We start from the raw sequence: 115,343 nt of genomic DNA on the forward strand, positions 1-115,343 counted from the left end.
GAGAGTTCATCTCTGGAGCTTTCTCGCCTTCATTCCATACCATCACGTCAAATACGTTACTGGGCACAAGTATTCGATATTCATGGCTCTCAGGCATTTACCCCTCATGGCTTTGCAAAGAATGCACAAACTAAACTGCAAGCTTTAACGCATATGTGGACGAACGGTTGGTCTATCAGTCACACTAGTGCGGTTTTAAACTTTTCTTCCTCTGGCACGCTCGCTGTTTGGCTCAAACAGTACGAAAGAGATGGTTTCCGAGGGCTTGAACGTAGCAGAGGACGACCCACAATGAGTAAACCCCCTTTTATTCAAGACAAGCACGATGATGAGAAAACACTGGAAGAGCTCAAAGAAGAGTTAGCGTACTTGCGAGCAGAGAATGCTGTCCTAAAAAAGTTAGAGGAGCTGGAACAGGAGAAGCATCGTCGAACAAAGAAAAAACGAAAGTCGTTCTAGCTCTTAAAAATCAATACCTACAACAACATCTCTTACATGCCCTTAAGTTAGCAAAAAGTAGCTTCTATTATCATGCGCAGTCGAACAATGCCGCCGATAGCTATCAAGATGAGAAACAGTTGATTGAGAAAATATACCATGACCATAAAGGGAGATATGGCTATCGTCGCATTCACTTAGAGTTAAGGAAACAGGACGTCATGCTTAACCATAAGACAGTTCAACGACTGATGAGGTTACTTGGCTTGAAATCAACGGTCAGACCTAAGCGGTACAGCTCTTACAAAGGAGAAGCTGGGACAACCGCACCAAATGTACTTGAACGGGACTTCAATGCGACGAAGCCTGATGAAAAATGGGTCACGGATGTCACTGAGTTTAAAGTTCAACAGCAGAAGGTATACCTATCACCCATCGTTGATCTGTTTACGCGAGAAGTTGTGGCTTACAAGGTTGCGAAAAATGCGTGTTTACCTCTGGTCACTGACATGCTGACAGAGGCGGTTGCAACCTTAGCCGAAGACGCTAAGCCAATAGTGCATAGCGATCAAGGGTGGCAATATAGGCATAGGAAATATCAGAAAACTCTCGCTGAGCGGGGATTAACTCAAAGTATGTCACGAAAAGGAAACTGCTTGGATAACGCAGTAGCAGAGAACTTCTTTGCCTTGCTGAAAACAGAAATGTACCATAACCAGCACTTTGAAGATGCCGATGACTTAATCGCACATATTGAAGAATACATCGAGTACTACAATACGAAACGCATCAAGGTGAAACTAGAAGGCCTGACTCCGACGGAATATCGAAATCAGGCCTTGCAAGCCGCTTAACAGAAATGTCCAACTTTATGGGGTCACTTCAGTGAAGCTGGCGTTTTTGTTTACATGTAAAAAATGCAGCGAATGCTAACTTTCTTGAGGTTGTAGAAGCACTTTATACTTATCAAGCTGCTCTAGTCGAAGCTTGGAGTTGGCTATGAAAGTTTGCTTCGCTTTCCCTTTTAGTGATTTGGACTCAGGAAGCTTAACCGTCCGAGGGTTCTTGTGTACGCCATTAACCAAGAATTCGTAGTGAAGGTGCGCTCCGGTTACTCTACCAGTGCTGCCCAAAGTGCCAACGGTTTGCCCCTGTTTCACTCTTTGACCCGTTTTCACTCTACGCTTTTTCATGTGTAGGTATTTAGTTATGTAGGTATTACTATGGCGAATAAAGACATAATTACCATTAAACTTGTTATAACCAGACTTCTCAACAATACCGTCCCCAGCTGCCCAGATAGGTGTGCCAACAGGTGCAACATAGTCGGTTCCTCTATGTGCGCGAACTTTGCCCGTCACAGGGTGTAGCCGTCGTGGGTTGAAGTTGGAGCTGACATAACGGAAGTTAATTGGAGAGCGAAGGAAGGCTTTCTTCATTGCGCGCCCGTCTTGATCGTAATAGTTACCCGTTTTTCTGTCACGAATCGCTTTGAATGTATCACCTTGGTTGGTAAAGATGGCGGCAATGATATTACCTCGTCCAATCTTTTCACCTTCGACAACTTTTTCTTCGTAAAGAACCTGAAAGTTATCACCTTTTCGAATATCCAAGGCAAAATCGATATCCCAGCCAAATATCCCAGCCAGCTCCATAATCTGATTTGCATTCAAACCTGCAGTAACGCCAGCATTCCAAAAGTTTGAGGTGATTTCAGCTTCGGCATAATTGTACTGTATATCGACTTCTTTCTTACTCAGCTGGGAAGCATACCCCTCTTCAGAACGCGTAATGCTGAATGTTTCAAAGGCGTTTAGCTGACGATTCAAATGAATCAGCTCATTATTCTCATCAAAGCCAAATTTTAACGTATCTCCAGGGCGCAAACGCGACAGTTGTCGGTTGATATCTTTGTTGCTGCTAATCAAGTTATGCAGAAGCCTAGGAGACAACCCTAGGCGGCTAAATAGGACAGCAGCGCTTTCGCCTGAACGCACTTTATGGGTTTCCCAGCGAATCAGAGAAAGGGTCTTGGGTTCGTAGCTTGGGCTTAAGTTCGCACCATCAATGGGGATTGGATAGGCTTTGCCCACTTCCAAACTTTGAGTCTTGGGTTTGAGCTCATTGGCATCTGGAAGAAGAAACACAGCGATGATGACAATCGCAGAAAAGAAGGCAATCCATACTCGGTGCAACGGAGAAAGACGTGCGAATTTAGACATCGGAATCCATTTATTGGGTTAATGATATAAAAAAGACAATTACTGAGTCTAACTGGTTTCAAAACGGAGCGCTATTCAAGTAAGATGGCGCAATATCAAATTTTTGCCAAATCTGTGGGAGTGAACAAGAATGGCGAGTATTGAAGCAGCACTGGCGGAAATTAAGCGCGGTGTCGAAGAGCTTATTCCAGAAGAAGAATTGATTGAAAAGCTAAAGGAAGGTCGCCCTTTACGTATTAAGCTAGGTGCCGATCCTACTGCACCAGACATCCATCTAGGTCATACCGTTATTTTTAATAAGCTGCGTGTATTTCAGGATTTAGGTCATGAAGTTACGTTCCTTATTGGTGATTTTACTGCAATGGTTGGTGATCCAACTGGCAAAAATAACACTCGCCCACCTCTTAGCCGTGAAGACGTTCTTCGCAACGCAGAAACGTATAAAGAGCAAGTGTTCAAAATTCTTGACCCAGCAAAAACCAAGATCCAGTTTAACTCAGAGTGGTTATCGGAATTGGGTGCTGAAGGTATGATCCGTTTGGCTGCTAATCAAACCGTTGCGCGTATGTTAGAGCGTGATGACTTTAAGAAGCGTTATGCTGGTGGTCAACCTATTGCGATTCACGAATTCATGTACCCATTGCTTCAAGGCTGGGACTCAGTCGCAATGGAAACGGATGTAGAGCTGGGCGGCACAGACCAGAAGTTTAACCTCCTAATGGGGCGTGAACTGCAAAAATCTAACGGTCAAAAACCACAAGCTGTTTTGATGATGCCTTTATTAGTGGGTTTGGACGGTGAGAAGAAAATGTCCAAATCGGCGAATAACTACATTGGTATCAGTGAAGCGCCAAGCGAAATGTTCGGTAAAATCATGTCGATCTCTGATGATTTGATGTGGAGTTACTATGAATTGTTGTCATTCCGCCCATTAGGCGAAGTTGAGCAATTCAAGAATGATATCACAAATGGCAAGAATCCACGTGATATCAAAATATTACTGGCTAAAGAAATCATTGCTCGCTTTCACTCTGAAGCGGATGCTGACGCAGCTGAGCAAGAATTCATTAACCGTTTCCAGAAAGGCGCAATGCCTGAGGAGATGCCTGAATTTGAATTTGATGCTGGATTGCCAATTACAAATCTGCTGAAAGATGCAGGGTTAGTTAACTCAACGTCAGATGCGATGAGAATGATTAAACAAGGCGCAGCCAAAATAGACGGAGAGAAAGTTTCAGACAACAAACTTGTACCTGAAGCTGGCACTGCTGTTTATCAAGTGGGTAAACGCAAATTTGCGCGAGTGACAATTAAGTAAAAATAACTGCTTTGAAAAAGCCCTGATGAATCAGGGCTTTTTTGTATTAAAGGTCATTGGGTGTATAGCTTTTGAATCGAGCAATAAACCAAGTTTCAAATACAAGTAAAGAGATCACGCCATATTGCCAGTGGGTTCCCCACGCAAGCCAATACAAGACCGCACCCATAGATAGCCAGATAACCACTAAAGATTGGATTTTCTCTGCTTTTGTTAACCCTTGCTTGTTCTTTAACCGTCTTGAAATAGGTCCTAAATACTTATTTTGAAGTAACCAGTTTTGAAAATTCTCAGATGTTGCTCCAAAGCAATAAAGCGAGACTAGTAGAAATGGGACGGTGGGAAGTAACGGAAGAAATACCCCGATAAAAGCGAGCACAACCGTAAGCCACCCTAGAGCGATAAGGAAAAGGCGCTTTCCGTTTGAGATTGGCGTATCTGTGTGCACTTTTTCCATGTGAATCCAGTTGGTGTGTATAAAAGCATTGTCTATATGTTGGAAGTATAGACCAATTAATATGTTGATTGTCATTCTAATTTTGATGTTAATGAGAATCAATATCAAAACGGTGTGCTATTGCTCAATTGGTCACTAGGATCTTATTTGGGCGACCAATTGGTTAGCATTTATGTTGATTTTTAAGGAATTAAAGCTCTTTTTATGCCGTTTGAATTTATAAGGGGCATGGTAAAATCCTCGTGCTGCAATCGTGCAGTAGATAGGAGTTTATCATGAGTAATACCGACAATCCTCCCAGTAGTAGAGGAGAAAAATAGCGGCATGATTCTGAAGTGATTCCCCATCGATTTCAAACTTCTATTTATCTCCTTTCCACTGAGAGCAATACTTCCCTTTACAGGTAACGGAATTCCGGAAGTATGTTGGTTGTTCATGAAATTTACTGATTCTTGGCAATAGATATCGCTAATCGGGAGATTCGCAATGACAATCACAAAAGGTAAATTATTTTCTGAAGAAGAAATAAAGGCTGTATTCACAGTATTCGAGCAGTATGACCATGAACATCAGCTTTACCTACTTTCAATTATGCCATTGGGAGAGGCTAAGACTATTCTCATGCAGTACTCAGTAAGGGAAGTTCAGCTGTTTATTAAGCAACTCGAAAAGTGTGGTCATGATTTACGTGCGCGGCAGTACGCAATTGAGCTTGGCTTCACTCACTCTGAAGCTGAAACAGCACAGTGTTATATGTCCACCAATGTGTTTGAGCACTTTAAGCTGCGTGTTGGGTGGATCATCGGATTAGCGCTGCTAGGGATAGTTTCAGGTCTCATTATCGCTCAATATGAGGACACACTAAGCCAGTTAGTGCTATTGGCCATTTATATGCCGGTGATTGCTGCAGCAGGAGGAAATACGGGAACTCAAGCTGCAACACTTGTCATTCGTGCACTCGCGACAGGAGAGATAAGAAAGAGGCAGTGGCTAGAGGTGCTTTGGAAAGAAAGTCGTGTTTCTCTCTTGTTAGCAATGGTTGTCGCGATAGTGATTGTAGCCCGAATCATGCTCTTTAGCGGAAATGTGAATACTTCGGGCTTTGAATTGGAATTGATCGCAATAGCAGTGGCTGTTGCTCTGTTCATTCAAGTGACTATATCCACGACGTTAGGTGGTGTATTGCCCATTGCTGCGCGAGCGTGTCGACTGGACCCCGCAGTTTTAGTGAGTCCAGTGTTGGCTTCTATTGTCGATATCTCAGGAATTTGGATCTATTTTACTGTCGTGAATCATTTTTTAGGCTTGAGTTAACCAAGTCGCGATAAAATTGTTTCTCAAAATTGAAAATAGGGGCGATAACCTTTGGGGCGTCGTCCTTTTTTACTGGGTGATAGTCAGTAACAAATTGGACAAACAGCGATGTTGGTTTGTTTTTTTCATCCAAAACATACCCAGCCATATTATAGCTGCCATACAATGAGCCACTTTTTGCTGTTATCCGACCGGCTATGGGCTTTTTCCTCATGCTTGTGCGATATTTAAGTGTGCCAGATTGTCCAGAAATAGGAAGGAGCTCAATTAAACCCAGCTCTACATTGTGTTTCCAAACGTATTTCAGCACTTTCTCCATATCAGAGCTTGTTAAGCGGTTATTCCGAGACAGCCCTGAGCCATCTTCTAACTGTGTGTGCTCTAAATTGATACCTGCTCGTGTATAAAGAATTTGCTTAATGGCTTCAGTACCATTCGAAAAGCTGCCCGGCTGGTGGTAAAAACGAGCCCCCATCGTTTTGGTTAAGTTGTCAGCAATTAAGTTGTCTGACTTACTCAACATTATCTTGAGTAATTCTGGGAGCGCTTGAGATTGATGCGTAGCAACAATGATCCCTTTTTTTGTTTCACTTTTACTTGAGATAGAACCCGTTACGCTTATGCCATTTTTAGCTAAAATACGCTGAACAATAGCGGATACGTAAAGAGAGGTATCTTGCACTGCAAATTTTAGTGGCAGTGGTTTATCTCTTTCCTGCATACATCCAGATAGGTGGTACTGATTCCCCTCAGAGGTTATCAGCTCTAATTGACATCGTTTGGATTTCACCGCCACCTTATTCAAGCTCAGAGCATCGGTTGTAACACTTATGGGCTGGTGAGATGGAACAAATACCGATGTTGCTTGATTGGATTGTGAAGAAATAGATGCTTGTACACAGTTATTGTCCAGTGTGATCGCGCTGGCAGGAGCACTATAGCAGACGCCTAAAATGTCCCAAGGCCAGCCTACAGCTCGTTCATATCCTCTAAAAGCACTGCTGTCTAGAATGACGTTGTTAACAGCGGTTATACCCTGTTGCGTAAGCTGCTGGGTAAGAGCCGTTAGATGTTCGGTTCTTAACTCAGGATCGCCACTAAAGCGAATAACAAGGTCTTGTTCAACTATTTCAAAATGCGTTTCGAAGCGAAAATCATCGCCTAGTTCTAATTTTGCGGCCAGAGCAGTCAGAATTTTTAAAGTGCTTGCAGGAGGAAAAAACTGTTCGCTGTTTTCTTTTAATGCATAGTCGCCGAAGCTGTTTGACACCAAAAGAGTGTGCCTAGAACCGTATGGGAGTGAATCCACGGGAGCATATGCTAAAGATTGGAAACTGATGAGAAAAAACAGGAATATTAGTGTTCGCATAATATGGGGTCAAAGATGCATATCGGTTTTCAGTGTAGCAAATAATCAGCAAAAAAAAACGTCCACCCTAAGGTGGACGCTCTATCATTCATTTCAGCTAAAAGCGAAATTAGAAGTCGTAACGTAGACCAAGAACCGCTTCGTTTTGACGATCTAGTTTGCTACTAGCGTCAGATTCTTTCAACAAGTTGAAGTTGTAAGATACATATGAACGGAAGTTGTCGTTGAAGAAGTAAGTAGCGTCAACAGCTACGTTATCTTTTTTCACTTTTGATTCTGAGTTTGCTGCGTTTGATTTGTCGTTCAAACGGTTGTAAGTCGTTGTGAATTTAGCTTGGCCCATTGTGTAAGCTGCTGCTAGTTCGTAACCGTCGCGTTTTGAACCATTGTTCGCGCCATCTTCTTGTTTGTCGATGTTAGTGTAAAGACCAGCTACGTAGAATGCATCAAACTCGTAAGATGCACCCAACATGAATTCTTTATCAGACTTGGTCGCAGATTCGTCTTGAGCTGCATAAGCTGCTGTTAGACGTGCGCCAGTGTCACCGATAGAGTAGATACCAGAAAGAGCGTAACCGCTGTTATTGTCTTTCTCGTTTTTATCTGCAGCTGTGTCAGCTGTTGAAGAACCAATAGTGTAGTTAGCACGAGCTTCGAAATCACCGAAAGTACCAGCGTACGCTACAGAGCGATCTGGACGGTCAGCAGCGTTCACTTTTGGTGCAGCAGAGTTACCATGGTAAGCCATGATATCTGTGAAGTCAGTTACCACTTGTAGGGAACCTTTAACAGTACCAAAAGTTACTTCACCGAAGTTGCCGCCAATACCAGCAAACGCGTAACGGTGCTCAATTGTATCTTGAGTAGAACCGTTGTGACCGCTTTCGTTGTATGCCTTGAACTCACCTTCGTAGAAGCCTAGACCGTATAGCTCGTCAGTGATCTGAGTTTTACCTAAGAAGTTTAGACGCACGCGAGACTTGTCTTCTACTTTGTTATCTTTAAGAGAAAGACGAGCTTCAACACGACCACCCATTTCAAGAGTAGCGTTGTCGTTTTTCGCGATTTCAGCAGCAGTAGCGCCAGTGCTAGCAGCCGCAGCTACAGCTAGAGCAATTAGTTTTTTATTCATTGCTTTCTAAGTCCTAGTTTTAGTCCGTAAATATAAGCAGGTAGGTTATTTTCCTGCCCACTTAGGGATGCGAATAACATCATGCAGATATCTGTGTGATTTCATTCGCATTTATAAGGTGAGGAATTTGTACCCTTAAAGTTCAGGTTGCCGTTAGTAAAATGATATAAAATCAAATAATGAACATTGTTTTTTTAGATCTTTAAGGTTCTATTTTCCTTTTAAAACATTATGTTGTGATTTTTTTTGTTTTTTTTCTCATTTAATTTTTTTATATTTTTTTATATGAATTATGTTTAGTTTGCTGGAAATTTATAATTGTGGTGATTAAGTAAGGCTGGAGAAATCCGTCAATTTAAGGTTTTGTGACTCACAACTTTTGAAATACGTGACCTTGCGAAAAAGTTTGATTACACTAATTGAAAAGTGAACCATTTGCCCCGCCTCATACTCGCACCTTGGGTAGGAGAGGGGTTTTGTTGTCTGAAGATTCTGGCAAATACACTAAGTCAGATATCTGTTGAGGTATAAGATGGAAAAAGTTCCAATGACTGCTCGTGGCGAGCAGAAACTACGCGAAGAACTGGAAACGTTGATGAAACGTCGTCCATTGATTTCTGAAGCAATCGCAGAAGCTCGTGAGCTGGGTGATCTAAAAGAGAACGCAGAGTATCATGCGGCTCGTGAAGAGCAGGGCATATGTGAAGCTCAGATTCGTGATATTGAATACAAACTCTCGGTTGCACAAGTTATTGATGTGACCAAGATGGAAAACACTGGCAAAGTGATTTTTGGTACAACGGTGACCTTGGTGGATATTGATACAGACCAAGAGAGCACATACCAAATTGTTGGTGATGATGAAGCAGAGATTAAAGCTGGGAAAATTTCTGTTAGCTCCCCAATTGCCCGTGGTCTAATTGGTAAAGTAGAAGGTGATGAAGTTACCATTACTACGCCTGGTGGCATCAAAGACTACGACATCGCAAAGGTTGAATACTTATAAACAGATTTTTTATTGGACCTTTTATCGAAGGAATAAAAAATCTTGGAATATAAAAAAGGTCGCCAATGCGACCTTTTTTAATTGAAACAACAAGTTGGTGCTTCAAGGGCAATCCGTTATTTACGAGGAATCTCGATTTTTCGTTCCTCAGACTGACGGTACAGAACCAGTACTTTACCAATGGTTTGTACTTTTTCAGCTTTAGTCTCACGTACAATCGCGTCAATAATGAGAACTTTTGTTTCCCTGTCTTCAGAGGCAACTTTTACTTTGATCAGCTCATGATGGTCTAGAGCCAGTTCTATTTCAGCAAGCACGGCTTCGGTCAATCCATTGGCACCCATAAGTACCACAGGTTTTAAACTGTGAGCTAGGCCTTTCAAATACTGCTTTTGTTTGGTGCTTAGGTTCATTGTGCGCCCAATTTTCTTTAATATAAGGGTTGAAAACCGCCATTTTAACGCCATCTATCCCTGAAGACTATAATTTCTACCATACTTATTTGGTGGATGGTCATCCAAGCAATTAGGAATCGAATGAGTAAACAGAAACACTCAGCTAGCTCTGGTCGCTGGTTGAAAGAACATTTCGATGATAAATACGTAAATGAAGCAAAGAAGAAAGGTTATCGTTCACGTGCTATCTTCAAAATTGAAGAAATTCAAGGTAAAGATAAACTATTGAAACCTGGAATGACCGTTGTCGATCTTGGTGCTGCGCCTGGTGGTTGGTCTCAATACGCCGCTAAACACGTAGGACAAGAAGGACAGGTCATAGCTTGTGACATTTTACCTATGGATTCGATCGCTGGCGTTGCCTTTTTGCAAGGTGATTTCCGTGAAGACGCTGTTCTTGAAGCACTTCTAGAGCGAATTCAACCAGATATGGTTGATGTTGTTATGTCAGATATGGCGCCCAATATGGCTGGTAACCTTTCGGTAGACCAACCTAGAGCTATGTATTTGGTGGAACTAGCGTTGGATATGTGTCGACAAGTTCTGGCTCCAAATGGTAGTTTCGTTGTTAAGGTATTTCAGGGCGAAGGCTTTGATCAATACGTTAAAGATGTGCGAGACATGTTTAAGACCGTAAAAATAAGAAAGCCAGACTCTTCGAGAGCTCGCTCAAGAGAAGTCTATATTGTAGCGACTGGTTACAAAGGCTAGCTTACGTTTACAAAGAGCAATTTAACACTATAGCTACAGCGTATAAACTGTAGTACCCTACCTTTAATTACAATTAGTTATCGAGAGGCTGACACCTTGAGTGACATGGCAAAAAATTTAATTTTGTGGCTAGTAATCGCCGTAGTCTTGATGTCGGTTTTCCAGAGCTTTGGCCCTGGGGAAAATAGCGGCAGAACAGTGGATTACACCACATTTGTACAAGAAGTTGGCCAAGGCCAGATTCGAGAAGCTCAATTCAAAGACAGAGAAATCACGTACTACCGTCGTGATAACACTCGCTATGTGACTTACATGCCTGTGTACGACAGTAAGCTGCTTGATGATTTGATTAATAAGAATGTAAAAGTAGTCGGTACTCCGCCAGAAGAGCAGAGTTTACTTGGTACTATCTTTATTTCTTGGTTCCCAATGATTTTATTGATTGGTGTGTGGATTTTCTTCATGCGTCAAATGCAAGGCGGTGGCGGTAAAGGTGCCATGTCTTTCGGTAAGAGCAAAGCTCGTATGATGAGCGAAGAACAAATCAAAACCACTTTTGCTGATGTTGCAGGCTGTGATGAAGCAAAAGAAGATGTTAAAGAATTGGTTGATTACTTACGTGACCCGAGCCGTTTCCAAAAGTTGGGTGGTAAGATCCCTACCGGTGTTTTAATGGTTGGTCCTCCGGGTACGGGTAAAACTTTGCTTGCTAAAGCCATTGCTGGTGAAGCCAAAGTACCGTTCTTTACGATATCAGGTTCAGATTTCGTCGAAATGTTCGTCGGTGTTGGTGCATCCCGTGTGCGTGACATGTTTGAACAAGCGAAGAAAGCCGCGCCTTGTATCATCTTTATTGACGAAATCGATGCTGTAGGTCGCCAACGTGGTGCTGGTGTTGGTGGTGGTCATGATGAGCGTGAACAAACATTGAACCAAATGCTGGTTGAAATGGATGGTTTTGAAGGTAACGAAGGTATCATTGTTATCGCCGCTACTAACCGTCCAGACGTTCTTGACCCTGCATTACTTCGACCTGGTCGTTTTGACCGTCAAGTTGTCGTTGGTTTACCAGATGTACGCGGTCGTGAACAAATTCTTAAAGTTCACATGCGTAAAGTACCGCTGGCTGGTGACGTCGAGCCATCTTTGATTGCTCGTGGTACACCTGGTTTCTCTGGTGCAGACTTAGCGAACCTTGTTAACGAAGCCGCTCTATTCGCAGCTCGTGGAAACAAACGCAACGTATCAATGGTTGAGTTTGAACTTGCTAAAGACAAAATCATGATGGGTGCAGAACGTCGCTCGATGGTTATGTCAGAAGACATTAAAGAATCCACTGCGTATCACGAAGCGGGTCACGCTATTGTTGGTCGTTTGGTTCCAGAGCACGATCCTGTTTACAAAGTGTCTATCATTCCACGTGGTCGTGCGTTGGGTGTCACTATGTATTTACCAGAAAGTGATCGTGTTAGTATGTCTCGTCAGCACCTAGAATCGATGATCTCAAGTTTATATGGTGGTCGTCTAGCCGAAGAGCTTATCTACGGTTCTGATAAAGTATCAACAGGTGCTTCAAACGATATTGAACGTGCAACAGACATTGCTCGTAAAATGGTGACTCAATGGGGGTTCTCGGACAAACTTGGTCCTCTGCTTTATGCAGAAGATGAAGGTGAGGTATTCCTAGGTCGTAGCGTGACTCAAACTAAACATGTTTCTGATGATACGGCAAAACTTATCGATGACGAAGTTCGCAATATTATTGACCGTAACTATGATCGCGCAAAAGTCATTCTTGAAGCGAACATGGATATAATGCATTCAATGAAAGATGCATTGATGAAATATGAAACGATTGACGCCGGACAGATCGACGACCTAATGGAGCGAAAAGAAGACGTTCGTGAACCAGCAGGTTGGGGCGATCAAACTCGCGCTCAAGAAGAGTCAAACAACGAGAAGAAAGCACAGCCTAATAAAGAAGAAAAAGACGAAGAAGAAAAACCTTCAGTCCCTTCTGATGAAAGTGCCGACAAAAACGTTGAGTAAAGAATAGTTAAATACAAACCCCGAGGAAACTCGGGGTTTTTCTGTTTCTAGAGTAGTCATGTTTATACGATCCAATAATAAAGAACTCGATTTAAGCAGCCCCCATATTATGGGGATATTGAACGTAACCCCCGACTCATTTTCAGATGGCGGTCAGTTCAATCGTATTGACGATGCTTTAAACCAAGCGCGTTCAATGATATTGGCAGGCGCTACGATCATTGATATTGGTGGAGAATCAACTCGACCAGGTGCTCCAGACGTTACGCTAGACGAAGAGCTTGAACGTGTTATTCCTGTCATCAAAGCATTAAGAGCAGAATCTGATGTATGGATATCTATTGATACCAGTAAAGCGGAGGTTATGCGACAAGCTACTTCTGCGGGGGCAGATATCATCAACGACGTGAGAGCGCTTCAAGAGCCCGGTGCTTTGCAAGTTGCAGCTCAAGCTAATGTGCCGGTGTGCCTCATGCATATGCAGGGGCAACCTAGAACCATGCAAGAAAACCCCAAATATCAAGATCTCTTGGAAGATGTCGAGGCATTTCTAGCAGAGCGTATTGCTGCTTGTGAAAGTGCAGGGATAGAGCGTGGACAATTGATTTTAGATCCAGGGTTTGGATTCGGTAAAACGATTGAACACAATTACCATTTGTTAGCAAATCTAGAGCAGTTCCATCGCTTTGAATTACCTATCCTCGCTGGAATGTCTCGTAAATCAATGATATTTAAGCTTTTAGGTAAGGAACCGAAAGAATGCCTAATTGGCAGTGTTACATGTGCAAGTATCTCTGCACTGAAAGGTGCTCAGATCATTCGTGTTCACGATGTGGCCGAGACGGTTGAAGCGATAAAAATTATCAATACAATCAGTACAAACCAATAGAAATTATTAGGAAATATTATGTCTAAAAGGCGCTATTTTGGTACGGACGGTGTTCGTGGGAAGGTAGGACAATACCCAATCACTCCCGATTTTGTATTAAAGCTTGGCTGGGCTGCTGGTCGCGTACTTGCAAAGCAAGGGACAAAAAAAGTCATCATCGGTAAAGATACGCGTATTTCTGGTTACATGTTGGAATCTGCGCTTGAAGCAGGTCTTGCAGCAGCAGGGCTACAAGCTACATTTACAGGTCCGATGCCGACACCTGCCGTGGCTTATTTGACTCAAACATTCCGTGCTGAAGCTGGCATTGTTATTTCCGCATCTCACAATCCGTACTACGACAATGGCATCAAATTCTTCTCATCTGAGGGGACAAAATTGCCAGATGACATTGAATTAGCGATTGAAGCTGAGTTAGACAAAGACATTGAATGTGTTGAATCAGCACTGCTCGGTAAAGCATCACGACTCAATGATGCTGCGGGTCGTTACATTGAATTTTGTAAGAGCACATTCCCAAATGAATTGAGCTTAGCTGGGCAAAAGATTGTTGTGGATTGCGCGCATGGTGCAACTTACCACATCGCTCCTAGTGTTTTTAAAGAGCTCGGCGCAGAAGTTATCGCAATGGGTATCGAACCCAACGGCACTAACATCAACGATGAAGTGGGTGCGACAGATGTTCGTGCGTTGCAAAAACGAGTGATTGAGGAGCAGGCAAATCTTGGCTTGGCTTTTGATGGCGATGGTGATCGTATCATCATGGTTGATGAGCTTGGAAACAAGATTGATGGCGATCAGATTGCTTACATCATTGCACGTGATGCACTCCGTCGCGGTGAGCTAAAAGGTGGCGTAGTTGGCACGTTGATGACGAATCTTGGTATGGAAAATGGTCTCAAGCAACTGGGTATTCCATTTGTGCGAGCAGCAGTTGGTGACCGCTATGTAATGGAGCAACTACTAGCCAAAGGCTGGAAAATCGGTGCAGAAAACTCTGGGCATGTGATCTTGTTGGACAAAGTGACGACAGGTGATGCAATCGTCGCAGCATTGCAAGTGTTGGCATCAGTTGTTGATAGTGAAATGACTTTGAATGAGCTTTCTCAAGGGATGACGTTATATCCTCAAGTATTAGAGAATGTTCGATTTAGTGGAGAATCAAATCCTCTTGAAGCTCAGGCTGTAAAAGATGCAGTGATTGCGGTTGAGTCCAAATTGGGTGAAAAAGGTCGAGTGCTTTTGAGAAAGTCCGGTACAGAACCTCTTCTTCGTGTCATGGTTGAGGGCGAAGATGCCGAACTTGTACAGAAATCGGCACTAGAGATAGCAGAAGCGGTAAAAGCGAGCTGTTGATCTAAACGATATACAAGCCAAAGTTTTGCTTTGGCTTTATGACTCTAAATTAGGTTTGTGTTTTTGGTTAAGCTTCTTTTTTTAGCGCTTTGCTAATATTTTGACCACTTAAGCCCTAAGCTTTACAATTTAGTGAATTTTTACTTGTCAGCGTAAAAGGCATTCGATAGTATTGCTCCGCCTTCGAAAGGGAGGTGCGCTAGCTTTGTCTCTGTGCTTATTCAGTACGACGGCGCTGGCTCAACAATTTGGAACATAGGTGGAAGAATGTTTACAGTTCTACTTGTGATTTACCTGTTGGCAGCGGTTGGTGTTATTGGCCTAGTGTTGATTCAACAAGGTAAAGGCGCAGACATGGGAGCTTCGTTCGGAGCTGGCGGTTCAAACACAGTGTTTGGCGCGAGTGGCTCAGGAAATTTCCTAACCCGAACAACTGCAGTTTTTGCGGTAGTATTTTTTATCGTTAGTTTGGTTCTAGGTCGCATGTCTACAAACAGCGGCGAAACAGAAAGTATTCTAGCGAACCCTAGCCAGGCTGCATCATCTATTGAGCAACCGGCTGATGTAACGAGTGAAATTCCTGCCGAAAGTGGCGACGAAATTCCTCAATAAAGAATTTATGCCGAGATGGTGAAATTGGTAGACACGCTAGCATGAGGTGCTAGTGCCTTTGGTGTGAGGGTTCGAGTCCCTCTCTCGGCACCATAAGTTCTGCAAACTTGTAAATTACTGCCTTGGGCGTATAATGCTCAGCAGTCGGACGCGGGGTGGAGCAGCTTGGTAGCTCGTCGGGCTCATAACCCGAAGGTCGTCGGTTCAAATCCGGCCCCCGCAACCAATTTCTAGCAAGTGATGTTGCTAAAGTTGGATGCAAGTTTGAGCGGTTTTACCTAACCGCAAGCTGAACAAAATAATGTTCAGCTATATCAGGGTCCAGCAACAAAAACCCCGACTAATCGGGGTTTTTTGTTATTTGTATTTTGTACTGTGCAAAATATGAGTAATGCTCGGCTATTTGATAGGGCTATTAGCCCTTTTTTTGTTTCTAGAGTGGTTATCTAAGGGTGATTTCATGACGGGTTTGGAAAGACAACTGACAGAAATGCTGGACGCGCCAGTGGCAGCATCTGGTTATGAGTTAGTTGGATTGGAGTTCATCCGTGCTGGTGAGCATTCAACATTGCGTATTTATATTGATCACGAGAACGGCATCAATGTAGATGACTGTGCAGAGGTAAGTCATCAGGTTAGCGCAGTGCTCGATGTTGAAGATCCTATTTCTGTCGCTTACAACCTTGAAGTATCTTCACCAGGTTTAGAAAGACCACTTTTTAAAGCAGAACACTATCAGCAATTTATAGGTCACGAGGTCAGCCTTGTCTTGAAAATGGCTATGGGCAACCGTCGTAAGTGGAAAGGTGTGATCGAAAGCATTGAAGGCGAAACGATCACAATCACAGTGGACAATGCGAAAGAAGAGTTTGCACTAAGCAACATTTCCAAAGCTAACCTGATCCCTAAGTTTTAAGTCTTAAGAGGCTAGAGAATGAACAGAGAAATTTTAGCGGTAGTAGAAGCTGTTTCTAATGAGAAAGCGGTTCCTCGTGAGCGTATTTTTGAAGCTCTAGAAATCGCATTAGCTACGGCAACTAAGAAGAAATACGAGATTGAAATTGATGTTCGTGTTGCGATTGATCGCAAGACGGGTAATTTCGACACTTACCGCCGTTGGTTGGTTGTGGAAGAAGTAGAAAGCCCAACTAAAGAAATTTCACTGGAAGCAGCACAGTACGATGACGAAGAAATGGAACTGGGTAGCTTTGTAGAAGATGATATTGAGTCAGTAACATTCGACCGTATTACCACTCAAACCGCCAAGCAAGTTATTGTACAGAAAGTACGTGAAGCTGAACGTGCACAAATCGTTGAGCAGTTCATTGATAACGAAGGTGACCTAATCACTGGTGCGGTTAAAAAAGTAAACCGTGAAACAGTTGTTCTTGACTTAGGTAATAATGCTGAAGCCGTCATTTTACGTGACGACCAACTTCCTCGTGAAAATTTCCGTCCAGGTGACCGCGTTCGTGGTCTACTGTACAAAGTTGCTCCTGAAGCGCGTGGTTTCCAACTGTTTGTCACTCGCTCTAAGCCTGAAATGCTATCTGAACTCTTCCGAGTGGAAGTGCCAGAGATTGCTGAAGAGCTAATTGAACTGAAAGGTGCAGCTCGCGATCCAGGTTCACGTGCAAAAATTGCAGTGAAAACAAACGACAGACGTATTGACCCGGTTGGTGCTTGTGTAGGTATGCGTGGTGCACGTGTACAAGCAGTATCAGGTGAGTTAGGTGGTGAGCGCATCGACATCGTTCTTTGGGACGATAACCCTGCTCAGTTTGTTATCAACGCAATGGCGCCAGCAGATGTAGCTTCCATCATCGTAGATGAAGATGCACACGCAATGGATATTGCAGTTGAAGCCGATAACTTGGCTCAAGCCATCGGTCGTAACGGTCAAAACGTACGTTTAGCATCTCAACTATCTGGTTGGGAACTGAACGTAATGACAGTAGAAGACCTAGAGAAGAAGCACCAAGAAGAATCTGGTGCGGCTATCGAGAACTTTATGAAGTACCTCGATATCGAACAAGATTTTGCAGAAATGCTCGTTGAAGAAGGTTTCTCAACGCTAGAAGAAGTGGCTTATGTCCCAGTGAATGAACTTCTAGAAGTTGATGGACTAAACGAAGAGCTTGTAGAAGAATTGCGCCAACGTGCAAAAGATGCCCTAACTACGATCGCCTTGGCGAAAGAAGAGTCATTCGATGGTCTTGAGCCAGCGGAAGACCTACTTGCATTAGAAGGTTTAGAGCGCGAAATGGCTTTTAAACTTGCAGCGAAAGGTGTCGTAACACTTGAAGACTTAGCCGACCAGGGTACTGATGAGCTTGAAGGCATTGAAGACCTAACGGAAGAGCGTGCTGGTGAGCTAATTATGGCTGCACGTAACATCTGTTGGTTTGGCGACGAAGAATAAATTCAGCAAGGAGGAAGTGGCATGACAGAATTAACGGTTAAAGCACTGAGTGATGAGATTGGTACGCCAGTTGACCGCTTGATTGAGCAACTTGCTGATGCTGGAATGAAAAAAACGGGCGTAGACACCGTTTCCGACGATGAGAAGCAAAAGCTTCTTACTCATTTGAAAAAAGAGCATGGTGATACCTCAGGAGATTCTGAGCCAACTCGCTTAACTCTCCAGCGTAAAACTCGCAGCACTCTAAGTGTGAATGCGGGTGGCGGTAAGAGTAAAAATGTTCAAGTAGAGGTGCGCAAAAAGCGCACGTACGTAAAACGCAGTGCAATCGATGAAGAAGCCAAGCGAGAAGCTGAGGAAGCAGCTAAACGTGAAGCTGAAGAGCTAGCGAAGCGTGAAGCGGAAGAGCTAGCTAAACGTGAAGCTGCAGAGAAAGCACAACGCGAAGCGGATGAAAAAGCAAAACGAGAAGCTGAGGAAGCAGCTAAACGTGACGCTGAAGATAAAGCAAAGCGCGTACAAGCTGATAAGGCTAAGAAAGACATGAACACAAAGAGTGCGGAAGTAAGTTCGCAAGCAAAAAAAGAAGCTGATGAGCTAAAACGCCGTCAGGAAGAAGAAGCGCAACGTAAAGCAGAAACTGAAGCGGCGAAGCTAGTTGAAGAAGCTCGCAAATTGGCTGAAGAAAATGCAGCACGTTGGTCTGAAGCAGAGAAGAAAGAAAAAAAGGTGATGGAAGAAGGCGACTATCACGTTACAACTTCTACTTTTGCTCGTGAAGCAGAAGATGCAGCTGACCAAAGCGAAGAGAAGGCCCCTCGTCGTCGTAAGAAGAAGTCTTCTGCGAACAATGATGACAAAGGCGGCAACAATCGTAATGGCAACCGTAACCAACGTGGTCGCGGCGGTAGGAAAGGCAAACTTGCTAAACCTACTTCAATGCAGCATGGCTTCGATAAGAGTGCATCAGTTGCGAAATCCGACGTTGTAGTTGGTGAGACAATTGTTCTTTCTGAGCTGGCAAACAAAATGTCAGTTAAAGCGACTGAAGTCATTAAAGTGATGATGAAGATGGGTGCTATGGCAACCATCAACCAGGTAATTGACCAAGAAACTGCTCAGCTTGTTGCTGAGGAAATGGGTCACAAAGTTATCCTGCGTAAAGAAAATGAATTGGAAGAAGCAGTACTGTCTGATCGTGATAACAGTGCTGAATCTGTGCCTCGTGCTCCAGTGGTTACTATCATGGGTCACGTTGACCACGGTAAAACATCTACACTGGATTACATCCGTAAAGCACACGTTGCTTCAGGTGAAGCGGGTGGTATTACCCAGCACATTGGTGCTTACCACGTAGAAACTGACAACGGTATGATCACCTTCTTGGATACTCCAGGACACGCAGCGTTTACGGCTATGCGTGCACGTGGTGCTCAGGCAACAGATATTGTTGTTCTTGTTGTAGCAGCAGACGATGGTGTAATGCCTCAAACTATCGAAGCAATCCAGCACGCTAAAGCGGCAGGTGTACCTTTGATTGTTGCTGTAAACAAGATCGATAAAGAAGATGCAAACCCAGATAACGTTAAAAACGAACTGGCTCAATACGATGTTATTCCTGAAGAGTGGGGCGGTGAGAACATGTTTGTTCACATCTCTGCAAAACAAGGTACTAACATTGAAGGTCTTCTTGAGACGATTCTTCTTCAGTCTGAAGTTCTCGAACTAACAGCTGTTGAAGAAGGCATGGCGTCTGGTGTGGTTGTAGAATCTCGCCTAGATAAAGGTCGTGGTCCTGTTGCAACTGTACTGGTTCAATCGGGCACATTGAACAAAGGTGATATCGTTCTTTGTGGTCAAGAGTACGGTCGAGTTCGTGCAATGCGCGACGAGAATGGACACGAAATTACGACTGCCGGTCCTTCTATTCCTGTTGAAATTCTAGGCCTGTCTGGCGTTCCTGCTTCTGGTGACGAAGCAACAGTTGTACGTGATGAGCGTAAAGCGCGTGAAGTAGCGAACTACCGTCAAGGTAAATTCCGTGAAGTGAAACTTGCTCGCCAGCAGAAAGCGAAACTAGAAAACATGTTTGCGAACATGTCTGCTGGTGAAGTTGCTGAGCTTAACGTTGTGCTTAAAGCTGACGTACAGGGTTCTGTTGAAGCTATCGCTGATTCACTACGTAAACTGTCTACAGAAGAAGTTAAGGTGAACATCGTTGGTTCTGGTGTTGGTGGTATCACTGAAACTGATGCAGTACTAGCAGCGGCTTCTAATGCAATCATTCTAGGCTTTAACGTACGTGCTGATGCTTCTGCTCGCCGCACTGTTGAAACAGAAAACCTAGACCTTCGTTACTACTCAATCATTTACCAATTGATTGATGAAGTTAAACAGGCTATGGGCGGTATGCTTGCTCCTGAATTTAAGCAAGAGATCATTGGTCTTGCTGAAGTACGTGACGTATTTAAGTCACCGAAACTAGGTGCAATCGCTGGTTGTATGGTGACTGAAGGTCTTATTAAGCGTAATAACCCAATCCGCGTTCTTCGTGAAAACGTTGTTATCTATGAAGGTGAGCTAGAATCTCTACGCCGCTTCAAAGACGATGTTCAAGAAGTTAAGAACGGTTACGAATGTGGTATCGGTGTTAAGAACTACAACGATGTTCGCGTAGGCGACCAAATCGAAGTATTCGAAATCGTTGAAGTGAAGCGTACTCTAGACTAATAGACAAAATTGCCTTGTTTATTTAGATAAACGGCAAAGGTTGTTGAATACACCATGGGGGGCGTTTGCCCCCCATTCTTTCTATAGTGAGAAAAGAAATGTCAAAAGAATTTAGCCGCACGCAGCGCGTGTCGCAGCAACTACAAAAAGAGTTAGCGCTTATTCTTCAGCGTGAAGTTCGTGACTCTCGCATCGGAATGGTGACGATTTCGGATGTCGAGGTCTCTCGTGATCTCGCCTATGCAAAAGTATTTGTTACTTTCCTATGTGTAGGTGAGCAAACGCCTGAGGCTAGCCTTGCTGCATTGAAAGAGCATGAAGTTCAGATTCGAATGATGCTTGGTAAGCGTATTCGCTTACGTTTGACTCCTGAAGTTCGATTCACCTATGACAATACGCTTGTTGAAGGTATGCGTATGTCTAACTTAGTGAGTGATGTTGTTAGCAAAGACCAGCAGAAGAAACAAGATGCAGGTCGAGGAGACGACGAGTAATGGGGCGCCGTCGTAAAGGTCGTCCGGTTAATGGCGTCGTGCTACTTGATAAGCCAACGGGTATTTCCTCCAACGATGCATTACAGAAAGTAAAGCGCATTTATTTCGCTGAAAAAGCGGGTCATACTGGTGCTTTAGATCCATTAGCAACAGGCATGTTACCTATCTGTTTGGGTGAAGCGACTAAGTTTTCTCAGTTTCTTCTCGATTCAGATAAGCGCTATGTTGTCATCGCTAAGCTTGGCGAGCGTACTAATACATCAGACTCTGATGGCGAAGTGGTTGAAACTCGTGATGTGAACGTAACGAAAGAACAACTCTTAGAATGTATTGAGAAGTTCAAAGGTACAACGGATCAAATCCCTTCTATGTTTTCTGCCTTGAAGTATCAAGGTCGTCCACTTTACGAATATGCGCGCGAAGGTATTGAAGTTCCGCGTGAATCTCGCAAGATCACTGTTTATTCTATTCAACTACTTCGCTTTGAAGGTGATGAAGTTGAAATGGAGATCCACTGTTCAAAGGGCACCTACATCCGCACGATCACTGACGATTTAGGTGAGATGCTGGGCTGTGGTGCACATGTTACTTACCTTCGTCGTACCGGGGTTGCTAATTACCCATACGATCGTATGGTCACTTTAGAACAGCTGAATGAGCTGCTAGAACATGCTAATGATCAGGGTTTACCTCCTAAAGACTTACTAGATGCTTTGTTGCTTCCAATGGATACAGCGGTTGAGGATTTGCCTGAAGTTAATTTAAATGCTGAATTGACTGATATGGTTCAACATGGGCAACCTGTGCAAGTCTCTGGTGCACCAGTTGAAGGTACTGTAAGAATGACGAGTGGCGATGAGAAGCTCTTTATTGGCGTCGGTGAAATTGATGATAACGGTAAAGTTGCTCCAAAACGTCTAGTTGTTTTTCGTGACGAAGAACATTCTGCGTGAGCGAAATGTAATCGAGAAAGGTCAATAAACACTAGGGTCTGTTGATCTTTCGAGATGATTTTTGCAGCAATTTGTGGGTGGTTTATACAAGGCAGAGCTTATTCGGTGTAGTCGCTCTACATCAATAGGCGATAACGCAGTAGAAATAAGCCACAAATGCTGCCCGAAGGGTTCGCTTCTATGCATTTTACTCTTTGTTGCAAGGTATTTGCTTAGAATAGCTAGGCTACACACCTTGCGCCGCGATTAAAAGGCATATAACTCGAACAAAATTTAACCGCGAAAGCTCAACAGACCCTAAAGTAAACCGAGGTATTTCTGCGTAGTTTAGAGTGTTTCGGTTTTGTTTTTAGAGTGCTTGTGTTTACTCATTACACCCCGTATAATTCGCGCTTCGCGTGTCGGCTGAATCAGAGATTGGCTGGCACAGTTTTATACTTAACTCTTATTAGGAGAGAAATATGTCTCTGAATGCAGAAACTAAAGCAGCAATCGTTGCTGATTACGCACAATCTGAAGGCGACACAGGTTCACCAGAAGTACAAGTAGCTCTACTGACTGCTTCTATCAACCACCTACAAGGTCACTTCAAATCGCATAAGCAAGACCACCACAGCCGTCGCGGTCTGCTACGTATGGTTTCTCGTCGTCGTAAGCTTCTAGACTACCTTAAAGGTAAAAACCTAGAGCGTTACCAAGACCTAATCAAACGTCTAGGCCTACGTCGCTAAGATCAGTTTGTTTGAAAAAGGAGCTTCGGCTCCTTTTTTTACGCCTATTGTTTGGGTATAAGACATTTCCGATTAAGTAGTTTATACTACTGCGGATTTGGCTTTTGCCAGTCACACAAAGCAGCTTTACAGTCACCGATGTCGACCATAAAGGTCGCGACTAATGAAAGGAATCTTCCTTAGGTTACTTTCATTAGTCGCGATTGGTAAGGCGCTGTTGTGTTTAATCTAAGACAACATCTTTGAAATTTTCAAAGTTAAGGAAATTACGTGAATCCAATCGTAAAAACGTTTCAGTACGGCAACCACACCGTAACTATTGAAACAGGTGTAGTAGCGCGTCAAGCGACTGCAGCTGTTATGGTTAACATGGATGATACAGCAGTATTCGTATCTGTTGTTGGTAAAAAAGAAGCGGTAGAAGGTCAAGACTTCTTCCCTCTAACAGTAAACTACCAAGAGCGTACATACGCAGCGGGTAAAATCCCAGGTGGTTTCTTCAAGCGTGAAGGTCGTCCTTCTGAAGGTGAAACGCTAACGGCTCGTCTAATCGACCGTCCTATTCGCCCTCTATTCCCAGATGCGTTCAAAAACGAAGTTCAGGTTATTGCGACAGTAATGTCTGTAAACCCAGACGTTCAACCAGATATGGTAACTATGATCGGTACTTCAGCCGCTCTTGCTATCTCAGGTATTCCGTTTAACGGTCCTATCGGTGCTGCACGTGTTGGTCATATCGATGGCCAATTGGTATTGAACCCAAGCAACACTGAGCTGGAAAACTCTAAGCTTGATCTAGTTGTTGCAGGTACTGACAACGCCGTACTTATGGTTGAATCTGAGGCTGACAACCTAACTGAAGAAGAAATGCTTTCTGCAGTTGTGTTCGGTCACGATCAACAGCAAGTTGTTATCAATGCGATTAAAGAGTTTGCTGCTGAAGTGGCTACTCCAGCATGGGAGTGGGAAGCACCTGCAGTAAACACAGAGCTTAAAGCTCGCGTTGCTGAACTAGCAGAAGCTCGCCTATCAGAAGCCTACCAAATCACCGAAAAAATGGCTCGCTACGAGCAAGTTGGCATCATTAAGAGCGAAGTTGTTGAAACATTGCTTGGACAGGATGAAGAACTGGATGAGCGTGAAATCCGTGGCATGCTTGGTTCTCTAGAGAAGAATGTTGTACGTGGTCGTATCATCGCTGGTAACCCACGTATTGATGGTCGTGAGAAAGACATGGTTCGTGCACTGGATGTGCGTACTGGTATCCTTCCACGTACACACGGTTCTTCACTGTTTACTCGTGGTGAAACTCAGGCGATCGTTACTGCGACATTAGGTACACAGCGTGATGCTCAAATCATTGATGAGCTTACAGGTGAGCGTAAAGATCACTTCTTGCTACACTACAACTTCCCTCCTTACTGTGTAGGTGAAACAGGTTTTGTTGGTTCTCCTAAGCGTCGTGAAATCGGCCACGGTAAACTGGCTAAACGCGGTATTGCTGCAGTAATGCCTTCGGTAGAAGAATTCCCATACACAGTACGTGTAGTATCTGAAATCACTGAGTCAAACGGTTCGTCTTCAATGGCGTCTGTATGTGGTACATCTCTTGCGCTTATGGATGCGGGTGTTCCAATTAAGGCTTCTGTTGCGGGTATCGCAATGGGTCTTGTGAAAGAAGGTGACGATTTCGTTGTTCTTTCTGACATTCTTGGCGATGAAGATCACCTAGGTGACATGGACTTTAAAGTAGCAGGTACTAATGAAGGTATCACTGCGCTTCAAATGGACATCAAGATCGAAGGTATCACAAAAGAGATCATGCAAATCGCGCTTAACCAAGCACAAGGCGCGCGTAAGCACATCTTGTCTGTAATGGACGAAGCGATTTCTGGTGCTCGTGATGATATTTCTGAGTTTGCTCCTCGTATTCACACGATGAAGATCAGCTCTGATAAGATCAAAGACGTTATCGGTAAAGGTGGTGCAGTTATCCGTGCTCTAACTGAAGAAACGGGTACAACTATCGAAATCGAAGATGATGGCACAATCAAGATCGCTGCGACCGAAGGTACTGCTGCGAAAGAAGCGATTCGCCGTATCGAAGAAATTACAGCTGAAGTTGAAGTAGGTACTATCTACACTGGTAAAGTAACTCGCATCGTTGATTTTGGTGCATTCGTTGCCGTACTGGGTGGTAAAGAAGGCTTGGTACACATTTCTCAAATCGCCGATAAGCGCATCGAGAAAGTGGCTGACCACCTATCAGAAGGTCAAGAAGTTCAAGTTAAAGTTCTTGAAATTGACCGTCAGAACCGTATTCGTCTAAGTATGAAAGAAGCGGTTGAAAAGACTGAAGAAGCAGCATCAAATGAGCAGCCAAGCGCGGAATAACGTGTGAGGCATACGCATTTGAGATAAAGCGTGTTATAAAGGGGAGCTGAGGCTCCCCTTTTTGTTTTTGGGGTCAGGCAAAAAGCTTCATTTCCTGACAATGCCACAATATATATTTCTGTATACAACTACGATAACGACAACCTTGGATTGAAGCTAAATAAGGAGAAACAGTTTGGCGAAATGGTTAAAAATGGTCGGAGTAATATCAACCCTAATACTAACCGGGTGTGCTTCCAACCAAAACCAATGGCTATACCCACCAATGGCGGTGCCGTTGCAGCCTAGCATTCAACAGGAAGTGCAGATTGCAAGGCTGACTCAGCTATTGCAAAGGCAAGATCTGAAAGAAGAAGTGCGAGCCAAAATGTTCTACGAGCGGGGTAATTATTACGACAGCGTCGGCTTGCGTGATTTAGCTCGTTTAGACTTTGAGCGTTCCTTAAACTTGAATCCTCGTCAGCCAGATGTCTATAACCTACTGGGTGTATACTTTACCGAGAAGCGAGAGTTCGATGCTGCGTATGACTCATTTGATTCAACGTTAGAGCTCGATCCTGCTAATCAATACGCAGAAAGGAATCGCTCGATTGCTTTGTATTATGGTGGTCGTTACGAGTTAGCGTTTGAAGAGATGACAACACACTATAATGACGACCCCGATGACCCTTTCCGTGCTCTTTGGTTATATTTGATTGAGCGCGAAATAAATGCCGATGTAGCAAAAGAAAAACTGCTGAATCGTTACGATAAGCGAAGCGAGCGATGGGGCTGGTTGATGGTTGCGCTAATGCTAGATCAGATTTCAGAAGAGCGTGCTCTAAAAGCCATCGTCAATGCAACGAACGACAACGAACGTTTGTCTCAGCGATTAACAGAAACGTATTTCTATTTGGCAAAACGTTATCAGTTGCAAGGTGATTATGGTAATGCCATATCACTGTATAAGTTGGCACTCTCATTCAATGTCTATGAATACGTTGAACACCGGTACTCTTATATGGAGCTAGGCAATATTTATAGCGAATTGAAAGCGGAAAGAGATAACGCTCCGAAAGAAACTGAAATCTAGAAATTTGTAAAAGAGCCGCCAAACAAGGCGGCTTTTTTATGTGTTTTTGTTGGTTGTCATTCACACAGTGACAGTATTAAGCCCTGCTATTTGATGCCAATAACCATTACAATCTCGGTTTGTTAGTTCTGTTGGGTGAGAGCCATCTTCATTGTTTTTAAATGCTGAAAGTTGTTGGAACGTCTCTGTTCCAAGAGGACTGAGTCGAATTACATCCACAGTACTATGCATATTGGCTACGTCATTGATTAAATTGTAGCAATAACCGGATTGTGTCTGAATCCCATTCAGAGTGAAGACTTCTTGTCCTTCTTGACTGCTGACTTTTAACCCATTTGGATATCGAATACAGCAAGTCTCGCATTCGTCTTTAGGGCGATCTTCCGCGCGAGCAGTAAAGCAACGGGCAGAGTACGCAAGCGGCAAGTAACCATATCCAAACACTTCGACTTCAAATTGGTTTCGAATACCCAATTCATCACATTGAATGAGTAAATTACTAAGCCAATCGTGTGACAATTCCACAGGCATGCACCAACGCGTCATCCCCTGCTTTAAGAAAAGACCCAACGTTTGGGCGTTGTATGCATTAACCGCAGGGCCAACAGTAAACGGAACCTTCTTCTCAAAAGCCAACTGAATGGCAGACACATCGTTGGCTTCAATGGCAAATTCGCCATTGTCGATGTATCGCTTCATTATGCTAACTTCACTAGGCGCTTCGAGTAATGCCATAGTGGAAATAACCACTTGCTTACCACTAGCGCTAAGCTCTTTTGCGAGCATAAGCCAATCTTTAAGTTTTACTTCCCTTCGCTTTGAGCAAACGCTTTCTCCTAAATAAACAATATCTGCCTCGGAAGATTTGGCGTGATGGTAAAACGCTTCAACATCTTGCTTTTGCCAGAAATAGAGGAGTGGACCTAATGCGTATTTCATATTTTTCTATTCCAGATTACTGCCATTTTCTGTGATAGGCACCGAGCGTGGTTTGTGTACCCTCAGAAACGTTTGCTAGTGTGTTATTCCACGTGTTCTCGACACGATATTGCTCCGGTGAGGACTGGTAACGATCTATCGCAGCACGCCATGTTCTGGTGACTTGTTCCACATAGGCAGGGCTGCGTTGGCGACCTTCAATTTTGACCGAAGCGACATTGGCTGCAAACAAGTCAGGTAGCAAAGATAACGTGTTTAAGCTCGTCGGTTCTTCTAGCGCATGGTAACGCTTGTGCTCTCCATCGATCATCGCATCAAATCGACCTTTACACAGCGTAGGGTAGCCTGCATTTTCCCCTTCGGAGTAGCGATCAATGAGTATGTTATTCAAACGAGATTCCAAGCCCATATCGGTTTCTTGCCAACGAACGTATTTTGCCGGAGAGCAAGCCCCAACCGTATTAGGGGATTCACCTGTCATATAAGAGGAAAGGTAGCATCGCCCCTCTGCCATGATGCAAAGGCTTCCAAACGCAAAGACTTCCAGCTCAACGTCACTCGTCATGTTACGAGCTAACTGTTTGACTTGATGGATAGAAAGTACACGGGGTAATACAACCCGTTTTACATTGAAGTTTTGATGATAGAAATCGATAGAGGCAACATTGGTAGCGGAAGCCTGCACGGAGAGGTGTAACTCCAGATCAGGGTATTTTGTCGCGGCATAATCCAGCACTGCAATGTCGGCAACAATTAAGGCATCAATCCCCAATTGAGCTGCATTGTCTACCGCGGTCGTCCATCTTTCAAACCCATTAGGGTGAGCGAAAGTATTCAGTGCGACATGAATTTTTTTATTGTTGTCGTGCACATACTGCACGGCTTTTTCCAATTTTTTTCCGGTGAAGTTCAGACCAGCGAAATGTCGGGCATTGGTATCATCCTTAAACCCGATGTAAACCGCATCGGCACCACAGTCGATGGCGGTTTTTAGAGCAGGTAAATTGCCCGCAGGACAGAGGAGTTCCATACGCTCGTTACCTTTCATTGTTATTGTCAGTAACAGAACATTTTAGGTAGGTTTTACAAATAGGAATTTGATGTGGGGCAGTTTTTGTTCAGTTTAGCGTGCACCCAAACAACATTAATGTTCAGGTGGCTTGAGTATAGTGATCAGTTTTTATGGCGGCGATTTTGAACCAACAGCTCTTCAATTTCTTGCTTGGGTTGCGGACGATAAAAATGATAACCCTGAATTGAATGACAATTGAGGTTAGACAATAGAGTGGCTTGCTGTGTTGTTTCAACCCCTTCTGCTACCACGACCAAATTCAAGGATTTACCTAAATTAATGATGTTTTCAATGACGGTAAGCTGCTTCGGTAGCGTATCAAGATCGGTAATGAAAGCTCGGTCGATTTTCAATTCATCGAGAGGGAAACGTGCTAAATAGGAGAGAGAAGAGTATCCGGTACCAAAGTCATCAATGGAAAGGGCAAAGCCAAGGTTTTTGATGGCATTGAGCATCTGAAGTGTATGATCACTGTCGCTCATTACGGCACTTTCGGTTAACTCAAAGGTGATACAGCTTGGGTCGAGCTCCGTCGTACTAAGCAGTTTTTCCATATAGTCGATAAGTTTTGGGTTACCAAACTGCTCTGGAGAGAGGTTAATCGCAACCCGACCAGGAAGAATGCCCTGCATCTTCCAACGTTTTACGGTTGAAAAGACTTCACGCATTACCACACGACCAAGGTGTTCTATCAAGCCCGCTTTTTCTGCAACCGGAATGAATGCTCCTGGGCTAATGTAACCTTCCACAGGGTGTTTCCAGCGAACCAGTGCTTCAGCACCATTGATACTGAAATCACGCGCGTTAACTTTAGGCTGGTACCAAACTTCCAAACCGTTTTGCTGCAGTGCTTTTTGCAGCTCAATTTCTAGCCACAAGCGCATACGTGCTTCTTTGTTCATCTGATCGTTAAACTTGATCAGGCGGTTACGCCCGCGATCTTTTGCTTCGTACATAGCCGTATCTGCGTTTTGCAGCAAAATACGCGCATCATGTCCGTCACCTGGGTAGCTAACACTACCAATTGAACAAGCTAGGCGCTTACTAAAGTGGTGCAAATCAAATGGCTGGTTAATCAAAGAGATAATACGTTCGGAAAGTTGATCTGCAGTGCGATTGTGATCGGGTTCGGGAAGAATAATGCCAAATTCATCGCCTCCAAGATGCCCTAATACAGCCTGTACTGGTAACAATCTTTGTAAACGAGAGGAAACTTCTTTGATAACTTTGTCGCCGATATGATGCCCTAAAGAATCGTTAATGTTTTTAAAGTTATCGATATCGAGGTAGAGCATAACCAACGGCGTTTCATTGTGAATGAACTGCTCCAGTCGACGCGTAAAACCAAAGCGGTTATACAGCTTGGTTAGCGAGTCAATATGGGTCTCATTCTGCCCGATGCTGGCATCGTTTGCCGCTTCGTCTAGCCCCTGAATTAACACTATGTGCGATTGATTGCCAAGTAAACTGGTCAATTCGGCTTGTAATGAAACTCGTCTTTCTAAACCACAACGCGCACCCGTTAAGCAAGTTATCTGGGATTCAGTCAGCATATTAAGCAACTGGTTACCAAATGTGCGTTTGGATTTCTCATCAATAAACAGACGGCTTAGCTCTTCGCCTAATAATTCGGTCGAGGTATTGAAACCTAGCAATCTTGCCGCTGAGGCATTGGCTGAAATGATGCAACCATCTTCTACAAGAAGAAGCCCATTAGGCAGTAGCTCGGTTAACTTAGAAAACTTGTTTTCGGATTCTTCAAGAGAGCGGACAAGAATTTGTTTCTCGGAAGTATCGATGGCATGAAAAGCAATATATTCGACCGTTTGCTCGCCAATGACAGGAGACAAACTAAAATGCAGGCTAGTTTCGAGGCTGTGATCATTTAAAGTGATTTCTGCTTCTACAGATTCGCCTTCAAATGCTCGCTCATAATAGGGTTTTAGATTTCGATAAAACGCATCACCCAATACTTGTGTGTCACGCATACCAACCAATTCTTCGCTGCTGAGACCTGCAATTTCGCAATAGCGTGCGTTTACCATGCGGTAATTGTGCTGCTTATCCAAAATGGCAAAGAAAAACGGACTGTGATCAGTGAGTTTTGAAAACCAGTGTTGTAATTGTTCTGTTGGCATCAATCTGTTACCGAGTCTCCGGGGAGGTAATGCAAACACCTACAGGTGCGAGTCGATAAGTTACTATAACCTTGATATACGAGATGTAAAAGCGATCCAAGGCTTAGCTGAGCTTTTTTTGATACATAACATAAATTCGAGACAAAGATTGTTCTAGTATTGCAATTATTTATGCCTATCCGAGAGATATTACCGTGTTTGAACTCCTACGCACTAAACTAGTGCTTAATGCCGCGTCCATTTTGAGATCTCCAGCCCAGTTTTTACCTCACTCTCTTCAAAACAAAGCTATGCTTGAAGGTTTGAAACACGTATTTAAAGAGGCATTGGAAGATGGAGACTTCGAATTTCTAGAAGGGAAGTGGTTGAAAGTAGAAGTTTCAGATGTCCAACTGGAGTGGTATATCAGCTATCGAAATGAATCTCTCGTCGTGAAGAGAGATGCAGAGCAGTGCGATGTTAGTTTTAGTGGGAAATTGAATGACCTCGTTCTCATCGCGGGACGAAAAGAAGATCCTGATACGCTTTTTTTCCAACGTCGTCTTAGAATAGAAGGAGACACGGAACTTGGGCTAGAAGTGAAAAACATAATGGACAGTGTGGATCTTGACGCATTACCGAAAGCACTTAACACTTTGTTAAATCAATTAGCCGACTTTGTTCAAAAAGGGCTACAATCTGCGCCCGAACACAAAGAGGTGATGAATGCTTATACGAACTGAAGCACCGGCAGATATTCTGCCTATAGAACAGTTAATCAAAAATGCTTTCCCAACTGGCGCGGAAGCCGAGTTAGTGAATCGCCTGCGTGAAAATGGACAAAGAACCTTATCGTTGGTTGCCTGCAACGATGAAGGTGAAGTGGTGGGGTATGTGCTATTCAGCCCTGTCACGCTAGATCAACAAGATTTAAATTGGCAAGGCTTGGCACCTCTAGCGGTAAAAGAAGAATACCGTGGAAAAGGAATCGCATCAGATTTGGTGAAGGAAGGCTTGGCCTCGCTAGCAGAATTGGGTTACCCAGCGTGTGTTGTATTAGGCGACCCTGCTTACTATGGCCGATTTGGATTTGAAAGCGCTGCTGACTATGAAATGAATACTCAGTGGGATGTGCCAGAAGGCGCATTTCAAGTTCAAGCCTTAAACGAAGGTGAATTCGACGGAAAATCAGGAAAAGTGTTTTTCAGCCCTGAATTCTCAGATATGTAATGGCTGGAATTCTTTACCGTTTTTTGAAGAATTGAAGAATTGAAGAATTGAAGAATTGAAGAATTGAAGAATTGAAGAATTGAAGAAGGGGCTTTATGCCCCTTTTCTATGTTAGTAAAATTCTTATGCCAACAACGGAGTATTCTTTGCTAATAAGTCGAGCTTTTCCGCTTGAAGCTGGTTGAAACTTTGACATGGTTGCTGCGCTTGAATCAGTTCCAACATAGGGTCTTCAATACCTGTTCTAACGCCGCTTAATGTTTCGATTACCGCTAACCCACAAAAAGGCACATACGCTTCAGAATATCCTCCCTCATGAACGATAACCAATCTATTGTTGGCGTGACGCCTTGAAGCCTCCACTATCATTTGCGTCATTGTGCGATACGTTTCGCTATGAGCCAGCATACGCGCAAGTGGATCAACCCCACAGGCATCATACCCTGAAGCGACCAATATCAGTTCAGGCTTATAAGCATCTAGTGCTGGGATTACGATCTTTTCCATAGCATTCAGGTAGCTGTTGTGACCGCCCCCTGGCATCAACGGAATATTGATATTGCTGCCTTTACCCTTGTTCAACCCTATATCCTCTTCACCGCTATACCCTGGAGGAAAGCACCCTTGCTGGTGGAGAGAAATGGTTAAAACGTCAGAACGGTAATAAAAGATATCTTGTGTGCCATTACCATGGTGAACATCCCAATCAATGACGGCAATGCGTGATAACCCATGAACTTCAATGGCATGTTCTACCGCAATAGCAATATTTGCGAGTAAACAAAACCCCATAGATTTATCCGCAAGGCAGTGATGCCCTGGCGGTCGCGAAAGTGAGTATGCGTTATCCAGCTCTCCGCTTACGACTTTATCAACGGCATGGCATGCCAAACCCGCAGAGCGTGCCGCAATCTCGAAGCTTCCTTTACCGAAAGGCGCATATAGACCAAGTTCGCCACCTTTTTCATCGCTGAGTACTTTAAATTCGTTTAGGTAGTGCTCCGGATGCACTCTTAAGAGTTGTGCTTGGCTGCATGATGGGGCTGAACTTAAGGTTAGGTGTTGGGTTATCCCTGAGGCATCCAATAAGTTTTTTAGACGACGTTTGGTTTCAGGAGATTCTGCATGACCACCAGCGCTCATGGGTTGCACCCAATCACCAACGGGAAGCACTAATGCATGTTCGCCAGCGGTATGCCAAAAGCACTGTTCATCATATAAAAATCCGGTTCTATTATTCATTGTGAGCTCCTTGAACTGAAGGTGTGTTGGATTGAGAAAGAATAAAGCCAAGTAAAATGAAGGAAATGAGAGCAGTGATGCAGGCATAAATGACCAAGTGATCGAGAGAGTGCCCCGACTCAAGAAGGTGACCAAATATTGCAGGGCCAATGGCAAGCCCTCCACCAATCACTAGGTTCGTGCTGTTCATGAGTTGCCCTTGATGGTCAATTTTTGCAAGTGTCGCGAGAATAAAAGGGAGGGCTAACGTCCATGAAAACTTAAACAAAAATGTGGCATTCGAGAAAATATATTCGCTGTTCTGCTGCAGCAAATACGTTCCTAATATCATCATGCTAAAGCCAGCAAACAATGGAAGAAACCTGCCCCAACGATGCCCTAACCAAGCAGCGCATAGCGCTCCTGCGATACCAAAAATACTGGCGACTGAAAATATCTCTCCACTTTTTGTTGAGCTTAGATTCAGCCTTTCTGCAAACATACCTGCAAATGTCCATACTCCATTTAGGCTGACGTAAAATAGCAAGACAGCAACAAGCCCTATAAGCGCCATACGATTTAATTTTAAGGTCTTAGTTGCGGTTTTAGTTTGATTGGGAGTCGCAAAGAATGCGCAGAGTGGAGAGCACCCAAGTATTAATACAGCTAAAGCAAAATACGCAGCTTTTATGCCAAAGCTCAAAAACAGAGATGGGAGAACAGCCAGCCCGATGGCACCTACAATGAGTTGCCCTAAAACCCAAAAACTATAGACTCTGTCGGGGTTGCGTGTCGTGGATGCAGCATACAAACAGATGATCATTAAAGACCCACCAGCTAGACCGCTTAAAAAGCGAAATACGATGAAAAGAAGTTCGGTTTGTGCAAATCCGCTTATCAAGTTGAAGACCGCAAAAAGTACGATACAGACTCGAGCGGAATTTGGTTTAGTGAATCGGTGAAGCCAGTACCAAGCAGGAATGGTGGCGAGGCTCATACCGACCAACTCGGATGAGATTACCCTGCCGATTTGAGCGGGACCAAATTGAAATTCAGAGGCTAATTGGCTAGCTATTGCAGGTGCCATCATCAATACCGTAGGTAAAAAGGCGGCAATGATCACTAGCGCTACGATCATGCGTACTTCATTGGGCGAATGTTTATTTGATGAATGATGTTCGTTTGATGAAAACTGAGGGGGTTGTTCTTTCATAGCGATTTCCTTTCCGCTGTTTTTTGGGCACACGAATCCACGACGTATTTTTCGATACGACCTAATAAGTATGTGTTCTAGTGAGTTTTTCTAATGGTTAAGCAGGTGAATGGACTAATGGAGTAACGGTTGAATTAGCCGGATGAGCTCGGTTTTATTATGGATGTTCAGTTTTTGGTACATAGACCGTATGTGATGTCTAACCGTATTGGGCGCAATATCGAGCTGTCTCGCAATCATTTTATAGGTCATGCCTTCGTTCATTAGCTTAGCGACACTTCTCTCTCGGCTGGAAAGCTGATCCGATTGATCTCGATATCTTGCCTGCATGAGCAGTAGCCCACCGATGCGATCAAAAGACAGCGTGATGTTTTCACCACAGTATTCAGACTCGTACAGTTCTGGTGGTAATTGTGGTCCCTTCCAGTCGGGGAAATCGGTAAGAAGTAGCGCCGTGAAGGTTGGCTCTGTCATTTGAAGGACGCCTTTTTTATCGCATATCGCAAACGCTACACGATGGTGGTTAACCGACTCTCTAAGGTTGTAAAGCGTTCTAAGTTGGTTTGTTGCAGTCGCAGATACAAGGTGAGGCATAAGGTTAGTGAGAGTATCGGCATCGGATTGAGTGAAATCGGGTTCTCTGTGACTTCGATACAGCGCTACGTGTTCACATAATTGAGTAACAGGGTCGATAGCGATCACGCACATCAATTGGCTAATGCCGTGCTCTTTACCCAAGTTCTTGAGCTCTAATGGTGTGTCGCTATCTGCAAAGCGAATAATGACTGCCTGCCCCGGATCGTCAAACACTTTTTGTACCGTAATGTCTTTCTCTCTCATCGCTTTCCAATCGCTTAAGTAGCGCTCTGAAAGGTTTTTCAAATGTGTTCTGTGTAGGTGAGGTCCGTCATTTTGAATTGAGGCTCGTCCCCACCATGCGCTGCTGTGTGAAATACAGCTTTCAATCGCGTTGAGTACTTCATTTTGGAATTCGTCGATGGAAACGTGGCGCGCTAATTCATAGACAGATAGCAGCAGCGCACTAAAGGTTTCAAGTTCACTGGAGCACCGATTGATCTGTTTTGACATCATGTCACCTTTGCGTTTGCATTGAATGAAGGTTGGTTAACATTCTGTTTACATTACCACGGAGAATATTCGAAAAACATCGTCCAAATGTAGGATAGGGCTGTGGGTTGTGTGGATGTAACTTAACGAAAAAATGCCATTGGATATTCGTGTCAATACCTTTAATTTTTTTCAAATTTTATTTTGATAAGAATCAACTCTTTATTTATTTTAGATGAAATTATCACCAGAATTTTCTTTCAAGCTCACTGGTTTGTCTATACTGATTTAGCGGTTGTGATCGGTTTGACTAGGAAAAGGGAGAGGATTATATGCTGGCTAGACATTTAGATTGTGCGCTGAACGATGTGTCACACTCCAAAGCACATATCGAGGTAAACCCAACTGGTGTAGTCGCTGTTGAAATTCATGAGAGTCATCAAAGCTTAAGAACAGAGTTTGACTCTCTGAGATTCGAACGAAAGGGCAACGTCACAGAGCTTGTCGGGGAAACACCGAATGCTCGTAAAGGTAAAACTTGGAGGTTGCCACTTTGCCATCGTGATGCTCGAGTTCTGCAAGAATGCATTGATGATGCATCGGAAGAACTTGAGATTTTGATGCGCGATTTATAGGGGTACAGACCCTAACAACGTCAATGAATCATTTTTCAGAGCACTTCGGTGCTCTTTTTTTGTATATCCCCCAATTCAATGAGTGATTTCAGTGCGATTTCGAAATGAGCTTCTTCGCTTTGAAGCCTACCTTGACCATAGCTGAACATCACCTATCGCCGCCTCTATTCGGTTTCTCGTCCTATGAAGTTTAGAAATTCTAAACAACAGGTCACTTTTCTTGGCTTTTTTCCCTTCCATCTATACGCAAAGATATCAGTAATGTTAACGATTTATTAACAACTGAAGAGTTTGTGTTTTTGCAGCTCAGGGAAAGGACAAAGAAAAATGGAATCCAAACAAGTCGATCTAGATGTTCTGGATCATCACGCCTATAAGATTCGGCGCAATGCGCTAAAAATGGGGCAAGTTCAGGGGCAAGGCTATATTGCTCAGGCGTTAGGTTTTTCTGATGTGCTCTCGGTGTGTTATTTCCACGCACTCAACTACCAAGCGGATAACCCTGAATGGGAAGGGCGTGATCGCTTGTATTTATCTATTGGTCACTACGCGATTGCACTTTATGCGGCAATGATTGAAGCGGGTATCTTGCCAGAAAATGAACTGGAAACTTATGGGTGCGACGACAGCAGAATGCCGATGTCAGGCATGGCAGCTTACACTCCTGGAATGGAAATTACGGGTGGTTCACTTGGACATGGGTTGGGCATTGCAGTAGGGGCAGCGCTTGGCTTGAAACGAAAACAGTCCAGTGCATTTATATACAACCTGTTATCCGACGGAGAACTTGGGGAAGGCTCCACCTGGGAAGCTGCCATGTCTGCATCGCATCACAAGCTTAACAACATTATTGCCGTGGTTGATTTCAATAATCAGCAGGCTGATGGCCCTTCTCAGGACATGCTGTGCTCCGAACCTTTGGATGATAAATGGCGTGCATTTGGTTGGCATGTTCAAAGAGTCGACGGCAATAACCTAGCGGAAGTTGTCGCAGCATTTGATACCGCAAGACACACAAGTGTCGAGCAGCCAAGAGTCATAATTTGCAATACCAAAATGGCGAAAGGTGTTCCGTTCTTAGAGCAAAGGGAGAAGAACCACTTTTTACGAGTAGAAGCCGATGAGTGGGACAAAGCCATTCAGATTCTGGATGCAGGGAGAGCCTAATGAGAAAGTCAAAATACGAACCAAGAACACCACTGCCAAAAGGCGAACGTCAGCGCACCTCTGCCATGATAGCTTCTTTGGCTGCAGAGGGAATGCCAACAGTTTCAGCACCATTTGGTCATGCGTTAAACGAAATTGCCAAGCATAACGATAAAGTTGTTGGGTTAACCGCAGATCTATCGAAATACACTGATTTGCACGTTTTTGCGAAAGAAAATCCGGACCGCTTTTACCAAATGGGAATGGCTGAGCAAGTGATGATTTCAGCCGCCGCGGGGTTAGCGCGTGAAGGCTTTACGCCATTTGCTACTACCTATGCGGTATTTGCTTCTCGTAGAGCTTACGATTTCATTTGCATGGCAATTGCAGAAGAAGCACTCAATGTAAAAATTGTCTGTGCACTGCCGGGGTTGACTACGGGGTATGGACCAAGTCACCAAGCAACGGAAGACATTGCCATATTCCGTGGGCTGCCGAATTTAACCATCGTCGATCCTTGTGATGCTACTGAAATTACGCAAGCAACCCATGCTATATCCGAGCATCAAGGTCCTGTTTACATGCGCTTGTTGCGAGGGCATGTACCTGATGTTCTGAGTGAATACGGTTACCAATTTAAGCTGGGTAAAGCGCAAACCATCGTCGATGGCTCTGATGTACTGTTTATTTCGACTGGCTTGATGACCATGCGTGTTTTGGAAGCGACGAAACAGCTTAAACAAGACAATGTGTCCTGCGCAGTTCTTCACGTCCCAACGATCAAACCTCTGGATGTTGAAGCCATTAAACGCGAAGCAAGTAAATCTGGTCGCTTAGTCGTGATTGCCGAGAATCACACGCAAGTGGGAGGGTTGGGTGAAGCTGTAATGAGAGAACTGATGTTAAATGGCATACATCCTCCATGCCGACAAATAGCGCTGCCTGATGCATTTCTCGATGCTGGTGCGCTTCCGACACTCCATGACCAATACGGTTTATCTGTGTCGAAAGTCGTATCTCAAGTTAAAGAATGGCTGGGAGAGTAATAGTGAATGAGAAAAAAAATAGTAACGTACAAGTGTCGTTGATAGGGCTTGGTTCTATGGGGCTTGGCATGGCGCAAAATATGATGTCTTCCGGTTACTCATTGCGCGGCTTTGACATTTCCTCTGATGCTCTAGCGCGTTTTGGCACCCTCGGAGGAACACCTTGTGATTCAATTGCAAGTGCGGCTGAATATTGCGACTTACTGGTTTTGATGGTGGTGAATGCCAGCCAGGCAGAAGATGTTTTGTTTGCCCAAGGTGCAGCCAAACAAATGGCAAGAAATGGCGTTGTGATGCTGTGTTCTACGGTTTCTCCAACGGATGCGAGACAGTTGGCATCTAAGCTGGCGGCATACAACTTAGTTCTGCTGGATTCTCCCGTGTCAGGAGGGAAGGTCGGGGCAGAAGCGGGCACACTTACCGTGATGGCTTCCGGTTGCGAACACGCGTTTACCGTTGCTGGTGGAGTATTAGATGCGATCAGTAAAAAAGTTCACAACCTAGGTATCGACCCAGGTATGGCATCAACGTACAAAGTCGTTCATCAGCTTGCCGCTGGTGTGCACTTGGTGACCGCCGCAGAGCTTATTGCGCTAGGAGCAAAAGCAGGGTGTGATGTGAATACGTTGTTTGAGATTGTTTCAACGTCTGCGGGCAATAGCTGGATGTTCAGCGACAGAGTTCCACATATGTTGAACGATGATTTCTCGCCGAGATCCATGGTCGATATCTTTGTTAAAGATCTGGATTTGGTGCTGCAAACAGGTAAAGAATTGAGTGCAGCATTGCCTTTGAGCTCGGCGGCGCATCAAATGCTGGTGGCTGCTTCAGGGATGGGTTTTGGCAAACTTGATGATTCTGCGGTTGTTAAGGTGTATGAAGCCATGTTGGCGCATCAACTCTCCGGGAGTGTAGATCCTGAGGAGTCAAAATGAAGCGCATCGTCTTTTTAGATCGGGACACAATAGCCCCCAATATTGAACGGGCAAAACCTGATTTTCCTCATCATTGGGTCGAGTACCCTAAAACATCGACAGATCAAGTGGTTGAACGTATCGGTGATGCTGAGATTGTCGTTACAAACAAAGTGCCTATCCGAGCGAAAGACATTGAATGTTTGCCCAATCTGAAAATGATAGCCGTAGCGGCAACAGGTTATGACGTTATTGATATTGAAGCGTGTCATAAAAGCAATATCGTCGTATCGAATGTACGAGGCTATGCGGTGAACACCGTACCTGAACACACTTTTTCATTGATACTTGCCTTGCGTCGAAATTTAGTAGGTTATCGTCAAGATGTGATCAATGGAGAATGGCAAAAAAGCGGTCAGTTCTGTTTTTTCAATCATGACATTCAAGATCTGGCTGGATCGCGACTGGGGGTGATTGGGTCCGGTGCTATTGGACAAGCTGTCGCCAATATTGGACGAGCATTTGGTATGGAAGTGGTTTTTTCAGAACGAAAAAATGCTTCTGAATGTCGGAAAGGTTATGTGTCTTTTGATGATGTGTTGGCAACATCCGATGTGGTGTCTTTACATTCTCCATTAACCTCCGCTACCCGAAATATGATCGATGAGCCTGAATTGCATCGTATGAAAACTAGTGCAATTTTGATCAATGCGTCTCGCGGTGGTCTCGTCAACGAGCGAGCGTTAGTCAATGCGATTCAAGGTAAGAGCATTGCAGCAGCTGGGTTTGATGTTTTGACAAAAGAACCACCTGAAAACACCAATCCTTTGTTTGAGATCGCCGATATGCCGAACGTTATTCTCACCCCACATACCGCTTGGGCATCTCAATCGGCAATACAAGAAGTGTGGCGTCAGGTGATTGAAAACATAGAAAGTTTCAATCTAGGTCGCAAAACAGGCAATGAGCTTTAGCATTGTTTGTGCTGAACGCCATGTTTGTCACTGCGTTACCGTGGCATAAAGGGTGTTGAATGAGATACGGAAAGGGAGGCCAATAGCGCTTCCTTTTCTTTTTCATGTTGATTTGCTTCCGTTTCTATCCACGCTACGAAGCGCTTTACAGAGGGGTGGTTGAGGTAGCGGACAGGGCAAATTAACCAGTAAGTTTCAAAATCTAATGTACCGAGTTCGGGGAAAAGAGGGACCAAGGTTCCCGATTCTAATTCATTCATGGCTAAGGTGGCCGTTTCTAGTACCACGCCAAGTCCATCCTTGGCAGCTTGCAGAGACATAGATGAACGATCGAATCTGAGCCCATGTGCGTCGTCTACCCCAGTTATAGCTTGAGCAGTCAGCCAATGACGCCAAGTCACTTCGGCCTTAACGGTGTGAATGAGTTGGTTACCTGAAAGTACATCTACGATGGGCTGATCTTGATGATGCTGAGCGAATTCAGGGCTGCAAAGAGGCAAGACTTTATCGGTAATCAAAGACTGGCTATAAAGGGTTGGAGGAGGCATAACGCCATAGCGAATCTCCAAATCAACCTTTTCCTTATCAAAATCCGTTAGCTCTGAAGTCGCATCGATATGTAGGTCAATATCGGGATGTTGTTGAACGTAATGTGACAGCCTTTTGCTGAGCCAGCGAACCCCAAAACTGGCTGAAACCCGAATCATTAATCGTTGGTATTCTCGCTGGTTTGTTAGACGAATTTGCGCGTCCTTTATCATTGAAATTGATCCCGAAGCGGCTTGATAAAAACGCTCGCCTTGTTCGGTTAATATCAACCTTTTTTTAACCCGTCGAAATAGCATAACGCCCATTTGCTCTTCAAGAGTCTTTATCTGTTGGCTCACGGCTGACGGGGATACCTGAAGCTCTTCGGCGGCTAGGTTCACCCGAGAGTGACGGGCGACGGCTTCAAAATACATCACCGCATTCATGTTGAGGTGTCTTGCCATATCAATTCGCTTTTAAGAAATTCTTAACTGATTCTGGATGAAAAACGTCATAATGTTAAGTATAAGTTAATATATAGTTAATTTATTACTGTTGATAAGGAATGGGTGCAGCGGTCTAATAAATCATGAAATATCGTTATATTTCTTGCCTCATAAAGAGCTCGTGGTACTCATAAATAAGGAAATTACTATGAAATCCAAAATATTAGGACTTGCAATGGCTTGCAGCATCGCCGTAAGTGGTTATGTTCAAGCTGACGACATTGTTATTGGCACGAACGGTAAGCCGGGCAATCCCCGAGTCACCAGTGCGCAAATGTTTGGGGAATTGTTAACTCAGGAATCAAGCGGAAAATACAACGTTAAGGTCGCGCACTCTGCAACTTTGGGGGATGACAGACAAATGTTGAAATCCGTTCGTTTGGGGACCATGCACATTACGGTGAATTCAGACGGACCTGTTGCTGAGATTGTGCCTGAGCTGAGCGCATTTGGTTTGCCTTATTTGTTTTCTAGTTTGCCTCAGGCTTGGGAAGTGTTAGATGGCCCTATTGGTGAGCGCATTGCCGATAAATTAGAGAAAAAAGGCTACATTGTGTTGGCGTGGTGGGATAACGGTATTCGTAAAATTACGCATACCAAGAAAGCGATTAAGCACCCAGATGACATCAAAGGCATGAAAATTCGCACGCCACAAAGTCAAGTAACCATTGATGCGTTTAAGGCACTAGGAGCAAACCCTGCGCCATTAGCGTTTTCTGAGCTGCCAGCAGCACTGCAATCGGGTGTGTTTGAAGGTCAGGAAAACCCACTGGCGAATATCTACTCTTCTAAATTGCATGAACTGACGCCATACATTGCGAAATCCAATCATAAATACGAAATGGCTCCTATTTTGGCGTCTAAAAAGTGGTGGGATAAATTGAGTTCAGGCGATAAGACCATGATTCAAAATGCCATGAATGCAGCGACTTGGTACAACCGAGGTACGTTCCTAATTGATGATGCAAGACTGGAACAAACACTTACCGCTGAAGGCGCTAAACTGAATGAAGTGGATACTCAAGCATTCAAAGACGCAACCAAAGGGGTGTATACCAAATGGGAAGAAAAAATTGGCGATATCGTACCTCAAATTCAGAAAGCTGCTGCCGATGCAGAGGTCAGTAAGTGAAAGAGTCTGAAGTAAAGGCGCTATTAGTAGCGCCTCATTGTACGGGGTGGCTAAGCCCCGTTGTACAACCCTTGGATACACTCATTCGATACGCGTGTGCTGTTACTTTGTGGGTGTCCTTTTTAGTGATGCTGTTACCTACATTTTTTAATGCAGTTTTACGTTACACCACCGATTCGAGCTTGAGTTGGTCGGTGGAAATCATCCAATTGATTTTTCCGTGGTTCATTATGGCTGGAGCTGTTTTAGCCGCGCAGCACAGCCGACATATCGGTGTGTCATTTTTCTTATCTATTTGTTCTGAACGGATTGCAAAGTACATGACACTGTTCGTTCAGCAGTTGATATTAATTGGCTGTATCACGGTTTGTTACGTCTATTTGGGCTTTGGAGAATTCGAAGGTGGGATGGAATTTGCTGCCGGAGATGTCGCCTTTACCTCACTTGGCGTATCGCAATCATGGAGTTATTTAGCCCTTTTGGTTGGCTATATGCTGCTTGGTTTAACTGCGTTAACGACGTTTTATCGGATTTTGGTAGGGACATCACCTACTTCCGACGTTACTGCAGAAAAAATATAGAAAATATCGCGTGTTACCCAATCAAACTGAATCTTAAATGTCAGTTTGTTGAGGCATAACCGCTTGCCATAAGGAAATGAATTATGTCTTCAACAGCTGCGATAGCATTTGTCTTTTTATTGCTGCTGGCGACCCCTGTTGCCCACGCCCTGCTTCTCGCGAGTGGTTTTACCATGATGCTTGAAGAGCCATTGTATCTTTACGAAGCCATTCTAAATCTTTACCAACCAACGTCGAGCTTTCCTATGCTGGCCATCCCATTTTTCATTTTGGCGGGGGATGTGATGATGTCTGGGCGTTTTGGTGAACACTTAATCAAGTTCTCTAAAATGCTAGTGGGTGGTATGAAAGGTGGGCTCGCTCAAGTCAGCGTGTTGGGATCGCTGTTCTTTGGTGGTGTGTCTGGAAGTGCGGTTGCAGATGCATCAGCGCTCGGTAATGCATTAATTCCTGTGCAGAAAAAGCAAGGGTATCCGCAGGGCTTTTCAGCGGCTGTTAACGCTTCATCATCAACTATTTCTGTGCTGATACCCCCTTCTATCCCTTTAATTTTATATGGCCTGGTTACAGAGACATCAATTCCGAAGTTATTTCTGGCTGGAATTGTCCCTGGTGTCATGCTTACTGTTTTGATTTTTCTGATTTGTTTTACTGTTGCTCAGCTCAAAAACTTGCCGACTTCTCCTCTTGAAGAGGAAGGACAAAAGCTGCACATTGACGGCAAAGTGATACGGAATAAACACAATTGGTTTAAAGCTATTCCAGCACTGATGATGCCAATATGGGTGGTGATTTTGGCTCGTGGTGGGGTGGTGACACCGACAGAAATCAGTGTATTTGCCGTGGTGTATGCATTAATTGTAGGTGCGTTTGTATATCGAGATTTAACGTTAGATGTGCTGATGCGTTGTGTACTCACAACTGGCATGATGACAGGGGTGATCATGTTGGTCATCATGGGTTCGAGCGTGCTGCAATGGATCATGTCTTACGAAAGTGTTCCGGAAAACCTAGCCAATTGGATGCTAAGTACATTGCAATCTCCATGGGCAATTATTCTCGGTATGAATCTACTCATGATCATCATCGGTACTTTCCTCGATTTACCCGCGGCGGTCTTACTATTGGCTCCCATCTTTATGACTGTAGCAGCGAAAATTGGGCTGGAGCCCGTGCAGCTTGGCGTTATGATGGTGGTGAACCTTGCCATCGGATTGTATACGCCCCCGGTGGGGACAACGTTGTTTGTCTCTGTAGCTATCGAGCGGGTTCCCATGGGGAAAGTCGTTGCTCACTTAGCGCCGTTTTACCTCGTCGCATTAGGCGTACTTGCACTGGTTAGCTTTGTACCTGAATTGACCTCGTGGGTACTATAAATGATGTGCACCTTTCCTTCGTGACTGGTGCTCTTTTTTGTTACTATCGACCACCTCAATGAATAACTAATTGTGTCGATGTCATGAGTAACGCATCTTTTCTTCAAGAAATGCAGATCGATCAGTGGCAGGTTCTTCACCCTGAGCGTTTAGAAGGGGTGAATATCGCACCTATCTCATTGCCAGAACACTGCCGAATGTTACTGATTTGCCCTAATGTTCCGACATCTGCCGAGCGCACCTTTCTCACAAAAGTGCTTGGCAGCTTCAAAGTGAGTATTGATGATGCCTTTTTACTTGAGCCTCAGCAGTTGTCACAAGTTGATATTGCTAATGTTGAGTGGGTTTGGTTTTGTCAGTGTGAGCCTATCGAACTAGACAGTGTGAAAACGTTACATTCGGAGTCACTCTCATTGATCGAATCGAATAAAGAGCACAAGCAAGCACTTTGGAAGCAAATAAAGTCCTATGAATAATGCAATTACGCCGCTGTCTGTTCAGCACTTAGATAGTGTGTGGGCGATTGAGCAGCAAGCGCACAGCCATCCATGGAAAGAATCGATGATAAGAGATCTTAACTCTCGCGGAGCATGCCATTATGGGCTTCATATCGATGATGAGTTAGTGGGGTATTTTTACGCGCAGAACATTGTAGGAGAAGTGACGTTACTGAACATTGCTGTTTCTCCTTCTCATCAAGGAAAAGGGTATGGAAAGCAGTTGCTCCAAGGATTTATTGAAATCTGCACAGCCGCCAATGCCGAAAGTGCTTGGTTGGAAGTGAGAGAAAGTAATCAGAGTGCATTTGGGCTGTATGAATCTGAAGGATTCAATGAAGTCGACCGACGCATAGATTACTATCCGACGGCATCAGGGAAAGAAGATGCAATTATCATGAGCTATCTGTTTATGTAGCGTAAAGAAAGAGAAAACCCTTTCACCTTTATTCTCACGCCTTGAATTCATTCAAATGAAACCGCAAACAGCGTATAACCGTCACTTAGATTGACTCAATTGTTTGATGATCTGGTTGTTGTATTGCGGTTCTTTTAACCGTAGAGACATAGTTTCTGCATCCAAAGGTTTATCGAATATATATCCCTGAAATTGTTCACAACCTAAGTCTGTTAAGGCTTTTAGCTCTTCGGGTTCTTCGACCCCTTCTGCAATCACTTCTAATCCAAGGCGCTCCGACATCAGAATGATCGAATCGACGATGGCGGTATCGTTTTTATTAAGATGAAGGTCGGTCACAAATGAGCGATCAATTTTTAACACATCAAGCGACAGTCTTTTTAAATACTTAAGGGATGAATACCCCGTGCCAAAGTCATCAATGGCAATTTTAAATCCTTTCTTTTTCAACTCCGCCATTTTTATCACGCAGGCATCAATGTTTTTCAGTAGCATGTTTTCAGTGAGCTCTAGCTCGATATCCTCTGGAGCGATCCCCGACCGTTCTACCGCGCCTGTAACCTGCTCAACGAAATCTGCCTGAGAAAATTGAAGTGGGCTTATATTAATAGCAAGGCGTTTGAAGGTAATAGGCACGCTATCGCTCTCTTTCCAATGCGCCATTTGTAAACAGGCTTGCTCAAGTATCCAAGAGCCCATGGGGATGATCTGCCCTGTCTCTTCGGCAATAGACATAAAGGTATCTGGCGGCACAGTACCTTGAGTGGGGTGGTTCCACCGGATGAGTGCTTCAGCACCCACCAGTTCCCCTTTTTTATTTACTTGGGGCTGATAGTAGAGCTCGAATTGGTTTTTGTTGAGGGCTTCATGAAGCCCCTTTTCGATGGATAAAAAAGAGTCCACTAACTTACGCATTTCGGGTTCGTAAGTTTTGTAGGTATTACTGCCTGCCGACTTCGCGCGATATAGGGCGGTATCGGCTTGTCGCAGAAGTTCTAAAGCATTCGTATCTGGGCTAGGGAAAGTAGCGATGCCAACACTGATACTGCAATACAAGTGGTGTGATTCGACGACATAAGGAGAGCGAGCTAAAGATAAGACCTCCTCCGCATGTTTTTTCGCCTGATCCAAAGATACGTTAGGCATCAAAATCGCAAATTCATCCCCTCCAATCCGAGCGAAAAGATGTATTGGGTCGAGTAGCTTTTGTAGACGCTCTGATACGGCTTGAAGAAGCTGATCACCAATCGCATGCCCAAGTGAGTCGTTAATCGTTTTGAATCGATCAAGGTCTAAGTACAAAAGCACTCCAGGTTCACTGGTGCGATAAGATTTATTTAGCGCTTCATCCAATCGGTCGAGTAGCTGTTTTCTGTTAGGTAGCCCTGTTAATCCATCAAAATACGCAAGATTATGAATTTGTACTTCGGCTTGTTTACGGTTGGAAATGTCCCTCGCTTGCACCAAAAACATTGGAGTATCATTCATTGTGAGTTCAATTGCTGTCGCTTCAACGGGAAAGGTTGTTCCATTCTTTTTACGATGAATGGCTTCAAATAAAGAGGCTTGGGTTTCTGAAGGTTGTTTCACTTTAAAATCGATGTAATCGATTGAATAACTGACACTAATGGTTACTGCGGGAAAGCCCACAAGTTCTTCTTTGTCGTACCCCAATAAGTCGCAAGTATTGTTGTTGACGTGAGTAATTTTCCCATCTCGATTGATCAGTAAAAGCGCATCACTAGAGTTATCCATTATGGTGCTCGCGAAGTGCTCACTTTTTTCAAGCGCTTCAATGTTTTTGCTTAATTGGGCTGATGCTTGTTCACGTTCGTTCCACATGGTTTGGAAAGATTGGGCGAGCTGACCGAGTTCATCGTCTCTTAGTTGACCCGGGAGCTTTTTCTGAGATTCTTGAAATTGCAAAGAACGGACCCAGTAGGTGAGGTCAATAAGAGGTTTAGACAGTTTTCGATAAAAGAAAAAAAGCAGGATACTGGCGAGGACAACATTGCGGATCATATCGAAAATGAGCAATGATTTTGCTCTTTCTAAAAAGCCATTAGCAGATGCAATGCCGTTAACTGTGAAACTGAGTGTTCCTACAACTTGCGTCGTACCTGGTTGGTGGAGTGAAATAGTGTAAATTTGTTCGTTGGTGAAAAGCCACTGACCAAGAGACTGATTCAATCGGCTTTCATAATGAAAAGTTCGATGCTCTTCTGCTAATACGTCATTAAAATCGTCCGTAAGCACCACATGACGCACAGCTTTGTCTGTCATAATGCTGTCCGTTACTTGTTGTGCTAATAAGGGGTTGACGTGATACGCCGCTTGGCTGGCGTTGGTGTAATTTTGCTCCAGCTTCAGATGATATTTCTCTGATATCTTTTGGCGTTCTCGGTGAAGATCCAGAACAATTTGATAAAAGCTAAAAAGCAGCCCCAGTGCAACAGCAACCAGAAATACAGTTTTGGTCTGACGAGTAGCAAGAGATTTTCGGGACTGACGGTACAAATTTTCTTCCTTAAAGATATAACTCTATGAAAAGTGATTAGGTCAACAGACCCTAATTATTTCTATTTTGGGTCGCTTTGTACGTTGCTAGATCTTGATTAAACCTCGCCATAATCTCTTTTGCATTCGGTACTCGTTTTCCTAAGCACATATGCAGCGTGATGGGTTTGCGCTCTTCAAACAATACGACTTTCAGCTTATTTTGTTTGTGCGACCTTTCAGCAAAATACTTTACACTCTCGGTTCCGCTATAAATCGCATCAAAATCTCGTCTTAGAAGCATATCTAAGGCTTGCGGGATAGAATTGGCTTGAGTGTGAGGAATATTATTTCTCGCTAACTCGGTTTGCGTGTTCCATTTATGGATTGCAATGAGATTGATGCCATTTAAATCGCTGATGTGTTTTGGTGGTGCGCCGGTGTAACTGTTTCGAACAATAAGACCGTTATTTATGGCATCAATGGGATCTGAAAAAAGCATATATTTAGATCTATCATTGTTTTTCGTACAGCTCACCAGCCCTGAGATCTTGCCGTGCTTAACGCTTTTTAATGCCCGAGACCAAGGTGGGTTGATCAAATTAATGCGGATTCCTTGCATAGCCATAACATCGACGACAATTCTAGTATCAATACCTGTTATCTCGTTGTCGGCGTTAATAATGGTGTAAGGAGGGTAATGAATGGCAGCTAAAGAAATTTCTTTAGAAATAACAGGTAAAGAAAAAAACATCACGAGGAATAATACTCGAATTTTGCCATTCAACATGATGCGGTTCTTCCTGATTGTTATCGAGCTGTAAAGTTTAGATTCTAGAGACTTTACAACATATGTGAATGATAAATATCACAAAAAACCTAAAACTTTTACAAAATTATCCAATTAAAGAATTTTGGCAAACTATTCATACTAGTTAATTTTTTTGCCCTTAGTAATCTCATTTATTGAAAAGCTCACATTTAAGACAGGAGCATCAGATATGAGCCTCACTCTGTGGCAGTTTTCTTTCACGTTATTGCAAATTTCGCTGATTTTAATCTCATGTTTGACGAAAATGTCGTGCTACTTGCGGTTTGCTTGAAAATTGACCGAGATGTCTTTTTTCAAACTTCAGTATTTTTGCAGTTTATAAATATCGATAAATGGTGTGAGCCCGCTGTTGTGTCGGGGAGTGTGAAATTGGATTCCATTTTTTCGTATTTTGGCCTGTCTAAAAATAAAATAGATAAAAATGAGATTTATTATCATTTAGGGTAGAACGTTCTTTCCAATAAAATAGGAAGGAATATCTTATGGACAAAGTCCTCCAGCGAACGCTCTTATCTTCATTAATATTGGGTTCGTCTTTAGTTGTTGTCGGGTGTGGTTCTGATTCGGGATCAACGGCAACAAACAATTCAACTGATGCCTCTTCAAAGCCAAAGCAATCCATCAAAGGTGTTGTATCTGATCCTGCCATTGCGGATGCTCAGATAACATTGTATGACCAAAAAGGGACGTCTTTAGCAACTGGAACGACAAACCAAGTTGGTCGCTTTACTCTTGAATTCAATGACAATATCGATACAAACGGGCTGTATCTTTCTGCTACTGGCGGAAAAGACACGCAAACGGGTTTGTCTTTTAAGGGGATTCAGCTTTCTTCACCGGTGAGCGCGTTTTCAAACACGTCTCAGTTGGTGGTTTCTCCACTTACTACGTTACTGGGTAAGTCTTTAGAGAGTGGGGAGCTGGAATTATTAAAGAACAAATTGGGTAACCCAGATTTATTGAACGATCCGGCAAGTAAAAAGGAGCTTCAAAAACTGGCGTTTAAAGTAACATTATTGCTTAAAGAGGGTTTGAGTGATGAAAACATCACCCAAGGTCTCGATGATATAGCAGGGCTTTCGCTTAGTGATCTTGATGTCATCCTCCAAGATAAAGTAGCGCTCAAACAGGAGTTAGAATCAACTTATCAGTCTATCGATAGTGCTGATAGCGCGCTAATTGATACGTTTGTGCGCAGTAACTTAAAAGCGGTTATTTTTGATATTGCCGAGATTAAATTGGATCCATCTAATCCGTTAGCAGAACAAGTTGAGAAAAACATTGATGCATTGGTTGAACATTTCTTATCGTTAGCGAAGGTAAATGGTCGAATTACGATTCAACCGGAAGAAGTGATCGCTTCTGTCGCTCACGGTAAAGCTTTAACGTTGGAGAACTTAGATTCCGACACATTTGATGTGACGTCTTATCCGTTTATCTCATTAGATACCGATACGTCAGCAAGCGACAACTTGAGCTTGATGTACTACACAGTTCCCAATTCGGTGACGAACAATAAACAGTTAATTGTTCACAACACGGACACCAATGTTCAAAAAGTGCTTAAGACCAATATCATTACCGGTAACCGTGCCTTCATCTTTAATGGTGAGCATCAGCAAGGGAAAACGGTTTTCCACTCAAGAGCTTATGGTTTGGTACTGGATCCAGACACACATCAAGAGACACGTGAAGCGAAAGACTACTTTGGCAACCCTTATGAATATCAGTTTTCCTTCGACAATGGCTTGTTGGCCTATGACGTCAATAAACCGTCAGAAGAATGGTCGATTTTCGATTCAGAAATGATTCCAGCCAATTTGAAAGGTAGCTTAAATGTGTTGGGTAAGTCATTCCGTGTCGTGGATAACTTAAATGATAAATTTAACTCTTATGTTCAAATGACCGCTTACGAATCGTTGGCAGATCCACTAAAAGGTGAGATATCCAAAAACAAACTGCATGCGGAACTGACGATTCGCTTATCAGACGGGAAAGTTACGACAGGTCGCCCTTTAACCGTGATCAGCAACGACTTGGGTAAGTCTGAGAAAGTACTGATTAGCCATGAAGCACCTCATACAGCCAGTGTGTATCCAGAAGGTGAGGCAAATAAGCGCCATTTAAAACTGTGTGATGCGCATTTAGAGAACTGTCGCGCTCTTGCTGATGGTGATTTCTACTATACCGCGACCAATGATACACACGTGTATTTCACTAAACACGGCAGTGATAAGTTCTTTGCGTATGATAAGTCTTCGGAAGTATTTTCTGAAGTCTCGGGCGCGACCTACCCAACCAACTTTGATGCCGATCACCACTTGATTGGTGCCGATGGTCATGGGCGTGGCGTGGTATTGAACAATTTCTCCACTCTTTCTGGCATTACTACCCGCCTGCAACAAGGTAATAAGGCTTTCGCAGCAATCAATTACGACTTGGACATTGATACTCCAATTCATACTTTGTTCCAAAATACACCTTATGAAATGGCTTTGAACATGCCCAAAAATGGTCAGGTAGTGAAATTTACTGGTACGAAGGCAGTGAAGTTGTTTGATACCGGAGACGGCATAGATCAGAAAAACGAATCAGGAGGTGAAGCCATTGGTGGTCATCTCAATTTGATTACAGCAGAGCATGGGCGAGTGTACATTGAAGTAGCAAGTTACAACGGCATTCCTGCTGGTGGTACTTGTACTCCAGTCCGAGGGTTCTATTGCTTCAACGTTGAATACGGGTATGTGTTTGATTCATCGAAAAACAGCTCAGTATTGAATGGTCAATTGGCTAAGAAAGAAAACCTGAAGTATCTGTACGTGCGCAGACTACCACCATTTAGTTTAAATGGTGTACTTTATATTAACTTGCTCGACACCCCAGCAGGTAATGGCGTAGGGCATCAATACGACTTATTTGGGTTTAATACAGAAACTCAAGAAAAAGTTGCTGAAACGACGGGCAGAAGTTACTTCACTATGAGTGCTCGATATGAAGATGGGCGAATTGATGGAGAAGTGATTGCGTGGGATGCGGTAACGGGCGAACTTAAAAATCTAACTCGAGACACGGTAATAGAAACTAATATTGCCGACGCTACACCAGGATCACCTGTGCAGTCTGTATTAGGGGCTGGATCTGGCTTGCCTATCTCAGGGTTGGGAACTGCCTTTGGTTTGCGCGTGGACCCGGGTCGACATCAATGGTTTATGGTGGCAGGTCAGGCTGATACGCCAGATAGCATAGATACCATTGACCAACTTCCATTTTCTTCATGGCTTTACTACTAAGTCATCAAACTCTAATCATCTAGCCTCCTACGGGAGGCTTTCTCTTGGATTGAATAAATGAAGTATGTAATCCCACTTTTTTTATTGTCTGCCCCTTTTACTGCGTTCGCAGAAAACGATGAACTTGTAGAGAAAGTGACCGTCGTGGGGAACGCTGCTCCACAGGATGAAGCGTGGGCTAAAAATACAGAAGTTTTTGAGCAAAGTTTTTCTTCTGAGTATATCGGCAGGCAAGAGCTGGATGAGAAATCCGTCGGAGATATCAAAGAGGCACTTCGTGGTGTGTCGAATGTTCGAGTGACTGATCAGGGCGCCTTTTCCAAGCAAGTCAGCATTCGCGGATTGTCTGGTGAGCGAGTCCTTTATGTTGTGGACGGCATTAAAATCTCGAATCAAGGTATGACACACAGTGGAGGTGGGGAAGGCAACCTGAACGATATCAACACCGTGGAGTCCATCGAGGTGATCAAAGGCAGCCCAGCGGTCGTTTATGATCCGGGCGCGTCTGGTGGTATTGTTAACATCAAAACTCAACAAAACCATACTGAAGATCACCTCAAAGGTGCGGTGAAGCTTGGTTACGATGACGGGTACGAAAAAACTTCTCAACATGCGGGTGTTTCAACAGCGTACAACGGCTTTGGGTTGCGAGTATCTGGCAGTAAAAATGTGGCCAATGACTATAAAGTCGCTGACAAAGACAAGCTTGATAAAACATTAGGAGACAGCAACCTGATACAAGAAAGAGAAGGGGATGACCAAATTCTTGATCTTGGATATAAAGACAAAGCTGCTGCGTTGAACGTGTTTTATGACGGTGAATATTTTGGCCGTATGGATATTTCGTATGCCACCTACCAAGGTGAAGATATTAATTTCACTCACGGTTCCAGTGATGGCGTATTTCGAACGGATGAACTGGAGCGAGACAGCGTCAGCGCGACATATCGATTACCACAATTCTATAGCTTCCAAAACGTGATTGTTTCGTACAACCGAAGTGAGATTAAATCGGTCACTAATGCGGTGAAAAACACCCTAACAAGTGACACATTCGGTCTTCGTGCTGAGCTCAATTGGCTAGGGGGAGACCATATCTTTGGTGGCGAACTGATCAAAGATACGGCAGAAAACAAAGTCAGTGCATCACAGGACTATTACGCTGCTTTCTGGTCGTCTAACTGGTATTTTGGTGATCTTACTGTCACACCAGGTATCCGATTTAACCACTGGAAAATCAATAAGACTTTTCGAAAAGGTGAAAACAAAGCGCTTCGATGCCAGTTAGAAGGGTTACTTGGTTGCTTGCCAGAACAAACGGATTCAACACCAACGTATTCGCTGGGCGCGGTTTACTCGCTCACCCCTAATCAGAATGTGACTTTCAACTACGCGAAAACTCATCGTCAACCAAGTGTTTATGAGCGAGTTGCTTTTGATCACTTCCGTGGGTGTTTTGATAACTGTGAAGCAGAAAGTGCAGATAATTACGAACTGGCGTGGAAATATTTGAACGACGGCTTATTTTTGTCTGCGGCGGTTTTCCAAAATGATTTCTCTTCTTACATTAATACCAAGGAGAAGAGGGCACTTAAGAATCAGGCTGCTCTAGAACTGTGTATTCAATTAGGGAAGTGCGATCCATTAACGGGTGACTTTAATAACCAAGAACGTGATTTTTTCGATACGCATATTGAGTTTTACAACGCCAAAGACGTCACCAATAAGGGCGTTGAGCTGTTGGCGCACCACCAGTTAACACGTCGGTTCGAAATTCAGGGTAACCTGTCTTACAACGAAATGTCGTCTGATGATCCTTTCGTTGGGCACCAATCAAGACCGTGGGAGCTAATGACCGAAGCCACCTATCGGTTTGATCTGCCAGATTACCGACCTTGGATTAAACTGAATGCACGTTGGGTAACAGACAAGCCTGAAGTCAAACAAGTGGATGGTTTCGACGCATTTGACTTGTACAACTTGTACTTCGGTTTCAGCTATAAAGCGGCAAAACTAAACGCAGGTGTTCGTAACCTGACCAACAAGGTTTATCATGAACCTTATGGCGCGCTGGATGGACTCGGACGTTCTTTTTTTGCCAACCTAACCTTGTCTTATTAACTTTTTTGTTAATTTTTCTTGTTAACTCTGCCCTCTTAACCTTTCTCGCACCCAGCTATTCTGGGTGCGGATACCCCTCTTTGTGCTTATGATTTTTCGAATAACATACTGAATATAATAGATATATTCCTTCTGTCTTATTATGAAACCGAAAATCCAATAATGAAATTGATTCTCATTAACATTTGAGTTGATTTACGTAAATTAGAGGGGTTTTTAGTTGCTTGAGGATAGAAGCATGACTTTCAGTTACTGGCCACAGTTCAAATCGACCTCGATTGCTCTGGCTGTCAGTACCGCATTGGTAGGATGTGGAGGCGACAGCTCGTCTTCGACTGCGGTACCCGATGCTCCGGTTACACCCCCTGTAACCACAGTGAAAACTCCCGTTAATGTTGCGCCAACATTAACGTTAACCGCACCTGAACGTCGCAGCGAAGGTTCTTTGGTTAGCATCGCATTTGATGCACAGGATGCGGATGGCGATAAGCTTGATATTCGCTGGGGGCAGCTAAGCGGCCCGTCGGTTTCACTAATGAAAGAAAAGGAAACGCTTAGTTTTGATGCACCGGATGTTCAGAAAGAAGAAACCCTAGTCTTTGAGGTAAACGTAAGTGATGGTAAGAACCCAGTAGTCAAACAACAAGTGACTGTGGTGGTTTATCCATTTGGAGCTAAACCGACTGTTATTGTAGGAGGAAATGCTCATATTGATGGCGGCTTTAACCATCAGCTATCAGGATCAGCAACCGATGACGGTGAAGTAGTTTCACTAAAGTGGACGCAAACTATTATCGGTCAAGAACCCACAATTGAAATTATTGAAGGTGAGGTTGGACAAGCCAGTTTCACTGCACCACTGGTTGGACACAATCCACCACTTGAACTGACGTTTAAACTCACGGCTGTCGACAATGACGGTTTTGAAGCAAAAGAAACGCATTTGGTCACCGTTTTGCCATCCCCTCCTGAAGCGGTAGGTCAAACATTAGGAACTCACCCTGGTGGGGCTGAAATTGCCTTACCTCTTGCTGTCACGAGTTACGCCGATCCAGCCAGTTTGACATATCGCTGGGAACAGGTGAGTGCAGGCGCTTCTGTGTGGCTTAAGGATGTCGATACAGTTCAGGCAACTGCGGTCGTACCTTACGTCAATGCCACCGAGGACATCGTCATTAGCGGTACGGTGACTGATAAATTTGGCCGTAGTGCTTCGGCGGAATTTACAATTACGGTAGAACCTTCGGATCGCCCTGCTCCAGAAGGCGAATTGATTCTAAATGATACTGGCGTTACTTTGTGTGCCAACGATGCTTCTTCAATCATTGTTGCCCCAATTCCTGGTGGCGGCCCTATTGAATTTAAAGACAATAACCGAGTCGATTGCTCGTTAACCACCGATGGCGAAAACTTACCTGTACCAGCACATCAAGATGGTCACTTTGGGCGAGACGCGCAAGCCCGTGACGGAGTGCTTTCAAAAGTGGGCAGTGGTCGTGCATCGTTTGATTTCTCTAAATTGGACAATGCAGGTAACGCACTTCCAGTTACCGCGACCGAGTGGGACTGTGTGAAAGATAATCACACTGGGCTTATTTGGCAGGTTAAAGAGAACAAAACAGGTTTGCACGATAAATCGAATAGTTACACATGGTATAACCCAGATCCAACCAAAAATGGCGGCAATGCCGGTACGCAAAATGGTGGGTACTGCTCAGATTCAGATTGCGATACAAAATCGTACGTTGAAGCAACCAATGCAGAAGGTTATTGCGGTATCAATACGTGGTCGCTACCGACCTTCTATCAACTTGTTTCGATTGTTGATTTTGGTGCCGAGAAAAATTTGGCAATGATTGATACAGACTTTTTCCCCGACACTCAAGACGGTACTTATTGGACCTCTCAAGCGACTCGCGGTCAGTACTTACTCGATTGGAATGTGGGCAATATCGTAAAAACATTCCACTTTTATGCAGGTTTACCAAATCAATTTAAAAACAACGCAAATTACATTCGTTTGGTTGCTCAGCCAGAACAAAGTGCGGGAGGTACGCAATAATGAAATTAAAATGGATTGCGCCTTTAGCGCTTGTTATTTCGGCAACAGCAGGTGCGTGTGAGTATCAAGAAAATCTAGAAGCTACGGCGACGGCTAACCGATTTACGCTAAGTGCAGATGGTACGGCAGTGGATAACATGACAGGGTTAATGTGGACTCGCTGTGCCATAGGTAAAGAATGGGATAGCGCCACATCTAATTGCGTTGAAGTGGGTTCAAGGCACCATAAGTGGTTTGATGCGTTAGAGCTAGCAGATGCCTCTAACTATGCGGGACACACGAATTGGCGGCTACCCAACATCAAAGAATTGGTTTCCATTGTGGAAGTGGGTTGCTCTCGTCCAGCGTTGAACGAGACAGTTTTCCCTAACATTGGGCAAACGACTCGTATATGGAGCTCCACTCCGGCGCAGTACTACCAGTCCAACATTTGGCAACTGGATCATATTGGCGATATTTCGGCTGTAAACCGAAATAATGGATGGGGCGATGGCGTAATTCTGGTAAGAGAGACGTTGTCTTCAGCTCCATAGTCCAAAAAATAAAGCCCGAATGTTTCATGAATTAGCATTTTTAAGTACAAAAAACCCTCGTCATGAGGGTTTCTTTTTTCCGGTCGTTACTTAATGATTTGATTCTTAATATTGGTGAACTTCCGAAAGCTATTGTAGTTTTAGTTCAGTTTCTTTTTGCAAACACCGTTAGCAAATGGACAACCATACTCGTGAAAATGTTCAATCATTTCCGTTCTGTATTGAGATGGTCCTGTCCCATATACGCGTTTAAAGGCATTGCAAAATGTAGCTGGGTTTTGGTAGCCACTTGATAGTGCGACTGCTTTGACCGATACGTTTTCGTGGCAAAGCATTCGGCTTGCAATATGAAGCCTTATCTTATTCAAGTATTCACAGTAAGTCGTATCGAGATAACGACGAAAATCCCGCTCTAGTTTTTTTCGATTTGGGTAAGAAAGCCGTTCCACCAGCCAAGGCATATGGATCTTTTGTCCGGATGAAATAGCGTCATTAAGAATATTGTCGATCTGCTCTTTCCACTGTTGAGCTTCAGGCGTGTACAATTCCATGTCGGTACTCCAATTGATATTTTTATTCGTATATGCAAAAGGGCAAGCCGGTGAAGGCTTGCCTTATATTTTTGTTTTAAATTAATGTGCGATGTATCGCTTCTCGTCGGTTTCTATTCGAACTTGACGAACGCGTTCATCTCGCTGTAATTGCTTTTGAAGTTGGTTTAGATCGACATTTTCAGACGCTTTAAATACACCAAGCGGCGAGCCTGCTGTGTATTTCGTTAGGCGTAAACCAAAATCTTGGGCAACCTTGCGTAGTTGAGATTCGTCTTCAACCAGAATGAGCACATTACCCGTGATGGTGACGGATTCTTGTGTTTGCGTATTGAGTACTTGTGTCCCCGAAACCAAGCGTGTATTCCCGTCGACAGAAAGATCCGAAGCTGCATTAGGTGCAGAATCTGGGTGCAATTGATAAACGCTATTTTGCGCGACGGCACAGCCGCTGGTTAGTATCGCTGAGAGCAATAAAATATTTTTCATGTTAGTGACCTACGATTCTCAAGTTGGCTTTCTTCACCATGGTGTTCACCAAGTTATTGAAGTAAGACGAGTGGAAGTTACTGCTGTGGTTAATGCCTTTACCTGAGGCATCTAAGAAACGAAGTTTCCATTTACCCTTTGCGTTTTCACCGTAAAACGCATTGGCAGCAATAAGAGAATCCTTGAGGATGTAACCATCTTCGTGGATTGGGAACGGGCTGTGGGCGGATTGAACAGGCTCCAAGATAGCCTGACCAGAGCTGAGCAAGATGGATTTTGTCCCTGATGGCGAAGTGACCTCAATGGCCAAATCAATACCAGCAGTGGACTGAGTATTGCCGTTGTAATAGGTGTCTTTTACAAAGCCCTCGTTGTACACATCAAGTAAGAATTGTGCGCTTTCAATGGTTACGTTATCCGGGATATTGATGATCAGCTCGGCACCATTGGAATTGTTGTCGGGGACTTCAATTGCAGCAACAGGTTCACCATCTGCATTTTGCGCAATGCCTTCAACCCACTCGGTTTTGATCTGCTCTGGGAGCATTTCTTTGTAATTTAAAGCGAGCTTTACCGCTTCACCAGCATTTACGCGGCCAAAGCCGTAATGGTTGTTGAAGTGGAAACCAGCTTGGTTCTCAACCCAACCTAAGTGAGCGATAAAGTTACCGTTTCCTGCCGAAATGGAGACAGCCGGATCGTCTGGGTCATTCTTGTCAGATGTTTTCGCTAGAACATGTTTGATGTCTCGCCAGTGTAACTCTGGGTTAGCCGACGCAATTAAAGCAACAACGCCTGATGTATTTGGCGCGGCAGAAGATGTACCAGCAAATGTGTTGGTATAATGACAAGATAAGTTTTTCTCATCTTTGCCAGCATTAAATGGATACAGATCGTGCGCAATGGCGTACTCAAACACATATTGGTCAAGAATATCGAGGTTAGACATTCCTGCATACCCACGCAGACACGTGCTTTGATCGGTGGTGATCATCGCTGGCTCCCAGTCACCGTGTTCGCCTGCTGGTGCAGAAACAAACATATTAGGTCCCGAAGTGGAGTAGCTAGAACGAGTTCCGTCGGCGTTGACAGCACCAATGGCAATATAGTGGCTAAACGATAGGTTGGCTTCCTGTGCGGAGTTAGTACAGGTAAGGTTGTGTTCATGAGCGCCAGTGTGCTGGCAGAATTGGCCTGTAGAACCGGAACCCGCAAAGCTATTACCTGCCGACTTGACGTTAAGGGCACCTTTACCCTGACGCAGCTTATTGACTGTGTATGCCGTCATTTCGGCTTCTATCTGGTCGAAGCTTTGGAAAGAGGCTAAATCACGCCCATAGCTTCGGTTAAAAGCAACAACCGGATCGTTAATCGAGATACCGCTGCCTGTCATGCCGTGCCCCATCATATTGTTGGAGTCGGCTTGTGCCTCAAGGTAGTTCATACCAATTAAACTGGCATCGGGTGCAACACCACGACCACCTAAACCATTCCAGCCTTTTGCAGCAATTAAGCCAGCAACAGACGTTCCGTGGTCGCCGTTTCTGCCACTGTACGTTGGATCGGTTGGAGAGAGAGCTGAATTTTTGAAGTTCAATGAACGATTTGGTAGCACGTTGTCGGCTAAATCTTCATGTAAGATCTCAAGCCCGCTATCAACGACGACGACGATTGCACCTTTACCCGTAACGCCTTGTGCAAATGCCGCGGGCACATTCATGTCTTCCCCAGCAATACTGCCAGGCGTACTGCTCAGGTCTGCAACTTTCTCATCGGCTTTTTCTCTTGATAGTCGGTTTTTGCCATTCATCAAATACTCATGCCACAGCTCTGCGATGCCCTCAGGTCGAGAGAAACCCATCTGACCCGTATTATTCAAATGCCACTGTTCAGCGGCGAGCGGATCGCCTAGTACTTCATTGATAGTGATATTGACGGATTCTTCTAACTCATTGGAGTAGTTACGTAACGTAAACGATTCAGGTTCGCCGCTCAGAGAAACATAAATTAACCGCTCACCTTGCTTTGCAATTTTGCCTTGTGAGGTCGTTATGGACTCATTTTCAACACTCAGTAATTTACCGTCCTGTTCGACAGACCAAGTGCTCAATGATTTGGACAAATAGCCATTTAATTCATGTGATTGCCAATGTTTCACATTCTGCGCGGTAACGTTGTTTTCTTTTACTTTAGTTGCCGATGCAACGGGAGCCGTTTTGATTGGTGCACTCGATGTCGTGCTGCTCTCATTGCAGGCAGTTAGCGCTGACGTGATCAGTAAGGCTAACGTCGCTTTCCTGTACCTATGTTCGATTTTCATTGGTTCCTCTGACATCAACAAATAAATCTCGTCAATGTTAATGGGAATAACTATCATTTACATTTGGATGTGGTTTCAGAATGCGACAGATTTTGTAACAAACGCTTCCAATTGAGACATTTTTATCCAAATGGGACAAAAGGCATGAAAATTTGAGTTTTTAGGGGTGATATGCGGTATTTTATCGGCATATTCGCGGTGTTTCGTGCACCAGTATAAACTTTGAATCACCTCGCAAGATAGTCAATTAGATGAATAAAATGCTTGGTTTGTATAAGTCGATAGGCGTTAAGACGTAAATCGAAAATAACGAGTACTATACTCAAACCACCTCTTAGGTGGTGTACTATCGATAACCAACTGGAAAGCTGAGCGCGAATCTCATACAATTGCGCCATTTGCTCACGCCTGACGACAAGACGATGTAATAGCCTGAAATCCAAATACGCAGTTTATACCTCGCATATTGTACCTAAAGCTTGTTTTTAAACAGCAAGTTGGGTGTGTCGTGCATACCAGTTTCAATGTCATTGCTACTTTAAAGCAGTGATCAATAAAGAAGATTACAACCATGTCTAATTCTCCATTTACGCAAGAAGTGTCTAAACGTAGAACCTTCGCCATTATTTCTCACCCAGATGCGGGTAAGACCACCATTACAGAAAAAGTCCTTTTATTCGGACGTGCGATTCAGTCTGCAGGTACGGTAAAAGGTCGTGGCTCTAACCAACACGCTAAATCCGACTGGATGGAAATGGAAAAAGAACGTGGTATCTCGGTAACCACCTCTGTCATGCAGTTTCCGTACAACGAGTCTTTGGTTAACCTATTGGATACCCCAGGACACGAAGATTTCTCGGAAGATACTTACCGTACCCTTACCGCAGTTGATTCCTGTTTGATGGTGATCGATGCGGCGAAAGGTGTCGAGGATCGTACTCGTAAACTCATGGAAGTAACGCGTCTGCGTGACACGCCTATCGTGACTTTCATGAACAAACTTGACCGTGATATCCGTGATCCAATGGAGTTGTTGGACGAAGTTGAAAGCGAGCTGAATATGGCTTGTGCACCCGTTTCTTGGCCTATTGGCTGTGGTAAAGAATTCAAAGGTGTGTACCACATTCATCGTGACGAGACGATTCTGTACTCGACGGGTCAAGGTCATACGATTCAAGACGAACATATCGTAAAAGGTTTGAACAACCCTGAACTGGACGAAGCCATTGGTGAAGAACTTGCCGAGCAACTGCGTGAAGAACTTGAATTGGTGATAGGTGCTTCCCATGAATTTGATCGTGAGCTGTTCTTAAGCGGCGAACTCACCCCTGTTTTCTTCGGTACCGCATTGGGTAACTTCGGTGTCGACCATATGTTGGATGGTTTGACTGAGTGGGCACCAGAACCTCTATCTCGCCAAGCAAATGAACGAGAAGTCGAAGCCAAAGAAGAAAAATTCTCGGGCTTTGTCTTTAAAATTCAGGCAAACATGGACCCGAAACACCGCGACCGTATTGCATTCATGCGAATTGTGTCAGGAACGTACACGCAAGGCATGAAGATGAATCACGTTCGTCTTGGTAAGCAAGTTAGCATTTCCGATGCTGTTACCTTCATGGCGGGCGACCGAGCTCGTGCAGAAAATGCATACGCTGGCGACATCATTGGGTTACATAACCACGGTACGATTCAAATCGGCGATACCTTTACACAAGGTGAAAACCTCAAGTTCTCAGGTATTCCAAACTTCGCTCCGGAGCTATTCCGCCGTATTCGATTGAAAGATCCATTGAAGCAGAAGCAGCTTCTGAAAGGGCTAGTCCAGCTATCAGAAGAAGGCGCTGTACAGGTGTTCCGTCCACTGCAAAACAACGATTTGATCGTGGGTGCCGTTGGTGTTCTTCAGTTTGATGTTGTTGTGGCTCGGTTGAAGTCTGAATACAACGTTGAAGCAATCTATGAAGGTGTTAACGTGGCAACGGCTCGTTGGGTAGAGTGTGATGACGAGAAAAAACTGGATGAATTCCAGCGTAAGAATCAAACTAACCTAGCGCTCGATGGTGGCGATAACCTAAGTTACATTGCGCCAACCATGGTTAACTTAAACCTTGCGCAAGAGCGTTTCCCAGAAATTAACTTCCGTGCCACTCGTGAGCACTAATTGTTAGAGAAAGCCGTTCGCGGAAACCAATTAAAAACGTCGCCTTGTTGGCGACGTTTTAGTTTGTTCAGAACCGCTAGATAGAGTTTATTCTTGAAGTCTGGATAAGGATCAATCCTGAAGTCGGGATATAGTGGATTGTGCGAACTGGCTTAATATTAGGCTACACGATACCGCACCAGCATCTAACACCCCAACTGAACGCTCTCCAAGCCGACTAGAACGACCGATTTTAGAGACTAAGTCTTTGGTGGATTCCGCGCCCGCTTTTGCTGCAGTTTCCATGTTGATTAGGCTGCCTTCGAACGAAAACCCTTCATGTACACTTTTTCTCATAGCTTCAACTGCTGGTACTAAAGTGTCCATAATGCACTTATCACCCACGTTAGCGTCGCTGATATCTCTTAATCCAACTAACCCTTCAGATAAAATCGTGACAAAATCCTCTGGGCTGATTTGCTTTTTATCCTCGGCTTCTATCCCCATAGAGACAAAAATACTGCCATAAATCGGTCCCATCGAACCGCCAATCGATCCCATTAGAATATTAGCGAGAACCTGAAAGGACTGACCGAGGTTAACCTCGTTGAGCTTTTCCAGATCAGATTTACACATGGCAAACCCTTTCGCCATATTGATCCCATGATCGCCATCGCCGATAAGACCATCTATCTCACTGAGATAGACCTTGTTTTCAACAATCACATCGCAAATTTCGATCATGATGTCCTTACCATCTGCAGCATTTAAGTGTGGCATGGTTTACCCCTCCTGATGAAAGCCGATGGAATGCGCGGGTGTGTCAATTAGAGGCTTTAACCTATCGTCTGCTTTCATAATTGTCAGCGTCGCACCGTGCATTTCCAAAGAGGTAAAATAGTCACCAACATATTGGCGATGAATACGGATGCTCAGCTGTTCAAGCAGGGATGCTACTTCATGATACAAAATGTGAAGTTCGTTATTCGGAGTTGCTCCTAAGCCAGAAATCAAAACCACCACATCGTCACCAGCAGAGAAGGGCAGATCATTAATAACAGCGTCGGTCATGATTTTCGCCATGTCTGCCGCGGAGACTAAATCGCTCACGTCGATTCCTGGCTCACCGTGGTGCCCGATTCCGACCTCCATTTTCCCCGGCTCAATATGGAAATTGGGTTTTCCAACGGCAGGAATAACGCAAGGCGATAACCCAATACCAATGCTGCGAGTATTGTCGATGGCGTGCTGTGCCAGTTCAATAACTGTATCTAAATCGTCGCCTCGAGCTGCCGCTGCGCCGCCTACTTTCCACATAAGAATTTCGCCAGCAACACCGCGTCGCTTTTCTAAATCACTTGGAGGAGCGGAAGGAACATCGTCATTTGCTACGACAGTTTTAATGGTAATGCCTTGCTTATCAGCCATTTTACAGGCCATTTTGACGTTCATGTTATCGCCAGCATAATTACCATATAAACATGCGACTCCTTTACCAGAATCTGCGGCTTTGGCGGCATCTAAAAAGCTGATCGCAGTCGGAGAAGAAAAAATTTCACCTATGGCTACAGCATTCAATAAATTTTGCCCTACATACCCTAAAAAAGCGGGTTCGTGACCAGAACCACCCCCCGTAATCACACCTACTTTTTCTGTATGTTGTTGGCTACTTTTAACTACTCTTGGGTTGTCGGTAGCGGTGATATAGTGCGGATAAGCAGAGAGGTACCCCTTTAGAGAGTCTTCGACGACTTGATCGGGGTCATTGATGATTCTTTGCATCATAGCAGGTTCCATCCTTCTATTTTTAATATAGGGTCAGCTAACGTTACTTCAATTGAGAATAAATAACGTTACATTAGGTTAAATTTTAGTCTTTCTTACTCGAAGCATTTTCATAAAATTGAATTCGTTCAACTTTTGGACCTGATCGTCCTGCTTCAAACTCGGATTCAAGGAAAGCTTTGACAATCTCTTTAGCCAATTCAGACCCAACCACCCTTGCCCCCAATGTAAGAATTTGGGCGTTGTTGCTTTTCCTAGCGCGCTGAGCTGAATAGGTATCATGAGCCTGAGCCGCACGAATTCCAGTCACTTTATTAGCCGTAATGGCCATGCCAATTCCAGTACCGCAAAGCAGTATCCCACGCTGGTGTTTGCCTGATTGAATGGATGTTGCCAGCTCAAAAGCAACGTCTGGATAACTGGTGTCGTCAACGCATAGATCACCATAGTCTTCTACTTCAAAGCCTTGCTCTTTTAGAAATACCATGATGATGTTCTTCAATTCCGTTGCCGCATCATCACTTCCAATGGCGATTGAAAAATCGTCCATCCTGCCTCCTCATGTATGTCCATGTGATTTCTATATTGAACATATGAACACATTGATTTTCGTTTGTTATCCCTAGATTGTTGTAAAAATAGTCAACTGTCAAATGTGTAATTTCCTTTCTTTTACCTCTTATTTTTATTGTGACTTCGTATTTAATGTTTTAAAACAGTAATTTAAGTTATGTTGATTTTGATGTTATTACAATTGAGACAAACCTTGTTAAAAATGTGTGATCTCAAGCAAGCATTGTTCAAATGTTGGTCGTATTATTCAAATGAACGATAGGGGAACGAATGTTCATGTTTGTGTGCGTAAACAATATGCGTAAACAAGCAGGCTTCTCACTTCTGACTATCCTATAAAACAAAGCCAAAATTATTTGGGCATTGCGCTCTTCAGGAAAGGCTTTGGCAGCGAATAAAAGGAATTAATATGAAACATGTGTTTAGGAAAACATCATTATTACTAGCGACAGCTGCTCTTACTCTTGGTGCGGGTACGGTTTCAGCTAAACCAGTCAGGATTGGTGCGGCAGTGTACGGCCTGCAGGCTGAATTTATGCAGTTGTGGAGTAATGCCGCCAAACAGCACCCTGCCGTAAAATCTGGAGATGCAGAAGTCACTGTGTTTGATGGTCGATATGACGCATTGGTGCAAGAAAACCAGTTTGACACCATGGTGACTCGCCAATTTGATGCCATCGTTTTTGTTCCAATTGATGCCGTTGCCTGTGCCAGTGCTGTTGCCAAAGCGGCAGCAGCCAATATTCCAGTCGTAGGATCGAATACACGTTGTAACTCTGACCAACTTGCGTCGTTTGTTGGATCTGACGATGTGAAAGCCGGTGAAATGGTTGCTAACGCGGTATTGGAGAAAATTGGCTTCAAAGGCAACGTTGTCGTTATTGAAGGCCCGATTGGGCAATCTGCTCAAATTGACCGTGCTCAAGGCATCAAGAATGTATTGGATAAGAATTCGAATGTGACGGTTTTAGAAAAGCGCACGGCAAACTGGTCTCGTGCTGAAGCACTTTCGTTAATGGAAAACTGGCTTACGGCTCACCGTGGGAAAATTGACGGTATCATTGCGCAAAATGATGAAATGGCATTAGGCGCAATTGAAGCCATTAAAGCTGCTGGCTTAAAGGTGGAAGATTTCTCTATTGCTGGTGTCGATGGCATAACGGATGCGTTGAGAGCGGTTAAAGATGGCAGCATGGAATCGGTACTGCAAGATGCGCAAGCTCAGGCTCATGGTGCGATTGATGTAGCCATTCGCCAGGTGGTTGGAAACGACTATCAACCGAAATCCCCTATTTGGGCTGCGTACAAATCGGGAATGCCTTGGGCTGACGGTATGAAAAAGCATTACAACGTGCCGTGGACGCCAGTCACTCTAGATAACGTAGAGCAGTTACTCAGTAAACGCGGTAACTAACTCGATTCAAATAGCGCCCAAAGCCAATGGTTTTGGGCGCTATAGCTATTTATCTACCTAAAGTTATCTAAGTGTCTAAAGTTATTTATTTGCCTAGAGCTACGTATTGCCTAGAGCTATGTATTTATCAAAGGAGATTGGCATGCAGCAATTACCGGATCACTCTTTTTCGTTAACTGGTAAAACAGCGATGGTTACCGGAGGTGCCGCCGGGATAGGTCACGCAATTTGTGAGGCTTTTTTAGCGAAAGGAGCCCATGTCGTGCTGCTTGATGTTCACCCAGATGTCGATAAAGCGGCTAAGCAGCTCAGTGCCGACAGAGCACTGGGGCTTCAAGTTGATGTTACTAGCCGACAAAGTGTTCAAAGCGCAACGGATGAAGTGAAAAAGCGCTTTGGTCAGATCGATATTCTGGTGAACTGTGCCGGAATCGTTGCGTTAGACGATGCACTCGAACTGTCTGATAAAGATTGGGACAACACCATGAACGTGAACCTGAAAGGGGTGTATCTCATGAGTCAAATAGTCGGGCGAGAAATGGTCGCCAATGGGGTGGGGCGAATCGTAAATATTGCGTCTCAAGCTGGCATGGTAGCGATAGATAAACACTTGGCATATTGCGCCAGTAAAGCGGGTGTGATTTCTCTTACTCAAGTATTAGCGCTGGAATGGTCGCCATTGGGTGTCACGGTTAACGCCATTTCCCCTACCGTCGTTTTAACGGAATTAGGAAAGAAGGCGTGGTCAGGCGATGTCGCTGAAGAGATGAAAATGAAAATACCGACGCGTCGCTTTGCCGAGCCTCACGAAATCGCATCCGCCGCTATTTATTTAGCAAGTGATGAAGCGGCCATGATAAGTGGTGCAAATCTAGTTATTGATGGTGGCTACACTATCCAGTAATGGAGAATAGGATGACGGAATATGTTCTACAAGCCACTGGAATTAAGAAAACCTTTTCTGGTGTCGTAGCTCTCAAACGAGGGGAGCTGAACCTTCGCAAAGGCACCATTCATGCGCTGTGCGGTGGCAATGGGGCGGGTAAATCAACTTTTCTGAACGTTTTAATGGGAATTTACGCGAGAGATGAAGGAGAGATCTTACTGAATAGCTTGCCAGTCAAATTCTCCAGCCCATCTCAAGCATTAAAAGCAGGAATCTCCTTTATCAGCCAAGAGTTAGAGCCAGTGCCAGATATGACGGTGGCAGAAAATATTTATCTAGGACGCGAGCCTAAAAAGCTAGGCGGCTTGGTCGTCAATAAAGATCTGATGGAAGTGGACACAAGCAAGCTGCTTCGAGATCTGAAATTCGATATATCTGCGAGTTCATTAATGCGCGAACTGAGTTTGTCGCAAATTCAGCTGGTGGAAATTGCCAAAGCAATATCGTACAACGCTCGAATTATCATTATGGATGAGCCGACGTCGGCAATTGGTGAGCAAGAAGTTGACGATTTGTTTGAAACTATGCACCAACTTAAGGAGTCAGGTACCTCGATTATTTACGTGTCACACCGTATGAACGAGCTATTTCGCATTGCCGATGACTATTCCATTTTCAGAGACGGTCAGTTCATTCAATCCGGCGCGATGAATGAGATCAACCATCACGAACTGATCAACTTGATTTTAGGTTCTGAGTTGGAAGAAGAATACGCCAAATTCAATCAACTGACGGATTCTCCCCTATTACATGTGCATCAACTGGAGCTCGAAGAGGCTTTTTCGTCCATCGATTTAACCCTTCATCAGGGGGAGATTTTAGGCGTTTTCGGGTTGATGGGAGCAGGAAGAAGCGAGTTTCTGGAAACGTTATTTGGTATTCGAGAGCCCAGCCAAGGAGAGATCGAATTGAGTGGCGAGCGTTATCAGCCTCAATCACCCAAACAGGCCATGGACAAAGGCTTGGCTTTGGTTACAGAAGACAGAAAAGGCAGCGGGCTTTTTTTGGAAGCCAGCGTGCTGAAAAACATCTCATATGCGTCATTAAACCAGTTGTCTCACTGGGGATTAGTTAAGTTAAACCAAGAACAAACGGTATCGGATGACATGTTTGATCGCTTTTCGATAAAAGCAACGAAAGACATGGAAGTCAAAAGTTTAAGTGGCGGTAATCAGCAAAAAGTCGTGTTAGCGAAATGGATGGCAACCCAGCCGAAAGTGCTATTACTGGATGAACCCACTAGAGGTGTGGATGTAGGCGCTAAACGAGAGATATACCAATTTATGTCTCAATTCGCTCGTGAAGGCAAAGCCATTATTTTGGTGTCATCTGAAATTCCAGAAATATTGGGTATGAGCGATAGAGTCATCGTGTTTCGCAAAGGAAAAGTGACGGGAGAGCTCTCACGGGAAGAGCTGAGCCAAGAAGCGCTATCTAGACTGGCCTCTTAGAAGCCCCAAAATTGAAAGAAAGACGTAGTCGAAGGATTGAATTCATGGGAACAGAACAGAACACATCGGGAAATCAAAAAGTATCGGTGACCAATCAAAGTGCGAATTGGCGAGGGTGGGCATCAAAGTACGGCATTGTGCTGGCGTTTATCGCCATTTGCTTAATACTGTCGATCGCTAGCCCGTATTTTTTGACTGCTAATAACTTAATCAATGTACTCCGTCAGACATCCATTAACGGCATCTTAGCGTTAGGGGTGACCTTTGTGATCTTGACGCGCGGAATTGATTTGTCGGTAGGATCTATGGTGGCTTTCACAGCCATGGTCGCAGCGAGTTTTGCGACAGGCTCAGGAAACACTGCTATTTTAGCCCCTGTAATTTTTGGTATGGGGGCGGGGTTGGCACTGGGGGCAGCAAATGGTTTTGTGATCGCTCGTTTTGCTGTCCCGCCTTTTGTCATGACTCTCGGTATGCTGAGTATGGCGCGTGGGCTAACACTTATTTACAGCGACGGTATGCCCATTTCCAATTTAAATCCTAGCTACAAATTCATTGGTCAAGGTTTGGTTATGGGCGTTCCCATGCCTGTCATTTTGTTTCTAACGGTATTTGCAATCAGCTGGTTTGTACTTCGTTACACCACCTATGGGCGTTATGTGTACGCTGTAGGCGGCAATCCGAAGGCAGCCAGAACTTCTGGTATCAATGTTAAATGGATTACGTTTAGCGTGTATGGAATCGCTGGCTTACTCAGTGGGTTAGCGGGGTTGGTTTTGTCTGCTCGAACTTCTGCCGCGTTGCCACAAGCCGGTGTCGCTTATGAATTAGATGCGATTGCAGCGGTGGTTATTGGTGGAACAAGTTTAGCAGGTGGGGTTGGCAGTGTTGTAGGGACACTGTTTGGCGCTTTGATTATTGGGGTATTAAATAATGGTCTCGATCTTCTTGGCGTCTCTTCTTTTTACCAGCAAGTCGTGAAAGGCGCGATCATCGTGTTAGCTGTGATGATGGATCGTTCACGGTTGAAAGAGTAATGCGTAAACCAAAATACGCAGCCCAAGCAACTAAAGTTATTTGGGTATAACGAGGCAGATTCAAATAGCATGAATAGAACGTGTGTTCTTTATTGTGTTCATTTGTTTTTGTTTTGTATCAAATGGTGGCAATTTGTCACCTTTTTTATGCGCTTGTAATACGGTTTTTCTTAAATCGACTCTTCCATTCATTCCATTCCCTTTATTTTCCCAAGAATTTGATTTTATAGATCGAGGTTTTTGTAGTTTTAAATTATTGTTATAAAACATTAAGTTAAATTTGTGTTAATATTTTGTTTTAAATTTGATACATGATAGCGGTTATATCGTGATCTTTGTCACTAAATGTTCAAATGTTTTTAGTAGTATACAAATGAACAGTTTTTGAACGTTGTGGAAAGACAGAATGACAAATAGCAGTTCATTGATACCAGAAAGAAAAACACACGGGCTTTTCACGCACGGGCTTTTCGCAAGAAGGCTGTGGCTGTGGATTGTTTTTTTTGCTTTGGTTATCGCTGCGATACTCGATACCACGTTTGTGGGAATTGGCTCGAAAGAGGATACGCGTCAACAAGCTTTTTCTGTAGAAGGCTACGCAGTGAAAGCATTCCCAAGCATTCAAAGTAGCGTTTTTTCACGAGCAATAGACGCTGCGGACTTGGCGGCCGCGATTACCCTGAATAAAAAAGAAGCCGCTAAAAAATACGGCGTTAAATCAAAAGGTGGCATCGGATCCGTTATTCCAGTGACATTTCAAGGGCTGGCAGACAAAGGCAAATCAGGCATTTGGACGGTTAACGTTGAGGGCATGCCTGCAAATATTCGATTACGAGTTCAAACTGGGCCGGCAATCAACGGCACCGATTTAAGGGATGCGACGGGTTCGATTGAGTTCAACCAGTTTAAAAATCAAATCGAATACCAAAATGTAGGTGCGGCTTTAAATAACGAAATGAAAAAACAAGTGCTAGCCTCGATAGACGCCAAAAGCCTTGAGGGCAAAAAAGTTGCCGTCGTTGGGGTATTTAAGCTTATTAATGCCAAAAATTGGTTGGTGACTCCGGTTCAGTTTGAGGTTCTGCCATGAATACGATAATGAACGGCAACAATGACGTGATCATGGACGCAAGGCAGGTTTCAAAGTCTTTCGGTAACACTCATGCCCTTAAAGCCGTTAATTTTTCCATTTACCGAGGTCAGGTCACTACGCTCTTTGGTGAAAACGGTGCAGGGAAATCGACCTTGATGAATGTACTTTCGGGCATTCTTCGTCCAACCACTGGTGATATTCTACTTAACAATGAACCTGTCGTATTTCAGTCTTCTAACGAGGCGCGCGACAATGGCATTTGCATTATTCATCAGGAACTTAGCTTGGCACCTAATTTAAATGTTCGAGATAACATTTTTATGGGGCGTGAAATTCAAGCATCTTTTGGCGTGGATTATGCGGAAGAAGAGCGCCAGACACGCGCGTTGATGAGCGAGTTAGAAGAGAATATTGATCCACTCACGCTAGTGGAAGATTTGCGCTTAGGTCAGCAACAATTGATTGAAATTGCGCGTGCACTATCGGTCAATTCAAGAATCCTCATCATGGACGAACCTACTTCTGCACTCAGTGCAGCAGAGGTGGAGGTTTTGTTTAAGGTGATCAGAGACCTAACAAGCCGAGGCGTATCCATCGTTTATATATCGCACCACCTAGAAGAGGCGCTCCAAATTACAGATCACGCCTTAGTGCTAAGAGATGGAGCGATGACCGCGTATGCCCCGCGCGCCGATATCGATCTTGGCTGGATAGTGAGGCATATGGTTGGCGACAACTACAGTTTGGGAAAACCACCGCAAGATAAGATGGAAGGAGAGGTGGTACTTGATATCAAAAACCTGTCGGTCGACGACCCTTCAGGTTCTGAATTCAAATCTATCGATCAACTCTCTCTTTCCCTTCATAAAAGCGAAATTGTTTGTATTTACGGGCTAATGGGGGCTGGGCGAACAGAGCTCATGGAGTGTATAGCGGGACGCCTGAAAGCGTCCGATGGTTATGTCGAGATGCAAGGTAACACACTAACCGGAATGAGCATTTCCGAAAGAATCCAATCTGGGTTGGTATTGGTACCAGAAGATCGCCAGCGTGATGGTTTGGTTCAAACCATGGATGTGGGCAGCAATTTATCGCTTGCCAGCATCGGACACTTTGTTAAGCGTTATGTGCTTTCGAAAGGCAGTGAGGAGACATTGATTGCCCGCTCAATTCAAAACGTCACCATAAAAGCTGATGGACCTAAAAGCCATATCGGTGCGTTATCTGGGGGCAATCAACAAAAAGTCGTTATAGGCAAAATGCTGGCGACAAAACCTAAAGTCATTTTATTGGACGAGCCAAGCCGAGGCATCGATATAGGTGCGAAAGCGGAAGTGTTTAAGCTGCTTAGTCAACAGGCTGAACAAGGCTTATCAGTCATTTATTCCACATCAGAAGTGGAAGAGTGTTTAAGCATCGCACATCGAATTGTGGTGCTTCGCCGCGGGAAAATTTCCGCCATTTTTGACTCAAATGCTGTCAAGGAAGACATCATGGCGGCATCAGGTGAATCGCTCATCGCCTAGCGAATAACAAACTCAATCACTATGGAGTAAGGGATATGTCCACAGAGATTCAAACGTCCCGTTTGGAACCCAAATCGCAGCTTAGTAAAGGCAAAGAGTTAGCTCGGTTTTTATTGGAAGGGAGGGCGTTTTTCGCTTTGATTGCCATTGTTATCTCCTTTTCACTGCTGTCTCCTCACTATCTCACCATTGAAAACATGATGATTATGTCATCGCATGTCGCAATTTTTGGTTTGTTAGCGATAGGGATGTTACTCGTTATTTTGAATGGCGGAATTGATCTTTCTGTAGGGTCTACTTTGGGGCTATGTGGTGTATTCGCTGGCTTCCTAATGCAAGGTATTACTGTGGAGTGGGGAGGCGTCATTATCTATCCTCCGGTTTGGGTTGTTGTCTTGTTGACATGTGGCTTGGGAGCGCTAGTTGGTGTGGTTAATGGGGTACTTATCGCCTATCTCAAAGTCCCCGCATTCGTAGCGACATTGGGAACGCTTTATGTTGCCCGAGGCATCGCATTGCTAATGACCAACGGGCTGACGTACAACAAGTTAGCGGGCGATCCATTACTCGGCAATACGGGCTTTGATTGGCTTGGATTCAATCGTATTGCAGGCGTTCCCATTGGTGTCATTGTACTTGGCACGGTCGCTGCTGTTGTCGCCACCGTATTGATAAAAACCAGTTTTGGTCGCTGGCTGTATGCGTCTGGTGGGAATGAACGGGCCGCAGAGCTGTCGGGTGTGCCAGTGAAGCGAGTCAAAGTCTGGGTTTACGTGATTTCTGGCGTGTGTGCTGCCATTGCTGGCTTAGTGCTTTCCTCCCAATTAACGTCAGCTGGACCAACTGCTGGCACTACCTATGAGCTGACAGCCATCGCTGCCGTGGTTATTGGTGGCGCGGCACTGACTGGAGGGCGAGGCAACGTAAACGGCACGCTCTTAGGCGCATTTGTTATCGGATTTTTGTCGGACGGTCTCGTCATGATTGGCGTTTCCGCTTATTGGCAAACGGTATTTACAGGCACTGTTATTGTGTTTGCTGTGCTACTCAACAGCATTCAATACGGTCGTCGATAGGTCGACAGACTTTAGAGTTCGAAGTATGGCTTAGTTGTAAGTTGCAGCTTACTTCAAAGCCATGAACAAAACGTAAGGATATAAAACTTAGGACAAGGAGCAATACCAATGAACAATAAAATGAGAACCGTTTGGCTGACTTGGTTGTCGGTCATTGCCGTTATGTTTAGTGGAGCCGCTTGGGCAAACGGGTTAATTTCCATCATCATCAATGATCCGTCCAACCCATATTGGTACACGGAAGGTGAAGTCGCGAAAGCAACGGCATTGAAAATGGGGTATGAGGCAAACGTGGGTGCGCACAAAGGCGACACCAACACGGAAAGTAAGTTAGTTGATACCGCCATTACCAATAAGTCTGTGGCTATTATTCTGGATCCAGCAAATGCAGACGGCTCGATAGGTGCGGTTCGTAAAGCCGTCGATGCGGGGATTCCCGTTTTCCTTATCAATGCTGAAATAAACCAAGAAGGGTTAGCAAGAAGCCAGCTTGTGTCGAATAACGCGCAAGGCGCAGCTCTTGGTGCGATGCAATGGGTAGACAGCGTGGGCGAAAGCGGAAAATACGTTGAGTTGTTTGGCGCACCTTCAGACAACAACGCCGCGACTCGCTCGAACGGTTTTAAAACGGTATTAAGCCAGTACCCAGATCTCGAACTTGCGGCTTCAGATGTTGCGAATTGGGATCGCACCCAAGGCTACAACAAGATGCAATCTATGCTCCAGTCGAACCCAGACATCATTGGTGTGATCAGTGGCAACGATGAAATGGCATTAGGCGCAATTGCCGCGCTGAAAGAATCTGGAAAACTCAGCAAGGTCAAAGTCGGTGGGTTTGATGGTTCGCCAGACGCTGTAGATGCCGTTAAAGCGGGAGAGCTTGAGTACACGGTATTGCAACCTGTGGCCGTCTTTGCTGCGGAGTCCATTCGTCAGGCAGATAACTTTATCCGAACGGGTAAAACAGGTGCGGATACCGAGAAGCAACTGTTCGATTGTTTGCTCATTACGGCGGACAACGCCGACAAATATACAGGACCTTTCGTTTTGGCTGAGTAATCAGCCATTTCTGAGGTTACCTTTTTAGTCAAAGGAGAAAGCGATGTGTGAAGAACATGTATCATCCAAACAGCACGCTGATACCCAAATTCCTACCACTATGTCGGCCGTTGTAGCCTATGCCCCTGGCGATTATCGATTGGAAGAAGTCTCGTCGCCGGAGATAAGCGAAGGGGAGATATTAATCAAAGTTGAGGCTTGTGGTATCTGTGCTGGAGACCTTAAAGCCTACAGCGGTGCCCCGAGTTTTTGGGGCGATGACACACAGCCTGCTTACATAAAAGCACCCATGATCCCTGGTCATGAATTTATTGGCAGAATTGTTGCGATTGGCGATGGTGTCGAAGATTTTGCGGTAGGGGATAGGGTGATATCAGAACAGATAGTACCTTGCTGGGATTGTCGGTTTTGCAAAAGTGGGCAGTACTGGATGTGCCAAAAGCACGATGTGTATGGCTTTCAAAACAATGTAAACGGCGGAATGGCTGAATACATGAAGTTTCCGAAAGAGGCCATAAATTTTAAAGTGCCAGAAGAACTGCCTATAGAAAAAGCCGTATTGATCGAGCCTTATGCCTGTTCATTTCATGCCGTGCAACGAGCGAATATTCAGCTTGGGGATACCGTCGTGATCGCTGGAGCCGGAACACTTGGTTTGGGTATGATTGGGGCAGCTAAGAAAGCCGGCGCTGAAACGTTAGTTGTGTTGGATATGAAAGACGAGCGATTGGCGCTGGCGAAGAAATTCGGTGCTGATGTAATCATCAACCCTTCTAAGGTTAATCCAGAGACGGAAATTAAAGCCATGACCGAAGGCTATGGTTGTGATGTTTACATCGAGGCGACAGGTCACCCTAAATCAGTAGAACAAGGACTACTCTGTATCCGAAACTTGGGGCGATTTGTGGAATTCAGTGTATTTAAAGATCCCGTCACAGTGGACTGGAGCATCATCAGTGATAGGAAAGAACTGGATGTACTTGGCTCGCACCTAGGACCTTACTGTTATCCGTTGGTCATTAAAGGGATCATGGACGGCAGTTTGCCAACTGAAGATGTAGTAACTCATTTTCTTCCACTGAGTGAATTCGAGAAAGGGTTTAATTTGGTGAGTAGTGGTAAGGACGCCCTAAAGGTCGTACTGGTTCCCTAGGGCTGAAAAATCTATCCCCTTATCTGCCAAAGAAAGTTGTTGAGACTATCTGCAGAGTTGAAACAAGTGAGCAGAGTAGGTAAGGGGATTTTCTTGTTTATTTTTTAATGGCGTCATCTAGGCTAAGTACAGTAAGTGCGTTCGCATAACTGGTGGCAAGGGTATCGATAGCACCGGTGCGTAGTGCTCCCAAAATACCTGCCGCTTTGGTCGATTCGCTGGCAATGGCAATAACATTTGGGATCCGCAATAGATCATCCAACTGCAACCCAATGACTCGCCCCTGCATTTTGGTTGTCGATTCTTGACCGTGAATATCGATAAAGTCATACCCCATCATGTCGCCAACCGTGCCATTCAATCTTGCTTCTGCAATCTCTTGTGGAGAGAACCAGCCCATTCTCACCATGTTGGAATCTTCGCTCATATCGCCAATGCCCACTAAGGCAAAGTCGGCTCTTCGTGCCTTATCCAGCGTTTGTTTGACTGTGCTGTTTTTAAGTAACTCCTCCATTAGTGTCATATTTTGAACAAATGCAGGGGCATAGAGAGATTGGCTTTTGCCGCCAAACTTACTCGCTAAGCGACGACATATATGATCTGGATTAATCAACTCTCCCGCTTTAAGGGAGCCACCAATGGCACACACAAATGTGCAAGACTGCTGCTTTTCAGCGAACACATTGTCTGCGACCGCAGCGACGTTACGCCCCATTCCGACAGCGACGACGCTTTCTTCTTCCAGTTGGCTGGTAAAGTAGTCAGAAACCAATGCGGCCACTTCTTTTCTTTGTATATCTGGGTTGGCGTAGTCTGGTGCAATTAGGGCGCGCTTTATGCCAAATTTTTCAATTAAGTTCTGCTCAATATCATTAAGTTGAGCGGGGTGATGCTTCACGCGAACGTCCACAATGCCTTCTGCATGTGCCCTTTTTAGCAATCGCCCCACTTTCATTCTAGAGATATCAAATTTGCTGGCGATGGCTTCCTGAGTTTCACTTTCGATGTAGTAAAGCGTCGCTATTTCTGTCATCAACTGAAATTCAGAGGTGTCGTTCGGCATGGTTTATTCCTTGAACTATGCATATAGTCAGAGTCTAACAAAATCGTATTTCCAAGTAACGTCGCATCTCTGGGTTTACGCATTAGCTATCCCCATTTAATGAATAACCTTGATAGTATTTTTCCAGAGCGTCTCTGGTCAGCTCTAATGAGATCTTGGCGTCTTTTCCTCGGCGGAACATTAAGGCGAGATAAAGCAAATCAATTAGGTACAACTGGCAAGCACGCCCTTCTAGAAAGTCGCCATACAGAGGGACTTGCCTTGGGTTGTGATTGTGCCATGTCAGCAGTGTATGATCTGCGCTTTGCCCCACTTTGGAGTCTTTCGAGCTGGTGATGGCAATGGTGCTTGCCCCATTGATTTTTGCTTGGGTCAATGCCTTCGCAACGGTTTCAGTTTCGCCTGTGTGGGAAATGCCTATCATCACGGCATCTGGTGGCAGTGTTGATGCCACAATGGTTTGGGTGTATCCATCGCAATAGCTGGTGGCATCAATCCCTATTTTTAACAGTAAGTGCACGGCTTCATCGCAAATCTCAGCCGCGCCACCGACACCGACGAGTACCACTTTACTGGCATTGTGAATGGCATGAACAGTATGTTCCAATTTCGTGTAGTCGAGGTTTTTTTGAGTCATCCCCAAACCATTAATCAATGCGTTCATCAGCTTTTGGCTCAACACCACTAACGAGTCTTTTTCAGATAGCTCGCTAGGAATGTTGGGAATGGTATTTTCTTCCGCAATACTGCTTGCTGCCGCCATGGAAAGCTTTAGATCAGAATACCCTGCGTAGCCTATAGAACGAGTGAACCGGCTGATCGTTGCTTCACTAATTTCTAGTTTGTCTGCGAACTCGGTGATCGAGTAATTCAGCCGCTTGCCTAAGTGGCTCAAAATAAAATCTGCGACCAATTTTTCTGATTTACGCAGCTTTTCGTAATTTGAGTGGATTCTTTCTACCAGCTCTGTGCCTGCCTGTTTGTCCATCTATTGTCATCTCATTCCGTCATTGGGCGAAGGGCTCTCGATCTTTCGAATAATCGTTAACTTTGAAAGATCAATCACTCCTATAAACACAAAAAATAAAAAATGTAAGTAATTTTTAACATCAATAATCCTATGTAACTACTAGTAAGTCAATTTTCAACACCACAGCATTTTAAAATTAAATAGTAAAATAATTTTCATAAAATGTGATCATTCTCTGGTTGAGAGTGTTAATTTCATTTTAATCATGTAGTTATGGTTGTTTTCCTTGGTTCACATTGAGTTTTTATATTCTTAGTGTGTGTGTTAATTGCTTATATTTTATACATTTTAATTGATTTTAAAGTTTGCTATTTTCCATGTGTAAAATTATTTACATTTAAAATTGTACGATCTATAGTCAATTTCATATCGAGAAAACGACACGGAAAATAAGATTAGGTAACGAAATGGACGCGAAGAAAATACAGGTAGATACGCAGGTCTCCAGTGAGACGTTGAAAAAAATTTTCACAAGCTGCTACAAAACGCGGTTGTTTGAAACTGAAGGGGTCAAACTGTATCGCCAAGGTCATGTTAGAGGGTATTTCCATCCATACCTTGGGCAAGAAGGCATCGCCGCTGGTGCGTGTGCAGCAGCTATCCCAAATAAAGATTACATCTCTTCCACCCATAGAGGGCATGGGCACTGTATCTCATGGGGAGCCGATGTGAAGCGTATGCTCTCGGAGCTTTTGCAAAAGAAAGAAGGGTATTGCAAAGGGTTCGGTGGCTCGATGCACATTGCGGATATTCAATCCAACAACCTAGGTGCTAACGGGATCGTAGGGGCAGGTACTCCAATCGGAGTCGGCAGTGCGCTGGCCAATCAGGTGAAGGGAAGCGATGCGGTCACCATTATTTTTACGTCCGACGGTGGCGTGAATAACGGTACGTTTTTAGAAGCACTAAACCTTGCAGCCATTTGGAACCTCAATGTCGTGCTTATTATCGAGAACAATCAATACGCAGTATCAACGCCAATTGAAGATTCCACACGACAAACAGAGCTGTACCGCCGAGGTGAAAGTATTGGTGTTCCAAGTTATGCGGTGGACGGTAATGATCCGCTAGCTGTCTACACATTGGTCTCGGAGGCGTGCGAAATATGTCGCGCCGGAAAAGGACCGGTGTTGATTGAAGCCAAAACTTATCGCCACTCTGGTCACCATGTGAATGACCCTGGCACCTACATGCCCGAAAGCAAACTTCAATATTACAAAGACAAAGACCCGGTGATTTCTGCTCGCAACAACTTAAAAGATTTTGGGGGATACTCAGAAGAACAAGTTACCTCCTTGGAAGCTGAGATTGAATCGGAATTGGAAGAGGCTTTGTCATTTGCTTTAGCGGGAACGCAAGTCTCGGTGGAAGAGTTTGAGCAGACCATCGTGGGTTATTAATTGCGTCCACGTGGGTGAATAAGTGAACCACGCAAACCGATTTATAGGAATAAAACATCAAAGGAGAGATGGTTTTGGCTAGCAGAGTAATTATGTACCGAGACGCGCTGCGCGAAGCTCTCGAAGAAGAAATGGAAAGAAACAGCGACGTGTTCATTATTGGTGAAGGCATCGCAGAACGAGGCGGTTCCTACAAAGTGACAGAGGGGCTACTTGATAAATATGGAGAGCTGCGAGTTCGCGATACCCCTATTTCAGAAGCCAGCATGATTGGTGTGGGAGTGGGTGCCGCTATTTCAGGGGCACGACCCATCGTGGAAATTCTTTACGTTGATTTTGCCATGCTGGGTATGGATCAAATTGTTAATCAGGCTGCTAAATTCCGCTTGATGACCGGTGGTTCTGGTCATGTTCCATTTGTTCTGCGAACTCAAGGTGGAGCCGGCGGTGGGGTTGCGGCCCAACATTCACAAAGTTTAGAAGCACTGTTTTACCACATTCCTGGGCTAAGAGTTGTCATGCCTTCAACACCTTATGACGCAAAAGGGCTATTAAAACACGCCCTAAGGCAACCAAATCCCGTCATGTTTATTGAGCACAAACATTTATACATGGCCAAAGGCGAAGTGCCAGAAGGTGAGTACGAAATTGAGTTTGGTAGTGCTGATGTGAAGCTAGCGGGATCGGATGTCACTTTGATTGCTTGGTCGAACATGGTGCCTCGCTCTTTAGAGGTAGCGGAAGAAATGGCGAAAGAAGGCATTTCTGTCGAAGTGATTGATCCAAGGACGTTAGTGCCTCTCGATGAAGAAACCATTATCAATTCTGTGAAGAAAACGAACAGAGTCATCATTGTGCAAGAGGCCGTACGTCGAGGCGGTGTGGCGTCAGATATATGCTCCATCATCCAAGACAATGTCTTTTATCACCTTGATGCACCCATTGAAATAGTGGCAGGGCTTAATACGCCCATTCCATTCAATCTAGAGTTGGAAAAAGCCTCCATTCCGCAAAAAGAGCAGATTCGTGAAGCCATTTTGAAGGTGGCGAACAGCACCGTTCAAAGTGAGGCGGGATAGATAAAACGTATAGCCGTATGTAAAGCGTTCGATTTTACAAGACGAAGAGCGATTAGCTTAACAAAACGCGAAACGATCAGTTTAACGCTATGCGGAACGACTAATAGCGGAAGCAAACGAATGAACAGGGAAGTGAAATTATGGCGACTCCGGTATTGATGCCACAGGTTGGTCAGGATCTGGAAGAAGGCACGTTAACAGAGTGGATGATAGAAGTCGGCGACACTGTCAAAAAAGGCGATATTGTTGCCGTGGTTGAATCTGAAAAGGCATCGTTTGAAGTTGAAACATATCAAGAAGGGGTTGTGCTGGAACTGCTTTATGAAGAAGGCGATACCACCACAGTGTTAGAACCCATTATGTTTATTGGGGCACCCGATGAAGCGAATAATGAAGAGAAAGCACAAGCGGAAACCACGCCTGTCGCCGCAGTTACTTCTTCGACAGAAAACGACACAAAAGCCAAGGAAACCTCGCACCTAAATACAGTGACATCGGTTAATCATGGTCAGTTAGGAGCATCACCTTTGGCGCGAAGGATGGCTGCTAATCGAAATATTGATTTAGCCTCTGTCAGCGGCAGTGGACCTGGAGGGGCTGTGCTGGAAAGAGACTTGGCCGATGCAGAGCCGAGCTCTGGTAAAGATTATGGCAACCAGCCTTACTCCAAAGTTCGACAAGTTATTGCGGACAGATTGACGGAATCGAAGCAGACCAAACCTCACTTTTATCTGCGCACGGAAGTAGATGTCACGGATTTACTGGCGAAGCGTAAAGCGTACAACCAGTCCAATGATGACAACCTTTCGATTAACGATTTGGTGATTTTCGCGGTCTCTCGTCAATTAAAACACCATGGCAAACTCAATTCGCATGTGTTTGCCGACCGTTGCACGCTTTTGGAAGATATTCATATTGGAGTGGCGGTGTCGGTTGATGACGGATTGTTGGTTCCTGTTATTGATCATGCTGACCGTAAATCCTTGAAAGAAATCAATCAGGCATCTCGCGCTCTGGCTGAAGGTGCGCGAAAGGGAGTGAATAAATCCAAATCCCGTGGTTCATTCACCATTTCGAATATGGGGAAATGGGGCGTTGAACTTCTCCCAATCATCAACCCACCAGAAGCGGCCATTCTCGGGGTGGGCACCATCAATAAACGCGCTTGCAGCATTAATAACGAACTGGGATGGCGTGACTTTATGGTATTGACGCTATCGGCGGATCATCGAGCAGTCGATGGCGTGTACGGTGCCGAGTTTATGATGAAGTTGAAGGAAAGTATTACCGCTTTGGATATATAAATTTTATGAACGTATGAATTACGCCGAAGCGCGGAAGTGATTCGGCATCAAGATAGACACTCTCTGAGGAGAATTAATTATGCCTTTAATCTCAATGAAGCCAATGCTGCAAGATGCGAAGCGAGACGGTTATGGCGTTGCTGCCTTCAACATTATTGATTACAACAGCGCACGCTCTGTGATCAGCGCGGCTCAGGATCTGAACTCGCCTGTCATTGTCCAGCTTTCCGTTAAAACCATACGCTTATGGGGATACGACGCCATTGCATCATGGGTAAAAAGCCTAGCCCAAAACGTGGATGTGCCAGTGGCGTTGCACTTGGATCACTGTGCTGATCTAGATGTGATTCAGCGCTGTATTGATGCCGGTTGGACGTCGGTTATGTTTGATGGTTCGGACATGCCTTTTGAAGAAAACCTATCGATGACATTGAAAGCTTACGACTTGGCGACACAGGCCAACGTAGCACTAGAAGCGGAGTTGGGGGCGATTGGTGGCGTGGAAGATGACAAAGTTGTTTCCCTCGAAAGCGCTATGCTGGCGGATTTTCAGGAGTGTTTGCAATTCTGCGCCGAAATGCCTGAACTAGCCGCGTTTGCACCAGCGATTGGCACGGCTCATGGACAGTATAAAGGTGAGCCCGTCATTGCTTACGATCTTCTCGAAAAGATCACGGAAAGCATTGATACCCCAATTGCATTGCATGGCGGTACTGGGTTAGCCGATGCACAGTTTGAACGCTGCATTCGATCTGGCTGTGCCAAAGTCAACATTTCTACCATGCACAAGCATCAGTTCATCGAAGGGTTTGTCACTTTTGCCCTGAAAAAACCAGGAGTCAAAGAGCCCATCCCCTACATCGAGTCACAGTACTTGATGCTGAAAGATGGGGTGGAGTCGATGATTTCAAAATTTGGTTCTCAGCAAAGGGCAGATTCATGGACGCACTGATTTTTGATTGCGACGGTGTTTTAGTCGACACCGAATGCGATGGGCACCGAGTGGCGTTTAATCAAGCATTCCAAGAGAAAGGCTTACTGGATTACTGGTCGAAAAGCCAATACGAAGAGCTGCTCGGTGTTGCTGGTGGTAAAGAGCGCATGTCTCATTACTTCAATGCCGTCGGTTGGCCAGAAGTCTCCATTAGCCGAGATGAATTCATAAAGAACTTACATCAGTTAAAAACGGCGATCTTTATGGCACTGATTGAATCAGGAGAACTTGCGCCAAGACCCGGGGTTAAGACCTTGATAACAGAAGCGTATGAGCGAGGTATACCGTTAGCGGTGTGTTCCACATCGAATGAGAAAGCCGTCAAAACGGTGGTGAAAAATTGCGTTGGAGAAGAGATCGCCAAAAGTATTCGAGTTTTCGCTGGGGATGTGGTCTCCGCTAAAAAACCCGACCCCGCCGTTTATAGGTTGGCTGCTGAAAAAATGCAGCTTTCTCCTAAGCGATGTTTGGTGGTTGAGGACAGCAATATCGGTATGCGAGCGGCGTTAGGTGCTGGGATGAATTGCCTAGTGACAAAATCCTACTACACCGAAAATGAAGATTTTAGTGGTGCAAACCGTGTCGTGAGCGACCTATCAGAGGTGGATTTAACTCTTTGCTATCAACTAGTGGGTGATGAATGAAATGAGACCGTTAGATAGATAATCAATCTGATTGCGACTTGTTTGTGCGCCAAATTAGGAGACACGACGAGTCACATGGGCTTTTCCGAATATGTGCAGGATCGGAATCAACACTATAGGACGTAGTGGTACTTGAATTAAGGAATTGAACATGAAAAAGCGCATCAACAAAGGTGTCAGCGAATCTGATACTCCAAAAACAGAACCAGTTACACACGAATCCGTTACACATGGAGCCAGTGATGATCTCTCCCCGATAGGGTTGTCTCGTCGAAGAATGATGCAACTGAGTATGGGGACGGCTGTCGCGGTCGCGACCATGGGACCAGCCACATTCAGACCTGCGATGGCGGCCTCGGGCAAGAAATTAAAATTTGCTGCTGCGCTAGGCTGGACAGCCTTTGATTCAGGTGCGGCCTTACACCAAGGGTACAAAGATGCCGTTGAACAACTTGGTGGCGAACTCACGATTACCGATGCAGGGTTTGATCCGAAGAAGCAGACAGAGAACATCGACGCCTTCATTACCAGTAAACCTGATGCATTATTCATCACCCCTGCCGATGCGGCAGCGATAGCACCCGCCGTGCAACGTGCACTTGATGCAGGAATTCCTGTTTTTGCTGGGGACAGCCAAGTGCCAGGGGTTGCCGTTCACAGTACCGCGATGTCGAGTAACTACTCCATGGGTTGGTTTACTGCCGAATGGCTCGCAGAGCAGATGGGGGGCAAGGGCAAAATTGCCATTGTAACCTTACCGCAAAATGAAAGTTGGGATCAGCGCACGCTGGGTATGGAATGGGCATTGCGCCAGTACCCCGGAATTGAAGTGGTCGCCAAATGGGCGTTTAACTTTAACGCCAGTACGACACCTCGCCAAGCTGTCGATAACATGCTGACAGCGCGAGACGATCTGGATGCCATCTGGTGCGCTTGGGACGGCGCGGCTATCGAAGGTGCCCTCGCTGTTCGAGCCGCAGGGCGCAAAAACATTTTCCTTACCGGTATTGATGGCGGTCCTCAATCCTTCGGATATATCAGTGGCGGCTCTGCATTCAAGATGAGCTGCGCTCAAAGCTTCTATGAAATGGCCTTTTCTAATGTGTTTTATGCCCACGAATACGCTGCGGGCAGAAACATACCTCGTTTGGTGATTACACCTTGCTACAAAGCGACAGAAAACACTTTGCAAGGGTTAGGGGAAAAAGCCGCCGACTATGACAGACCCGGTCGAGCGAAAGAACTGGGTTGGGTACGAGTCGTTTAACTGGAGAGTAATATGAACAGCAACGTTATTTCGATGTCAGGGATAGACAAGAAATTCGGTTCTGTCACTGCCCTTGATAATGTGGATTTTGAACTCAGGAAGGGGGAAATTCACGCACTGCTTGGAATGAATGGGGCAGGGAAGTCCACGCTCATCAAGATCTTGTCTGGTATTTACCAGAAAGACGCAGGGCAGATTGAAATTGAAGGGCGAGAAGCGGATCTCGGCTCCCCTAGTGCATCGTTGCAGCAGGGCATCGTTTCTGTACAGCAACATCCCGAAATGATCGATGATTTTACAGGGTATGAAAATATCTTTTTGGGAAGGGAAAACAACACCTTCGGGCTTTTCTCATTGTTCAGCAGTGATGATCTCAAGCGACGAGCCGATGAGTTGCTGGAAAAACTGCCCATTCCAGTCAATCTGGATAAAACCATTGCCGAAATGAATCCGGTGGAAAAGGAAGCCACCGCGATTTTGCATTCAATGGTCAATGACAAAATCACCGCCCTTATTTTAGATGAACCGACCTCGACTTTGACAGAAAAAGAAAAGCTGCATCTGTTTGAGTTGATGTCGATCCTTAAATCTAGCGGTGTATCCATTATTTACATTACTCACCGCCTTGAAGAGGTGGAACAGATAGCGGATCGCTTCACTGTGTTTAGAAATGGCAAAAATGTCGGTTGCCATGATGTGACACAAGAAGCGTTGTCTCCGGCCGCCATTGCTGAGCTGATCCTTGGAAAATCGGTCGCAAATTTGTTTCCACCAAAATTGGAACAGGCATGCGGCGATGAAGTGTATTTAAAGGTGGATAACCTCTCTTTTGACTCATTTCATAATGTCTCCTTTGACGTCAAAAAAGGTGAAATTTTAGGCATTTTTGGCTTGGTTGGTTCGGGTATTGATCATTTGTCTAAAGTGATATTTGGAGCAAGAGTCAAAGGTGGCGGCAGTATTTATGTTCGTGGTAAAGAAGTGGCGTTCGAAACCACTCAAGACGCATTGAATCATAAGTTGTTTTTACTTCCCGGTAACCGTTTGAAAGAAGGGTTAGTACTGGAAGAAAACGTGGTGTTCAACATTTCACTGGCCAACCTTGACCGAGCATCTTCGGGTATGGGCGTACTAAATTCAGAACAAACACATGAAGATAGCCTTGAACTGGTTAACTTAACGGAACTTCATCCCGCGGAATTGGACGAGGCCGCAAGTAACTTTAGCGGCGGAAACCAGCAGAAAATTGTGATGTGCAAAGGTCTGTATGCTGAGGCAGAGATTTATGTGTTTGTGGAACCCACAATTGGTGTCGACATCGGTGCTAGAGCGACTATTTATCGCTTGCTGAGAAAGCTTTCGCAAACTGCGGCGGTTGTCGTGATGTCATCGGATTGTGATGAAGTGCATGGCGTGTCGGATCGTATGTTTGCTTTATACAAAGGTGAGCAGGTATCGGAACCCGTGAGTGACATCAGTAGAGATGAGCTGTTGATTGCTGGCATATCAGGGGAGTACCGAGTATGACCAAGACTAATGCTAAGAAAGCCGCTTTTATTCGAGTTGGGCTGTATTTAATTATCGTCGCTTTCATCACGTTGACGTTTTATCTACTTGAACCAAGGTATGTTACTACTTCTAACATTACCGCTGTTTTACGCCATTTAGCGGCAACAGGCTTGGCCGCATTAGGGCTAACGTTTGTGGTGGTTTTGAAGAAGTTTGATCTCTCATTCCCTGGCGTCATCTCATTTGTGGCGATGACAATAGGGTTTGGTATCGCAGCGGGTATTGACTTGTATTTGGCGATCTTAATCGGGCTCGTCGTTAGTGTCGCATTTGGGCTGATAAATGGTTATGCGGTCAGCTATCTCAAGTTACCGGATATTGTGACTACCATCGCGGTTGGGTCGATAGCCGGCGGCGCTGCGTTCTTATTTAGTGGGGGACCGTCTATCTTCCGCAACTTCTTTACGTCGGGCTTGCTCGATATCAACGACGGACGCTGGTTCGGAGTGAACTATTCCACTTATTTATTGGTGGCGGTGTATGCGTTGTCTTGGTTCTATCTGCACCGTTCTCGCTTCGGCAATAGCTTGTACGCGGTTGGGTATAACGAAAAGTCGGCATTTTACTCTGGAGTAAACGTACGCAAATACGTCTGTATTGCCTACGTGATCTGCTCCACTCTAATGTTGTTTTCTGCCTTGTTGGTGATCGCTGAAACTGGCAAATCAGAACCTATAGCGGGTAATGGATTTTTAATGCCTGCTTTTGCTTCTGTTTTCATCGGTATTGCATTTTTTGGTAAAGCCTCAGTACTGGCCACTCTTGCTGGGACGGTGTTGATTTCCATGGTTTTGAACGGGTTTACTCTGATCAATATTCCTTACTACTGGAGTGATGGTGCCACCAGTATGTTGATGTTAGTGGGCAGTATTCTATTTAGCCCTGACACCCGAGAAAGAGTGACAGGGTGGGTCAAGGCACGAATCCGTCTTGTTTCCCACGCTTAGATTTCACAGAGAAGAGGTTTTTGACCATGAGTAACAGTAACAGAGTAACCACTTGGATGATGAAATATGGCGTGCTGGTGGGGCTGTTTATCCTTCTGTTTGGGTTTGCCTTTGTCAGACCGAATATCCTTTTGCCACAGAACATCACCACTATTTTCGCAGCCGCCAGTATCTCATTTATTATGTTTGCAGGGGTGACATGGATTTTCTCTATAGGGGAAGTCGACGTTAGTTTCACCAACATTGCTGCGCTTTCCAATGTCGTGACGGCCTGGTCGGTTCAACAAGGTATGGCGTGGGGTACGGCCATTCTGGCGGGGCTAATGGTGGGTGTGGTGTTTGGTATTTTAAACGGTGTATTGGTTGGGTATTTGCGCTTGTCGTCATTGGTGACCACGATAGCGACGGGTGGGCTGACTCTCTCTATTGCGAAAGCTATTGGCGCAGGCGCATCTTTTCGGATTGACGATACAGGTTTCATGGGCGATTTGGTGAATGCGTCGTTTGGCATTTTCCCTGTCACCATGCTTTTGGCGCTGCTTATTGCGTTTGTCTTATGGGTGTGTCAGGAAAAATTGCTTCTGGGACACTATATTTATGCACAAGAGTCCAATTATAAAGCGGTTCATGAAGCGGGTATTCCGGTCAAAAAGCTGAATGTTTATCTATTCTTATTTGCTGGCGTCATGGCGGCGTTGTCGGGGTGTTTTATCGCGGCGAGCTTGTCTTCTGGGCAACCCGGTATCGGCAATTCTTATTTTATCGATGGGCTAACAGCCATATTTCTGGGCAGCTTAGCGTTTAGGCAAGGTAAAGCTAATGTCTTAGGCACATTAATTGGAGTCTTGATCCTCACGGTATTAACCAATGGAGCGGGTTTGTCTGGTTGGGCTAATTATGAAAGGGATATGGTGAAAGGGGGGCTGTTACTACTTGGGGTATTCGTGCTGATCCGCGGAGGACGCATTCACGCGCTAAAGCCTAAAGATAAACAGCCTTACGAAGCCGATAAGTCGGTGCTTTCGTCAAAATAAAGCTTTTGTCACGGAATAAAGCTTTTGTCACGGAATAAAGCCAAGGTCACGGAATAAAGCCAAGGTCACGAAATAAAGCCAAGGTCGACAGACACTAAGGACGGTGCAAAATGCAAAATACGAGTCGATTCGATGGTCGAACGGCCATCATAACTGGAGCCGGAAATGGTATTGGGCGAGCGTGCGCACTCAAACTGGCGAAGGACGGTGCAAAGGTCCTGATATGTGATATTAACGACAAAGGGCTCGAAGAAACTCAGGCACTGGTTGAGGCCGAAGGTGGGTATTGCCAATTACAGGCATTCGATATCTGCAATGAAGATCAGGTATCTGAATCGATTGGACGTTGGGTGTCTGAATTCAAAGTGGACACGTTAATTAACTGCGCAGGGATCGTGCAGGAAAGCAGTTTTGTTGATATCTCGCTTTCCGAGTGGGAGAAAGTGTTTTCTGTCAATCTCACTGGGGTATTTCTGGTGACTCGTGCTGTTATCCCGTCCATGTTGGAAAACCAATTCGGCAAAATCGTCAACATCTCTTCTCAGTCGGGTATTTTCGGCAGACCAAGGCGCGTGGCGTACAGTGCCTCTAAGTTTGGTTTGAATGGATTAACACAGGCGTTAGCGCTGGAACTGGCTCCACACAATATCAACGTAAATGCCATCTGCCCCAGCCGAATCGAATCGAAAATGACCGAAGAAATTCTGGAATCTCGGGTTGAAAGCACCGGTGAAGACTACGCCTCCGTTCGTGCAAAATACGAGAAAAGCGTACCCATTGGTCGTTTAGGAACACCCGAAGATGTCGCCTCTTTAACCGCTTACCTAATCAGCGACGAGTCGTCCTACATTACAGGCCAGTTCATTTCGTCATCGGGTGGTCGCTAAGCGATCTTTGAGCAGACGTTATCTTGTTAAAGGAATAAATGGATATGAGCGCAGACAACAAGGCAGAACCTTTGGTTATGGGGATCGATGCCGGGACGGGTGGTTTAAGAATTGGCGTATTTAATGCTAAAGGTGAATGTCGATACCTGCGAAACCAAGATTATGCCACTTGCTTCCCCAAGCCCGGATGGGCAGAACAGAGCCCCGAAGATTGGTGGAGTGCATTGGTAAACTCCGTTCAAACACTGTTTTCGGAATCCGACATTAAGCCTGATCAGATCCGCGCCATAGCAGTGGATGGAACCGCAAGCACGGTGGTCTGTGTGGGTGAAAATGGTGAATCCATAGGACCTGCTATTTTATGGATGGATGCCCGTGCCAGCGATCAGGCTGAGAATATCTTTCGCACCGGACATCCGGTTTTAGAGCGCTCCAGTGCTGGCGTAAGTTCTGAGATGATGTTACCCAAGTTGTTATGGCTAAAAGAGAACGATCTAGAGCGCTTCGAGCAGTCCCGCTATTTTATGGAAGAAGTGGATTATCTAACGATGAAACTCAGCGGTGTTCCAGCACTGAGTATCAATCACATTACGCATCGATGGTTTTACAACCCGCGTACTGGAGGCTGGCCCCATGACTTTTATCAACATATTGGGCTCGACAGCATTGTAGAAAAATTTCCAGAACGCGTGGTGCCGATGGGAGAGTCGGTCGGCAAAATTTCCGCAGAAGTTGCTGAGTTAACTGGGTTATCTCCCGATACTTTGATCTCAATGGGGGGCTGTGACGCTTACGTAGGAATGTTAGGACTCAATGCCGTAAGAGAGAATCAAGCCGCATTAATCACGGGATCTTCCCATGTGTTTTTGCCTGTGTCAGACAGCACGACGCCGATTAAAGGGGTATTTGGACCTCATCCAGATTGTGTGATCCCTGGTTTAACGGTGTATGAAGGGGGGCAGGTTTCGAGTGGCTCGATCATTAAATGGTACAACGACAACTTCATTCACGAAGCGATGTTTGACAACCCCGGATTACCAGAAAAAAACACAGATAAGTTGGAGAAACTGACTCAAGAAGCCAAACAGATCTCGATTGGGTCTGAAGGGTTAATTGTATTGGATTACTGGCAGGGAAACCGCACGCCGCATACCGACTATAAAGTTCAAGGTGCCATTTGGGGGCTGACGTTGAAACACAGCAAAGCCCATGTGTATCGGGCGATTTGTGAATCTATTGCCTACGCAACAGAAAGTATGCTGACTCGGCTTCGGAAAAACGGTGTTCACATCAATGCTATGTATTTTGGGGGCGGGTTCTCTAAAAGCGATTTCAGTTTGCAGCTTCATGCCGATGTCAGCAACGTCGATATTTACGTGCCTGAGTTTACGGAAGCAACCGTACTTGGGTGTGCTATTTGTGCGGCTAAAACTGCAGGGTTTTATGACGATTTAGTCACCGCTTCCGACAACATGGTTACCATCAACAAGGTTATTAAGCCTAACCCGAAGTCTCACCAAAACTATCAATTCTATTTTGAACTGTACGAAAAAACGTACGACGCAATGATGCCTCTTATGCATGAGATGGCGGAGCGACCGGATTCCGAAAGTACATAGAATCCGAACGATATCTAATTGAAATAGGTCAACAGACCATCTACGCGAGGCATACATGAAAGCGCTAGTAAAAACTCAGTCAGGCGTTGGGCACCTGAGGTTATGTGACATCCAAAAACCCGCTCCACTCGCCAATGAAGTATTGGTAAAAGTCAAAGCAGCAGGAATATGTGGCACCGATCTTCATATCAAAAAAGATACGTTTATTAATTTTCCACCCGTGACTTTAGGGCATGAGTTTTCAGGGGAGATTGTGTCTGTTGGAGAGGCGGTGACCGGCTTTCAGAAAGGAGACCGCATTGTGTCTCAGCCTCACAAAGGTGGGTGTGGACATTGCCGTTATTGCAAAAATGGTCAGGTCGAAATCTGCCCAGACAAGAAAGCCATTGGTTATAAGATTGATGGCTGTTTTTCAGAGTTTATCTGCATGCCAGCCACCTCATTACACCGAATACCCGACTCATTGTCTTTTGAAGAAGCTGCACTGGCAGAGCCGCTTGCCGTTGGGGTGAAAGCGGTGTTAGAGCGCAGCAAAGTCGAGCCTAATGATGTCGTTGTGGTGTTAGGTTGTGGCGCGATTGGGTTACTTGCCGCTGCGGCAGCCAAAGCCAGTGGAGCCAGAAAGGTTCTGGTGACTGGAACAGATAACGACCTTGATGTTCGGTTAAGAATCGCGAAAGAGATGGGCATGGACGATGCAATAAGCGTTCAGCAGGTGGACATCAAACAGAAGGTTGCGGAATGGACACATGGGCTAGGTGCCGATCTGGTCGTGGAAGCCAGCGGCGCACCAGCGGCGATTCATCAAGCGTTCGATTTGGTGCGTCGGGATGGTCGAATCTGTGCCATAGGGTTAACCGGAAAGGACTCAGTACCCGTGCCGTGGAATCTGGCGATGCACAATTCGGTGACCTTATCTTGCAGCTACAGCACCAGTTGGACCAGTTGGGAAACTGCGATTGATTTGCTTGATTCGAAGCGAGTCAATGTTGCCCCTTTAATGTCCGGGACCTATTCATTGCAGGACTTTGAGAGTGCTTTTCAGCAGCTAGAAAACCTGCAAGCGGTTAAAAACCTGTTCGTTTTCTGAGAGTTTGAGGGGGTAGCATGAACAAGAGTGAAAAGTTGCTGATAGGTGTTGATAGCAGTACCAGTGCAACCAAGGTGATAGTGTTTTCTATGTCGGGGAAAATCATTGCTGAAAGTGCTCATAGCTACCCTCTTATTATGGAAAAACCGGGTTGGGTTGAGCAGAAAGCTGACGATTGGTGGAATGCGTTTATTGCTGGGTGCCAGGAGGTGATGCGTCACCCAGATGTGGATGCGAGGAAGATTGCTGGCATCGGTATTACCCATCAAAGGTTCACTTTTGTTCCCGTTGATTCAGACATGAAACCGCTTCGAAATGCTATTTTGTGGAATGACATTCGATGCAGTGAAGAAGCGGAATTTGCTGGAAGAGAAATTGGTGCGCAACAGATATTCAGTAAGACAGGGTATGCACCAGGGCAATGGACTTTGTACAAAGCTCTTTGGCTAAAACGCCACGAACCCGACCTTTATTCACGCACGTTTAAACTGATGCTGGTACAAGATTACTTGGTTTACCAACTTACTCGCCAATTGGTTACCCTTAGCGGTGCAGCAACCATGACAGGTGCCCTCGATATCGAAACTCCGACTCAATGGGCCAGCGAAATTATTGGTGCTCTAGGCGTAAGAAAAGACATATGGATTGATACGATCTTACCCGGTTGCACTATTGCGGGAGCCGTCACGAAAGAAGCTAGCAAGATAACGGGGCTGAATGAAGGAATTCCCGTTGTGGTGACGGCCGGGGATCAACCATGTGGCATTCTTGGTGCGGGTGTTACGGAACCGGGTGAGATTGGTATCAACGGTGGTACATCTTGCACCAATGAAATGCTGGTGAAAAGTTTGCCCTCCCGAGATCGGCAAGATTACATTATTGAACTCAGCCCTTCTGGTAACTATGTGATGGAAAATTACATCTCAAGCGGTGGCTCGGCACTGATGAAGTGGTATAGAAATAATTTTTGTTTGAGTGGTAATAACGAAGAAGTGTGCCCTGATTGGAGTGATGTTTATCTGTCTGCGGAGCGAAGCCCCGTCGGGAATAGTGGCATGATGATTGTGCCGTATTTTCAGGGAGCAAACGGGCCTTATTGGGATTTAAATGCACGCGGGATGGCGTTCGGGCTTCACACTGAACATGGTCAACCACAGATGGTTCGCGGAATCATGGAAGGGCTGGCTTATGAGTCGAGACGGCAAGGGGAGCTGATGGAAGTGGGCGCGAAAACGGTAATAGAGCAGATTAAAATGTACGGCGGTTCTGCCCGAAGTGATGTTTGGAATCAGATTTTCGCCGATGTGTTTAATAAGCCCTTATTGGTCCCTGATACGGCAGAAACCACAGCATTGGGTGCCGCGATAAGTGCTGCTGTCGGTTGTGGTGAATACAACGATTGCAAGTCAGCGGCAGATAAGATGGTGTCAGTAAAGCGCTGCTTTAACCCGATTTCGAAGAATGTTGATATCTACAATGAGTACTATCAAAAGGTATATTTGCATCTCCATGACGCAGTGAAAACCTTATCCAAAGCCAATGCTCAAATCACGTCGAATCTCGTTTAAAAGTCTAATGACAGGCACTAATAGAAGAAACGGCTTTGCCCCTGCATTTTGAGTTGGTTTGAGTATAAACTAAACACAGAATCTCAGCACAATGTAGTCAGCTCATGCCCCCACTTTTTGATACCCATTGCCATTTCGACTTTGACGTGTTTTCTCATACCGATGCAGAACTTGCATTGGCTAAGCAATCTGGTGTTGAGCGAATCTTGATTCCTGCTGTTGGCTTGGTTAACTGGGATAAAGTGAACGAGCTTGCTTCTAGCCACCAAGAAATTTACTTCGCATTAGGGCTTCACCCTTATTTCATCGACCAACATCTGGATACGCATTTGGAACAGCTGGACAGCAGGCTCCATGATCGTAGTAACAAATGTGTCGCTGTAGGTGAGTGTGGATTGGATTTTTATTCCGGTAACGATACCCAACTAAAACAAGAAGCACTGTTTTTGGGGCAGATTGAATTGGCAAAACGACATCAACTCCCATTGATTCTTCATCAAAGAAAATCACATCAATTGATGGTGTCGATGCTTAGAAAATCGCAATTTGATGGTGGAGGAGTGATTCATGGTTTCAGTGGTAGCTTTCAACAAGCCAAGGATTGGATTGATCTAGGGTTTGCGATTGGGGTTGGTGGAACAATTACTTATCCAAGAGCTCAAAAAACACGCAATACGGTCACTAAATTACCCCTCGATTCCTTGGTGTTAGAAACCGATTCACCCGATATGCCTATGAATGGATATCAAGGAAAGCCAAATCACCCTGAGTACTTACCTCTAGTCTTGGAATGTCTTGCGGAGCTCAAAAAAAGAACAAAGCAAACGATTGCGCCACAGCTGTGGAGTAAAAGCAATTTAGTGTTCGGAATTTGTGAATAAATCGCCATATTCACTGAAAGTTCCGCGAGCATACGTTTGCTTTGTGTGATTGTTGTCACAATTTATAATGATACAAGAGTGAATAAGGCACGAATTTGTGACTATGCCATTACTTTATTTATAGCGGGGTGATTATAATGCCCACGCTTCATATAAGCGCCAATTTGTAACACGCCAATAAATAACTAATAAGGAAGTCATAAACTATGAGCCTGTTTATGAGCCTCGTCGGTATCGTTGTACTGCTAGGAATTGCAGTACTGTTATCCGGCAACCGCAAAGCAATTAATTTCAGAACAGTGGGTGGTGCTTTTGCTATCCAATTCGCACTCGGTGCTTTTGTTCTATACATCCCTTGGGGTCGTGATCTTCTGGCTGCATTCTCTGCAGGTGTTCAGAATGTGATCGACTACGGTAAAGACGGAACAGGTTTCCTGTTCGGTAGCTTAGTTAACTTCTCTGTTGACGGTATTGGCTTCATCTTTGCTTTCCAAGTTCTACCAACGCTAATCTTCTTCTCAGCACTTATCTCCGTTCTTTACTACGTAGGTATCATGCAGTGGGTAATTAAGATTCTTGGTGGTGCTCTTCAAAAAGCATTGGGCACATCTCGTGCAGAATCCATGTCGGCAGCAGCTAACATTTTTGTAGGTCAAACAGAAGCGCCTCTAGTCGTTCGTCCTTTCGTTCCTAAGATGACTCAATCTGAGTTGTTTGCGGTAATGTGTGGTGGTCTAGCATCTGTAGCGGGTGGTGTACTAGCTGGTTACGCTTCAATGGGTGTACCTCTAGAGTACCTAGTTGCCGCGTCCTTCATGGCAGCACCTGGTGGTCTTCTGTTCGCTAAAATCATCATGCCTGAAACTGAAAAGGCAAAAGATGACATCGATTCTGATATCGATGGCGGCGACGACAAACCAGCTAACGTAATTGATGCAGCAGCAGGCGGCGCGTCTGTTGGTCTTCAGCTAGCACTAAACGTTGGTGCAATGTTATTGGCATTCATCGGTCTTATCGCTCTAGTGAACGGCGTTCTTGGTGGCGTTGGTGGCTGGTTCGGTATGCCTGAACTGACTCTAGAACTTGTCCTTGGCTGGGTATTCGCTCCTCTTGCATTCGTTATTGGTGTGCCTTGGGAAGAAGCGACACTTGCAGGTTCATTCATCGGTCAGAAGATTGTTGTAAACGAATTCGTTGCTTACTTGAACTTCACACCATACATCGGTGAAGGTGCGAAAGTTGTAGCGGAAACTGGTCTGCCAATGTCTGAGAAGACGACAGCAATCATCGCATTTGCACTGTGTGGTTTCGCGAACTTATCATCTATCGCGATTCTACTTGGTGGTCTAGGTAGCCTTGCGCCTTCACGCCGTCACGACATCGCTCGTATGGGTGTGAAAGCTGTAGTTGCAGGTACGTTATCTAACTTAATGGCAGCGACCATCGCTGGCCTATTCTTATCTTTCTAAGTGTAAAGAGAAAGATTATATAGACGCCACGAAAACCAACCCCGTAGCAAGAGATTGCTGCGGGGTTTTTTTGTTTTAAGCGGACTGAATTTTTTGAGATACAAACCGTTTGCGTCACATGGAATGCTATTGTTTTGAACAAATAGAGCGTATTGTATAGAACGTGAAAAGGTCAGACCTTTGCAGGAAGCAAAGAGACCAGAATTTGTGAAAAACGTTAGCCACGACTTAGGCATCAAAACTTAACGTTGTGCCATAGACCTTATGGGTACTGTGCGGTGACAGGGATAGCAATTGAACTCGACATCTCGCCTTCTAGTAAAGCGAAAATGAATGAGTTCAAGTCTTCAGGGAACCAAGTCCGTTCATGTTGTGATGAGTTACCAAACTCACTTACTAATTGAATAAACTGATCGGAGATAGAAATGAGCGATTTAAAAGCAGCAGCTCTACGTGCACTTAAACTGATGGATTTGACTACGCTGAATGATGATGACACAGATGCGAAGGTGGTTTCGCTATGTCATAACGCAAAATCAGCAGTCGGCAACACGGCCGCCATCTGTATTTACCCTCGCTTTATTCCTATTGCTAAGAAGACACTGCGCGAGCAAGGTACACCAGATGTTCGCATCGCGACCGTTACCAACTTCCCACACGGCAATGACGACATCGATATTGCGGTTGCTGAAACTAAAGCAGCAGTCGCCTATGGTGCTGATGAAGTTGACGTTGTTTTTCCATACCGCGCACTGATTGCAGGTAATGAGAAAGTCGGCTTCGAACTGGTTAAACAGTGTAAAGAAGCGTGTGGCGATATCCTTCTTAAAGTGATCATTGAAACAGGTGAACTTAAAGAAGAAGCATTGATCAAGAAGGCGTCTCAAATTTGTATTGAAGCGGGCGCTGACTTCATTAAAACCTCTACGGGTAAGGTGCCTGTCAATGCCACTCCTGAATACGCGCGTATGATGCTGGAAGTGATCCGCGACATGGGCGTAGCAGAAACCGTTGGTTTTAAACCGGCTGGTGGTGTTCGAACTGCGGAAGACGCAGCAGCATACCTAGCAATGGCAGACGAGATCCTAGGTGACAACTGGGTGGATGCTCGTCACTACCGCTTTGGTGCATCAAGCCTGCTAACCAATCTACTGAATACATTAGAAGTAACAGACAAAACGGCTGATCCAGCCGCTTACTAATATACTCGTCATATTTGGAGTATAAGAACAGCAAGATCTGTTTGATTGTGGGCGATGTCCTCTCGCCCGCATTCAGCCTCTATTCCCTACAAAGCCGGACCAATAGAGTCCGGTAGGAACTGACAATGTATTTACCTCAAGAAATTATCCGTAAAAAACGTGACGGCGAAGTGCTGTCTGCGGAAGAAATTCAATTCTTTATCCAAGGTGTTGCGAAAAGTGAGGTGTCTGAAGGGCAAATTGCTGCGTTCGCGATGGCCATTTTCTTTAATGAAATGAGCATGCCCGAACGAATTGCGCTGACTTGTGCGATGCGAGATTCCGGCATGGTCATCAACTGGGACTACATGAACTTTGGTGGGCCTATTGTCGATAAGCACTCCACTGGTGGCGTGGGTGATGTGACGTCTCTTATGCTTGGTCCAATGGTGGCTGCGTGTGGCGGATTTGTACCCATGATTTCCGGTCGCGGGCTTGGTCATACCGGTGGCACGTTGGATAAGTTAGAGTCTATTCCTGGTTACAACATTACGCCAAACAACGATGTGTTTGGTGACGTAACCAAAGATGCTGGTGTGGCGATCATCGGTCAGACAGGGGATCTCGCGCCAGCCGATAAGCGTGTTTACGCTACCCGTGATATCACGGCAACGGTCGATAACATTTCCCTGATTACTGCTTCTATTCTGTCTAAAAAACTGGCTGCTGGTCTGGATTCACTCGTGATGGACGTAAAAGTGGGTTCCGGTGCGTTTATGCCGACTTATGAAGCGTCGGAAGAACTGGCGAAATCAATTGTTGCAGTAGCCAACGGTGCTGGTACTAAAACGACGGCCATCCTTACAGACATGAATCAGGTGCTTGCGTCTTCTGCAGGTAACGCAGTAGAAGTACGTGAAGCGGTGCAGTTCCTGACAGGTGAATACCGCAATCCACGTTTACTGGAGATTACGCTAGCACTGTGTAGTGAAATGCTGGTACTAGGCAAGCTTGCTGACGATACCGAAGATGCGCGCAAAAAGCTGATGGCAGTCCTAGATAACGGAAAAGCGGCTGAATGCTTTGGCAAAATGGTGGCTGGCTTAGATGGCCCTGTCGACTTCGTTGAAAACTACGACAATTACCTCGAAAAAGCCGAGATAATCAAACCGGTTTATGCCAAAGAAAACGGTGTTGTCTCTTCGATGGACACCCGAGCGATTGGCATGGCAGTCGTGGCGATGGGCGGCGGTCGTCGCGTAGCAACCGACAGTATCGATTACGCGGTTGGCTTTGATCAATTCATTCGCCTTGGTGAAGTCGCAAGTAGCGAGAAGCCACTAGCGGTGATCCACGCACGTACTGAAGCTCAGTGGAGTGAAGCGGCGGACGCCTTGCACAAAGCCATTAAGGTTGGCGGCGAATATCAAGAGACGCCAGATGTGTATCGCCAGTTCCGCTCACAAGACGTATAGAAAAATCTCTTTATGGAAAAAAGCCTTTCATGGATAACGAAATGAACCGTGCTTTTTTTCATTTTATTAACTCATAATTAGAGCGCAGGCAAAGGTGTTACCGAACGTAAATTGGGTTGATCTCATTGCGCTATAAACGGTATTTTTGCCTGCATCGAACGTTTATTACTTTTATAAGGACCACTTCAATGGCTACTCCTCATATTAATGCTGAAATGGGTGCATTCGCAGACGTTGTATTAATGCCGGGCGATCCGCTACGTGCCAAATACATCGCAGAAACATTTCTGGATGACGTTGTGCAAGTCTGCGATGTTCGCAATATGTTTGGTTACACCGGTACTTACAAAGGTCGTAAGATCTCTGTTATGGGACACGGAATGGGTATCCCTTCGTGCTCCATTTATGCAACAGAATTAATCAAAGATTTTGGTGTTAAGAAAATCATTCGTGTGGGCAGCTGTGGTGCAGTAAACGAAGACATCAAAGTGCGCGATGTGGTTATCGGCATGGGCGCAAGCACGGATTCGAAAGTAAACCGTATTCGTTTCAAAGGGCACGACTTCGCGGCAATTGCGGATTACCAGATGGTAAAAAATGCTGAAGAAGCAGCGAAAGCTCGTGGTATCGATGTGAAAGTCGGTAACCTGTTTTCAGCAGAGCTTTTCTACACGCCTGATCCAGAAATGTTCGACGTGATGGACAAATACGGAATCGTTGGTGTAGAAATGGAAGCGGCGGGCATCTACGGCGTATGTGCGGAATACGGTGCAAAAGCACTGACTATCTGTACGGTGTCTGACCATATAAAAACCGGCGAGCAAACCACTTCAGAAGAACGTGCAACAACGTTTAACGAGATGATTGAGATTGCGTTAGATTCTGTTTTACTTGGCGACAAGTAAGTCAGAAATAGCAGAGTAAAAAAGCCCCGCTAAGTGGATTTAGCGGGGCTTTTTTTGTTAGAACCTATCAATATGTTCGACTAGGAAGCGACATTCTTAAGCAATAAATTCTCACCTTTTTGACGGCTACGACGCTGACGTCGGAACAAAATCGCAATCAGTATGCCGCTTGCAAAACTCATCAGAATCATCAAGTACATGAGACGGTCACTATTGCGATAGTGGTGATCCGATATTGCGGTTACACGCCCTTTTTCAAAGGTAATACGCATAAAGCCAATCATGGCACCATCGTTGTAAATCGGTTCAACCAACTGCTGACGCCCAATGGCTGCAGTGCCTAAAGGCGTATCTAGCCCTAATACTTCACGTACGGGTTTTGCTTCGTGGCTGGCGGCTAGCTTAACGCCTTCTGCATCGTAGATTGTCGCATCGAGCACTAGACGCTCTTTAGAGAGTTGCTGAGTCAGTTTAAGCAGGTTTTCCTGATCTTGATTCACCAGCATATCACTGGCAGACAGCGCGGCTTGCGTGACCAAAACATTGGTCAATGTTTCTAACTGCCGCGCCTGAATGGCTTCGTTACCCTTACTGATAACCACACTGTTTTGCACCATGGAAAAAACCAGTAAAGCGAGTACGATCATCGCGATAATGCGTAAGAAGGCACGGAATGAAAATAGGGAACTGCTCATACAAAGGTTCGCCACTCGTTAAGATTTAAATTGATCATAAACTTGCGTTTCCAAATTGCAATAGGTTAAGTTTACGTTCACTACAGGATTAAACTGTCATGGACGCAATGAAAACTCTGCCAATTAAGAAACACATCACACTACTTAAACGTCTTCCAGAAACACGATTTGCCTCTCGCATTGATTTACAACGCGCGAACTGGATCATTTTTGGTTATTACCTTTCTCCTAACCACTTTGACGACATTGATTTTTACACAGGAACCTACAATGCCGTAGTAGCAACGTGGAAAGTCGGTCAATACGAAGTAGCGTTGATGACGGGCGAACTAACCAGTGAGCATGAAACCATTTTACAAGCGCTATCCCTCGATTACGCCAATTTGCATGATGTTCCGGATCTCAGTAAGCCTGGGTTGGTCGTGATGGATATGGACTCCACTGCTATTCAAATCGAATGTATTGATGAGATTGCTAAGTTAGCAGGTGTGGGTGAGCAAGTCTCCGAAGTAACAGAGCGCGCGATGCAAGGTGAGCTGGACTTTGAAGAAAGCTTGAGACAACGCGTCGGCGCGTTGAAAGATGCCGATGAAAGTATTTTGGAAGCGGTGAGAAGTGATTTGCCAATGATGCCAGATTTGCGTGAGTTCGTTGCTAGTTTACAAGCGTTTGGCTGGAAAACGGCAATAGCGTCTGGCGGCTTTACGTATTTTTCCGATTACCTAAAAGAGACGCTCAACCTAGACCATGCCCAATCGAATACGTTGGAAATTGTGGACGGTAAACTGACAGGACAAGTCTTGGGTGATGTTGTATCAGCGCAGACTAAAGCTGAAATCCTCAGTGAGCTTGCTGAACAGTACGACATTGAAACCCACAATACTATTGCCGTTGGTGACGGTGCCAACGACTTGGTCATGATGAATGCTGCGGGCTTAGGTGTGGCGTATCACGCTAAACCTAAGGTCGAGCAACAAGCGCAAACTGCCGTCCGTTTCAGTGGATTGGGCGGTGTGCTTTGTATTCTAAGTGCAGGGCTGGTGAAACAGCAGAAAGTGGCGTGGTAGAGATAGACCCTCTTGGTTACATCTTGGTTTTAGTATAAAACACGCGTGTTCAGAAACAAAAAAAGCGGACTATTGCAGTCCGCTTTTCTAATTTTCCCGTAAAACGAAATCAGGTCAATTCCAGCCTTATCAGAACCTCTTCCGTAATATCACTGAATTCACCGTACCCAACAAGGCTGGTAAATTCCTTCTCTAACGCTCTAGCATGGTGAATAGTCGCTTTGGCCAAGCTGCTCAACTCTTCATTGAGCAGGTTGGTTAATGAGTCGAAAATGGGCATACCAGAAATACGAATCACATAAAACTGACCAATTGATTTAGCTTTCTTTACAAATCGCATGCGCTCTTTTATCGATTCAAAATCACTGATTAAGCGAGTGTGGATTTCTTCAATCTGTTTGCCATTTTGAGTGACGGCGATATACAACTCATGAAATGCTGGCTCTGCTCCCTCAATAGGGCGCATGGGCGTGGCCAACAACGTATTTGTTCGGTTCTTAAAAATAGGTTCGAGTGAGAGTTTGCCACCGTGTCCTAAAGACTGGAAAATTTTAGTGAGACCATCCATTGGGAAATTCACACCAATGGCTCTTGGTTGCAATATCCGGTCTTTCTTTTCAATGTAGAAGGGAACAGACACCATTCTTCCCAATAGTAAATGGTGCATGGTGCTCAGCAGTTCTGAAGATGGAATGGGTTCATTATCTTCTTCAAGCTTACCCTGATTATGGTTGATCAATCGTTTTAAGAAATTTAGGCTGCGTGTGCTTTGAGCGTTTTCAATGATCGATAGGTGGACATTTTTGCAATCAGGGCTGAGTTTGATCACCTTGTACGGCACTTCTGACAAGGGCACACCACTGTCGTAGCGTTGAAGCTCAATATAATTCACATTGATTTCATCGCCAGCTTTGGCTTGCATAGGCGTCGCCAGTTTAATGTTCAACCCTCTACTGGAAAAGTCGATGGTTTTCCCTTTTAACGGCTCAGCGCTCTCCAATTGAGCTTCAACAGGGGAATCAAACATAAATCTTGGCTCAGTGCGGCGAGAACTTGAATCAAAGTATATGCCTTGCGGCGACCCGACTATCTGACGAGTATGGCGGAATCGATTGAGCTCTGAGCTTGGTATGCTAGGCTTTTCTGTCAACAAATAGTCGTGGCTGGTTTGCGCGTCGCTCACTTCTTGCAAAATACCTGTGTGTGTCAGAGTCTTAATGGTTTCTGACATTTCTGGTGCGACTTCTAATAAGTGTGAGATCTCATCTTTAGATAACTCAAACATATGCAGCCGGAATACACGCCAACTGTCACGTCTAGCCCCGACATGCCAAAATAGCTGCCTTTGCTCACGAGAAGCTTCAGGTAGCATCATGCTGTAGAACAGGGTCTTATCTTGATGCTCGTGCGTGAACGAATAGACAAAGTTACTGCTGGTTTTCATTCCCGGCTGGGTGAGGGGAGCCATTCGCTCACGGTTAAATAAGGTGCCTAGCGTTTGTTGGTTACGCTCATCATGCCAGTAAGTCCAAAGCCCTTGGTTGGCATCCGTCAGCAGTGAATATCGGAGTTCTGTGCCTGAGAAAAATAGTGGCAAGTTACTGGTGTGTTTGAGGTAGCTGTGTTCGTAGCCTCGGGAACGCGCTCGAAGAATGTGGTCTTGGTTGTCGTGTTTGGCTCTTTTCGAGCTGTTTTTTAGCATCAGCTCTATAGCATGAGAAATCGCATCGGTTTCGGTGAGTTTCATCAAACGAAGCCATTTCACGCTGTTATTTTCAAAGCAATTGTCTACACCAAGAATTCGATATTCCAGTGCTTCTTCTAATTCGGGGTTATTGGTTTCTTTCGCAAGCTGTACGAAACGTGCTTCTATGACTTCACCGAGTTTGTAGTCGAACGCACTTGGTACTTTGAATTTTGCACCTGAACTCGATAAATCAACACTGACACCGTGGATCTCTTGGCCTGACTTTAATTTGATATCAACTTGACTTGCCATGCGTAAGCGGTTTTCTTGACGCCGTAAATCGTAGCCTAACCGGATGGCTTCTGCTTCGTATGGGCTGTCTGGGTCGGTGATACTGTAGGTCATGTTTGGGCGATTTTTACTCATCACCCTAAAGTTATTACGAGTGTTGACCAATGCTTCCCATACGCCTTCGGTATAACCTCCAAAGCGCTTCACTTTTTTGTGATAGGCATTAATCGCTACGTCGTCGAGCCAGTGGGTTAGCCCCTCTAGCTTGTATTCGCGACACTCTCCTTGTACTCGTCCTCTCAAATCTATGGTCTTGGTGCATGGTGCCATCACGCGCTTCATTTCCATTTTGACCAAAATTTTGACCGACGGGTGCTCCCCTTCTGTCATTTGTGACAATACAAGGTCAAAGTCATCCGAACGGTATACGGGTATGAGGCGCTCTACGAGCGAGAGTATTTCAGCTTGTTCCATTATTTCTGTTAAAGTACTTGTCCTAATTGGGTTATCGACGACGTAATCGTTATCTTTAAAATAATTATACTCTTATGATCCGAGATATGACCCCAATGTTAAATTTTTATTGTAAATAATTGAGGGACGGCAAGTTCTATGGCGAAAGCAAAACGTGCATATGTTTGTAATGATTGTGGTGCAGATTTTCCCCGCTGGCAAGGGCAGTGCAACGCTTGTGGGGCGTGGAACACCATATCTGAAATTCGTCTTGCCGCTTCGCCCACTGTAGCCCGAAATGAAAGACTTTCAGGATATGCTGGCTCTGGTACGGAATCTAAAGTACAAAAACTTTCAGAAATAGATCTTCAAGAAGTCCCTCGTTTTTCTAGTGGATTCAAAGAATTGGATAGAGTGCTTGGCGGAGGTATTGTACCAGGGGCAGCTATTCTGATTGGTGGGAACCCTGGAGCCGGAAAATCAACACTTCTCTTACAAACTATGTGTTTGCTCTCAAGTCAAATGCCCTCGCTTTATGTTACTGGCGAAGAATCATTACAACAGGTTGCAATGCGGGCATCGCGATTGGGCTTGCCTAAAGACAGCCTCAGTATGTTGTCTGAAACCAACGTCGATAAAATTTGCCAAATTGCGGAAAAAGAACAGCCCCGCATAATGGTGATCGACTCCATTCAGGTGATGCATGTTGCTGATGTGCAATCGTCACCTGGTAGTGTGGCGCAGGTTCGTGAGTCCGCAACTGCTCTAACGCGCTACGCCAAACAGAACAATGTGGCCGTTTTTATTGTTGGCCATGTGACGAAAGATGGCACGTTGGCGGGGCCAAAAGTGTTGGAACACATTATTGACTGCTCGGTCTTGTTGGATGGTGGTACAGACACTCGTTTTCGCACTATGCGCAGCCACAAAAACCGTTTTGGTGCGGTGAATGAATTGGGTGTGTTTGCAATGACAGGGCAAGGACTAAAAGAAGTCAGTAACCCTTCTGCCATTTTCCTTTCCCGTGGCGAAGAGGAAACCTCTGGCAGCTCGGTCATGGTAGTGTGGGAAGGAACGCGCCCGCTGTTAGTCGAAATTCAAGCGCTGGTGGATTATTCTCAGCTGGCTAACCCGCGCCGAGTGGCGGTGGGCTTGGAGCAGAATCGCTTGTCTTTATTGCTGGCGGTTTTGCACAAACACGGCGGTTTGCAAATGGCCGACCAAGACGTATTCGTTAATGTAGTGGGTGGCGTTAAGGTGACTGAAACCAGTGCTGACCTTGCGTTAGTGATGGCGTTATTATCGAGTTTTCGAGACCGACCATTACCGAAAGATGTCGTGGTGTTTGGTGAGGTTGGGTTAGCGGGTGAAATCCGCCCTGTACCTAGTGGACAAGAGCGCTTGATGGAAGCTTTTAAGCACGGATTCACTAAAGCCGTTGTGCCCGCTGCCAATATGCCTAAAGGTGGAATTAAAGGCATGCAAATCCACGGTGTTAAGAAGCTATCGGAAGCGATTGAAGCCTTTGATGAGTTGTAAGGCTTGAAAGGGATTTCAAACTACGAAATCCCGAATTCACTACTATCACGTATTCACTATTGTCACGTATCACTAAATTACGTGCTCACTGTATCAATTGAATAATGGGATTGCCGAATTACTGCGAGTTGATTGTTCCGCTGACTGTCGCTACATCGGTTTCAGATCCATCAGAAACAGTATAGGTGAAACTGTAATTTTCACCGTACGCTTCAAGTTCCAGTTTATGATCGTGGCGAACGAAAACCAATCCAGCATCATTTACCCAGGTTTGCCAACCGGGCTGCATATCAATCCCGTTAATTTGCGTAATTTGTAACTGATCTCCGTTTGGATCACTGTCGTTATCGAGTACCGGAATAGTGATTCTGGCACCGTAGGCAACGTTGTTGTTTGGGTCATCGACTGCATCTGGAGCTGTGGCAGGGTAAATAGTACCGCTGACCGTTGCAACGTCAGTTTGATTTCCATCTGCTATCGTGTAAGTGAAGCTGTAATTCTCGCCGTAAGCCTCCAATGCCAGTGTCTGGTCTTGCAGAAAGTAAACCAATCCGGCACCATTTACCCATGTTGCCCATCCGGGCTGCATATCAATTCCGTTGATTTGCGTGATTCGCGTATCTTCTGTGGTTGTATCGTTGTTTAATACTCGAATGGTAATGGTTTGCCCATACGTTACATTGCTATTGGGATCATCCTGAGCATCAATGGAACTTGGAGCTGAAATGAAACCATTCCCTCTACCGACATCGGTGTTCGACAAGTTCACCAAAGAATTGTCAGCAAACCTGATTCTTTCAACATCTCTACCGCGTATTGACTGACCTGAACCAGAAATATGGAATTCAACAGCGTCACCAGAAATTGAATAGCTTGAAGGGTTAGCAGACAAGACTAAGGTATCGAAACCTCGTCCGCCATCAACCCTACCATGGCTGGTTCGAATTTCGTCGTTGCCATCATTTCCGTATATATCATTCGTACCGCCTCCGCCACGAATATCATCATCTCCGGAACCTCCATAAAGACGATCATTCCCGTTTAATCCGGAAATCACATCATTACCACTTCCTCCGAAAATACTGTCATCATAGTTAGAGCCTGTGACGGTGTCGTTTCCATCGTGCGTCAGCATAACGAAACCATTAAATATCCCGCTGTTAGCTCCCCAGTGGGAGGCATCTAAAACACTTTTATCCACGTCGCTGATAATGTTGTGGTAGTAGAAAGTTCGATTGTTGGACACGTAGTCCATCAACCACCCAGCTGGTTTGGAAGTGAAAGAACCGTTTTTTTTATGGAACAGACCAAATGATTTTTCTGCGTGATTGACATCGCCATTGGGCTTATTGTTGTCGTAAGCGCTAAACTGAGAATTGTATTCAAACGAGTGGCTATCCAGCACATGGTGCGCAATAACGCCTTTCAGGTTTTCGTTCCCCCAGCTATCGAGTACACCAAATGCTTCTGCAAACCAACGTGCTTGATCAAGTTCTCCATCAGGGCCAGCATTTCTATACCCAAGATAAGAAGGCACTCCAAACTCTGTAATCCATAGGTCGGTCTGGTCGAATCCGTTTTCTAACATGATGCGTTGCACATCATACAGAGCACCTTGAAAACTATAGTGATAATCCCAGCTAGCTATATGAGCACCAGCCTCGGGAACGTCAACCCATGCGGTTGGTCGACCTGATTCTGGGCTGGTAAAAGTGCGGATGTAAGTTGTATAGGGATGAATAGAAATACCATCTACACTAGTCCCTAATTCGGAGATCTTCTGTGAAAGTGTGCTGAGGTATGTGTTTAAATAAGGGACATCATTGTGGGCAATTCCTCCTCCTATTACATTTACATCAAAGCCAAGTTGTAGTGCATCGATGGCTTTGGCTGTATAAGCTAAGTAATTGGCGTAATGAGCTGCATTTGCTAGTGAGACAGCATAGTATCTGTGAGTATTACTATCTGTAACGACATACCCACCGTCTTCTGCCTGAAATCCCATATTGGGTTCATTACCGACTTCCCAGCCAGCTATAGTGTTCCGGTACTGTGGCAGGTTTTCGTAAACTTCGTTCACATAGATGGCATAGCGGTTTGCCAGCTCAGGGATGTTGTTTACAGTTGGGGCATCAGCATTTGTTCCTCCTTCACGAATCAGATCCCTCGGAGTTTGGCCCGGCTGTAAAATTACCTTGATTCCCCGAGTCTGCGCTTCCAATAGATAAACTTCTAATCCGTCTAATACCCATTGTGGAACACCGTTTGGTGTGGTCCATGTCAGGTCTAAGGGAATACGAAGTATATCGCTCCCTGCCAAGCTTGACATGTGAATAAGGTCTTGCACCTCTACACCTTGATGTGCGGGAGCAATATGAACATCATTTACTTTGTAATCTTTGTGAAGTACTTGTAAGCCTAGTGCAATAGAAAAAATATCCATAATCTAGTCCTGTTCAGAGTTTCCTATCACCGGTATCGAAGCCATAGATAGGGGGAGTTCATGATTATGCGGGTAGTTGGTGACTCAAATTCTAAAGATTTAGCATGGGATAATTAATTTTAATAATAAAAAAAACAATTAGTTAAGTGTTGGGGAGGTTTTGTGAATTGGACTCCTTTAGAAAATGTGTATACACAAAATTTATTCGCTTATTCGCTTATTCGCACTGCTATCATGCCCTTAAAGCAGCTTTAGATTAGCGCACCTAAAATCAGAAAAGTTGCATTTAGGCACTGTGTCTCAAAGTCGTAGAGTGGATCTCCTTAATAAGAATTTCGTCGTCGCTTGGGTAAGATCCAATAAAAAATGCCACCGACAAGCGGTGGCATTCATTGGATTTATTAAACTAAAATGCGCTTAGTTTTCTATGTATCTTAAGTATCGATGCGCCTTAGTTTCCGATGAGCATTAGTTTTCGATACGCATAGCACGTACATCAAAACCATCACTGTTCGCATCGTAACCAGACTGTGATTCTGGAATTAGGTGCGTACGGTCAACAAAACGTACCGCAGTAAGCAGACAGTTGTCGTACTTAGCGTCGTTGAACAATTTGTCGATCTTCTTGTTCGTGATTAGGTAGTTGTTCTCTAGTTCAGTTTCAACTACTTCCCAACGGCTTGCACGGATACCATTGTCTACACAAGAGAGTTTAACTTTCACTAAACCTTGCTCAGCCCAACGCTCGTAGTCCCAGTTGTTCGCAGTGTACTCGTCCAGTCTTAGACGTTTACCTTTGATAGGACAACCAGAGTATTTACCGTTAGAAGCCATGTTGAACGTAGTGATGCCTTCTCTACCTACACCGTAGAAGTTTTTAGTGTGCAGGATACTTAGAGGGTCATAACGCCATGGTTCACTTGTCGCACGGTAACCTTCTTGGTCTACCACTACGTTACCCAGTGTAGAGTCTACCTCTAGGTTACAGCTGATAACTTCAGGTGCTGGCTCGCCACCATTCAAACAGTTAAGCAACTCTGGGCTACCTGCTGGGAATAGCACTTCACACGTATCTTTGTTTGGATTCACTTTCGTTACATGAGTACGTACTTTGTTTACCAAGATACCGTATGAATCAGGAAGACCTTTGTCTGCAATAGCAATCGCGGTGTGGAAGCGGTCTGCCGTAAATTTAATACGTGCAACATAGAAACCCTGACCGTCGCGGCTTGCGCTAGGTGAGGCTGGTAAGCTTACACGCTGACCATCAAAACTCGCGTTTGAACCACCGTCCAGTTTTGCAGATTCGATATCACCACGAACCCATACTGCTACATCACGGTATGCATTGTTGGCACTGTTGTGATAGTTACGTTTAGTGTAACGAATTTCAACTTCGTACTCAGAGCCCGGTGTTGTTGGGATAAACGTACGCAAGTTTACTGTAGAAGCGTTGTTTTTAGGGTAAGACAAATCGTAACGCTTACCGCTTACATAGATAGCTGGCTTGTGCTTCTGACAGTGGTAAGTATCTGAATCCAATTCTGTTAGATACTGTTTCTTTTGATCCCACCAAGGAAGTGGGCTGCCGAAGTTGTAAGTTTTATGTTTACCTACTTCTGCGCGAGCCTCACAAACTTGATCAACAAGACGGCGAATTTCATCTACACCGATGCTGTTGCGAAGTTCATCAAACTGATTTGAGCCCAACATTTTTCTAAGAGTGTTCCACGTCCAACGCGTTTCAAACAAAATGTTTTGACCGCTGGTGGTGTAAGCTGCTTTGTTACTTGGTGAGAGAGTTTGGTTAGGTGAAAGGTCAACAGTTGCCCAGTATCCCCAAACTTGATTCTTGTAGCTATTAAAGTCCTGTACGTACTCTTCAGCTTTTGGTTTGTTATTATCAATGACACTTGCGGGTACAAATGCCTGTGCTTGTGTTGCTGCAAGTGCTACTAGGCCTGCAGCTAAAAGTTTCAATTTCATTACTCTAAATTCCTTTGTGTTTTCGTCTCGGTAAAAACACTCAGCAATGCAGCCTACCTAAAAGCAAACACCCTAAATAAGGTTGTTTAGGTACTGTCATTTTGCGCCCTCATCTCTCAATGAGTTAGCCCTAAGAGTTGCGGTAGAATACATGATCTTCATTCAAAAAAAATGCAGGAAAACACGCATTCTCATATATGCTACTGATATCTTATATCAGAGATGGCTAATTTAGATTGTGGGAAATAGCACCGAAGAGAAAAGGAACTGCATAACTCCGGGGTTGGAGGAGATTGAGTCATGCAGTTCAACCTAAGGTACTAGACCCTAAGACTTCTAATTTTCGATACGAAGATTACGAATATCATAACCATCGCTTATTGCGGAGTAACCAGGTTGATCCTCTGGGATAAGATGTGTTCTGTCTACGAAGCGAATCGCTCGAAGTAAACAAGACTGGTAATCATCATCGTTGAACACTTTATCAACTTTCTTATTGGTGATAAGTAGGTTGTCTGGGCGTTCAGTTTCTAATGTTTCCCAGCGTGCAACACGTATGTTGTTCTCGTCTAAGCATGCTAGTCGTACTTGAATCCAGCCTTGTTCTGCGAAACGATTGTAATCCCAGTTATTGCCAGTGAACTCTTCTAATCTTAGTGTCTTGCCATAGATTGGACAGCCCGAATATTGGCCATTGTTCGCTAATCTCAAGGTTGAGATGCCACCTTTACCTACGCTGTAGTAGTTTTTCACGTGGAAAAGGTTGTTTGGATCGTAACGCCAAGGTTCTGCTTCAGCTCGGTATCCCGCTTTATTTACTTTGAAGTTGCCTAAAGTCTCATCGACTTCTAGATTACAGCTCAACATATCAGGTGTTTGCTCTCCGCCAGAAGTGAGACATTTTTTCAGACCGCCACTGTTGGGTGGGAAGAACAGTTCACACGTTTCTTTAAAAGGATTAACCTCGGTGACTTCGGTTTGGATTTCATTGATCAATAGACCATACGAGTCTGGGTGGCCACTGTCTGCCAATGCAATTGGTGTGTAGAATCGATTTGCTGTAAAGCTAATAGTCGCTACGTTGAATCCATCTTCTTGGTTGGCATCAGAGATAGCAGGGTTAGCTGGCAAACGTACACGTTGACCGGTAAAGGCTATATCACCAACACCTTGTAGTGATGCTTCTTCAAGCGCTCCACGAACCCAAACATTCATGTTGCGGTAAGCTTGTGCTTCTGTGATCCCGAAACGTCTAAAATTGTAGTTACGTTTGTGATACTTGATGGTTAGTGAGTATTTAGAGCCCGGTGTTGTTGGAATAAAAGTGCGCATATTCACAGTAGAAGATTTCTGTGGATAGGAAAGAGGGTAAACAACACCGTTTACAGTAATTTTTGGGTTGTTGCGGTTACAGTGATAAATATCGGAATCCATTTCAGCAACGTAGCCACCAACAGAAGGCGCACCATAGTTGTAGGTACGCTGTGTTCCCACTTCAACGCGAGCCTCACATTGTTTATCAATAAGCTGACGAAGCTTTTGAACACCAATGTCTTTTCTTAGCGTATTGAAAGCTTGTTTTCCCAACATGCGGCGCATGGTGTTCCATGTCCAACGCACTTCAAATTGAAGTTCATCGCTGTTATTCACGTATAATGCTTTGTCAGAAGGGGTTAGGTCAGGTGTTCCGGGTGTGAAATCCACCGTGCCCCAAGAACCTCGATCGGTTTGGTTAGCGAAACCGTTAAAGTTCTGAGTGTAAGTTTCCCCTGATACAGCAAATGTAGATACTGTCGCAAGAGCCAAAGTAGAGGCAGTTAAGAGCAATCGCTTAGTCATAACGTCCATTCCTTGTATTTATAGTTAGTGCGGTGCTTATCGAAATACCGCTTTTATAGATAACCCACTTAAAACTCTCTCCCAAAGCTCAAAGTGGTAAATTAGCAACCTATTGTTTATAGGTTTACCAATAAGTGTTGGGCAAAAAATAAGCTAAATAGGCAACTTCGCCTACATGATAAAAGTGTTAATTGATGAGAGGATGGTCAGTCTGAAAAGAGGGATTTCTAGCACTTTACTAAGCGGTATGAACTACGTAATAAAACCGTCATATATATCTATCTAATTTGCTTGATAAATATTAGTGGGAAAATAGGCGGTATCAATATTGATACCCTTTCAAGCATTACATACTTTGTTTGAACTAAAATTATAAAAAATGAATTTTTGTCTTTTTATTGTGATCCTCTGTCAAAAATTGACTTGATTTTTATATTGACATCCGAGATTTCCATTTAAGAAAAGAAGAATTATTCGCTGAAAACGTCTTCTTGAAGTAACTTGATCTTAATGCGCGACTTAAAAAACGGAGCCTTCATTGAATTCATCTTCATATTGGAACGAAACCCCTGTCTATTTTGCTTGGAAACAAGCGCTGCATAATTGGATAGACCCGCAATCTCCAGAATATCTTTCAGCAGAGAAACGGGTGGCCGTGTTTGATTTAGATGGCACCATGTGGTGCGAGAAACCGTATTTTACTGAAATCTTCTTTGTTATTGATAAGTTAAAAGCGGCATTGCAAGAAGATTTGGATGAAACTGTTCGCTATCAGGTTTCAGATGCGGTAGCGCTGGCTGAAAAACAGCTTGCGGGTTCTGGGATGGTTTTAATCGATGCTTTTAACCTTGCATACCCTGATTACTCGAACACACAGTTGGAAATGATGAGTGGTGAATGGCTGGATAGAGCGAAACATCGTGATTTCTCTTGTTCTCATTTGGAGCTCGCTTATTTACCCATGAAAGAGTGGATAGATGCACTTCATGCCCAGCAATTCACTTGTTACGTTTGTACTGGCAGCTCTGAACCATTTGTTCGCCCATGGATTGAAGCGGTATTCGGTATTCATGCTGATAGGGTATTGGGATCTGAACTGTATGGTAAAAGTGGAGACCAACCGATCACTCTTAATATAAATGAAGAGAAAGTGTGTTCTGTTGAGTCGCGTTGTGAAATCGCTCCGGTATTGGTAGTTGGGAACTCGGACGGTGACTTTGAATTACTAGAGTGGGCGTTAAAGAAGAATCCATCTGCTCAATGTTATGTGGTTGACCATGATGATCCTGAAAGAGAATACCAATACCCGCTAAGCCATTCCATAGAACATTGGCTTGCGCAAGATAACACCCAGTTAACACGTATTTCTATGAAGAATGATTGGTATCGTGTCTTTACAGGTAGCCATAAAAAAGTCTAACCTTTGAATCTGAAAATGTGTCCCCACTTATACTTGTACAAACTTGAATAGTTGTACAAACTCGAAATGCAGAGTTCAAAGTCGAATTTCTTAACTAAGAAAGAAGAGTAAAGCTTGTTGATGAGAAGGCAAGGTAGCCGAGTGGCAAACCTTTTCGAGGTAACTGAGTATAAAGGGACATGGTGAGTTAGCGCGTATTCATCAAATTGAAAAACTTTTAAGGCTACTTTTTACTTCCAAGAGCTACTTTTTATTTCAAAATAATGTTAAAAAGTTTTTTTTCTACAAATGCACGCAAGGGTATCAGTCTTGACAGATTGTGATATACTCTGCGCGCATTTTATATCCTATTAATAGAGTAAGACAATGGCAGATTTATCGAAATACAGAAACATTGGTATTTTCGCGCACGTTGATGCGGGTAAAACCACAACGACTGAACGTATCCTTAAGCTTACTGGTCAGATCCACAAGACTGGTGAAGTTCACGATGGTGAATCAACAACTGACTTCATGGAACAGGAAGCTGAGCGCGGTATTACAATTCAGTCGGCTGCAGTAAGTTGTTTCTGGAACGATCACCGTCTAAACGTTATCGATACTCCTGGACACGTTGACTTCACAGTTGAAGTATACCGTTCTCTTAAAGTACTTGATGGCGGTATCGGTGTATTCTGTGGTTCTGGTGGTGTTGAGCCTCAGTCAGAAACTAACTGGCGTTACGCGAACGAATCAGAAGTATCTCGTCTTATCTTCGTAAACAAACTGGACCGTATGGGTGCAGATTTCTACAACGTTGTTGATCAGGTGAAGAACGTACTTGGTGCTAACCCACTAGTTATGGTTCTACCAATCGGTCGCGAAGATGAGTTCGTTGGTGTTGTTGACCTACTAAGCAAAAAAGCTTACGTATGGGACGATTCTGGTCTTCCAGAAAACTACGAAATCCAAGATATCCCAGCAGATATGGTTGACGACGTAGAACAATACCGTGAAGAGCTAATCGAAACGGCTGTAGAGCAAGACGACGACCTAATGGAAGCGTACATGGAAGGTGAAGAGCCTTCTATCGAAGACATCAAGCGTTGTATCCGTAAAGGTACTCGTGATCTAGCGTTCTTCCCAACATTCTGTGGTTCTGCATTTAAGAACAAGGGTGTTCAAATCGTTCTTGACGCTGTAGTTGATTACCTACCAGCTCCAACAGAAGTTGATCCTCAGCCTCTAACAGACGCTGAAACAGGTGAACCAACGGGTGAAGTTGCAACAGTATCTGCTGACGAGCCACTACGTGCTCTAGCATTTAAGATCATGGACGACCGCTTCGGTGCGCTTACGTTCATCCGTATCTACTCTGGTGTACTTAACAAGGGTGACACAATCCTTAACTCTGCTACAGGTAAAACTGAGCGTATTGGCCGTATGGTTGAGATGCAAGCAGATGAGCGTAACGAACTGACTTCTGCACAAGCGGGTGACATCATCGCTGTAGTAGGTATGAAGAACGTTCAAACTGGTCACACTCTATGTGATCCTAAGCACGAGTGTACGCTTGAGCCAATGATCTTCCCAGAACCAGTAATCTCTATCGCTGTTGCTCCTAAGGACAAAGGCGGTTCTGAGAAAATGGGTATCGCTATTGGTAAGATGGTTGCAGAAGATCCATCATTCCAAGTTGAGACTGATGAAGATTCAGGTGAAACAATCCTTAAAGGTATGGGTGAACTTCACCTAGACATTAAGGTTGATATCCTTAAGCGTACTTACGGCGTAGACCTAATCGTTGGTCAACCTCAGGTAGCTTACCGTGAGACTATCACTCAAGCGATTGAAGATAGCTACACACACAAGAAGCAGTCTGGTGGTTCTGGTCAGTTCGGTAAGATCGACTACCGTATCAAACCAGGTGAGCCAAACTCAGGCTTTACGTTCTCTTCAACAGTTGTTGGTGGTAACGTACCTAAAGAATTCTGGCCTGCAGTAGAGAAAGGCTTCGCGTCAATGATGGAAAACGGTGTTCTTGCTGGATTCCCAACTCTAGACGTTGAAGTTGAGCTATTCGACGGTGGCTTCCACGCAGTTGACTCATCTGCAATCGCATTTGAAATCGCAGCGAAAGGCGCATTCCGTCAGTCTATGCCTAAAGCGGGCGCTCAACTTCTAGAGCCAATCATGAACGTTGACGTGTTCACTCCAGAAGACAACGTTGGTGACGTAATCGGTGACCTTAACCGTCGTCGTGGTATGATCAAAGACCAACAAGCTGGTACTACTGGCGTACGTATTAAAGCTGATGTACCTCTATCTGAGATGTTTGGTTACATTGGTCACCTACGTACAATTACTTCTGGTCGTGGTCAGTTCTCTATGGAGTTCGCACACTACTCAGCATGTCCACAGAACGTTGCTGAAGAAGTAATTGCTAAAGTTAAAGAAGAGAGAGAGAAGAAGTAATTCTTTTCCTCTAACGTAACTTTAAAGCCCCGTCAGCCTTGCTGACGGGGCTTTTGTTTTATGAGGGGCTTTTTAAGTTTTGGATGCGATTAGCCTATGTGTTTTATAGGTTATGCTTTAAGTTTTCGAACGTAATGACTTTGTGTAATAGCAGCGTTGAACGTTTGGCTGTCAACCAGTTCAAAGTTGAGTGGCGCGCTTAGGTTGCCAAACAAAGGAGAACCGCCACCTAGTAGTACAGGAATAGATGTTAAAATCAATTCGTCTATCAGATCCTCCGCTAAGAAATTTTGTATGGTGATCCCGCCATCAATATACAAATCGATAAACCCTTTCTCATTCAAGTCGCGAACTACTGCTTTCAACTCTCCGTTGATAAGAAAGATTTTATCCTCGTATCCTTGGGGGACCGATGTCATGGAGTGGCTCAATACAAAAACGGGTTTATCGTAGGGCCAATCAACGCCAAAGCTCAAAATGGTATCTAGGGTATTTCTTCCCATAATTAGACCGTCTACACGCTCCATCAGAGCTGAGAAGCCCATGTCATTGCCCTCAGGTATTGAAGCTGAATGAAGCCAATCTAGATTGCCTTCTTTGTCTGCGATATACCCATCGAGGCTGGTCGCAATAAAAACGATGTTCGCCATTAGTGATTTCCTTCTTAAAGGGGAAGTAAGTGTCTGAATGTTTTACTGTGTGGCTCTAAAGAATATTCATTAGAATGACTAGAGGCTAGCGAGCTTTACTTGCGCACTGTATTTTTTCCATTCCATTTGAGTGAGTAGTCCGTTTCGATGACCGTTAACCCTTCACGACCAAGACAACAAAACTCTTGGACTTGTTGCTGAATCCAAGTGGCAAATGTTTGGATTTTATCGCGGCGAAAATAACCTGAAGGAGCACATAAAAAGTAATTAAATTTGGGTTTTAAGCCAACATCGCCAATTCGTACCAACTTTCCTTCTTGCAAATAACGATAAGCGAGGCTGTGTTTAACCAACGCCACGCCTTGTACCGACAACGCACCTTCTAAAACGAAATGGGAACCATCGTACTGAAGAGTGGATTTTCCTGCTTCTATACCAAGCGATTGCTGCCATAATTTCCAGTCCATATCTGGCCACATATCTTCAATCAGGTCAGCTTTACTTAGATCTTCGATAGTGTTGATCTGGTGTTCTTTTTGATAGAGCGGGTGGCAAACTGGGTACACCACTTCATCCATTAGCCAAATACTTTCGACGTTTTTGTAATTTCCCGTCCCATAGCGAATGCATAAATCGACACTGGAATCTTGAAAGGTGACTAATTCATTTTTGGGCTCAATAAGTAAAGCGATTTCTGGATGTCTTTCTCTAAAATGCCGAATTCTAGGT

Annotated in this window: 94 protein-coding genes, 2 tRNA genes, 1 pseudogene and 1 riboswitch (1 of these 98 running past the window's edge); of the genes and pseudogenes, 68 read left to right on the forward strand and 29 right to left on the reverse strand. The window is 44.6% G+C overall.

All coding sequences use genetic code 11. From position 1 onward, the window contains the following. Both VPNCDNU1_RS16940 and VPNCDNU1_RS16945 read left to right on the forward strand, forming a co-directional pair. A partial coding sequence (locus VPNCDNU1_RS16940) for a helix-turn-helix domain-containing protein (protein ID WP_104401407.1) occupies positions 1 to 459 on the forward strand: 459 nt, incomplete at its 5' end. Then, positions 429 to 1,292, forward strand: a pseudogene (locus VPNCDNU1_RS16945) (IS3 family transposase); the annotation flags it as partial. The gene VPNCDNU1_RS16940 and the pseudogene VPNCDNU1_RS16945, both read left to right, overlap by 31 nt. Before the next feature lie 75 nt (positions 1,293 to 1,367). Here VPNCDNU1_RS16945 and VPNCDNU1_RS16950 read toward each other — a convergent pair. Continuing rightward, the gene (locus VPNCDNU1_RS16950) at positions 1,368 to 2,660 is read right to left on the reverse strand and encodes a peptidoglycan DD-metalloendopeptidase family protein (protein WP_104401409.1); all 1,293 of its coding nucleotides are present in this window, start codon (positions 2,658 to 2,660) and stop codon (positions 1,368 to 1,370) included. A 130-nt stretch (positions 2,661 to 2,790) separates the two neighbouring features. Here VPNCDNU1_RS16950 and tyrS point away from each other — a divergent pair, with 130 nt between their 5' ends. After that, on the forward strand, positions 2,791 to 3,978 hold the full coding sequence (tyrS, locus tag VPNCDNU1_RS16955; protein WP_104401410.1) for a tyrosine--tRNA ligase: 1,188 nt from the start codon (positions 2,791 to 2,793) through the stop codon (positions 3,976 to 3,978). Between the two features lie 46 nt (positions 3,979 to 4,024). On the opposite strand, the gene VPNCDNU1_RS16960 is transcribed toward tyrS, so the two are convergent. After that, positions 4,025 to 4,435 (reverse strand): YbaN family protein, encoded by a 411-nt coding sequence (locus VPNCDNU1_RS16960; protein ID WP_104401411.1) that lies wholly within the window; start codon positions 4,433 to 4,435, stop codon positions 4,025 to 4,027. 486 nt (positions 4,436 to 4,921) lie between these two features. Here VPNCDNU1_RS16960 and VPNCDNU1_RS16965 point away from each other — a divergent pair, with 486 nt between their 5' ends. After that, complete coding sequence (locus VPNCDNU1_RS16965) at positions 4,922 to 5,749, forward strand: magnesium transporter (RefSeq protein WP_104401412.1); 828 nt, start codon at positions 4,922 to 4,924, stop codon at positions 5,747 to 5,749. Here the strand turns inward: VPNCDNU1_RS16965 and dacB are convergent. Next, positions 5,715 to 7,118, reverse strand: a complete 1,404-nt coding sequence (gene dacB, locus VPNCDNU1_RS16970) for a serine-type D-Ala-D-Ala carboxypeptidase (protein ID WP_104401413.1) — start codon at positions 7,116 to 7,118, stop codon at positions 5,715 to 5,717. The genes VPNCDNU1_RS16965 and dacB overlap by 35 nt on opposite strands. 109 nt (positions 7,119 to 7,227) lie before the next feature. After that, positions 7,228 to 8,250, reverse strand: a complete 1,023-nt coding sequence (locus VPNCDNU1_RS16975; protein WP_104401414.1) for a porin — start codon at positions 8,248 to 8,250, stop codon at positions 7,228 to 7,230. Between the two features lie 532 nt (positions 8,251 to 8,782). Here VPNCDNU1_RS16975 and greA point away from each other — a divergent pair. Further along, positions 8,783 to 9,256, forward strand: a complete 474-nt coding sequence (gene greA, locus VPNCDNU1_RS16980) for a transcription elongation factor GreA (protein WP_101113250.1) — start codon at positions 8,783 to 8,785, stop codon at positions 9,254 to 9,256. 116 nt (positions 9,257 to 9,372) lie between these two features. Here greA and yhbY read toward each other — a convergent pair whose 3' ends face one another. Then, positions 9,373 to 9,669, reverse strand: a complete 297-nt coding sequence (gene yhbY, locus VPNCDNU1_RS16985) for a ribosome assembly RNA-binding protein YhbY (protein ID WP_101113426.1) — start codon at positions 9,667 to 9,669, stop codon at positions 9,373 to 9,375. Positions 9,670 to 9,792: 123 nt separating this feature from the next. Between yhbY and rlmE the strand changes: the two genes are divergently transcribed. The 15 genes from rlmE (at position 9,793) to nlpI (ending at position 26,124) form a co-directional block, all read left to right on the forward strand. Next, positions 9,793 to 10,422 carry a 23S rRNA (uridine(2552)-2'-O)-methyltransferase RlmE gene (rlmE, locus tag VPNCDNU1_RS16990; RefSeq protein WP_104401415.1) on the forward strand — a complete coding sequence of 210 codons (630 nt, stop codon included), beginning with the start codon at positions 9,793 to 9,795 and terminating at the stop codon, positions 10,420 to 10,422. 105 nt (positions 10,423 to 10,527) lie between these two features. Continuing rightward, complete coding sequence (ftsH, locus tag VPNCDNU1_RS16995; RefSeq protein ID WP_104401416.1) at positions 10,528 to 12,471, forward strand: ATP-dependent zinc metalloprotease FtsH; 1,944 nt, start codon at positions 10,528 to 10,530, stop codon at positions 12,469 to 12,471. A 58-nt stretch (positions 12,472 to 12,529) separates the two neighbouring features. Further along, the gene (gene folP / locus VPNCDNU1_RS17000) at positions 12,530 to 13,360 is read left to right on the forward strand and encodes a dihydropteroate synthase (RefSeq protein ID WP_104401417.1); all 831 of its coding nucleotides are present in this window, start codon (positions 12,530 to 12,532) and stop codon (positions 13,358 to 13,360) included. Between the two features lie 15 nt (positions 13,361 to 13,375). Continuing rightward, a complete protein-coding gene (gene glmM, locus VPNCDNU1_RS17005; RefSeq protein WP_104401418.1) occupies positions 13,376 to 14,716 on the forward strand; it encodes a phosphoglucosamine mutase in 1,341 nt (446 codons plus the stop codon). 267 nt (positions 14,717 to 14,983) lie between these two features. Beyond that, positions 14,984 to 15,328 (forward strand): preprotein translocase subunit SecG, encoded by a 345-nt coding sequence (secG, locus tag VPNCDNU1_RS17010; protein ID WP_104401419.1) that lies wholly within the window; start codon positions 14,984 to 14,986, stop codon positions 15,326 to 15,328. A 9-nt stretch (positions 15,329 to 15,337) separates the two neighbouring features. Next, positions 15,338 to 15,421 (forward strand) — tRNA-Leu (locus VPNCDNU1_RS17015). 56 nt (positions 15,422 to 15,477) lie between these two features. After that, positions 15,478 to 15,554 (forward strand) — tRNA-Met (locus tag VPNCDNU1_RS17020). 234 nt (positions 15,555 to 15,788) lie between these two features. Continuing rightward, on the forward strand, positions 15,789 to 16,244 hold the full coding sequence (rimP, locus tag VPNCDNU1_RS17025) for a ribosome maturation factor RimP (protein ID WP_104401420.1): 456 nt from the start codon (positions 15,789 to 15,791) through the stop codon (positions 16,242 to 16,244). Positions 16,245 to 16,262: 18 nt separating this feature from the next. Further along, positions 16,263 to 17,750, forward strand: coding sequence for a transcription termination factor NusA (nusA, locus tag VPNCDNU1_RS17030; protein WP_104401421.1), 1,488 nt, complete (start codon positions 16,263 to 16,265; stop codon positions 17,748 to 17,750). A 21-nt stretch (positions 17,751 to 17,771) separates the two neighbouring features. Then, complete coding sequence (gene infB, locus VPNCDNU1_RS17035) at positions 17,772 to 20,480, forward strand: translation initiation factor IF-2 (RefSeq protein ID WP_101113243.1); 2,709 nt, start codon at positions 17,772 to 17,774, stop codon at positions 20,478 to 20,480. A gap of 98 nt (positions 20,481 to 20,578) precedes the next feature. Next, a complete protein-coding gene (gene rbfA / locus VPNCDNU1_RS17040) occupies positions 20,579 to 20,974 on the forward strand; it encodes a 30S ribosome-binding factor RbfA (RefSeq protein WP_104401422.1) in 396 nt (131 codons plus the stop codon). After that, positions 20,974 to 21,927 (forward strand): tRNA pseudouridine(55) synthase TruB, encoded by a 954-nt coding sequence (gene truB, locus VPNCDNU1_RS17045; protein ID WP_104401423.1) that lies wholly within the window; start codon positions 20,974 to 20,976, stop codon positions 21,925 to 21,927. The genes rbfA and truB overlap by 1 nt, the downstream gene beginning before the upstream one ends. A gap of 461 nt (positions 21,928 to 22,388) precedes the next feature. Continuing rightward, positions 22,389 to 22,658, forward strand: a complete 270-nt coding sequence (gene rpsO, locus VPNCDNU1_RS17055; protein ID WP_101113239.1) for a 30S ribosomal protein S15 — start codon at positions 22,389 to 22,391, stop codon at positions 22,656 to 22,658. A gap of 270 nt (positions 22,659 to 22,928) precedes the next feature. Continuing rightward, entirely contained in the window at positions 22,929 to 25,052 is a 2,124-nt protein-coding gene (gene pnp / locus VPNCDNU1_RS17060; RefSeq protein ID WP_104401425.1) for a polyribonucleotide nucleotidyltransferase, read from the forward strand. A gap of 193 nt (positions 25,053 to 25,245) precedes the next feature. Next, the gene (gene nlpI / locus VPNCDNU1_RS17065) at positions 25,246 to 26,124 is read left to right on the forward strand and encodes a lipoprotein NlpI (protein WP_104401519.1); all 879 of its coding nucleotides are present in this window, start codon (positions 25,246 to 25,248) and stop codon (positions 26,122 to 26,124) included. A gap of 60 nt (positions 26,125 to 26,184) precedes the next feature. Here the strand turns inward: nlpI and VPNCDNU1_RS17070 are convergent, their stop codons facing one another. The 3 genes from VPNCDNU1_RS17070 to VPNCDNU1_RS17080 all read right to left on the reverse strand — a co-directional run bounded on the left by VPNCDNU1_RS17070 (position 26,185) and on the right by VPNCDNU1_RS17080 (position 30,273). Continuing rightward, positions 26,185 to 27,063, reverse strand: coding sequence for a U32 family peptidase (locus VPNCDNU1_RS17070; RefSeq protein ID WP_104401426.1), 879 nt, complete (start codon positions 27,061 to 27,063; stop codon positions 26,185 to 26,187). Positions 27,064 to 27,079: 16 nt separating this feature from the next. Then, positions 27,080 to 28,093: a ubiquinone anaerobic biosynthesis protein UbiU gene (gene ubiU, locus VPNCDNU1_RS17075; RefSeq protein ID WP_104401427.1), complete on the reverse strand. Its 1,014-nt coding sequence runs from the start codon at positions 28,091 to 28,093 to the stop codon at positions 27,080 to 27,082. A gap of 143 nt (positions 28,094 to 28,236) precedes the next feature. After that, entirely contained in the window at positions 28,237 to 30,273 is a 2,037-nt protein-coding gene (locus tag VPNCDNU1_RS17080) for a putative bifunctional diguanylate cyclase/phosphodiesterase (RefSeq protein WP_101113235.1), read from the reverse strand. A gap of 194 nt (positions 30,274 to 30,467) precedes the next feature. Here VPNCDNU1_RS17080 and ubiT point away from each other — a divergent pair, with 194 nt between their 5' ends. Both ubiT and VPNCDNU1_RS17090 read left to right on the forward strand, forming a co-directional pair. Beyond that, positions 30,468 to 30,995 carry a ubiquinone anaerobic biosynthesis accessory factor UbiT gene (gene ubiT, locus VPNCDNU1_RS17085; RefSeq protein WP_104401428.1) on the forward strand — a complete coding sequence of 176 codons (528 nt, stop codon included), beginning with the start codon at positions 30,468 to 30,470 and terminating at the stop codon, positions 30,993 to 30,995. Then, positions 30,979 to 31,482, forward strand: coding sequence for a GNAT family N-acetyltransferase (locus VPNCDNU1_RS17090; RefSeq protein WP_104401429.1), 504 nt, complete (start codon positions 30,979 to 30,981; stop codon positions 31,480 to 31,482). The genes ubiT and VPNCDNU1_RS17090 overlap by 17 nt, the downstream gene beginning before the upstream one ends. Before the next feature lie 123 nt (positions 31,483 to 31,605). On the opposite strand, the gene VPNCDNU1_RS17095 is transcribed toward VPNCDNU1_RS17090, so the two are convergent. The 3 genes from VPNCDNU1_RS17095 to VPNCDNU1_RS17105 form a co-directional block, all read right to left on the reverse strand. Continuing rightward, positions 31,606 to 32,724, reverse strand: a complete 1,119-nt coding sequence (locus VPNCDNU1_RS17095; protein WP_104401430.1) for a class II histone deacetylase — start codon at positions 32,722 to 32,724, stop codon at positions 31,606 to 31,608. After that, positions 32,717 to 33,916, reverse strand: a complete 1,200-nt coding sequence (locus VPNCDNU1_RS17100) for an MFS transporter (protein ID WP_104401431.1) — start codon at positions 33,914 to 33,916, stop codon at positions 32,717 to 32,719. The genes VPNCDNU1_RS17095 and VPNCDNU1_RS17100 overlap by 8 nt, the downstream gene beginning before the upstream one ends. A 114-nt stretch (positions 33,917 to 34,030) precedes the next feature. Beyond that, entirely contained in the window at positions 34,031 to 35,005 is a 975-nt protein-coding gene (locus VPNCDNU1_RS17105) for a helix-turn-helix domain-containing protein (RefSeq protein WP_167404816.1), read from the reverse strand. Between the two features lie 311 nt (positions 35,006 to 35,316). Between VPNCDNU1_RS17105 and VPNCDNU1_RS17110 the strand changes: the two genes are divergently transcribed. The 5 genes from VPNCDNU1_RS17110 (at position 35,317) to VPNCDNU1_RS17130 (ending at position 39,699) form a co-directional block, all read left to right on the forward strand. Next, entirely contained in the window at positions 35,317 to 35,619 is a 303-nt protein-coding gene (locus VPNCDNU1_RS17110) for a hypothetical protein (RefSeq protein WP_101113229.1), read from the forward strand. A gap of 327 nt (positions 35,620 to 35,946) precedes the next feature. After that, a complete protein-coding gene (locus VPNCDNU1_RS17115) occupies positions 35,947 to 36,786 on the forward strand; it encodes a transketolase (protein ID WP_104401433.1) in 840 nt (279 codons plus the stop codon). Beyond that, entirely contained in the window at positions 36,786 to 37,811 is a 1,026-nt protein-coding gene (locus VPNCDNU1_RS17120) for a transketolase family protein (protein WP_104401434.1), read from the forward strand. Before VPNCDNU1_RS17115 ends, VPNCDNU1_RS17120 begins: the two co-directional genes overlap by 1 nt. A gap of 2 nt (positions 37,812 to 37,813) precedes the next feature. Further along, positions 37,814 to 38,746 carry an L-threonate dehydrogenase gene (gene ltnD / locus VPNCDNU1_RS17125; RefSeq protein WP_237324161.1) on the forward strand — a complete coding sequence of 311 codons (933 nt, stop codon included), beginning with the start codon at positions 37,814 to 37,816 and terminating at the stop codon, positions 38,744 to 38,746. After that, positions 38,743 to 39,699, forward strand: a complete 957-nt coding sequence (locus VPNCDNU1_RS17130; RefSeq protein WP_104401436.1) for a D-2-hydroxyacid dehydrogenase — start codon at positions 38,743 to 38,745, stop codon at positions 39,697 to 39,699. The genes ltnD and VPNCDNU1_RS17130 overlap by 4 nt, the downstream gene beginning before the upstream one ends. Positions 39,700 to 39,734: 35 nt before the next feature. Here the strand turns inward: VPNCDNU1_RS17130 and VPNCDNU1_RS17135 are convergent, their stop codons facing one another. After that, positions 39,735 to 40,691 carry a LysR substrate-binding domain-containing protein gene (locus VPNCDNU1_RS17135; protein WP_104401437.1) on the reverse strand — a complete coding sequence of 319 codons (957 nt, stop codon included), beginning with the start codon at positions 40,689 to 40,691 and terminating at the stop codon, positions 39,735 to 39,737. A gap of 190 nt (positions 40,692 to 40,881) precedes the next feature. On the opposite strand from VPNCDNU1_RS17135, the gene VPNCDNU1_RS17140 reads away from it, so the two are divergent. From VPNCDNU1_RS17140 to rimI, 5 genes are all read left to right on the forward strand, one after another. Continuing rightward, positions 40,882 to 41,865 (forward strand): TRAP transporter substrate-binding protein, encoded by a 984-nt coding sequence (locus VPNCDNU1_RS17140; RefSeq protein WP_104401438.1) that lies wholly within the window; start codon positions 40,882 to 40,884, stop codon positions 41,863 to 41,865. After that, positions 41,862 to 42,446: a TRAP transporter small permease gene (locus VPNCDNU1_RS17145; protein WP_104401439.1), complete on the forward strand. Its 585-nt coding sequence runs from the start codon at positions 41,862 to 41,864 to the stop codon at positions 42,444 to 42,446. Before VPNCDNU1_RS17140 ends, VPNCDNU1_RS17145 begins: the two co-directional genes overlap by 4 nt. An 83-nt stretch (positions 42,447 to 42,529) precedes the next feature. Then, positions 42,530 to 43,822: a TRAP transporter large permease gene (locus VPNCDNU1_RS17150; protein ID WP_104401440.1), complete on the forward strand. Its 1,293-nt coding sequence runs from the start codon at positions 42,530 to 42,532 to the stop codon at positions 43,820 to 43,822. 83 nt (positions 43,823 to 43,905) lie between these two features. Next, positions 43,906 to 44,298, forward strand: coding sequence for a DNA polymerase III subunit psi (locus VPNCDNU1_RS17155; RefSeq protein WP_104401441.1), 393 nt, complete (start codon positions 43,906 to 43,908; stop codon positions 44,296 to 44,298). Next, positions 44,291 to 44,737: a ribosomal protein S18-alanine N-acetyltransferase gene (gene rimI, locus VPNCDNU1_RS17160; RefSeq protein ID WP_104401442.1), complete on the forward strand. Its 447-nt coding sequence runs from the start codon at positions 44,291 to 44,293 to the stop codon at positions 44,735 to 44,737. The genes VPNCDNU1_RS17155 and rimI overlap by 8 nt, the downstream gene beginning before the upstream one ends. An 81-nt stretch (positions 44,738 to 44,818) precedes the next feature. On the opposite strand, the gene VPNCDNU1_RS17165 is transcribed toward rimI, so the two are convergent. Together VPNCDNU1_RS17165 and VPNCDNU1_RS17170 are read right to left on the reverse strand one after the other, a co-directional pair. Continuing rightward, a complete protein-coding gene (locus VPNCDNU1_RS17165; protein ID WP_104401443.1) occupies positions 44,819 to 47,254 on the reverse strand; it encodes an EAL domain-containing protein in 2,436 nt (811 codons plus the stop codon). 52 nt (positions 47,255 to 47,306) lie between these two features. Beyond that, complete coding sequence (locus VPNCDNU1_RS17170; protein ID WP_104401444.1) at positions 47,307 to 48,023, reverse strand: substrate-binding periplasmic protein; 717 nt, start codon at positions 48,021 to 48,023, stop codon at positions 47,307 to 47,309. 524 nt (positions 48,024 to 48,547) lie between these two features. On the opposite strand from VPNCDNU1_RS17170, the gene VPNCDNU1_RS17180 reads away from it, so the two are divergent. From VPNCDNU1_RS17180 to VPNCDNU1_RS17195, 4 genes are all read left to right on the forward strand, one after another. After that, positions 48,548 to 51,355: a hypothetical protein gene (locus VPNCDNU1_RS17180; RefSeq protein WP_104401446.1), complete on the forward strand. Its 2,808-nt coding sequence runs from the start codon at positions 48,548 to 48,550 to the stop codon at positions 51,353 to 51,355. A 57-nt stretch (positions 51,356 to 51,412) separates the two neighbouring features. Beyond that, on the forward strand, positions 51,413 to 53,476 hold the full coding sequence (locus VPNCDNU1_RS17185) for a TonB-dependent receptor plug domain-containing protein (RefSeq protein WP_104401447.1): 2,064 nt from the start codon (positions 51,413 to 51,415) through the stop codon (positions 53,474 to 53,476). A gap of 238 nt (positions 53,477 to 53,714) precedes the next feature. Then, the gene (locus tag VPNCDNU1_RS17190; RefSeq protein WP_104401448.1) at positions 53,715 to 55,538 is read left to right on the forward strand and encodes an Lcl C-terminal domain-containing protein; all 1,824 of its coding nucleotides are present in this window, start codon (positions 53,715 to 53,717) and stop codon (positions 55,536 to 55,538) included. Next, the gene (locus tag VPNCDNU1_RS17195) at positions 55,538 to 56,071 is read left to right on the forward strand and encodes an Lcl C-terminal domain-containing protein (RefSeq protein WP_104401449.1); all 534 of its coding nucleotides are present in this window, start codon (positions 55,538 to 55,540) and stop codon (positions 56,069 to 56,071) included. The genes VPNCDNU1_RS17190 and VPNCDNU1_RS17195 overlap by 1 nt, the downstream gene beginning before the upstream one ends. 140 nt (positions 56,072 to 56,211) lie before the next feature. Here VPNCDNU1_RS17195 and VPNCDNU1_RS17200 read toward each other — a convergent pair whose 3' ends face one another. The 3 genes from VPNCDNU1_RS17200 to VPNCDNU1_RS17210 form a co-directional block, all read right to left on the reverse strand. After that, positions 56,212 to 56,622 (reverse strand): helix-turn-helix transcriptional regulator, encoded by a 411-nt coding sequence (locus VPNCDNU1_RS17200; RefSeq protein ID WP_104401450.1) that lies wholly within the window; start codon positions 56,620 to 56,622, stop codon positions 56,212 to 56,214. A gap of 81 nt (positions 56,623 to 56,703) precedes the next feature. After that, entirely contained in the window at positions 56,704 to 57,111 is a 408-nt protein-coding gene (locus VPNCDNU1_RS17205) for a hypothetical protein (RefSeq protein WP_104401451.1), read from the reverse strand. 1 nt (position 57,112) lies between these two features. Then, positions 57,113 to 59,431: a S8 family serine peptidase gene (locus VPNCDNU1_RS17210; RefSeq protein WP_167404817.1), complete on the reverse strand. Its 2,319-nt coding sequence runs from the start codon at positions 59,429 to 59,431 to the stop codon at positions 57,113 to 57,115. A gap of 571 nt (positions 59,432 to 60,002) precedes the next feature. Here VPNCDNU1_RS17210 and prfC point away from each other — a divergent pair. Beyond that, positions 60,003 to 61,592 carry a peptide chain release factor 3 gene (gene prfC / locus VPNCDNU1_RS17215; protein ID WP_104401453.1) on the forward strand — a complete coding sequence of 530 codons (1,590 nt, stop codon included), beginning with the start codon at positions 60,003 to 60,005 and terminating at the stop codon, positions 61,590 to 61,592. A 111-nt stretch (positions 61,593 to 61,703) separates the two neighbouring features. Here prfC and dhaL read toward each other — a convergent pair whose 3' ends face one another. The 3 genes from dhaL to rpiB form a co-directional block, all read right to left on the reverse strand. After that, positions 61,704 to 62,351 carry a dihydroxyacetone kinase subunit DhaL gene (dhaL, locus tag VPNCDNU1_RS17220; RefSeq protein ID WP_104401454.1) on the reverse strand — a complete coding sequence of 216 codons (648 nt, stop codon included), beginning with the start codon at positions 62,349 to 62,351 and terminating at the stop codon, positions 61,704 to 61,706. A gap of 3 nt (positions 62,352 to 62,354) precedes the next feature. Then, positions 62,355 to 63,356: a dihydroxyacetone kinase subunit DhaK gene (locus tag VPNCDNU1_RS17225; protein ID WP_237324162.1), complete on the reverse strand. Its 1,002-nt coding sequence runs from the start codon at positions 63,354 to 63,356 to the stop codon at positions 62,355 to 62,357. A gap of 85 nt (positions 63,357 to 63,441) precedes the next feature. Then, entirely contained in the window at positions 63,442 to 63,906 is a 465-nt protein-coding gene (rpiB, locus tag VPNCDNU1_RS17230; protein ID WP_104401455.1) for a ribose 5-phosphate isomerase B, read from the reverse strand. A gap of 432 nt (positions 63,907 to 64,338) precedes the next feature. Here rpiB and VPNCDNU1_RS17235 point away from each other — a divergent pair, with 432 nt between their 5' ends. The 9 genes from VPNCDNU1_RS17235 to VPNCDNU1_RS17275 all read left to right on the forward strand — a co-directional run bounded on the left by VPNCDNU1_RS17235 (position 64,339) and on the right by VPNCDNU1_RS17275 (position 74,684). Beyond that, entirely contained in the window at positions 64,339 to 65,343 is a 1,005-nt protein-coding gene (locus tag VPNCDNU1_RS17235; protein WP_104401456.1) for a substrate-binding domain-containing protein, read from the forward strand. Positions 65,344 to 65,485: 142 nt separating this feature from the next. After that, entirely contained in the window at positions 65,486 to 66,247 is a 762-nt protein-coding gene (locus VPNCDNU1_RS17240) for an SDR family oxidoreductase (protein WP_104401457.1), read from the forward strand. An 11-nt stretch (positions 66,248 to 66,258) separates the two neighbouring features. After that, a complete protein-coding gene (locus tag VPNCDNU1_RS17245) occupies positions 66,259 to 67,740 on the forward strand; it encodes a sugar ABC transporter ATP-binding protein (RefSeq protein WP_104401458.1) in 1,482 nt (493 codons plus the stop codon). A gap of 44 nt (positions 67,741 to 67,784) precedes the next feature. Beyond that, positions 67,785 to 68,777, forward strand: a complete 993-nt coding sequence (locus tag VPNCDNU1_RS17250; RefSeq protein WP_104401459.1) for an ABC transporter permease — start codon at positions 67,785 to 67,787, stop codon at positions 68,775 to 68,777. A 406-nt stretch (positions 68,778 to 69,183) separates the two neighbouring features. Beyond that, on the forward strand, positions 69,184 to 69,867 hold the full coding sequence (locus tag VPNCDNU1_RS17255; RefSeq protein WP_104401460.1) for a DUF2291 domain-containing protein: 684 nt from the start codon (positions 69,184 to 69,186) through the stop codon (positions 69,865 to 69,867). Then, positions 69,864 to 71,396: a sugar ABC transporter ATP-binding protein gene (locus tag VPNCDNU1_RS17260; protein ID WP_104401461.1), complete on the forward strand. Its 1,533-nt coding sequence runs from the start codon at positions 69,864 to 69,866 to the stop codon at positions 71,394 to 71,396. The genes VPNCDNU1_RS17255 and VPNCDNU1_RS17260 overlap by 4 nt, the downstream gene beginning before the upstream one ends. A gap of 35 nt (positions 71,397 to 71,431) precedes the next feature. Continuing rightward, the gene (locus VPNCDNU1_RS17265) at positions 71,432 to 72,472 is read left to right on the forward strand and encodes an ABC transporter permease (protein WP_104401462.1); all 1,041 of its coding nucleotides are present in this window, start codon (positions 71,432 to 71,434) and stop codon (positions 72,470 to 72,472) included. Positions 72,473 to 72,580: 108 nt separating this feature from the next. Then, entirely contained in the window at positions 72,581 to 73,531 is a 951-nt protein-coding gene (locus VPNCDNU1_RS17270; RefSeq protein WP_201797135.1) for a D-ribose ABC transporter substrate-binding protein, read from the forward strand. Positions 73,532 to 73,574: 43 nt separating this feature from the next. Beyond that, positions 73,575 to 74,684, forward strand: a complete 1,110-nt coding sequence (locus VPNCDNU1_RS17275; protein WP_104401463.1) for an MDR/zinc-dependent alcohol dehydrogenase-like family protein — start codon at positions 73,575 to 73,577, stop codon at positions 74,682 to 74,684. 97 nt (positions 74,685 to 74,781) lie between these two features. Here the strand turns inward: VPNCDNU1_RS17275 and VPNCDNU1_RS17280 are convergent, their stop codons facing one another. Both VPNCDNU1_RS17280 and VPNCDNU1_RS17285 read right to left on the reverse strand, forming a co-directional pair. Further along, entirely contained in the window at positions 74,782 to 75,747 is a 966-nt protein-coding gene (locus VPNCDNU1_RS17280) for a sugar-binding transcriptional regulator (protein WP_104401464.1), read from the reverse strand. An 82-nt stretch (positions 75,748 to 75,829) separates the two neighbouring features. After that, positions 75,830 to 76,735, reverse strand: coding sequence for a MurR/RpiR family transcriptional regulator (locus VPNCDNU1_RS17285; RefSeq protein ID WP_104401465.1), 906 nt, complete (start codon positions 76,733 to 76,735; stop codon positions 75,830 to 75,832). 449 nt (positions 76,736 to 77,184) lie between these two features. Here VPNCDNU1_RS17285 and VPNCDNU1_RS17290 point away from each other — a divergent pair, with 449 nt between their 5' ends. The 18 genes from VPNCDNU1_RS17290 (at position 77,185) to deoD (ending at position 98,090) form a co-directional block, all read left to right on the forward strand. Beyond that, on the forward strand, positions 77,185 to 78,177 hold the full coding sequence (locus tag VPNCDNU1_RS17290; protein ID WP_104401466.1) for a thiamine pyrophosphate-dependent dehydrogenase E1 component subunit alpha: 993 nt from the start codon (positions 77,185 to 77,187) through the stop codon (positions 78,175 to 78,177). A gap of 68 nt (positions 78,178 to 78,245) precedes the next feature. Then, the gene (locus tag VPNCDNU1_RS17295) at positions 78,246 to 79,256 is read left to right on the forward strand and encodes an alpha-ketoacid dehydrogenase subunit beta (RefSeq protein WP_104401467.1); all 1,011 of its coding nucleotides are present in this window, start codon (positions 78,246 to 78,248) and stop codon (positions 79,254 to 79,256) included. A gap of 140 nt (positions 79,257 to 79,396) precedes the next feature. Then, positions 79,397 to 80,560 carry a dihydrolipoamide acetyltransferase family protein gene (locus tag VPNCDNU1_RS17300; RefSeq protein ID WP_104401468.1) on the forward strand — a complete coding sequence of 388 codons (1,164 nt, stop codon included), beginning with the start codon at positions 79,397 to 79,399 and terminating at the stop codon, positions 80,558 to 80,560. A gap of 79 nt (positions 80,561 to 80,639) precedes the next feature. Next, a complete protein-coding gene (locus tag VPNCDNU1_RS17305; RefSeq protein ID WP_104401469.1) occupies positions 80,640 to 81,512 on the forward strand; it encodes a class II fructose-bisphosphate aldolase in 873 nt (290 codons plus the stop codon). Continuing rightward, positions 81,500 to 82,198, forward strand: a complete 699-nt coding sequence (locus VPNCDNU1_RS17310) for an HAD-IA family hydrolase (protein ID WP_104401470.1) — start codon at positions 81,500 to 81,502, stop codon at positions 82,196 to 82,198. The genes VPNCDNU1_RS17305 and VPNCDNU1_RS17310 overlap by 13 nt, the downstream gene beginning before the upstream one ends. 151 nt (positions 82,199 to 82,349) lie before the next feature. Beyond that, positions 82,350 to 83,465, forward strand: a complete 1,116-nt coding sequence (locus tag VPNCDNU1_RS17315; protein ID WP_104401471.1) for a sugar ABC transporter substrate-binding protein — start codon at positions 82,350 to 82,352, stop codon at positions 83,463 to 83,465. Positions 83,466 to 83,477: 12 nt separating this feature from the next. After that, complete coding sequence (locus VPNCDNU1_RS17320) at positions 83,478 to 84,992, forward strand: sugar ABC transporter ATP-binding protein (RefSeq protein WP_104401472.1); 1,515 nt, start codon at positions 83,478 to 83,480, stop codon at positions 84,990 to 84,992. Beyond that, entirely contained in the window at positions 84,989 to 85,981 is a 993-nt protein-coding gene (locus VPNCDNU1_RS17325) for an ABC transporter permease (RefSeq protein ID WP_104401473.1), read from the forward strand. The genes VPNCDNU1_RS17320 and VPNCDNU1_RS17325 overlap by 4 nt, the downstream gene beginning before the upstream one ends. 26 nt (positions 85,982 to 86,007) lie before the next feature. Continuing rightward, the gene (locus VPNCDNU1_RS17330; RefSeq protein WP_104401474.1) at positions 86,008 to 87,015 is read left to right on the forward strand and encodes an ABC transporter permease; all 1,008 of its coding nucleotides are present in this window, start codon (positions 86,008 to 86,010) and stop codon (positions 87,013 to 87,015) included. A 110-nt stretch (positions 87,016 to 87,125) separates the two neighbouring features. Then, positions 87,126 to 87,902 (forward strand): SDR family NAD(P)-dependent oxidoreductase, encoded by a 777-nt coding sequence (locus tag VPNCDNU1_RS17335; protein ID WP_104401475.1) that lies wholly within the window; start codon positions 87,126 to 87,128, stop codon positions 87,900 to 87,902. Positions 87,903 to 87,946: 44 nt separating this feature from the next. After that, on the forward strand, positions 87,947 to 89,521 hold the full coding sequence (locus tag VPNCDNU1_RS17340; RefSeq protein ID WP_167404818.1) for an FGGY-family carbohydrate kinase: 1,575 nt from the start codon (positions 87,947 to 87,949) through the stop codon (positions 89,519 to 89,521). Between the two features lie 55 nt (positions 89,522 to 89,576). Further along, entirely contained in the window at positions 89,577 to 90,611 is a 1,035-nt protein-coding gene (locus VPNCDNU1_RS17345) for a zinc-dependent alcohol dehydrogenase (protein ID WP_104401477.1), read from the forward strand. 17 nt (positions 90,612 to 90,628) lie between these two features. After that, positions 90,629 to 92,179 (forward strand): xylulokinase, encoded by a 1,551-nt coding sequence (locus tag VPNCDNU1_RS17350; RefSeq protein ID WP_104401478.1) that lies wholly within the window; start codon positions 90,629 to 90,631, stop codon positions 92,177 to 92,179. Positions 92,180 to 92,283: 104 nt separating this feature from the next. Then, positions 92,284 to 93,060, forward strand: coding sequence for a TatD family hydrolase (locus tag VPNCDNU1_RS17355; protein ID WP_104401479.1), 777 nt, complete (start codon positions 92,284 to 92,286; stop codon positions 93,058 to 93,060). A 206-nt stretch (positions 93,061 to 93,266) separates the two neighbouring features. Beyond that, entirely contained in the window at positions 93,267 to 94,529 is a 1,263-nt protein-coding gene (locus VPNCDNU1_RS17360) for a NupC/NupG family nucleoside CNT transporter (RefSeq protein ID WP_104401480.1), read from the forward strand. A gap of 425 nt (positions 94,530 to 94,954) precedes the next feature. Beyond that, complete coding sequence (gene deoC, locus VPNCDNU1_RS17365) at positions 94,955 to 95,731, forward strand: deoxyribose-phosphate aldolase (RefSeq protein WP_104401481.1); 777 nt, start codon at positions 94,955 to 94,957, stop codon at positions 95,729 to 95,731. A 125-nt stretch (positions 95,732 to 95,856) separates the two neighbouring features. Next, positions 95,857 to 97,185: a thymidine phosphorylase gene (gene deoA / locus VPNCDNU1_RS17370; protein ID WP_104401482.1), complete on the forward strand. Its 1,329-nt coding sequence runs from the start codon at positions 95,857 to 95,859 to the stop codon at positions 97,183 to 97,185. Between the two features lie 188 nt (positions 97,186 to 97,373). After that, positions 97,374 to 98,090, forward strand: coding sequence for a purine-nucleoside phosphorylase (gene deoD, locus VPNCDNU1_RS17375; protein WP_104401483.1), 717 nt, complete (start codon positions 97,374 to 97,376; stop codon positions 98,088 to 98,090). 80 nt (positions 98,091 to 98,170) lie between these two features. Here deoD and VPNCDNU1_RS17380 read toward each other — a convergent pair whose 3' ends face one another. Then, on the reverse strand, positions 98,171 to 98,785 hold the full coding sequence (locus VPNCDNU1_RS17380) for a YtjB family periplasmic protein (RefSeq protein WP_104401484.1): 615 nt from the start codon (positions 98,783 to 98,785) through the stop codon (positions 98,171 to 98,173). Positions 98,786 to 98,883: 98 nt separating this feature from the next. Here VPNCDNU1_RS17380 and serB point away from each other — a divergent pair, with 98 nt between their 5' ends. Continuing rightward, a complete protein-coding gene (gene serB / locus VPNCDNU1_RS17385; protein ID WP_104401485.1) occupies positions 98,884 to 99,852 on the forward strand; it encodes a phosphoserine phosphatase in 969 nt (322 codons plus the stop codon). 109 nt (positions 99,853 to 99,961) lie between these two features. On the opposite strand, the gene VPNCDNU1_RS17390 is transcribed toward serB, so the two are convergent. Then, positions 99,962 to 102,304 (reverse strand): PilZ domain-containing protein, encoded by a 2,343-nt coding sequence (locus VPNCDNU1_RS17390; RefSeq protein WP_104401486.1) that lies wholly within the window; start codon positions 102,302 to 102,304, stop codon positions 99,962 to 99,964. Positions 102,305 to 102,442: 138 nt separating this feature from the next. On the opposite strand from VPNCDNU1_RS17390, the gene radA reads away from it, so the two are divergent. Then, complete coding sequence (gene radA, locus VPNCDNU1_RS17395) at positions 102,443 to 103,822, forward strand: DNA repair protein RadA (RefSeq protein WP_104401487.1); 1,380 nt, start codon at positions 102,443 to 102,445, stop codon at positions 103,820 to 103,822. Between the two features lie 118 nt (positions 103,823 to 103,940). Here the strand turns inward: radA and VPNCDNU1_RS17400 are convergent, their stop codons facing one another. From VPNCDNU1_RS17400 to VPNCDNU1_RS17410, 3 genes are all read right to left on the reverse strand, one after another. After that, positions 103,941 to 106,265, reverse strand: coding sequence for an Ig-like domain-containing protein (locus VPNCDNU1_RS17400; protein WP_104401488.1), 2,325 nt, complete (start codon positions 106,263 to 106,265; stop codon positions 103,941 to 103,943). A 468-nt stretch (positions 106,266 to 106,733) separates the two neighbouring features. After that, a complete protein-coding gene (locus tag VPNCDNU1_RS17405) occupies positions 106,734 to 108,251 on the reverse strand; it encodes a hypothetical protein (RefSeq protein WP_104401489.1) in 1,518 nt (505 codons plus the stop codon). Positions 108,252 to 108,290: 39 nt separating this feature from the next. Then, a riboswitch (cyclic di-GMP riboswitch) is annotated at positions 108,291 to 108,391 on the reverse strand. Between the two features lie 196 nt (positions 108,392 to 108,587). Then, a complete protein-coding gene (locus VPNCDNU1_RS17410) occupies positions 108,588 to 110,090 on the reverse strand; it encodes a hypothetical protein (protein ID WP_174715153.1) in 1,503 nt (500 codons plus the stop codon). 538 nt (positions 110,091 to 110,628) lie between these two features. Here VPNCDNU1_RS17410 and VPNCDNU1_RS17415 point away from each other — a divergent pair. Then, positions 110,629 to 111,510 (forward strand): HAD family hydrolase, encoded by an 882-nt coding sequence (locus VPNCDNU1_RS17415; protein WP_104401490.1) that lies wholly within the window; start codon positions 110,629 to 110,631, stop codon positions 111,508 to 111,510. Between the two features lie 366 nt (positions 111,511 to 111,876). Then, positions 111,877 to 113,964 (forward strand): elongation factor G, encoded by a 2,088-nt coding sequence (gene fusA, locus VPNCDNU1_RS17420; protein ID WP_104401491.1) that lies wholly within the window; start codon positions 111,877 to 111,879, stop codon positions 113,962 to 113,964. Between the two features lie 110 nt (positions 113,965 to 114,074). Here fusA and VPNCDNU1_RS17425 read toward each other — a convergent pair whose 3' ends face one another. Together VPNCDNU1_RS17425 and VPNCDNU1_RS17430 are read right to left on the reverse strand one after the other, a co-directional pair. After that, complete coding sequence (locus tag VPNCDNU1_RS17425; RefSeq protein WP_104401492.1) at positions 114,075 to 114,614, reverse strand: dihydrofolate reductase family protein; 540 nt, start codon at positions 114,612 to 114,614, stop codon at positions 114,075 to 114,077. Positions 114,615 to 114,709: 95 nt separating this feature from the next. After that, on the reverse strand, positions 114,710 to 115,343 hold the 3' portion of the coding sequence (locus VPNCDNU1_RS17430) for a LysR substrate-binding domain-containing protein (protein WP_104401493.1). It continues 329 nt past the right edge of the window; the window shows 634 of its 963 coding nt (coding positions 330-963); its start codon lies beyond the right edge, outside the window; the stop codon is at positions 114,710 to 114,712.

The sequence above is a fragment of the Vibrio penaeicida genome, assembly GCF_002933855.1.
GTDB lineage: Bacteria > Pseudomonadota > Gammaproteobacteria > Enterobacterales > Vibrionaceae > Vibrio > Vibrio penaeicida_A.

Excerpts from the sequence above, each read along its gene's own strand:
- VPNCDNU1_RS16950 (WP_104401409.1), bottom strand. The coding sequence starts at position 2,660 with ATGTCTAAATTCGCACGTCTTTCTCCGTTGCACCGAGTATGGATTGCC.
- tyrS (WP_104401410.1), top strand. The coding sequence starts at position 2,791 with ATGGCGAGTATTGAAGCAGCACTGGCGGAAATTAAGCGCGGTGTCGAA.
- VPNCDNU1_RS16960 (WP_104401411.1), bottom strand. The coding sequence starts at position 4,435 with ATGGAAAAAGTGCACACAGATACGCCAATCTCAAACGGAAAGCGCCTT.
- VPNCDNU1_RS16965 (WP_104401412.1), top strand. The coding sequence starts at position 4,922 with ATGACAATCACAAAAGGTAAATTATTTTCTGAAGAAGAAATAAAGGCT.
- dacB (WP_104401413.1), bottom strand. The coding sequence starts at position 7,118 with ATGCGAACACTAATATTCCTGTTTTTTCTCATCAGTTTCCAATCTTTA.
- VPNCDNU1_RS16975 (WP_104401414.1), bottom strand. The coding sequence starts at position 8,250 with ATGAATAAAAAACTAATTGCTCTAGCTGTAGCTGCGGCTGCTAGCACT.
- greA (WP_101113250.1), top strand. The coding sequence starts at position 8,783 with ATGGAAAAAGTTCCAATGACTGCTCGTGGCGAGCAGAAACTACGCGAA.
- yhbY (WP_101113426.1), bottom strand. The coding sequence starts at position 9,669 with ATGAACCTAAGCACCAAACAAAAGCAGTATTTGAAAGGCCTAGCTCAC.
- rlmE (WP_104401415.1), top strand. The coding sequence starts at position 9,793 with ATGAGTAAACAGAAACACTCAGCTAGCTCTGGTCGCTGGTTGAAAGAA.
- ftsH (WP_104401416.1), top strand. The coding sequence starts at position 10,528 with ATGGCAAAAAATTTAATTTTGTGGCTAGTAATCGCCGTAGTCTTGATG.
- folP (WP_104401417.1), top strand. The coding sequence starts at position 12,530 with ATGTTTATACGATCCAATAATAAAGAACTCGATTTAAGCAGCCCCCAT.
- secG (WP_104401419.1), top strand. The coding sequence starts at position 14,984 with ATGTTTACAGTTCTACTTGTGATTTACCTGTTGGCAGCGGTTGGTGTT.
- rimP (WP_104401420.1), top strand. The coding sequence starts at position 15,789 with ATGACGGGTTTGGAAAGACAACTGACAGAAATGCTGGACGCGCCAGTG.
- nusA (WP_104401421.1), top strand. The coding sequence starts at position 16,263 with ATGAACAGAGAAATTTTAGCGGTAGTAGAAGCTGTTTCTAATGAGAAA.
- infB (WP_101113243.1), top strand. The coding sequence starts at position 17,772 with ATGACAGAATTAACGGTTAAAGCACTGAGTGATGAGATTGGTACGCCA.
- rbfA (WP_104401422.1), top strand. The coding sequence starts at position 20,579 with ATGTCAAAAGAATTTAGCCGCACGCAGCGCGTGTCGCAGCAACTACAA.
- truB (WP_104401423.1), top strand. The coding sequence starts at position 20,974 with ATGGGGCGCCGTCGTAAAGGTCGTCCGGTTAATGGCGTCGTGCTACTT.
- rpsO (WP_101113239.1), top strand. The coding sequence starts at position 22,389 with ATGTCTCTGAATGCAGAAACTAAAGCAGCAATCGTTGCTGATTACGCA.
- nlpI (WP_104401519.1), top strand. The coding sequence starts at position 25,246 with ATGGTCGGAGTAATATCAACCCTAATACTAACCGGGTGTGCTTCCAAC.
- VPNCDNU1_RS17070 (WP_104401426.1), bottom strand. The coding sequence starts at position 27,063 with ATGAAATACGCATTAGGTCCACTCCTCTATTTCTGGCAAAAGCAAGAT.
- ubiU (WP_104401427.1), bottom strand. The coding sequence starts at position 28,093 with ATGGAACTCCTCTGTCCTGCGGGCAATTTACCTGCTCTAAAAACCGCC.
- VPNCDNU1_RS17080 (WP_101113235.1), bottom strand. The coding sequence starts at position 30,273 with ATGCCAACAGAACAATTACAACACTGGTTTTCAAAACTCACTGATCAC.
- VPNCDNU1_RS17090 (WP_104401429.1), top strand. The coding sequence starts at position 30,979 with ATGCTTATACGAACTGAAGCACCGGCAGATATTCTGCCTATAGAACAG.
- VPNCDNU1_RS17095 (WP_104401430.1), bottom strand. The coding sequence starts at position 32,724 with ATGAATAATAGAACCGGATTTTTATATGATGAACAGTGCTTTTGGCAT.
- VPNCDNU1_RS17100 (WP_104401431.1), bottom strand. The coding sequence starts at position 33,916 with ATGAAAGAACAACCCCCTCAGTTTTCATCAAACGAACATCATTCATCA.
- VPNCDNU1_RS17105 (WP_167404816.1), bottom strand. The coding sequence starts at position 35,005 with ATGTCAAAACAGATCAATCGGTGCTCCAGTGAACTTGAAACCTTTAGT.
- VPNCDNU1_RS17110 (WP_101113229.1), top strand. The coding sequence starts at position 35,317 with ATGCTGGCTAGACATTTAGATTGTGCGCTGAACGATGTGTCACACTCC.
- VPNCDNU1_RS17115 (WP_104401433.1), top strand. The coding sequence starts at position 35,947 with ATGGAATCCAAACAAGTCGATCTAGATGTTCTGGATCATCACGCCTAT.
- VPNCDNU1_RS17120 (WP_104401434.1), top strand. The coding sequence starts at position 36,786 with ATGAGAAAGTCAAAATACGAACCAAGAACACCACTGCCAAAAGGCGAA.
- VPNCDNU1_RS17130 (WP_104401436.1), top strand. The coding sequence starts at position 38,743 with ATGAAGCGCATCGTCTTTTTAGATCGGGACACAATAGCCCCCAATATT.
- VPNCDNU1_RS17135 (WP_104401437.1), bottom strand. The coding sequence starts at position 40,691 with ATGGCAAGACACCTCAACATGAATGCGGTGATGTATTTTGAAGCCGTC.
- VPNCDNU1_RS17140 (WP_104401438.1), top strand. The coding sequence starts at position 40,882 with ATGAAATCCAAAATATTAGGACTTGCAATGGCTTGCAGCATCGCCGTA.
- VPNCDNU1_RS17150 (WP_104401440.1), top strand. The coding sequence starts at position 42,530 with ATGTCTTCAACAGCTGCGATAGCATTTGTCTTTTTATTGCTGCTGGCG.
- VPNCDNU1_RS17155 (WP_104401441.1), top strand. The coding sequence starts at position 43,906 with ATGAGTAACGCATCTTTTCTTCAAGAAATGCAGATCGATCAGTGGCAG.
- rimI (WP_104401442.1), top strand. The coding sequence starts at position 44,291 with ATGAATAATGCAATTACGCCGCTGTCTGTTCAGCACTTAGATAGTGTG.
- VPNCDNU1_RS17170 (WP_104401444.1), bottom strand. The coding sequence starts at position 48,023 with ATGTTGAATGGCAAAATTCGAGTATTATTCCTCGTGATGTTTTTTTCT.
- VPNCDNU1_RS17180 (WP_104401446.1), top strand. The coding sequence starts at position 48,548 with ATGGACAAAGTCCTCCAGCGAACGCTCTTATCTTCATTAATATTGGGT.
- VPNCDNU1_RS17185 (WP_104401447.1), top strand. The coding sequence starts at position 51,413 with ATGAAGTATGTAATCCCACTTTTTTTATTGTCTGCCCCTTTTACTGCG.
- VPNCDNU1_RS17190 (WP_104401448.1), top strand. The coding sequence starts at position 53,715 with ATGACTTTCAGTTACTGGCCACAGTTCAAATCGACCTCGATTGCTCTG.
- VPNCDNU1_RS17195 (WP_104401449.1), top strand. The coding sequence starts at position 55,538 with ATGAAATTAAAATGGATTGCGCCTTTAGCGCTTGTTATTTCGGCAACA.
- VPNCDNU1_RS17200 (WP_104401450.1), bottom strand. The coding sequence starts at position 56,622 with ATGGAATTGTACACGCCTGAAGCTCAACAGTGGAAAGAGCAGATCGAC.
- VPNCDNU1_RS17205 (WP_104401451.1), bottom strand. The coding sequence starts at position 57,111 with ATGAAAAATATTTTATTGCTCTCAGCGATACTAACCAGCGGCTGTGCC.
- VPNCDNU1_RS17210 (WP_167404817.1), bottom strand. The coding sequence starts at position 59,431 with ATGAAAATCGAACATAGGTACAGGAAAGCGACGTTAGCCTTACTGATC.
- prfC (WP_104401453.1), top strand. The coding sequence starts at position 60,003 with ATGTCTAATTCTCCATTTACGCAAGAAGTGTCTAAACGTAGAACCTTC.
- dhaL (WP_104401454.1), bottom strand. The coding sequence starts at position 62,351 with ATGCCACACTTAAATGCTGCAGATGGTAAGGACATCATGATCGAAATT.
- VPNCDNU1_RS17225 (WP_237324162.1), bottom strand. The coding sequence starts at position 63,356 with ATGATGCAAAGAATCATCAATGACCCCGATCAAGTCGTCGAAGACTCT.
- rpiB (WP_104401455.1), bottom strand. The coding sequence starts at position 63,906 with ATGGACGATTTTTCAATCGCCATTGGAAGTGATGATGCGGCAACGGAA.
- VPNCDNU1_RS17235 (WP_104401456.1), top strand. The coding sequence starts at position 64,339 with ATGAAACATGTGTTTAGGAAAACATCATTATTACTAGCGACAGCTGCT.
- VPNCDNU1_RS17240 (WP_104401457.1), top strand. The coding sequence starts at position 65,486 with ATGCAGCAATTACCGGATCACTCTTTTTCGTTAACTGGTAAAACAGCG.
- VPNCDNU1_RS17245 (WP_104401458.1), top strand. The coding sequence starts at position 66,259 with ATGACGGAATATGTTCTACAAGCCACTGGAATTAAGAAAACCTTTTCT.
- VPNCDNU1_RS17250 (WP_104401459.1), top strand. The coding sequence starts at position 67,785 with ATGGGAACAGAACAGAACACATCGGGAAATCAAAAAGTATCGGTGACC.
- VPNCDNU1_RS17255 (WP_104401460.1), top strand. The coding sequence starts at position 69,184 with ATGACAAATAGCAGTTCATTGATACCAGAAAGAAAAACACACGGGCTT.
- VPNCDNU1_RS17260 (WP_104401461.1), top strand. The coding sequence starts at position 69,864 with ATGAATACGATAATGAACGGCAACAATGACGTGATCATGGACGCAAGG.
- VPNCDNU1_RS17265 (WP_104401462.1), top strand. The coding sequence starts at position 71,432 with ATGTCCACAGAGATTCAAACGTCCCGTTTGGAACCCAAATCGCAGCTT.
- VPNCDNU1_RS17270 (WP_201797135.1), top strand. The coding sequence starts at position 72,581 with ATGAACAATAAAATGAGAACCGTTTGGCTGACTTGGTTGTCGGTCATT.
- VPNCDNU1_RS17275 (WP_104401463.1), top strand. The coding sequence starts at position 73,575 with ATGTGTGAAGAACATGTATCATCCAAACAGCACGCTGATACCCAAATT.
- VPNCDNU1_RS17280 (WP_104401464.1), bottom strand. The coding sequence starts at position 75,747 with ATGCCGAACGACACCTCTGAATTTCAGTTGATGACAGAAATAGCGACG.
- VPNCDNU1_RS17285 (WP_104401465.1), bottom strand. The coding sequence starts at position 76,735 with ATGGACAAACAGGCAGGCACAGAGCTGGTAGAAAGAATCCACTCAAAT.
- VPNCDNU1_RS17290 (WP_104401466.1), top strand. The coding sequence starts at position 77,185 with ATGGACGCGAAGAAAATACAGGTAGATACGCAGGTCTCCAGTGAGACG.
- VPNCDNU1_RS17295 (WP_104401467.1), top strand. The coding sequence starts at position 78,246 with ATGGTTTTGGCTAGCAGAGTAATTATGTACCGAGACGCGCTGCGCGAA.
- VPNCDNU1_RS17300 (WP_104401468.1), top strand. The coding sequence starts at position 79,397 with ATGGCGACTCCGGTATTGATGCCACAGGTTGGTCAGGATCTGGAAGAA.
- VPNCDNU1_RS17305 (WP_104401469.1), top strand. The coding sequence starts at position 80,640 with ATGCCTTTAATCTCAATGAAGCCAATGCTGCAAGATGCGAAGCGAGAC.
- VPNCDNU1_RS17310 (WP_104401470.1), top strand. The coding sequence starts at position 81,500 with ATGGACGCACTGATTTTTGATTGCGACGGTGTTTTAGTCGACACCGAA.
- VPNCDNU1_RS17315 (WP_104401471.1), top strand. The coding sequence starts at position 82,350 with ATGAAAAAGCGCATCAACAAAGGTGTCAGCGAATCTGATACTCCAAAA.
- VPNCDNU1_RS17320 (WP_104401472.1), top strand. The coding sequence starts at position 83,478 with ATGAACAGCAACGTTATTTCGATGTCAGGGATAGACAAGAAATTCGGT.
- VPNCDNU1_RS17325 (WP_104401473.1), top strand. The coding sequence starts at position 84,989 with ATGACCAAGACTAATGCTAAGAAAGCCGCTTTTATTCGAGTTGGGCTG.
- VPNCDNU1_RS17330 (WP_104401474.1), top strand. The coding sequence starts at position 86,008 with ATGAGTAACAGTAACAGAGTAACCACTTGGATGATGAAATATGGCGTG.
- VPNCDNU1_RS17335 (WP_104401475.1), top strand. The coding sequence starts at position 87,126 with ATGCAAAATACGAGTCGATTCGATGGTCGAACGGCCATCATAACTGGA.
- VPNCDNU1_RS17340 (WP_167404818.1), top strand. The coding sequence starts at position 87,947 with ATGAGCGCAGACAACAAGGCAGAACCTTTGGTTATGGGGATCGATGCC.
- VPNCDNU1_RS17345 (WP_104401477.1), top strand. The coding sequence starts at position 89,577 with ATGAAAGCGCTAGTAAAAACTCAGTCAGGCGTTGGGCACCTGAGGTTA.
- VPNCDNU1_RS17350 (WP_104401478.1), top strand. The coding sequence starts at position 90,629 with ATGAACAAGAGTGAAAAGTTGCTGATAGGTGTTGATAGCAGTACCAGT.
- VPNCDNU1_RS17355 (WP_104401479.1), top strand. The coding sequence starts at position 92,284 with ATGCCCCCACTTTTTGATACCCATTGCCATTTCGACTTTGACGTGTTT.
- VPNCDNU1_RS17360 (WP_104401480.1), top strand. The coding sequence starts at position 93,267 with ATGAGCCTGTTTATGAGCCTCGTCGGTATCGTTGTACTGCTAGGAATT.
- deoC (WP_104401481.1), top strand. The coding sequence starts at position 94,955 with ATGAGCGATTTAAAAGCAGCAGCTCTACGTGCACTTAAACTGATGGAT.
- deoA (WP_104401482.1), top strand. The coding sequence starts at position 95,857 with ATGTATTTACCTCAAGAAATTATCCGTAAAAAACGTGACGGCGAAGTG.
- deoD (WP_104401483.1), top strand. The coding sequence starts at position 97,374 with ATGGCTACTCCTCATATTAATGCTGAAATGGGTGCATTCGCAGACGTT.
- VPNCDNU1_RS17380 (WP_104401484.1), bottom strand. The coding sequence starts at position 98,785 with ATGAGCAGTTCCCTATTTTCATTCCGTGCCTTCTTACGCATTATCGCG.
- serB (WP_104401485.1), top strand. The coding sequence starts at position 98,884 with ATGGACGCAATGAAAACTCTGCCAATTAAGAAACACATCACACTACTT.
- VPNCDNU1_RS17390 (WP_104401486.1), bottom strand. The coding sequence starts at position 102,304 with ATGGAACAAGCTGAAATACTCTCGCTCGTAGAGCGCCTCATACCCGTA.
- radA (WP_104401487.1), top strand. The coding sequence starts at position 102,443 with ATGGCGAAAGCAAAACGTGCATATGTTTGTAATGATTGTGGTGCAGAT.
- VPNCDNU1_RS17400 (WP_104401488.1), bottom strand. The coding sequence starts at position 106,265 with ATGGATATTTTTTCTATTGCACTAGGCTTACAAGTACTTCACAAAGAT.
- VPNCDNU1_RS17405 (WP_104401489.1), bottom strand. The coding sequence starts at position 108,251 with ATGAAATTGAAACTTTTAGCTGCAGGCCTAGTAGCACTTGCAGCAACA.
- VPNCDNU1_RS17410 (WP_174715153.1), bottom strand. The coding sequence starts at position 110,090 with ATGACTAAGCGATTGCTCTTAACTGCCTCTACTTTGGCTCTTGCGACA.
- fusA (WP_104401491.1), top strand. The coding sequence starts at position 111,877 with ATGGCAGATTTATCGAAATACAGAAACATTGGTATTTTCGCGCACGTT.
- VPNCDNU1_RS17425 (WP_104401492.1), bottom strand. The coding sequence starts at position 114,614 with ATGGCGAACATCGTTTTTATTGCGACCAGCCTCGATGGGTATATCGCA.